The 106,107-nt window shown below is 53.8% G+C and carries 101 protein-coding genes and 2 tRNA genes (1 of these 103 cut by a window edge); 32 read left to right on the forward strand and 71 right to left on the reverse strand.

Annotation, left to right across the window (positions count from 1 at the left end):
* The 8 genes from OGV77_RS11420 to tssB form a co-directional block, all read right to left on the reverse strand.
* Positions 1-518, reverse strand: the beginning of a protein-coding gene (locus OGV77_RS11420; protein ID WP_087051773.1) for a type VI secretion system Vgr family protein. Its footprint begins 1,447 nt before the window's first position; only the first 518 of its 1,965 coding nucleotides appear in the window; its start codon is at positions 516-518; its stop codon lies off the left edge, out of view.
* Between the two features lie 444 nt (positions 519-962).
* The gene (tssH, locus tag OGV77_RS11425) at positions 963-3,464 is read right to left on the reverse strand and encodes a type VI secretion system ATPase TssH (protein ID WP_087051772.1); all 2,502 of its coding nucleotides are present in this window, start codon (positions 3,462-3,464) and stop codon (positions 963-965) included.
* Positions 3,455-4,402 carry a type VI secretion system baseplate subunit TssG gene (gene tssG / locus OGV77_RS11430; RefSeq protein ID WP_087051794.1) on the reverse strand — a complete coding sequence of 316 codons (948 nt, stop codon included), beginning with the start codon at positions 4,400-4,402 and terminating at the stop codon, positions 3,455-3,457. The genes tssH and tssG overlap by 10 nt, the downstream gene beginning before the upstream one ends.
* Entirely contained in the window at positions 4,366-6,087 is a 1,722-nt protein-coding gene (tssF, locus tag OGV77_RS11435) for a type VI secretion system baseplate subunit TssF (RefSeq protein WP_087051771.1), read from the reverse strand. The genes tssG and tssF overlap by 37 nt, the downstream gene beginning before the upstream one ends.
* 20 nt (positions 6,088-6,107) lie before the next feature.
* A complete protein-coding gene (gene tssE, locus OGV77_RS11440) occupies positions 6,108-6,488 on the reverse strand; it encodes a type VI secretion system baseplate subunit TssE (RefSeq protein WP_045447450.1) in 381 nt (126 codons plus the stop codon).
* Positions 6,488-6,973, reverse strand: a complete 486-nt coding sequence (locus OGV77_RS11445; RefSeq protein ID WP_043018228.1) for an Hcp family type VI secretion system effector — start codon at positions 6,971-6,973, stop codon at positions 6,488-6,490. The genes tssE and OGV77_RS11445 overlap by 1 nt, the downstream gene beginning before the upstream one ends.
* Positions 6,974-6,992: 19 nt before the next feature.
* Complete coding sequence (tssC, locus tag OGV77_RS11450) at positions 6,993-8,474, reverse strand: type VI secretion system contractile sheath large subunit (protein WP_051642785.1); 1,482 nt, start codon at positions 8,472-8,474, stop codon at positions 6,993-6,995.
* Between the two features lie 18 nt (positions 8,475-8,492).
* Complete coding sequence (gene tssB / locus OGV77_RS11455) at positions 8,493-9,005, reverse strand: type VI secretion system contractile sheath small subunit (protein WP_043018227.1); 513 nt, start codon at positions 9,003-9,005, stop codon at positions 8,493-8,495.
* A gap of 374 nt (positions 9,006-9,379) precedes the next feature.
* On the opposite strand from tssB, the gene OGV77_RS11460 reads away from it, so the two are divergent.
* From OGV77_RS11460 to OGV77_RS11485, 6 genes are read left to right on the forward strand one after another with little or no spacing between them, the layout of a single operon-like run.
* Positions 9,380-9,838, forward strand: a complete 459-nt coding sequence (locus tag OGV77_RS11460; protein ID WP_286502657.1) for a T6SS protein Cts2N — start codon at positions 9,380-9,382, stop codon at positions 9,836-9,838.
* 14 nt (positions 9,839-9,852) lie between these two features.
* Positions 9,853-11,190: a type VI secretion system baseplate subunit TssK gene (gene tssK / locus OGV77_RS11465; protein WP_087051769.1), complete on the forward strand. Its 1,338-nt coding sequence runs from the start codon at positions 9,853-9,855 to the stop codon at positions 11,188-11,190.
* Positions 11,171-11,920 (forward strand): DotU family type IV/VI secretion system protein, encoded by a 750-nt coding sequence (locus tag OGV77_RS11470; protein WP_286502658.1) that lies wholly within the window; start codon positions 11,171-11,173, stop codon positions 11,918-11,920. Before tssK ends, OGV77_RS11470 begins: the two co-directional genes overlap by 20 nt.
* Positions 11,917-15,456 carry a type VI secretion system protein gene (locus OGV77_RS11475; protein WP_087051767.1) on the forward strand — a complete coding sequence of 1,180 codons (3,540 nt, stop codon included), beginning with the start codon at positions 11,917-11,919 and terminating at the stop codon, positions 15,454-15,456. The genes OGV77_RS11470 and OGV77_RS11475 overlap by 4 nt, the downstream gene beginning before the upstream one ends.
* A complete protein-coding gene (locus OGV77_RS11480) occupies positions 15,453-16,379 on the forward strand; it encodes a type VI secretion system protein TssA (protein ID WP_231130629.1) in 927 nt (308 codons plus the stop codon). The genes OGV77_RS11475 and OGV77_RS11480 overlap by 4 nt, the downstream gene beginning before the upstream one ends.
* Positions 16,376-16,768, forward strand: a complete 393-nt coding sequence (locus tag OGV77_RS11485; protein ID WP_087051765.1) for a DUF4280 domain-containing protein — start codon at positions 16,376-16,378, stop codon at positions 16,766-16,768. The genes OGV77_RS11480 and OGV77_RS11485 overlap by 4 nt, the downstream gene beginning before the upstream one ends.
* 66 nt (positions 16,769-16,834) lie before the next feature.
* Here OGV77_RS11485 and OGV77_RS11490 read toward each other — a convergent pair whose 3' ends face one another.
* The 11 genes from OGV77_RS11490 to pmbA all read right to left on the reverse strand — a co-directional run bounded on the left by OGV77_RS11490 (position 16,835) and on the right by pmbA (position 26,392).
* A complete protein-coding gene (locus OGV77_RS11490) occupies positions 16,835-18,748 on the reverse strand; it encodes a BglG family transcription antiterminator (protein WP_047406644.1) in 1,914 nt (637 codons plus the stop codon).
* Between the two features lie 21 nt (positions 18,749-18,769).
* Positions 18,770-19,510, reverse strand: a complete 741-nt coding sequence (gene dagF, locus OGV77_RS11495) for a 2-dehydro-3-deoxy-phosphogluconate aldolase (protein ID WP_087051764.1) — start codon at positions 19,508-19,510, stop codon at positions 18,770-18,772.
* Positions 19,507-20,625: a DgaE family pyridoxal phosphate-dependent ammonia lyase gene (locus tag OGV77_RS11500; RefSeq protein ID WP_087051763.1), complete on the reverse strand. Its 1,119-nt coding sequence runs from the start codon at positions 20,623-20,625 to the stop codon at positions 19,507-19,509. Before OGV77_RS11500 ends, dagF begins: the two co-directional genes overlap by 4 nt.
* The gene (locus OGV77_RS11505) at positions 20,609-21,742 is read right to left on the reverse strand and encodes an amidohydrolase/deacetylase family metallohydrolase (protein WP_087051762.1); all 1,134 of its coding nucleotides are present in this window, start codon (positions 21,740-21,742) and stop codon (positions 20,609-20,611) included. The genes OGV77_RS11500 and OGV77_RS11505 overlap by 17 nt, the downstream gene beginning before the upstream one ends.
* 58 nt (positions 21,743-21,800) lie before the next feature.
* The gene (locus OGV77_RS11510; RefSeq protein WP_043018216.1) at positions 21,801-22,445 is read right to left on the reverse strand and encodes a DUF4310 family protein; all 645 of its coding nucleotides are present in this window, start codon (positions 22,443-22,445) and stop codon (positions 21,801-21,803) included.
* Between the two features lie 11 nt (positions 22,446-22,456).
* Entirely contained in the window at positions 22,457-23,233 is a 777-nt protein-coding gene (locus OGV77_RS11515; RefSeq protein WP_043018215.1) for a DUF4311 domain-containing protein, read from the reverse strand.
* Positions 23,234-23,255: 22 nt separating this feature from the next.
* Positions 23,256-23,555, reverse strand: a complete 300-nt coding sequence (locus tag OGV77_RS11520; RefSeq protein WP_016151468.1) for a DUF4312 family protein — start codon at positions 23,553-23,555, stop codon at positions 23,256-23,258.
* A 2-nt stretch (positions 23,556-23,557) separates the two neighbouring features.
* Complete coding sequence (locus tag OGV77_RS11525) at positions 23,558-23,920, reverse strand: SFCGS family glycine-rich protein (protein WP_003830384.1); 363 nt, start codon at positions 23,918-23,920, stop codon at positions 23,558-23,560.
* 10 nt (positions 23,921-23,930) lie between these two features.
* A complete protein-coding gene (locus tag OGV77_RS11530; protein WP_087051761.1) occupies positions 23,931-24,239 on the reverse strand; it encodes a glycine dehydrogenase in 309 nt (102 codons plus the stop codon).
* Positions 24,240-24,569: 330 nt separating this feature from the next.
* Entirely contained in the window at positions 24,570-24,956 is a 387-nt protein-coding gene (gene cybC, locus OGV77_RS11535; RefSeq protein WP_043018214.1) for a cytochrome b562, read from the reverse strand.
* 83 nt (positions 24,957-25,039) lie between these two features.
* On the reverse strand, positions 25,040-26,392 hold the full coding sequence (gene pmbA / locus OGV77_RS11540; protein ID WP_043018213.1) for a metalloprotease PmbA: 1,353 nt from the start codon (positions 26,390-26,392) through the stop codon (positions 25,040-25,042).
* Between the two features lie 95 nt (positions 26,393-26,487).
* On the opposite strand from pmbA, the gene yjgA reads away from it, so the two are divergent.
* A complete protein-coding gene (gene yjgA / locus OGV77_RS11545; RefSeq protein WP_087051760.1) occupies positions 26,488-27,039 on the forward strand; it encodes a ribosome biogenesis factor YjgA in 552 nt (183 codons plus the stop codon).
* A gap of 99 nt (positions 27,040-27,138) precedes the next feature.
* Here the strand turns inward: yjgA and mpl are convergent, their stop codons facing one another.
* A complete protein-coding gene (gene mpl, locus OGV77_RS11550; protein ID WP_003830388.1) occupies positions 27,139-28,515 on the reverse strand; it encodes a UDP-N-acetylmuramate:L-alanyl-gamma-D-glutamyl-meso-diaminopimelate ligase in 1,377 nt (458 codons plus the stop codon).
* Positions 28,516-28,690: 175 nt separating this feature from the next.
* Between mpl and fbp the strand changes: the two genes are divergently transcribed.
* Positions 28,691-29,689 (forward strand): class 1 fructose-bisphosphatase, encoded by a 999-nt coding sequence (gene fbp / locus OGV77_RS11555; protein WP_016155536.1) that lies wholly within the window; start codon positions 28,691-28,693, stop codon positions 29,687-29,689.
* Positions 29,690-29,814: 125 nt separating this feature from the next.
* Here the strand turns inward: fbp and OGV77_RS11560 are convergent, their stop codons facing one another.
* The 5 genes from OGV77_RS11560 to ytfQ all read right to left on the reverse strand — a co-directional run bounded on the left by OGV77_RS11560 (position 29,815) and on the right by ytfQ (position 35,617).
* Positions 29,815-30,927 carry a methyl-accepting chemotaxis protein gene (locus tag OGV77_RS11560; protein ID WP_080754149.1) on the reverse strand — a complete coding sequence of 371 codons (1,113 nt, stop codon included), beginning with the start codon at positions 30,925-30,927 and terminating at the stop codon, positions 29,815-29,817.
* A gap of 103 nt (positions 30,928-31,030) precedes the next feature.
* Positions 31,031-32,032, reverse strand: a complete 1,002-nt coding sequence (gene yjfF, locus OGV77_RS11565; RefSeq protein ID WP_087051759.1) for a galactofuranose ABC transporter, permease protein YjfF — start codon at positions 32,030-32,032, stop codon at positions 31,031-31,033.
* On the reverse strand, positions 32,019-33,041 hold the full coding sequence (gene ytfT, locus OGV77_RS11570; RefSeq protein ID WP_286502662.1) for a galactofuranose ABC transporter, ATP-binding protein YtfT: 1,023 nt from the start codon (positions 33,039-33,041) through the stop codon (positions 32,019-32,021). The genes yjfF and ytfT overlap by 14 nt, the downstream gene beginning before the upstream one ends.
* A 13-nt stretch (positions 33,042-33,054) precedes the next feature.
* Positions 33,055-34,557: a galactofuranose ABC transporter, ATP-binding protein YtfR gene (ytfR, locus tag OGV77_RS11575; protein ID WP_043018210.1), complete on the reverse strand. Its 1,503-nt coding sequence runs from the start codon at positions 34,555-34,557 to the stop codon at positions 33,055-33,057.
* Positions 34,558-34,660: 103 nt separating this feature from the next.
* Positions 34,661-35,617, reverse strand: a complete 957-nt coding sequence (gene ytfQ / locus OGV77_RS11580; protein WP_008786033.1) for a galactofuranose ABC transporter substrate-binding protein YtfQ — start codon at positions 35,615-35,617, stop codon at positions 34,661-34,663.
* Between the two features lie 309 nt (positions 35,618-35,926).
* Between ytfQ and ppa the strand changes: the two genes are divergently transcribed.
* The 3 genes from ppa (at position 35,927) to OGV77_RS11595 (ending at position 39,819) form a co-directional block, all read left to right on the forward strand.
* The gene (gene ppa, locus OGV77_RS11585; RefSeq protein WP_005134479.1) at positions 35,927-36,454 is read left to right on the forward strand and encodes an inorganic diphosphatase; all 528 of its coding nucleotides are present in this window, start codon (positions 35,927-35,929) and stop codon (positions 36,452-36,454) included.
* Between the two features lie 198 nt (positions 36,455-36,652).
* Positions 36,653-37,723 (forward strand): 7-bladed beta-propeller protein YncE, encoded by a 1,071-nt coding sequence (gene yncE / locus OGV77_RS11590; protein WP_087051758.1) that lies wholly within the window; start codon positions 36,653-36,655, stop codon positions 37,721-37,723.
* 86 nt (positions 37,724-37,809) lie between these two features.
* Positions 37,810-39,819 (forward strand): TonB-dependent receptor domain-containing protein, encoded by a 2,010-nt coding sequence (locus tag OGV77_RS11595; RefSeq protein ID WP_087051757.1) that lies wholly within the window; start codon positions 37,810-37,812, stop codon positions 39,817-39,819.
* A 57-nt stretch (positions 39,820-39,876) separates the two neighbouring features.
* On the opposite strand, the gene OGV77_RS11600 is transcribed toward OGV77_RS11595, so the two are convergent.
* Genes OGV77_RS11600 through tamA form a run of 3 tightly spaced genes read right to left on the reverse strand, consistent with a single transcriptional unit; the run spans position 39,877 to position 45,730 of the window.
* The gene (locus OGV77_RS11600; protein ID WP_003025723.1) at positions 39,877-40,221 is read right to left on the reverse strand and encodes a gamma-glutamylcyclotransferase family protein; all 345 of its coding nucleotides are present in this window, start codon (positions 40,219-40,221) and stop codon (positions 39,877-39,879) included.
* Between the two features lie 2 nt (positions 40,222-40,223).
* The gene (tamB, locus tag OGV77_RS11605; RefSeq protein ID WP_075145304.1) at positions 40,224-44,000 is read right to left on the reverse strand and encodes an autotransporter assembly complex protein TamB; all 3,777 of its coding nucleotides are present in this window, start codon (positions 43,998-44,000) and stop codon (positions 40,224-40,226) included.
* On the reverse strand, positions 43,997-45,730 hold the full coding sequence (tamA, locus tag OGV77_RS11610; protein ID WP_043018206.1) for an autotransporter assembly complex protein TamA: 1,734 nt from the start codon (positions 45,728-45,730) through the stop codon (positions 43,997-43,999). The genes tamB and tamA overlap by 4 nt, the downstream gene beginning before the upstream one ends.
* Before the next feature lie 212 nt (positions 45,731-45,942).
* Here tamA and msrA point away from each other — a divergent pair, with 212 nt between their 5' ends.
* Entirely contained in the window at positions 45,943-46,581 is a 639-nt protein-coding gene (gene msrA, locus OGV77_RS11615; protein WP_043018205.1) for a peptide-methionine (S)-S-oxide reductase MsrA, read from the forward strand.
* A gap of 7 nt (positions 46,582-46,588) precedes the next feature.
* Here msrA and OGV77_RS11620 read toward each other — a convergent pair whose 3' ends face one another.
* On the reverse strand, positions 46,589-47,644 hold the full coding sequence (locus OGV77_RS11620) for a LacI family DNA-binding transcriptional regulator (protein ID WP_087051756.1): 1,056 nt from the start codon (positions 47,642-47,644) through the stop codon (positions 46,589-46,591).
* 190 nt (positions 47,645-47,834) lie between these two features.
* On the opposite strand from OGV77_RS11620, the gene OGV77_RS11625 reads away from it, so the two are divergent.
* The 7 genes from OGV77_RS11625 to paeA all read left to right on the forward strand — a co-directional run bounded on the left by OGV77_RS11625 (position 47,835) and on the right by paeA (position 56,479).
* Complete coding sequence (locus OGV77_RS11625; protein WP_075145305.1) at positions 47,835-48,989, forward strand: Gfo/Idh/MocA family protein; 1,155 nt, start codon at positions 47,835-47,837, stop codon at positions 48,987-48,989.
* 16 nt (positions 48,990-49,005) lie between these two features.
* The gene (locus tag OGV77_RS11630; RefSeq protein ID WP_087051755.1) at positions 49,006-50,190 is read left to right on the forward strand and encodes a Gfo/Idh/MocA family protein; all 1,185 of its coding nucleotides are present in this window, start codon (positions 49,006-49,008) and stop codon (positions 50,188-50,190) included.
* A complete protein-coding gene (locus OGV77_RS11635) occupies positions 50,187-51,254 on the forward strand; it encodes a Gfo/Idh/MocA family protein (RefSeq protein ID WP_047406681.1) in 1,068 nt (355 codons plus the stop codon). The genes OGV77_RS11630 and OGV77_RS11635 overlap by 4 nt, the downstream gene beginning before the upstream one ends.
* Positions 51,255-51,265: 11 nt before the next feature.
* A complete protein-coding gene (locus OGV77_RS11640; protein ID WP_043018200.1) occupies positions 51,266-52,288 on the forward strand; it encodes a Gfo/Idh/MocA family protein in 1,023 nt (340 codons plus the stop codon).
* 81 nt (positions 52,289-52,369) lie between these two features.
* Positions 52,370-53,914 (forward strand): MFS transporter, encoded by a 1,545-nt coding sequence (locus OGV77_RS11645; RefSeq protein WP_087051754.1) that lies wholly within the window; start codon positions 52,370-52,372, stop codon positions 53,912-53,914.
* Between the two features lie 10 nt (positions 53,915-53,924).
* Entirely contained in the window at positions 53,925-54,995 is a 1,071-nt protein-coding gene (locus OGV77_RS11650; RefSeq protein WP_087051753.1) for a glycoside hydrolase 5 family protein, read from the forward strand.
* A gap of 143 nt (positions 54,996-55,138) precedes the next feature.
* A complete protein-coding gene (gene paeA / locus OGV77_RS11655; protein ID WP_003025713.1) occupies positions 55,139-56,479 on the forward strand; it encodes a polyamine export protein PaeA in 1,341 nt (446 codons plus the stop codon).
* A 66-nt stretch (positions 56,480-56,545) separates the two neighbouring features.
* Here paeA and OGV77_RS11660 read toward each other — a convergent pair whose 3' ends face one another.
* Positions 56,546-56,752 carry a DUF1107 domain-containing protein gene (locus OGV77_RS11660; protein WP_003025710.1) on the reverse strand — a complete coding sequence of 69 codons (207 nt, stop codon included), beginning with the start codon at positions 56,750-56,752 and terminating at the stop codon, positions 56,546-56,548.
* Between the two features lie 327 nt (positions 56,753-57,079).
* Between OGV77_RS11660 and OGV77_RS11665 the strand changes: the two genes are divergently transcribed.
* Complete coding sequence (locus tag OGV77_RS11665) at positions 57,080-57,637, forward strand: YtfJ family protein (RefSeq protein WP_075145309.1); 558 nt, start codon at positions 57,080-57,082, stop codon at positions 57,635-57,637.
* On the opposite strand, the gene cysQ is transcribed toward OGV77_RS11665, so the two are convergent.
* On the reverse strand, positions 57,627-58,367 hold the full coding sequence (gene cysQ, locus OGV77_RS11670; protein ID WP_043018196.1) for a 3'(2'),5'-bisphosphate nucleotidase CysQ: 741 nt from the start codon (positions 58,365-58,367) through the stop codon (positions 57,627-57,629). The two genes, OGV77_RS11665 and cysQ, sit on opposite strands and share 11 nt — an antisense overlap.
* Before the next feature lie 188 nt (positions 58,368-58,555).
* On the opposite strand from cysQ, the gene cpdB reads away from it, so the two are divergent.
* Positions 58,556-60,499, forward strand: coding sequence for a 2',3'-cyclic-nucleotide 2'-phosphodiesterase (gene cpdB, locus OGV77_RS11675; protein WP_087051752.1), 1,944 nt, complete (start codon positions 58,556-58,558; stop codon positions 60,497-60,499).
* Between the two features lie 62 nt (positions 60,500-60,561).
* On the opposite strand, the gene OGV77_RS11680 is transcribed toward cpdB, so the two are convergent.
* Positions 60,562-60,942, reverse strand: coding sequence for a winged helix-turn-helix transcriptional regulator (locus OGV77_RS11680; protein ID WP_087051793.1), 381 nt, complete (start codon positions 60,940-60,942; stop codon positions 60,562-60,564).
* Between the two features lie 89 nt (positions 60,943-61,031).
* Between OGV77_RS11680 and OGV77_RS11685 the strand changes: the two genes are divergently transcribed.
* From OGV77_RS11685 to OGV77_RS11695, 3 genes are all read left to right on the forward strand, one after another.
* The gene (locus OGV77_RS11685) at positions 61,032-61,880 is read left to right on the forward strand and encodes an SDR family oxidoreductase (RefSeq protein ID WP_047406691.1); all 849 of its coding nucleotides are present in this window, start codon (positions 61,032-61,034) and stop codon (positions 61,878-61,880) included.
* Positions 61,881-61,961: 81 nt separating this feature from the next.
* On the forward strand, positions 61,962-62,786 hold the full coding sequence (locus OGV77_RS11690) for an AraC family transcriptional regulator (protein WP_087051792.1): 825 nt from the start codon (positions 61,962-61,964) through the stop codon (positions 62,784-62,786).
* 76 nt (positions 62,787-62,862) lie between these two features.
* Positions 62,863-63,831, forward strand: coding sequence for a DMT family transporter (locus tag OGV77_RS11695; protein WP_087051751.1), 969 nt, complete (start codon positions 62,863-62,865; stop codon positions 63,829-63,831).
* A 61-nt stretch (positions 63,832-63,892) separates the two neighbouring features.
* Here the strand turns inward: OGV77_RS11695 and OGV77_RS11700 are convergent, their stop codons facing one another.
* A complete protein-coding gene (locus OGV77_RS11700; RefSeq protein ID WP_047406696.1) occupies positions 63,893-65,464 on the reverse strand; it encodes a methyl-accepting chemotaxis protein in 1,572 nt (523 codons plus the stop codon).
* Positions 65,465-65,708: 244 nt separating this feature from the next.
* Here OGV77_RS11700 and ytfE point away from each other — a divergent pair, with 244 nt between their 5' ends.
* Entirely contained in the window at positions 65,709-66,371 is a 663-nt protein-coding gene (gene ytfE / locus OGV77_RS11705) for an iron-sulfur cluster repair protein YtfE (protein ID WP_003025690.1), read from the forward strand.
* A 147-nt stretch (positions 66,372-66,518) separates the two neighbouring features.
* Here the strand turns inward: ytfE and cycA are convergent, their stop codons facing one another.
* Together cycA and bamJ are read right to left on the reverse strand one after the other, a co-directional pair.
* Positions 66,519-67,928 carry a D-serine/D-alanine/glycine transporter gene (gene cycA / locus OGV77_RS11710; protein ID WP_043018191.1) on the reverse strand — a complete coding sequence of 470 codons (1,410 nt, stop codon included), beginning with the start codon at positions 67,926-67,928 and terminating at the stop codon, positions 66,519-66,521.
* A gap of 309 nt (positions 67,929-68,237) precedes the next feature.
* Positions 68,238-68,858 carry a BamJ family beta-barrel-assembly machinery protein gene (bamJ, locus tag OGV77_RS11715; protein WP_003025685.1) on the reverse strand — a complete coding sequence of 207 codons (621 nt, stop codon included), beginning with the start codon at positions 68,856-68,858 and terminating at the stop codon, positions 68,238-68,240.
* A 219-nt stretch (positions 68,859-69,077) separates the two neighbouring features.
* Between bamJ and OGV77_RS11720 the strand changes: the two genes are divergently transcribed.
* Positions 69,078-69,728, forward strand: a complete 651-nt coding sequence (locus tag OGV77_RS11720) for a LysM-like peptidoglycan-binding domain-containing protein (protein ID WP_047406699.1) — start codon at positions 69,078-69,080, stop codon at positions 69,726-69,728.
* 64 nt (positions 69,729-69,792) lie between these two features.
* On the opposite strand, the gene OGV77_RS11725 is transcribed toward OGV77_RS11720, so the two are convergent.
* The 6 genes from OGV77_RS11725 to OGV77_RS11755 form a co-directional block, all read right to left on the reverse strand.
* On the reverse strand, positions 69,793-70,716 hold the full coding sequence (locus tag OGV77_RS11725; protein WP_043018189.1) for a DMT family transporter: 924 nt from the start codon (positions 70,714-70,716) through the stop codon (positions 69,793-69,795).
* Between the two features lie 142 nt (positions 70,717-70,858).
* The gene (gene rplI, locus OGV77_RS11730; protein ID WP_003025676.1) at positions 70,859-71,308 is read right to left on the reverse strand and encodes a 50S ribosomal protein L9; all 450 of its coding nucleotides are present in this window, start codon (positions 71,306-71,308) and stop codon (positions 70,859-70,861) included.
* 41 nt (positions 71,309-71,349) lie between these two features.
* Positions 71,350-71,577, reverse strand: coding sequence for a 30S ribosomal protein S18 (rpsR, locus tag OGV77_RS11735; RefSeq protein WP_000135199.1), 228 nt, complete (start codon positions 71,575-71,577; stop codon positions 71,350-71,352).
* 4 nt (positions 71,578-71,581) lie between these two features.
* The gene (priB, locus tag OGV77_RS11740) at positions 71,582-71,896 is read right to left on the reverse strand and encodes a primosomal replication protein N (RefSeq protein ID WP_003025674.1); all 315 of its coding nucleotides are present in this window, start codon (positions 71,894-71,896) and stop codon (positions 71,582-71,584) included.
* 6 nt (positions 71,897-71,902) lie between these two features.
* Positions 71,903-72,298: a 30S ribosomal protein S6 gene (gene rpsF, locus OGV77_RS11745; RefSeq protein ID WP_003025672.1), complete on the reverse strand. Its 396-nt coding sequence runs from the start codon at positions 72,296-72,298 to the stop codon at positions 71,903-71,905.
* 158 nt (positions 72,299-72,456) lie between these two features.
* The gene (locus OGV77_RS11755) at positions 72,457-73,221 is read right to left on the reverse strand and encodes a TSUP family transporter (RefSeq protein WP_087051750.1); all 765 of its coding nucleotides are present in this window, start codon (positions 73,219-73,221) and stop codon (positions 72,457-72,459) included.
* Positions 73,222-73,519: 298 nt separating this feature from the next.
* Between OGV77_RS11755 and yjfY the strand changes: the two genes are divergently transcribed.
* A complete protein-coding gene (gene yjfY / locus OGV77_RS11760) occupies positions 73,520-73,795 on the forward strand; it encodes a DUF1471 family protein YjfY (RefSeq protein ID WP_003025668.1) in 276 nt (91 codons plus the stop codon).
* Positions 73,796-73,927: 132 nt separating this feature from the next.
* Here the strand turns inward: yjfY and OGV77_RS11765 are convergent, their stop codons facing one another.
* Genes OGV77_RS11765 through ulaA form a run of 6 tightly spaced genes read right to left on the reverse strand, consistent with a single transcriptional unit; the run spans position 73,928 to position 78,338 of the window.
* Positions 73,928-74,614: an L-ribulose-5-phosphate 4-epimerase gene (locus tag OGV77_RS11765; protein ID WP_286502666.1), complete on the reverse strand. Its 687-nt coding sequence runs from the start codon at positions 74,612-74,614 to the stop codon at positions 73,928-73,930.
* Positions 74,614-75,468: an L-ribulose-5-phosphate 3-epimerase gene (locus OGV77_RS11770; protein ID WP_043018185.1), complete on the reverse strand. Its 855-nt coding sequence runs from the start codon at positions 75,466-75,468 to the stop codon at positions 74,614-74,616. Before OGV77_RS11770 ends, OGV77_RS11765 begins: the two co-directional genes overlap by 1 nt.
* A 9-nt stretch (positions 75,469-75,477) precedes the next feature.
* Positions 75,478-76,128, reverse strand: a complete 651-nt coding sequence (gene ulaD, locus OGV77_RS11775) for a 3-keto-L-gulonate-6-phosphate decarboxylase UlaD (protein ID WP_087051748.1) — start codon at positions 76,126-76,128, stop codon at positions 75,478-75,480.
* Positions 76,129-76,140: 12 nt separating this feature from the next.
* Positions 76,141-76,608, reverse strand: coding sequence for a PTS ascorbate transporter subunit IIA (ulaC, locus tag OGV77_RS11780; protein WP_087051747.1), 468 nt, complete (start codon positions 76,606-76,608; stop codon positions 76,141-76,143).
* A gap of 11 nt (positions 76,609-76,619) precedes the next feature.
* Positions 76,620-76,925 (reverse strand): PTS ascorbate transporter subunit IIB, encoded by a 306-nt coding sequence (gene ulaB / locus OGV77_RS11785; protein WP_003025655.1) that lies wholly within the window; start codon positions 76,923-76,925, stop codon positions 76,620-76,622.
* Between the two features lie 15 nt (positions 76,926-76,940).
* The gene (ulaA, locus tag OGV77_RS11790) at positions 76,941-78,338 is read right to left on the reverse strand and encodes a PTS ascorbate transporter subunit IIC (protein ID WP_043018184.1); all 1,398 of its coding nucleotides are present in this window, start codon (positions 78,336-78,338) and stop codon (positions 76,941-76,943) included.
* Positions 78,339-78,705: 367 nt separating this feature from the next.
* Here ulaA and ulaG point away from each other — a divergent pair, with 367 nt between their 5' ends.
* Both ulaG and ulaR read left to right on the forward strand, forming a co-directional pair.
* Positions 78,706-79,770: an L-ascorbate 6-phosphate lactonase gene (gene ulaG / locus OGV77_RS11795; RefSeq protein ID WP_003025649.1), complete on the forward strand. Its 1,065-nt coding sequence runs from the start codon at positions 78,706-78,708 to the stop codon at positions 79,768-79,770.
* Between the two features lie 107 nt (positions 79,771-79,877).
* Positions 79,878-80,633 carry an HTH-type transcriptional regulator UlaR gene (gene ulaR / locus OGV77_RS11800; RefSeq protein ID WP_003025646.1) on the forward strand — a complete coding sequence of 252 codons (756 nt, stop codon included), beginning with the start codon at positions 79,878-79,880 and terminating at the stop codon, positions 80,631-80,633.
* On the opposite strand, the gene yjfP is transcribed toward ulaR, so the two are convergent.
* On the reverse strand, positions 80,630-81,379 hold the full coding sequence (gene yjfP, locus OGV77_RS11805; protein WP_075145315.1) for an esterase: 750 nt from the start codon (positions 81,377-81,379) through the stop codon (positions 80,630-80,632). The two genes, ulaR and yjfP, sit on opposite strands and share 4 nt — an antisense overlap.
* A 181-nt stretch (positions 81,380-81,560) precedes the next feature.
* On the opposite strand from yjfP, the gene bsmA reads away from it, so the two are divergent.
* On the forward strand, positions 81,561-81,890 hold the full coding sequence (bsmA, locus tag OGV77_RS11810; RefSeq protein ID WP_003025640.1) for a biofilm peroxide resistance protein BsmA: 330 nt from the start codon (positions 81,561-81,563) through the stop codon (positions 81,888-81,890).
* 147 nt (positions 81,891-82,037) lie between these two features.
* Entirely contained in the window at positions 82,038-82,313 is a 276-nt protein-coding gene (gene yjfN, locus OGV77_RS11815) for a DUF1471 family protease activator YjfN (protein ID WP_016151420.1), read from the forward strand.
* Between the two features lie 85 nt (positions 82,314-82,398).
* Here yjfN and OGV77_RS11820 read toward each other — a convergent pair whose 3' ends face one another.
* The 21 genes from OGV77_RS11820 to nnr form a co-directional block, all read right to left on the reverse strand.
* Positions 82,399-84,021, reverse strand: coding sequence for an isovaleryl-CoA dehydrogenase (locus tag OGV77_RS11820; RefSeq protein ID WP_075145316.1), 1,623 nt, complete (start codon positions 84,019-84,021; stop codon positions 82,399-82,401).
* Between the two features lie 84 nt (positions 84,022-84,105).
* On the reverse strand, positions 84,106-85,272 hold the full coding sequence (locus OGV77_RS11825) for a glutathionylspermidine synthase family protein (RefSeq protein WP_286502668.1): 1,167 nt from the start codon (positions 85,270-85,272) through the stop codon (positions 84,106-84,108).
* A 2-nt stretch (positions 85,273-85,274) separates the two neighbouring features.
* Positions 85,275-85,916 carry a DUF1190 domain-containing protein gene (locus OGV77_RS11830; RefSeq protein ID WP_043018179.1) on the reverse strand — a complete coding sequence of 214 codons (642 nt, stop codon included), beginning with the start codon at positions 85,914-85,916 and terminating at the stop codon, positions 85,275-85,277.
* A 9-nt stretch (positions 85,917-85,925) separates the two neighbouring features.
* Positions 85,926-86,324: a DUF350 domain-containing protein gene (locus OGV77_RS11835; protein ID WP_003830474.1), complete on the reverse strand. Its 399-nt coding sequence runs from the start codon at positions 86,322-86,324 to the stop codon at positions 85,926-85,928.
* Between the two features lie 19 nt (positions 86,325-86,343).
* Positions 86,344-87,003, reverse strand: coding sequence for a YjfK family protein (locus OGV77_RS11840; RefSeq protein WP_407183046.1), 660 nt, complete (start codon positions 87,001-87,003; stop codon positions 86,344-86,346).
* 57 nt (positions 87,004-87,060) lie between these two features.
* Entirely contained in the window at positions 87,061-87,759 is a 699-nt protein-coding gene (locus OGV77_RS11845) for a PspA/IM30 family protein (RefSeq protein ID WP_043018177.1), read from the reverse strand.
* 15 nt (positions 87,760-87,774) lie between these two features.
* Positions 87,775-88,179 carry a YjfI family protein gene (locus tag OGV77_RS11850; protein WP_043018176.1) on the reverse strand — a complete coding sequence of 135 codons (405 nt, stop codon included), beginning with the start codon at positions 88,177-88,179 and terminating at the stop codon, positions 87,775-87,777.
* A 124-nt stretch (positions 88,180-88,303) separates the two neighbouring features.
* A complete protein-coding gene (gene rlmB, locus OGV77_RS11855) occupies positions 88,304-89,035 on the reverse strand; it encodes a 23S rRNA (guanosine(2251)-2'-O)-methyltransferase RlmB (protein WP_003830482.1) in 732 nt (243 codons plus the stop codon).
* 70 nt (positions 89,036-89,105) lie between these two features.
* Complete coding sequence (gene rnr / locus OGV77_RS11860; protein ID WP_047406723.1) at positions 89,106-91,568, reverse strand: ribonuclease R; 2,463 nt, start codon at positions 91,566-91,568, stop codon at positions 89,106-89,108.
* Positions 91,569-91,722: 154 nt separating this feature from the next.
* The gene (gene nsrR, locus OGV77_RS11865) at positions 91,723-92,148 is read right to left on the reverse strand and encodes a nitric oxide-sensing transcriptional repressor NsrR (protein WP_003025609.1); all 426 of its coding nucleotides are present in this window, start codon (positions 92,146-92,148) and stop codon (positions 91,723-91,725) included.
* 216 nt (positions 92,149-92,364) lie between these two features.
* Positions 92,365-93,663 carry an adenylosuccinate synthase gene (gene purA / locus OGV77_RS11870; protein ID WP_043018174.1) on the reverse strand — a complete coding sequence of 433 codons (1,299 nt, stop codon included), beginning with the start codon at positions 93,661-93,663 and terminating at the stop codon, positions 92,365-92,367.
* Positions 93,664-93,765: 102 nt separating this feature from the next.
* Positions 93,766-93,963, reverse strand: coding sequence for a DUF2065 domain-containing protein (locus tag OGV77_RS11875; RefSeq protein WP_043018173.1), 198 nt, complete (start codon positions 93,961-93,963; stop codon positions 93,766-93,768).
* An 82-nt stretch (positions 93,964-94,045) separates the two neighbouring features.
* Positions 94,046-95,050 carry a protease modulator HflC gene (gene hflC, locus OGV77_RS11880; RefSeq protein ID WP_003830491.1) on the reverse strand — a complete coding sequence of 335 codons (1,005 nt, stop codon included), beginning with the start codon at positions 95,048-95,050 and terminating at the stop codon, positions 94,046-94,048.
* Between the two features lie 2 nt (positions 95,051-95,052).
* Positions 95,053-96,306 carry an FtsH protease activity modulator HflK gene (hflK, locus tag OGV77_RS11885; RefSeq protein WP_043018172.1) on the reverse strand — a complete coding sequence of 418 codons (1,254 nt, stop codon included), beginning with the start codon at positions 96,304-96,306 and terminating at the stop codon, positions 95,053-95,055.
* 187 nt (positions 96,307-96,493) lie between these two features.
* The gene (gene hflX / locus OGV77_RS11890) at positions 96,494-97,774 is read right to left on the reverse strand and encodes a ribosome rescue GTPase HflX (RefSeq protein WP_003025589.1); all 1,281 of its coding nucleotides are present in this window, start codon (positions 97,772-97,774) and stop codon (positions 96,494-96,496) included.
* 74 nt (positions 97,775-97,848) lie between these two features.
* Positions 97,849-98,157 carry an RNA chaperone Hfq gene (hfq, locus tag OGV77_RS11895; protein WP_003025584.1) on the reverse strand — a complete coding sequence of 103 codons (309 nt, stop codon included), beginning with the start codon at positions 98,155-98,157 and terminating at the stop codon, positions 97,849-97,851.
* A gap of 84 nt (positions 98,158-98,241) precedes the next feature.
* Positions 98,242-99,192: a tRNA (adenosine(37)-N6)-dimethylallyltransferase MiaA gene (miaA, locus tag OGV77_RS11900; RefSeq protein WP_043018171.1), complete on the reverse strand. Its 951-nt coding sequence runs from the start codon at positions 99,190-99,192 to the stop codon at positions 98,242-98,244.
* A complete protein-coding gene (mutL, locus tag OGV77_RS11905) occupies positions 99,185-101,053 on the reverse strand; it encodes a DNA mismatch repair endonuclease MutL (protein ID WP_043018170.1) in 1,869 nt (622 codons plus the stop codon). The genes miaA and mutL overlap by 8 nt, the downstream gene beginning before the upstream one ends.
* 9 nt (positions 101,054-101,062) lie before the next feature.
* Entirely contained in the window at positions 101,063-102,394 is a 1,332-nt protein-coding gene (amiB, locus tag OGV77_RS11910) for an N-acetylmuramoyl-L-alanine amidase AmiB (protein WP_047406733.1), read from the reverse strand.
* 16 nt (positions 102,395-102,410) lie between these two features.
* Complete coding sequence (tsaE, locus tag OGV77_RS11915; RefSeq protein ID WP_008786002.1) at positions 102,411-102,872, reverse strand: tRNA (adenosine(37)-N6)-threonylcarbamoyltransferase complex ATPase subunit type 1 TsaE; 462 nt, start codon at positions 102,870-102,872, stop codon at positions 102,411-102,413.
* Positions 102,844-104,391, reverse strand: a complete 1,548-nt coding sequence (gene nnr, locus OGV77_RS11920) for a bifunctional ADP-dependent NAD(P)H-hydrate dehydratase/NAD(P)H-hydrate epimerase (protein WP_087051741.1) — start codon at positions 104,389-104,391, stop codon at positions 102,844-102,846. The genes tsaE and nnr overlap by 29 nt, the downstream gene beginning before the upstream one ends.
* On the opposite strand from nnr, the gene queG reads away from it, so the two are divergent.
* Complete coding sequence (gene queG, locus OGV77_RS11925) at positions 104,390-105,529, forward strand: tRNA epoxyqueuosine(34) reductase QueG (protein ID WP_087051740.1); 1,140 nt, start codon at positions 104,390-104,392, stop codon at positions 105,527-105,529. The two genes, nnr and queG, sit on opposite strands and share 2 nt — an antisense overlap.
* A gap of 270 nt (positions 105,530-105,799) precedes the next feature.
* Here queG and OGV77_RS11930 read toward each other — a convergent pair.
* Positions 105,800-105,875 (reverse strand) — tRNA-Gly (locus OGV77_RS11930).
* 155 nt (positions 105,876-106,030) lie between these two features.
* Positions 106,031-106,106, reverse strand: a tRNA-Gly gene (locus OGV77_RS11935).
* Position 106,107: the final 1 nt, after the last annotated feature.

Genomic DNA, 106,107 nt, shown 5'->3' on the forward strand with positions numbered 1-106,107 from the left:
GCCAGCACCAGCGTGTGCTTGCCTGCTGCGTGGGTGAAGAACCAGAAGATGCCCTCCTGCTCCAGCAGCCGTGAGACAAAATTAAAATCGCTTTCGTTATATTGCAGGCAGTATTCACGCTTCGCCGGTTTGCTTTTCAACTGGAATGTGTAGTCGGTAAACCCGGCGTCTTTAAACACCTTTTGGACGATCTCCTGCACACTGAGGTTCTGAAACACGCGGTTGTTGCTGGCGAGCGTCAGCCACCACAGCCAGGGGCGCAGCACAAACTGGTAGCGATCGGCATTGCTGGTCGCCGGAAGCTGGTGCGCCTCGGCAATCAGACCGTCGTAATCGGCGTCGTTGATGGTGGCGGTCAGATGGGTCGCCAGCGCGGCATCCAGCGTTAACGGCGCAGAGGTGGTTCCCGCGACGGTGGCGGTGATCAGGCTGTTAAGTTGTGAGTCGGTTTGCGCGGTGACGGCGACCAGATCGGTTAATGTTGGGGAGGTAAGCTTGATGATGGTGGAATCTGACATATGAAATTCCTTTTATATTTGTCGAGTACGTTATGCCCGGTGGCGCTACGCTTACCGGGCCTACAGTATGTGCAGTCTTTGTAGGCCGGATAAGGCAAAGCCGCCATCCGGCAGTTCTGCATTCAATTTGAAAATAACAACACATCAATTGATTAGGGAACAATTTCATGTTGTTCTGATAGTTCTGTATCTGCATGAATATGGAATCGCATTCTCTGATTTGTATTAATTGCGCCAATCCACATATGCCTAATCATATTTTCAGATGCATATTTTCTTTTTGCATGCCGTAAAATTCTTATGAATGTAAACTGATCATCTTGTTCATACGAATATATGTATCGAGATGTATTATATGTTCTTGTTACTTGTCTTGAAGGGTGAACAAAGCTACAAGATATTTCTATGCATCTTCCATTATGTGGCATATTAATTCCTCAATAATTATCCCATCACTTCCCCAACCACCAGATTCTCAACATCCCTGGCCCCCACTCCCTTACATTTCTCCATTACTCTTTCGACCAATCCATCCTCCATATTTAATTTTTCTCCCGTCGCCACTAAATATCGCTGCGCTAATTTCTCCAGTTTCGCCAGCACAATCCCCTTCAATATCTCCTCATCCAGTGCGCGATAGGCCACCGTGGTCATCCTTGCTAAAAACGCCGGGCGGAAATGGGTTAAAAGTTCCTCGCGCAGCGCCTCGTTAAACCGCTCGCGGTTTAATTCAGCCGCAGGCGTGTCGAGAATTAATTCCGCCCCGACGTTGCTGGTCGCCAGCATTACCGTATTTTTGAAATCGACGATTAGTCCGGTGCCGTCTTCCATTACGCCTTTGTCGAAGACGTTATAGAACGCCTCCAGCACGTCCGGGTGCGCCTTTTCTATTTCGTCGAGCAGCACCACCGAATAGGGGCGACGGCGCACCGCTTCGGTTAACGCCCCACCGCTGCCGTAGCCCACGTAGCCCGGCGGCGCGCCTTTCAACTGGCTGACGGTGTGCGCTTCCTGGTATTCAGACAGGTTGATGGTTATCAGATTGCGTTCACCGCCGTACAGGGCGTCGGCCAGCGCATAGGCGGTTTCGGTTTTGCCGACGCCGGTTGGCCCTACCAGCAGGAACACGCCGACCGGCTTTTGCGGATCGGTCAGGCCGCTGCGATAGGCGCGCAGACGTTGGGCGATGGTCTCCAGCGCTGCCTGTTGACCCATTACCCGAGCACTCATCCGTTCAACCAGCGTACGCAGAGCGTGGGCTTCGTCGGTGAGCATCTGCCCAAGCGGAATGCCCGTCCAGCCGCCGATCACCGCCGCCACCGTGGCGGGATCGACACAATCCGGCACTAGCGGCACCTCGTCGCGCAGTTGGGCAGCGGCGGTTTCCAGTTTTCCAATCAGCGCCGCACACTCCACCAGCTCTTGCTCCAGTTCCTCGTCATCGTCCAGCCGCGCACTGAGATCCAGCATCCGCTGGCGCGTCGCCAGTAGTTCGCCGACCCGCTGACGCTCATCCTGCCAGCGCCCTTCCACTTCCCGCGCCTGAAGACGCAATTTCTCCGCCAGCGCCTCCAGTTCACACAGTCGGTCGTGATGATCGACGCCCACCAGCAACTCGCGGTTGAGGCGTTCACTCTCTTCTTCGATGGCCGCCTGCTGCTGACGGATCTCCTCAAGCTGGGGCGGCACATCATGCTGCGCCAGCGCCACTCTTGCGCAGGCGGTGTCGAGCACGCTGATGGCTTTGTCCGGCAGTTGGCGCCCGGAGATGTAGCGCTGCGACAGACGCACCGCCTCGCGGATGGCGGTATCGAGGATCTGCACGCCGTGGTGTGCCTCGAGCTTGTCGGCCACCGCCCGCAGCATCACCACCGCGCTGTTCTCGTCCGGTTCCTCGATCTGGATACGCTGAAAACGCCGGTCCAGCGCCGGATCCTTTTCGAAATATTTTTTGTACTCCTGCCAGGTGGTCGCGGCGATGGTGCGCAGTTCCCCACGCGCCAGCGCCGGTTTCAGCAGGTTGGCGGCGTCGCTGCCGCCCTCGGCGCCGCCCGCGCCAATCAGCGTGTGGGCTTCGTCGATAAATAAAATGATCGGTTGCGGGGATTTTTTTACCGCGTCGATCACCCCTTTCAGCCGCTGTTCAAATTCACCTTTCACGCCCGCGCCCGCCTGCAACAGGCCGAGATCCAGCGACAGCAGAGCGACATCGCGCAGCGGCGGCGGCACACTTCCTTCGGCAATGCGTCGCGCCAGCCCTTCAGCGACGGCGGTTTTGCCCACCCCCGGCGCGCCAACCAGAATCGGGTTGTTTTGCCTGCGGCGCAGCAGGATGTCGATACACTGGCGGATCTCCGCGTCGCGCCCGATGATCGGATCGATCAGCCCTTCCCGCGCGTCACGGGTCAGATCGTGGGTGTATTGATCCAGCACGCCGCCTTCACGCTCCGGGTGTTCTCCCGTATGCGTGTCGCTTAATTCTTCAACAGAGCCACGACACCAGCTCTGCCACTGGCTTTCCATCACCCCCGCCGGAAGCTGCAAAAGCAGCGGCATTCCCTGCGCCAACTGGGCGCGCAGACGTTCTCGGGTGAGTAAGGCTTGCAGCAACAACGCTGAACGGACCTTCAACAGACGCTGGAAAGCCGCCAACAAAACCGCCCCTTCCAGCAACTCCACCAGTTGCACGGAAAATACCGGCATCCGCGTGCAGCCCGATTTAAACTGCGCCTGGGCGCTATGGATCTCTTCGCGCAGCGTGTCGACGGAAATCGCCGCGCCGCTCAGGCAATACGCGAGATCACAGTGTTCATCATCGAGCAATGCCAGCAGCAGATGCTCCGGCTCAACAAACCAGTGTCCCTGCGCCCGGCTGCGTTCGGCGGCCTGCTCCAGCGCACGAAAGCAAACCGGATTCAGTCGTTGTACCAGCGCTTTTAAGTCCATGCGTTGTTCTCCTCAAGTTGCTGTTGGCAGTGAAACACGGCGGGTTTACGCCCTGCCAGTTGAGCGGTATAGCCCAAACGCGGCGGCGTATCGCGGCTCAGGCAGTGGTCAAGATTTAGCGTCCCGCGCATCATCAGTTGCAGTGTTATCCCTGGGCCAAACCAGATTTGCCCCAGTTTGCTGAGCTGAAGAAAGGCTTGCCCATCGGATAAAAACGCCCGCCACCGGGTGGGGCTTTCAGCATGCAGGTGCACCCGCAGCGCCGCATGCTGATTCCAGATCCGTCGCCCGGCGACGCTGTTGCGCCCCAGCCGACATCCCGTCCGGCTTATGGATGCCTGCGGCAAAGGCTGCCAGCGGCCGACAAACTCTTCGACATGCACGGTGACGTTCAGTACGGCCTCGACCAGCGCCACAAATCCAGCCGCAGAACGCCTGCGATTCGTCAGGCTGCCGCATTGCATCAGCAGGCTCTGCACCTGCGCAGACTCATGCTTTTCCATAGCATCAAGCCTGAAACCACACAGTGCCCGCATCACCGACAGCCCCGGCGCGTTCTCGCGGCGCGCGTAGGGCGTAGCCAGCCGATACAGGCTCAGGCTTCGGTAGTGATGCTGAATAAAACGCTGTTGAAACATAAAGATAAAATCCTGCGGTGCGCTGTTTTTATCCTGCGTCGCCTGCTGCAGCCATTCCAGCCAGCCGTAGGGCAGTACGCCATCCGCACCTCCCGGCCCGAGGCTACGCACATGGAGAACGTCGTTGTTCAGCGCGCCGAGTTCCGCAGGCGCAAACGCCAGCCCCAGCTCGCCCCGCAGTTCGGGCGTGTCGCCGCTCGCGTGTAAAATCCTGAGGCACTGCTCCAGCGAAAAGCGCCACGGCTCGCCCTTAAGTTGCGCCATTACGCTATCAGCGCGGTCTGTTCGACGTCTGTCCATAGCGACAGCTCCTCCCCTTCATCCAGCAATACCGTACGTACAAAGCAGTTAGCGGTCGCGTTACGCGCCAGAAAACGGGCGACAATCCCCGCAAACAACAGCCGACTGTTGCCCGTAAATGCCTGTGGGTCGAGGGTCAGCGTCAGCCGAATACCGTTATGCCAGCCGCGCCAGGCATCGCCTCCGCGGTGCTCGCTAACCCGCTGGCAACACATCTCGCGGATGCCATTTATCTGTTGCCAGACGGCGGGTGACGCAGAGGAAGGGGCATACAGCGCCAACAGCTCTTTGAGCGAGTCCAGAGCCCTCTCTCCCTCGGTCAATGAAAGGTGATTGAGCGCCAGCGAAGAAAGCAGTTTCCAACGCGCATCTCGCTGCAAGGCGGGCGCAGAAGGCGTGGTCGGCGTTCCCAATAAATGCACCTGCGCGACCGGACCAGGGACTTCAAAGGTCAGAGGCGTTCCCGCACAAAGCTGTGCAGCCTTGTTACCGTTACTGCACCAGAGCGTCGCCGTCAGGCTTGTCTCTTCGTCCGGAGCAAACGGGTCGAAGCGGCTGTCCACCAGGGTTAACCACAGCGCATTGCCCTGCTGGGGGTTGCGCCGCGCATGCCAGAACCAGCGGGACTCGCTATGCCCGCGGGCCGAGTAATATGCAGGCACGCACCAGGCCTCCTCACGGCGGCTCATCCACAGCGTCTGTACACGGTAGATCTGTACATGGTGATCGTGATGATCGGCCACCAGCCGATGCTCGCTGCGAGTATGCCCGGCGATCAGTGGCTCAGAGGTCCGGGTGAAAAGGTTAACGATTGGCACACAGCCCAGACGAATATCACCCGAGTGAATATGCTGTGCCCCCGGCGGAGCGCGATCGAAAGGAATGCACAAGGTCATGCCATCGCCATCCTTCGTCGGCGGCAGCGGCAAATCAAAATACATCAGCGCCTGCGGACAGTTCATCCAGGCACTGAGCGCCAGCACGCTGGACTCTACGCCCGGTTCGCAGGGCAAAATCTTTTCGGCATTCAGCAGGCCAATGGGATGTGGGCGCAGCGGCCCGATGACATGGGCGTACAACAAATCAAACAGCGTGGCGTTGATTTGCGGCGAGCCGCTGAGATGAATGCGCAACTGTGTTACCGCCAACGTTGAAAACTGATGTGGCGGCAGGCAACGTAGCTGAATCCGCAACGCGCCGCGCGCCCGCATCAGCCCGGTTAACTGCCGGGCCTGGGCCGCATCACACCAGCTAACATCTTCAATCTCAATAGGCCACAGCGTTTGCGCCAGCGCGGTACGCCACCAGACCGTCTTACCGCTTTCCGTTAGCGCGTAAAGCGGCGTTCCGGCTGGAAGGGCGTAACCCCGACTCAAATCGCCTGCCAACGGATCCGCAGTAAAACTGGCGGTAGCAGAGGAAGGAAACGGTCGTATGGCATGGGGAGAAAGCTGCTCCAGTAGCGATTCGCACAGTTCACCGAAGCCGTCGTCAAGGCGCTGATGCAGCCTGGCGCTTTGCAGAGCGAAGCCTTCTAATAGCCGTTCAACATGCGGATCCGGGCAATCAAATTCGCTCAGCCGCAGACGAGAGGCTACGTGCGGGTGCCGATGGGCGAACTCCCCGCTGGCTTTTCGCAACCATCGCAATTCCTGCAGATAATTTTCCAGCAATCGATCGTCCATTGATCTCCCCCTTTCGCGGGTTATTGCCAACTGCCGTTTTGATACGCCAGACTCAGCGTCAACGGGTCGTCATCGTTCCACAGCATCGCTTCAATGCGTAGCGCCAGCGTCTGATGATGCGCATCCTTCACGCTGATAGTTAGCGCCTGGATCCGCGGCTCGTTGCGTAAAATGGCTGCGCGTAGCCGGCGACAATACCAGCTAAGCACTCGTTCATCGCCCGCGTTCAGTCCATGCCATTCCGGGACGCCCCAGGCAAGCAGCAGCGGCAACGCGTCATCATCCGCAGGAGCGCGGGAGTTGAACAATCGCCTCAGCTCCCGGCACACCGACTCGCGCGGCGTAACACCTTCATCCATCAGTCTGTCGAACAATGCAACCGGGATGGATGATTTCATCATCAACCACCATTTTTATTCATCGCCATATCCCAGGTCGACGCCGCCGCACCTTTCTCCGCCCCTTCTAATTTTTGGGCCTTCAATTCCCATTTAATTTTGCTGAAGTTTAGGGATAGCGTTTCAACAGGTTTACCGCCCGAGCCGCCGCTGACGCTGATATGTGAAATCAATACGTTGTCGAGGGTATAGACAATAAACGGCAGCACCGAATCGCCATCATTGCGACATAGCGTTAAAACAGCCTGCGTAATCATTTTCCCGGAACAACAGTAAAGATTAAGTTCAGGAGTGGAAATATCGACAAATTTGGTCAGTGACATCTCCCCCACATGCGCCCGACCAGACGTACGGTTGGTGTTACTCACATCATTAGTAACCTGCATCGCAACATTATGGCTGAAGGACATAATTTCAATTTGGTCTACATATCCATCAACGTTGCTGTCACCTTTGATCGGATCAATCTTTAAAAAAATAGCATCCATAGAATCTTCCCTTATGTAATTAAGCCGATACAGGCGGTGGCAATTCCGCCACCAGGCGGATAGATGTGGTCAATTCTTCCAGTTGGAAATGAGGGCGCAGGAATACCACCGCGCGATAGACACCAGGTTTGCCGGGAACATCCAGTACGTCTATCCGTGCTTCGCGCAACGGATATTGCGCCTTGATCTCCTGCGGTGCTGTGTCGCTGAGTAGCACGTAACTGGCAATCCAGTTATTGAGGAATCGCTCAACATCTTCGCGACTCAAAAAACTGCCGACTTTGTCGCGCATAATGACTTTCAGGTAGTGCGCAAAGCGGGAGGCGGCAAGGACGTACGGCAGCATCGCCGAGATCCGCGCATTCGCGTTGGCTTCAGGCGTGTTGTAGATTTTTGCCTGGTTGGTGGTTTGCCCGCCAAAAAACGCGGCGGTATTCGTATTCTTTTTATGACACAGGGCGATGAACCCAAGATCGTTCAACTCTTTTTCACGGCGATCGGTAATGGCTACCTCCGTCGGACAGCGCAGACTGATATCACCGGATGGCGTAGAGAAAGTATGCGCCGGGAGGCCTTCCACCAGTCCGCCACCTTCTGCGCCACGAATCGCCGCGCACCAGCCATATAAAGCAAACGCCTCGGTAATGCGATTGGCCAGTACCCAGGCGGCATTCCCCCACAGGTATTTGCTGGCATCGAGGCCGTTAACGTCCTCGATAAAGTTTACCCCGTCTACCGGCACCGTATCCGGCCCGTAGGGCAGACGCTGTAAAACGTGCGGCAGCACCAGCGAGACATAGCGCGAGTCGTCGCTTTCACGGAAAGCTCGCCATTTGATCATCTCGGTGCTTTCGAAGATCTTCGCCAGATCGCGTGGCACGCTCAGCTCAGCGAACGATCCCATATCAAACAAGCGCGGGCTGGCAGCGGCAATAAACGGCGCATGAGCGGCCGCCGCAACCTGAGATATTTTCTCCAGTAGCGCCACGTCCTGCGGATGACGGCCAAACTCAAAATCCCCCACCAGCACGCTGTAAGGGTTACCGCCAAAGGTGCCGTACTCATCTTCGTACAGCTTTTTGAACAGCGTGCTCTGATCGAACTCAACCGCTTTTTCCAGATCGTCCTGCAACTCTTTGCGCGAGACATTCAGCAGTCGTAACTTCAATCGCGTACTGGTTTCAGTGTTCATTACAAACTGATGCAACCCGCGCCAGGAAGACTCCAGCTTCTGGGTATCCGGATGATGCAACACCTCATTCAACTGGGCGCTGATAAGCTCATCGATCTGCGCAATACGGTGGTTGATCATCGCCACAGTGTCGCTTCCGATCGCCATTCCTTCATCGAGGATTTGCGTCGCCAGCTCTTCCAGCATGTCCCGCGCATAGGTTTGTTGCAGCTCATCACGAGCCATCCGTCCTTCCTGAATAATGCGGTCCAGTACGCTCAGCGTAACGGTCTGTCCACCCGTTTCAGTTTGTTCTTGCACATTCTCCATTGCTCTTCTCCTTTTCCGTCACGCGTTTTCAGCTGGTTTTTCTTCAGCAGCAGGTCTTAACGCCTGAAGTTCTGCGTTATCGTTTACCACCTGCTGTAACAACGCATCCAAATCGTCGTTACCATCCAGTTTGGTGAGGAGGTCGCGCAAGCGTTGGCGGGCGAGGAAAAGACGCTGGAGGGGTTTAACCTGATTGATAATATTGAGCGGCGAAAAGTCGTCGAACTCGTTAAAGCGCAGCTCAACGTTCAATTTGCTGCCATCATTAGCCAGACGATTTTCTACCTGAACCGCCAGACGAGGTGAGATGGAGGAAAGCACATCATCGAAATTATCACGATCGATTTCGACGAATCGCCGCTCACGTAATTTAGCGGGTGGGGATGCTGGATGCCCGGATAAATCAGCCAGAATACCAACAACTAAGGGAAGTTCTTTTTTCTCAATCGCCCCACCCGTTTCCACATCATACGTTATTTGTACGCGCGGCGGCCTAATACGGTTGAGTTTATGCTGTATGCTCTCGGCCATATTTAATCCTTTTTTATTGCAATAGTATCCCTGGTACGATATTTGCCGCACCATTATTCGAAAAGTGATATTCATGAATAACTACCTGCAATATAAAAAACATAACAAAAAATAAATATCAACTTAATTTTTTGTTTTTTACACAAAAATAAAACATTTGATAAAAATCAATTAACTTAAAATCAACCAATAAAAATCAACAAGTTACATGAAAAGTTAATTAAAAATAATACTTTGCGCGGGAAATATAAATCACATGAATATTTAAATGTTAACGAATTTTATTACTTCAGATTCGTCCAATAATGATTTAAGTCAAAAACAGAACCGTTGCTATTAATTACCTTCTTAAGGAAGATATAAAAGGATTTTATATGACAAACGGCCTACGCCATCCAGCCAGCATAATATTATTCAGTATTTTAATTTTACTGAGTAGCGGCTATTCATTGTGGCAAAACCGTGTGGCATTTAATGATGTGGTCATTGAAACCGTAGCAGATGCAAACGATAACACGCCAGTCGCAGTGGATATTGTCGCGGTTGCCGATAACGCGTTGCTGCCAACCGTACAAACGCTTAGTGCAACACAATGGTTTAACGCCAAATCACAACTGCTGCGCGATAGCCCTGACGGGCTGCACGTTTGGTCGCTGGAGCTGGTGCCGAATTCGCGTTTTGTGACCAAAAGCTCCCCTCTGCAGGGCGTTAAGGCAGAAGCAATTCTGCTGTTTGCCCGCTACAGCAGCGCAGGAGAACACCGCTTAAGACTGGATAAAGCAGATTCATTGCATCTGCTGCTAATGACGGATGAAGCAGTCCCGGCCCCCTGAACAAGGAAAGTACTATGAGCACAATTCCGGCAATGGTTTGCTGGTATGAAGGGATGGCAATGCTACCTCAACATTTCCAGTTGCAGGCATTGCGCAATGAAACGCTTTGCGCAGCGCTCACCGGGTGCGCTAATCCGTGGTTTTGGGGCGTCAACCGGCTACAGATTGACGAAGCGGCGCTGTGTGCAGGAACGCTACGTATTTTGCGCCTGGAAGCAATTATGCCCGACGGCACGCCGGTCAATTATGACATTAGCGACGATTTATCACTGGAGTTTGACTGCGCCCGTTTGCTGCCTGCCGCGCCGGACAGTGAGCATATCCTCTGGCTGGCGCTGCCGCCGCTAAACCGTGCCGGACAGTGGCAGTTGATGAATAGCCGCTGTCGATCAGTCAACAGCCCCCCGCTGCCTGACCTGAGTAGCGGTGAATTTCCCGAGAGCATTTCGCAATGGCAGCCCGAACCGCGTCTGGTTTGCCAGCACGATCGCGCCGATTTCGTCTGTCTGCCGCTGCTGCAGGTTGTGTATAGCGAAGGCGGATTTCGTCAGAGCGAGTGGTTTCCCCCCTCTCCTACCGTCAACGAAGAGAGTTACCTGGCGCGCCACACCCGACAACTCTGTCTACAGGCAAGAGAAAAAATTCTGTTTCTGAGCCGGGAAATGCAGTTGGCGCAACACGGGCAGCGTACCAACGACTGGCTATGGCTTACGCTGTCGCTGCAGAGTATCCAGGGCGCATTGCCGCTGGTGGAAAGCTTGATTAGCAGCGGGCGGCCGCACCCACAGGATCTTTACCGCGCGCTGAGTCTCTTTATCGGGCAAACGGCAATACTGACTCAGGATAAAACGCTGCCCCTGCTGCCAGCTTTTGATTATCAGAACATGATGCCCGCATTTGCATCTCTTTTCACCGTACTGAAAAACCAGTTGGCACATATTCATCGCCGCTATCAGCGGCTAAATTTCAGCAAACTGGATAACGCTTTTTCACTGCAACTTCCGCCGGATCTCCACGCCGGAGAGCAGGTGGTGATAGGTCTGCTGATGCCCGGAGGCAACGCCGCCAAAGCAGAAAAATGGTTACAAATGAGCCTTATCACCAGCCATCCCTTTGTACCCGTCCTGCGTCGTCAGCGGATGCATGGAATGACGTTCTCTCCGCTGGCTGCAGAGCAGCGCAGTGACTGGGAAATCGACGGCAATGTGGCCCTGTTTACCCTAACCCTTACCCTCCAGTGGTTCGAAAAAGGGACGCCGCTGGTTATTGCCCCATTGCATGAAACAGAGGATATGCCGCAGCAGATCATGCTCTACCGTCAGGAGGTAAGCCATGACGCCCGCGCATCCTGATATGCCTGCCAGCCATCTGTTTGATGAGATTTACACCCGCTGGCTGGCGCAGTTCGAACGCTGGAAAAGCACTCCGCTACCGCCAGATGAGCTGCATAATCAGGCCGTTGTATATGCCAGTCAGGTGGTAGAAGAGTACAACCGACGTCTGACCCGCGAACTGGGTTCGCCCTTTCAGCAGCAGATTGACGCTGCCGTTTATGCCCTGGTCGCGCTGATTGATGAGTCCGTACTCTACGGCGACTGGCCCGCGCTCTCCCTGTGGCAGTCCTGCCCGCTGGAGTATCATCTGTGGCAAACCCATAGCGCAGGGGATCAGATCCCCCGCAAGATCGCTGCCCTGCTCAATGAACGTAGCCCAGGTAAACGAGATTTAGCCGTGCTGTATTTGCGCTGCCTGACGCTGGGGTTTGGTTCCCGACGTAGCGATTTTAATCTGCAGAATCATCAGGAAACCTGCCGCCTGCTGTGGCATTTTGCCTTTCAGCGTGACGCTCAGCTCAGCGATATAGCCGAACGTATGGAATCGACCGCGCTGGGCACCCCTTTACAGCTTCCGGCGCATCGCCGCCTGCCAGACAATTCGCGCCTGCATCTTATCGCCCTCGTCATACTGTTGGCGCTATTGCTGCTGAGTCAGCGATTGTGGCTGAGTATTGAAGATGCCATTGGCGTAAATACGCTGCCAGATTTTCCGGTAACCCAGTCTTGCCAGGGAGATGATAAGTGACGCAACCCTGGCTTACGCTACTGATTATTATGCTGGTGCTATTGGCGATTACTCTCTGGTGCGTCTGGTGGCAGTGGGAATACCGAAACGATACGTTCAACCGTGCGCAAAAGGAGATCCAGCGAGCCTGCACAGGTCAGGATCCTTACGACAGTATGCGAATCCTGATGCTTGGCGATGAAGAGAATAATCGTCTGCTTTGCCGCAGTTGGTCACTCACCGACGGCCAGGAATACTGGTTCGGGCAATGGTGGTTTAATCCTCAGTGCAGCCTTCTGTGCCTGCCGCAAACGCTACAAACCGTTGGCAAAAAGCGGCTAATTCGCCAGAACGACTGGCAGAAGACGCTGTCTGCACTGGTGAAAAGCCGCCCACAGCGACCGCTGGACGCACTGATTATCACCCTTTCATTAGAGACGCTATACGACGATGATACCGTCCGCGCCAGCTTGTTGCATAACTGTCAGCAGTTGCAGCAGGTGTGCGGACTGAGTCTGCCAATTTACCTGATCATCAGCGGCATGGAATCACTGGAAGGCACCACCTCTTTACTGGAGCTATTGCCAGTGGATGCTCGCCGCAGTCCTATTGGCAGCACGATTCCGGTCGCCAGAGAAGCCATCTGGAAACCGCAGTGGATCGACAATGCCCTGGACAATACCCGTACTTCGCTGCGGATGTTCATAACCGAGCTTGGCGCGCTGCGAGGCAACACGCCGGAGCAATTATTCCGCCTGCCAGAAAACTTCCCGCCGCTTGCCACACCGTTGCATGACGCTTTTGACGGCCTGTTTAACAGTCATGCCCGCGATGAGCCGCCGCAGCTTCGCGGGATCTGGTTTGTTGCACGAACGATGGCGGAGGGCAAACCGCAGATGCAGTTTTGCCAGTCGCTGCTGAGCGGAAAAATTACCGCCGAGCGCGGTCTCGCGCTTCCGGTTCGCCGCCTGCTGCGCCTGAACCTGCGCCGCCATTTCATAACCCTCGCCTGCTATAGCTGCCTTTGCGTTCTCTGGCTTGCCGCCATGACCTGGAGCTGGCGATACCAGCACACCAACGCCGTACTATTGCACGATCGTCTGCAGGTCCTCGCCACAGCCGCCCGAGCCGATATCACGGGTGAGCGTTCCACCACGCTGTACTGGCGGGTTCTCAACGGCATTCCACAGTGGCAGTTTCGTTCCATCGTCTGGCCCGGCTCGCTGTTCAGCCGTACCGATACAAAATTGCGCGAGACGTTTAGCAACGTTACCCTGGTTAGCCTGCTGGTGCCCGCCACCAACAGTATCTGCCTGCAAAATCAACATGAAAGGGGCTTTGAGCAAGACGATCTGCTACCCGAAGAGCGTTACCGGCAAATTCAGCACTTGCTCACTCAGGCAAAACAAATGGAGTCGCGCTATTTGCCGTTGCTGCAATTGATGCAGATGAAGCAACCTACTGTGCAGACGTTGGCAAACGTCAGCGCCAGCGTTTGGGGCGTGACCGTTGACACCGACTCTTTGCCCTCGCAGGAAAAGCTCAACGAAATGTTTGCCACGCTCAATCTCTCGCGACTGAAATTACCCGACGCCAGCGAGTTGACTCAGCGCAACAGCGTACTTTTTTCTCACGAAACCATGCGCTGGCTGGAGCAAAACTATGGCAATACCAGCCTGGATAACAACGAAGAGCAACTCGAACAACTGCTGGCGCTATTTGGCAACGGCTCCGGGGTTACCCCGTTGTTCGTCCGCTCGCTTATCCGCCAGGTCAGCCGCTTACAGGCAACGCTGACAACCATCAATAACCTGAGTCGTGACGCAACAAATTCGCCAATCAGACTGCCACTGGATGAGCTGCTCACGCAGGCACGGACCCTTAGGCTTATCGACAACGGCGTGGTTCAGGAACTGCTTCGCCACGAAACCCTACTTCGCCAACGCTTTCTGGCGCAGGTTGATGGCTCCAGGCTGCACTTCTCCTCACTAACCGAGCAATCCGCGGAAGGGCAATTCAGCGTATCGCCGGACCTTCTGGCATTACAAAAAAGCTTGCGTGATTTACTTAACCAACCCTTCTGGCAGCAGGGAGCAAGTCAGCCCACCGGGGACCCTGTCGGTTATCCCGGCAATCTGCAACTCCAGCAGGCGCAGGCGCTGTATGGTGGATTTGAGCGCTTTACACAGCAGCTTCCAGACAGCATCTGGCGACCCAAAATCACCATGCTGGCGCGACAGGCGGTGGAAAACGCCATCCGTCAGGCGCTATACGCAGGGACAGCCGGAACCCCAGACAACAGCAATGTCAGCACCGCCAGCGCGGATCAGATCATTGAGGCTTTCAACCAGCTCAATCGTCCTCAGCTTGCTATAGCATTGCGCCAACAAACCGCAGCCCAGGTGATTAGCCGGGTACGTCAGGACGGCGGCGCGTTACTTCCGTCGATTAACCCTCCGGCGGTCAATTACGCTACCACAGAACAGGCTCAGGCTAGCGGGCAGAAAATTGCCGGTTGGGCTAGCGCACAAGCAGAGCAAATCTCTGGCGTCCTGGTCCGCTATCAGCAGGATATTGACTGGCTCGACAAGCAGCGCCCATGGCTAACGGCAATGGATAACCAGCTTATCGTTCGCTGGAGCAGCTCACTGGCGGCCATGCAACGACTACAACAACAGGATCCTGGCAGTCCGCCGATGCAGATGGCGACCCTTGCCGCCGCGCTGCCGACGCTCTCCGCACAGAACTGCCAGAGTGAATTGGCGCAGTTTCGCAGCGCGGGCAGTAACGATTTTTACGGTCAATCGCTCAACGCGCTGGTAAACGCATCATTGCAAAAATGTCAGCAATTACGCCAACAGGCCAGCATCGGCGCGGTACAGAAGATCTTCAATCTGTACAACACCTGGCTTGCAGGGCGCTTCCCCTTTACCGCCGTGCCAAACGCGCCGGATGCTGATGTCGATCGGGTGCGCGAACTGACCGTTTTGCTCACGCAACTCCCCGCCGAAACGTTATCCGAACAGCCGCCACTGATTCAGCAACTGGCAGCAGCACAACCGCTACTTTCGGCGTTGGTCAGCCCTGAAGGCGTGACGTTACGGGTTATCTGGCGCACCTCACGCAACCATGAGGCTGGCGCGGATCAGATTGCCGACTGGCGACTCGTCGGCAATCAACAATCGATCAGCTACCCCGACGGCTCAACTGACCTGCACTGGCGCAGCGGCGATAACCTGAACTTTAGCCTGCGCTGGGCAGCCAATTCCGCCTGGCGTCCAATGCCAGGCCTGTCACAGACAGGCGTAACGGTAAGCGGTGATACTGGGCGTTGGCGCTGGCAGGGAGCGTGGTCGCTGCTCAGGATGATTGAACAACAACGCGTCGGTGGCGCGTTGACGCAACCGCTGCCGCTGCGCTTTTCGCTCCCCGTAGGCGATGGTCAGAAGCCATTGCAGTCGACGGTATTTTGGCAGGTCACATTGTTAGATGTCCAAAACAAAGCGCCGCTACCATGGATACCGCTCACCGAGCAGGGATTATCAGGAGGAAAATGATGGAACATATTCAGGCATTACTGGCCCCCATTCAGGCGGATAATCCGTGCGGGGACTCTATCCGTTATTCACCAGAATTCGACCAGTTGGTTGCCGCCCGCCAGCAGGATGACGAAACGCTGCCCACCGGCGTCTGGCAAAGTACGCCGCGCCGTGCCGACTGGGATGAAGTCGCCAAAATCGCCACCGTGCTGACGAAAACGCTCAGCAAAGACCTGGTCATTATGAGCTGGTTGGGCGAAGCATGGATGAGAGCTCGCGGCTTAGCGGCCCTGCCCGATGCGCTGGCATTAGTGACTCTGGCGCTGGAGCATTATCCCGAGGAATTGCATCCCCAAATTAAAGAAGGTGACTATGACTATCGCGCCGCACCGCTCAGTTGGATGGCGCAACACTACGCCACTCTGGTCGCTGAAGCCCCGCTGTTTATCGCTCATGGGGAAACCGTCTCACTGACCCAGTGGCAGCAGGGAAAATTTTCTGATGTTCCGCTGCCAGGCGCAGACGAGTCCACCATAAAATCCCTGACATCCAGCATGGCGTGGCTCACACGTCTCAATGCCGTCTGTCAGAACTGGCCTGCAGCATCTGCACCTTCATTTAATGCACTGGAACAAAAGATCAAAACCGGCCTGCAGGCGTTAGGAGGCAGCGTATTGCCGGTGCAGCCGCAATCTGTCAGCGAGGAAAGCTCCCCAACACTCAGCTATAACGCCACATTTGCCCATCGGGAAGAGGCATATCTGATGATTAAACAGGTCGCAGATTACCTGGCGCGCACCGAACCGCATAGCCCGGTACCCTATTTACTGTATCGCGCCTATGCCTGGGGGCACACGCCACTGCCGGAACTACTCAATGAACTGATCACCAGCGACGAATCCGCTCGCCGACTGTGGCGGCAATTGGGGGTACTACCATGAGCTGTCCCGGAGTTTGTACCGGCGCATTGCTTCAGTGTTCCTTTGGCATCGCGCCAGGTACGTTGAACGTGCTGCCCACCAGCCGAACAATCGTCGGAAACATGCCGATGGCGAATATTATGGATAACAAACCGTTGGTGAACATTATGCCGTTCGGCATGTGCAACAGCCTCGCCAACCCGACCGTTGCAGCCGCAACCGCCGCAGCGCTCGGCATGCTGACGCCAATGCCGTGCATCCCCGCCACACCAGCCCCCTGGATGCCGGGATCACCCACAGTATTGGTGGGAAATATGCCCGCTCTCACCGCTCAGTCGCAGTTGATCTGCATGTGGGGCGGCGTGATCCAGATTAGCTTTCCTGGGCAGCTAACGACTGTTGTGGCGTGATGTTATGCCCTTGAAATTAAGGGTAACGACTGCAGGAGACTACGCTGCAAGGTAATTGCAGCGTCTTTAAAAACGGCTCACGCACTCCATGGCGACCGTTTTGAACTCGGTGAAATTCCGGCATGCGCAGAGCCGCGTCATCGCGCGTTCGCGCAGGAAGGTGACGAAAATATCGTAAATGGCCATCGCCTCTTCGTATTCGCTTTTGCTGATGGCGAGCAAGAAGATCACGTGCGCGGTTTCATCGCCCCAGGCGATACCCTGCGGGGCGAGGATGGTGTAGACCACCGTTTTCTTTGCCAGCAGACCGAGGGCGTGCGGCAGGGCAATGCTGTCACCCAGCATGGTGCTGACGATAGCCTCACGCTCAACCACCGAATCAAGAAACTCCGCATCGACAAAGCCTTCATCCTGCAACTGGCGACATAAGACGTTGAACAATGTTTGTTGATCCATTGGCTCATCGATCACACGAAAATGGGCGGCATCGAAGAATTTGTTCAGCATCCATGGACGGGTTCTGTCGACCAGCACCAGTTTGCCAATTTGTTCCAGTTGATAATCGGTAGGGAACGGCGCAATCATGACCACAGGCTTATCTTTTTCACCCACCCGCGCGGTAGAGATGACAAAATCTTCGCTAATGCTTTCCCGCTGTTCGTAGTCGCGCAGCGTTACGGTATCGACGATCTCTATCTGCGGATACTTACGCGCCAGCACCGCTTCAATCATCCGCGCCATCGCATTTCCGGCATCGCATACCAGCAGAACCTTCGGCTGCCTCTGGTAACCAATGTTGTAACTACGTTCCAGCCCAACGCCAATATGCAGCACGAGGAAGCCAATCTCATTTTCACTGATGGTGTACGGCGTATATTTTCCCCATCCCGAGACGGCGGCCAGCGTCATGTCCCACGCCATGGGGTAGTGCTGTTTAATATTTTCCAGCAGCGGATTGGGGATCATTATCTGGTAACGCACCCGGGTGATCATCGTCTTAATATGCGTCAGCAGGTCAGCATGCAACTGTTTGTCATTCAACAGGTTGTAGTTGTACTGGCTGTTGATAAACCGCAGGATGTAATTGACCAGCGCTTCGTCATCATCCGCATTGATGGCGCTGGGGGCGATCTCTTGTACCTGGCGGGCGGCGATATGCACCTGCAGCCAGTTTTCTTCAGAAACGGAAAGCGGTTTGTCCGCCAGCCGGTGCAGTACCGTTGTGATTTCTCGCGTGGCCAGGCACACCGATTGCTCGGCTTCTTCTGCGGCAAACTCCGGGAGGGGATAACCTTCGCTAATCCGCCGGACTGCCACCGCGCAGTACAAGCGTAAAAACAGCTCGCCCTCATCGGTCAGGCGAATATGAAAACGGGCGAAAATATCCTGCAGAACGGGTTGAAGCTGTTCAGGGATCCCGGCATTCAGCGCCTCTTGCGTCACTAACGGATGCTGCGGATCCTGCTGCGCCAGCGTCCACAGCAGATCGGTCAAACAGGCGCGAATCGCCATCTCGCTGCCGAACAGCTTCATGCCGTGACGGGGACGCGTTTCCAGCGTCAGATGATAACGTTGCAGATGCTCGCGCACCTCAGCCATATCGTTTTGCAACGTCGCACGGCTGATAAACCATTCATCAGCCAAATCTTCAAGCTTCAGCGAAAAGGCCGACGTCAGAAAACGAACCACCAGCCAGTGTACCCGTTCCTGGCTGGTGCGTGGGATGCGCAGCAACGCGTCGGGCCGCTGCGTTTGCAGGGTGTGATAGCTTGCCGGGTCGTCAATCTTGAGTTGATAACCGTTCCCACGGCTGAGGACAAACTGCGCGCCGTACTGGGTGAGCAGCGCGTTTAGCGCGGTGATATCCGCCCGTACGGTGCGTGTGGAAACCGACAACCGCTGCGCCAGCTCGTCCTGTGGAAGCGCTTCGTTTTGCAGCATGCCAAACAGCTGCGCTAAACGTTGGTTGGGGAATCGCACGTCAGTTTCCTCATCTTTCAGTTAGCCTACGCAGGCCCGGGTCATCGCCATCAGTTGGCGTACGTCGTCCGGGCGGGTGTTACCACTCACCTTATCAATAATCGAACTATAGATGTGAGGAATGATTTTGCTCACTCCGGCATCGAGGGCGATCTGCAGGATTTCAGAGAAATTATCCAAATCGATCCCGCCGGTTGGCTCCAGCCAGAAGTCATGACGGGAACAGGCCTGCGCAACCGCGATGTACTCGTCACGGCATTTCAGGCCGCCCATCGGGAAGTATTTAATTGAGCTACCGCCCATGTCTTTGAGCAACGCAATCGCGGTTTCTATCGGTACAATACCGTCTGGCGTCTGGCTGCTTAGCGGACCGGTGGAGATTTTCACCCTGCCCGGGGTGCCGGTTGGCGAGACCAGACCGTTGACCACTGTCTCCTGCTGGCCCAGCAGCGCGCGACTGGTCGCCACGCCGGTAAAGACCTGATTGACATGCTGGGGCTGCACCTGACGGGAAATTTCACTGACCATCGCCGACTGGTTTGGATCGCCCGCCCCCAGCCCCACGGAGAGCGCATTGTCGATAAGGGCCGCGTATTCACGCATATCCGCTACCGCGCTTACGACATCAGGGTAATTTTTTGACAACACGCCAACCAGCACGTGTCCTTCCGCCGCCGCGTAAATATCCCGGGCATTTTCTTTGGAGCCGGCCAGCACGTTCAGGCAGACGCGGTCGCGATAAAAGTTAGGGGTCAGTTTCATGCGTTTTTCTCCTGCAAAATCACTTCGCCAATTCGACGGGCCACAATCTCCAGCTGCGCGCGATCGACGCTGCGCACGTCGGCTTCGATAATGCCTTCATTGGCTTTGTAACCACGGAAGTAAATCGCGTATTCCCCCTGCTTCAGCGCATCAACCAGTTCGCCGGTGGCGATCCCGGTTACCGCTTCGTCAAATTTAATTTCCGTGCGCGCTATGTCACGCCCTGCGCTGTCCCACACCACGCGGGCGCTCACGCCGTGAAGCTGGTTTAACGCGTTAATGAACGGCGTCATTTTCTCGACCATCTCCGCACCACTTTCTTTCTGCGCGTTCAGATACAGTTCAATGGCGCAGGTCAGGCCAAGAATCCCCTCTTTGCCCACCTTCATCGCCCGGCCAATTCCCGCCGTCTGGCGTTTCACCCACTCAACGTACTGGGTTTTACCTATCACCAGACCGCTGGTGGGTCCTTCAATCGCCTTCGCGCCGCTATAAATCACCAGATCCGCACCAACCCGGTAGTAGCACTGCAAATCCTCTTCCGCCGCCGCATCCACGATCAGCGGCAGATTATGCGTACGCGCAACCACCGCAGCCTGCTCCACGCTAAGCATACTTTTCTGAACGCAGTGATGAGATTTGATATATAGAATGGCCGCCGTACGGGGCGTAATAGCTGCTGCCAGCTGCGCCGCGGAACATTCGTTGGCATAACCTGCCTCCACTAACTTGCCGCCGCCAAGCGCCACCATGGTGCCCACCGGCGCGCCAAAGTTGACGTTGTGACCTCTGGGCAACACAATTTCGTTGTTCTCGATGGGCGCAACGTGCAGATTCTCCAGCAGCCAGTCGCTGTCTTTAACCAGCACGCCAGCCACCGACAGGGCGATTCCGGCCGAGGCGCAGGAGACGACGGTTGCCCCTTCCACTTCCAGCAATTTCGCGATGTAGTCACCGGTTTTATTCACCAGGTCTTTCATCTCAAAGTATTGATTCATCCCGGCCATTGCAGCCTCAACCACCTCTGGTCGCGGCGTGGAAACGCCGAGCGCCGTCATGCGGCCTGATGTGTTAATCACCTGTTTTAGGTTGTATTTCTCAAAAATCGAAGGCATGTTCCGCGCTCCCTTGTTCGGTCATATAGCCCTTGCCCGCACGTATTGCGGCAAGCGGCACCAGCAGTTGCTCAGCCTGCAGGCTGTCGTTTTCTGCATCTACCAGCACGGTTGGCTGGCGCTTAAGCGTAAAGAGGGTTAAATCGGCATCCAGACCGACCTGCAGTCGCCCCTTGTGTTTCAGGCGCAGACCATCGGCGGCATTGGCGGTAACGCACTCAATGACCTGCGGAAGCGACATCCCAATAGCGAGAAATTTCGACATCACATTCGCCAGGGAATGTACCGGGCCGCTGATACGGTTGCGGCAATAAATATCGGAGCTGATGGTGTGCGGCAAAATGCCCAGGCCGATCGCGCGTTTTGCCACCGCAAAGCTCAGGCTGGCAGTGCCATGCCCAACGTCCAGACGCACGCCACGTGAAATCGCCCGGGTCACTGACGCCCGCAGCTCGCCTTGCGGCGTCAGAATGCGATTCGGCTTACCGTTGTAGCAGTGGGTAATGATATCGCCTGCGCTCAGGCGTTCAGCGATATCATCGAGATTCGGCGGGTTGTTGCCGATATGCACCATCAGCGGCAGGTTGCCGTTCTGCGCTTGCATCGCTTTGGCACGCTCCAGCGGCGTGATGCCGTTTTCACCGACTACGCTGCTGCTCATGCGCGCCTTCAGGCCGACGATAAAATCAGGGTAGCGCTTCACCGCCTGGCGCGCCGCATCGGCGTCAATATTGGCCATGTTAGCCAGCTCGTTCTGGGCGATAAGCCCAACGCGGGAGATGTTCAGCAGCGCATACACTTCGGTGGCCGCTTCCCGGGTCAGGGTGTAAAAATCGTCGATGTCATCCGCCCCGGTACTGCCCGCATCCACCACCGTGGTCACGCCGGTAGCAATACCGACGCTGTCCGGCTGGTCGTGGTAAATCGGGGATTTCGGGTAGCAGTGAACGTGAGAATCAATCCAGCCTGCGCTGACGTAGCACTCACCGCCCAGCTCGATAGTTTTCAGCGCCGGGCCATCAACGTCGCCCAACGCCGCGATTTTGCCGTCTTTGAGCGCAATATCGCTCAGCGTATCGTCAACGAGGCGCGCACGGCGCAGGAGTAAATCAAACATCGCTCTCTCCTTTGCCGGATGGCGGCGCAACCGCCTTATCCGGCCTACAAATCAACAGTTAGCTTATGGCAATCGGGAAGAGGGAACCGAGGATCATTGCCCCGAGGATCGCCCCGCCGGTAATCGGTTTTTGCCACAGGTAAAACAGCAGCGCGCCCACCAGAGAACCGATTCCGATAGGAATAGAAGCCGTCATCGCGCTGAGGATAATCAACGGTCCGAGGAAGCGGCCGGAGGCGTTACCAGCCCCCATCATGACGTCCGCACCGTAGGTTGAGTCGCTCTGGTTGATGGTGAACTTACGCGCCAGAATGATGATGTAGCCAATCGCCAGGCCAATCACCAGACCGGTAACCAGCGAAGCTGCGAAATTGGCGACCGGGAAGATAATGCCCGCGCCCAATAACAGCGCCGGAACACCTAACCCGACCCCGGTCTGAATCGCCCCGCCGATATCCAAAATCCCTACCAGCGAACCTTCAATGATGCGGGCAAACAGGAAACTTGCGCCAAATGCCGCCACTGCCCCGTAGGAGCCGGTGTCCATTCCCGCCTTCAGCATCGCCACAAAAGCCACTTCGTTAAATGCGCCAATACCGTACAGGTAGTACATGTGCGTTCCGGCAAACACGCCGGATGAGAGCAGGCCAACGAAGATCGGGAACGACCAGTCAGCGAACCAAAAACCTTTATTCTGTTCCATGATGGCCTCCGTTATTTGCCGCTGAGCGAGTTGTGGATAAGTTCGAGCCAGTTAGGCACGGTCAGATGGAAGGATTCGATCATCTTCATGTCGAAACCGCGGAAGAAGCCGCTCAGGACAAACAGCGCGACGATAGCCACCATCATCACTTTCGTGACGTGGTTCCAGCCGCTCTCTTCAACGCCTTTACCGATCAGAATGCCAAGGACCAGCCCCGGGACGGCGTTGCCCATAATCAGCTGCGCCGCGCCGCCAAAGACGGTGGCCCAGAAGCCGGATTTCTTACCCGCATCAATCGCCGCCAGCCAGAAGATCACCGGCATCACGGTGTTAACCAGCAGGTTAGCCGCGGGCACCAGCACCTTGACGGCAGTAACTTGCAACGCTTCCGGTACCGATGACGCCGTGAGGTTCAGGAAGGTCACGACAATCATCCCGATAACGCCGCAGGCAATCGCCATACGCTTAGGATCGTGCAGCGTTTCACCGACGTTACGATTTTTAATCATCAGCGCGGCGGCGCCCCAGTTGGGGATGATGCGATGGTCGACGTCCTGCGTGAACGCCCCTGCCGCAACGGAGGAAGCCCAGGCGTTAAAGAAGAAGCCCAGCCCGAACGAGAAGTGAGAAGCCGGATCCCCTTCGCAGGAATTCAGTTCTCCCAGAGTACGAAACGCGCCCATCCCTTGAGTGGTAGGCGCATGAAACATGCGTGCAGCCCCAGCGCCGACACCAACGCCAACCAGGCCGCCGATGATGAGCGATTTTATTAATATTATCAGGAACATAATTATGCCTTTTAATAAAGAATCAGCGTTGCGTAACGAAATCCACCTTGTCGAGATTGATGGCAGTCACGTTGACGGTCACGTCCAGCTCCACGCTGAAGGTGCGTCTTTCCCGGCGTAAAAAGAGGAACAGAAACGCCTCTTTGCGCACCGATTCACGCGCTTGAACAACCTGCACATCCTGTGGCTCAATACGCAGTAAGATATGCGGCGACGCTTTCATCACCGCCGCCTGAACGTGGTTCAGGGCATCGGCAAAGGCGCGCGCTTTGGCCTCGCCCTTGCCAGTGACTCTCACCGTGGTGGTGAATTGTTCTTTCATACTTAAGCGCCGTGTTTCTTTTGCCACGCCTGCACCAGGCGCTCACCGAGCTCTTCTTTGTCCATAAAGCCAAACCCCAGCACATTGCAGCCTTCGTTAATGGCGGTTACCCCTTCATCGACCGAACGCATGCCGTATTTCGCCTTGTAGCCATATTTGGTCTGTGCGGTAATCGCACCCGCGCCGCCGCTGCCGCAAAACGAGATACCAAAGGTGGCGTTTTCCGCTTTCATCACGTCACCCAGCTTCATATCCGCCGCCACGCCCGGCACCACAACCGCACGGCCGCCCGCTTTCTCAACGCCTGCCGCCACTTTCTGGCCTTTACCCAGACGATCGCCAATCACTACGGTAATCTGTTCCATCTTTTGCTCCTTAAAGGTTGTCTTTCGCGACTTCGAAATGCACCGACAGCAGCCAGGCCTCTTCCTCGGGAAGATTGCCAAACTCGGCGACCACGTCGCGGGCAAGCGCCATTGATTCGGCAGATATTTCATCAAACAAGCTGGCATCGACTTCTGGTAAGGGTTCACCCGTTACCGAGCGGTGCGCCATAGCGCGAACATGCGACGTCAGCATCTGTTCCTGTACGGCGTTGGGAATAATGTGGCGTTCACGCAGCAAGGCATACACCTGCGCCAGCATGCGGTCGGTCAGTTCCACCGATTCCCCCATGTCATTCATTACAGCTCCGTTATTCACTCGTCTTACCCCGTTAATGGCTCTGAGGGTAAATTAGCGGTGGGGGTTAAAAGTTTGTAGCGAGTTGTTTTCCACTTCGAAGTGGAAAGGCGCGCAGCGATAGTGATCCGTGCCGCAAAAAGGGCCGTGACCACGATTTATCACTGGAAGAATGTGATTGAGATCGCAAGAGTGAGCAGAAAAATGGAAGGAAATGCGAACAATGAATGGACGATAAAAATGAAAAAATGTGATGGGGATAGCGTTTACTTATGGGAGGCAGTAGCGTGATGGCTTGTCCGGCCTACGGTTATGCAGGCCGGAAAGCGCAGATTAGCGGAACTTCTTGTGGTTTTCGTTGCGCGTGGTTTTCAGCTCTTCCGCAACGGCTTTCGCCTCTTTGACTTTACCTTCGTTAGCCAGCTTCAGCGCGCCGTCAATCTGGCCGATCAGCGTGTCAAAACCGTGACGGAAATCCTTCATCTCCGGGCTGTCCGGGGATTTGTTTTCCAGCTTCGGCGGCGTTCCTTTTTGCGCGTCCAGCGCGGCTGCGCGCATTTTGGTTAACGCGTCTTTCAGTTCAGTCGCATTATCCGTTTTTTCGACGATCTTCAGGTTATCGTTGAGGATCCCCATGTCATCTTCGAGATCGGCTGCAAACGCTGAAGAGCCAAAAACCAGCGTTGAAGCCGCGACGATCGCTAACAGGTGTTTACGCATTGCTCACTTCCTTTTTTATTATTAAAAAATAAACAAACGCCAGATACCCTCAATAATTCACACAGCTTGAAGTATGACGAGTATCACTGCCCGGCGATTTTCATCTCCGGTAACAAGACCGAACCACACTGGATATTACTGCGCGTTTCAATATCGTTCCCCACGGTCACAATATTACGCCACATCTCTTTTAAGTTACCGGCGATGGTAATTTCACTCACCGGGTACTGAATTTCGCCGTTTTCGACCCAGAAGCCCGCCGCGCCGCGCGAGTAATCGCCGGTAATGCCGCTTACGCCCTGTCCCATCAGCTCGGTAACCACCAGGCCTGTGCCCATCTCTTTGAGCAACTGCTCGAAGCTTAGACCCTGTCCCGGAATTCGCCAGTTGTGGATCCCACCTGCATGACCGGTGCTCTTCAGCCCCAGCTTACGTGCGGAATAGTTGGTCAGCAGCCATTGGGTCAACACGCCGTCTTTAATAATGTCGCGGCGTTCGGTCCGTACGCCTTCGCTGTCGAATGGTGAAGACGCCAGCCCTTTGCGCAGGTGCGGATGTTCTTCAATGGTCAGCCATTCCGGCAGAATTTGTTTGCCCAGCGAGTCCAGCAAGAAGGTGGATTTACGGTACACCGAACCACCGGCGATCGCGCCAACCAGGTGTCCGAACAGTCCAGTCGCCACTTCATTGGCGAAAATCACCGGCGCTTTCATGGTGGACAGCTTACGCGGAGACAGGCGAGATAAGGTACGGCGAGCACAATCTGCCCCCACCCATTCCGGCGTTTGCAGATCGCCCATCGCCCGGCCAATGGTGTAGGCGTAATCACGCTCCATATCGCCATTTTCTTCCGCGATCACACAGCTGGAGAGAGAATGGCGCGTGGAGCAGTAGCCCTGCAACATGCCGTGGCTGTTGCCAAACACTTTGATGCCATAGTGGCTGTTAAAGCTGCCGCCTTCGGTGTTAGTGATACGCTTATCGGCCTGCAGCGCCGCCTGTTCAGCGCGGGCAGCCAGTTCGATAGCTTCGTCAGGGGACACTTCCGCCGGGTGGAACAGGTCTAGATCAGGCGCATCAAAGGCCAGCAGGTCTTTATCTGCCACGCCCGCGCACGGGTCCGGCGAAGTGTAACGTGCAATGTCCAGCGCGGCCTGCACGGTACGGGCAATCGCCTGCGGACTTAAATCGGTGGACGATGCGCTGCCCTTACGGTTCTGGTGATAAACCGTAATCCCCAACGCGCCATCGCTATTGAATTCTACGTTCTCCACTTCACCATAACGGGTGCTGACGCTAATACCCGTGGTCTTGCTTACAGCGACTTCCGCGCCATCCGACTTACCTGACGCTAATTCCAGTGCCGTCGAGACCGCTTCTTCCAGAATCTTACGCTGCGCTTCAACTTGTGAGATTACTTTCATCGCAAATGCCATAATGTAGAGAGAGTTTCTCTGAAGTCTAACAGAGAACCGTTTTTCAGTGCGCATCTTAACTGGTAACATTAGCCTCTTTTTTTAAGGAGCCTGACATGACTAAGCAGCCCGAAGACTGGCTCGACGACGTTCCCGGTGATGACATCGAAGACGAAGACGATGAAATTATCTGGGTCAGTAAAAGTGAAATAAAACGTGACGCCGAGGAGTTAAAACACCTGGGTGTGGAACTGGTAAAACTGGGGAAAAACGCGCTGGATAAAATCCCGCTTGATGCGGATTTACGTGCCGCGATTGAGCTGGCCCAGCGTATTAAGATGGAAGGTCGCCGCCGTCAGCTGCAGCTGATTGGCAAAATGTTGCGCCAGCGCGATGTTGATCCTATCCGTCAGGCGCTGGATAAGCTGAAAAACCGCCACAACCAACAGGTCGTTGTCTTCCATAAGCTGGAGCAACTGCGTGACCGTATGGTTGACGGTAACGATGAAGCTATCGAAGAAGTGATGAACCTGTGGCCTGACGCCGACCGTCAGCAACTGCGTTCGCTGGTGCGTAACGCCAGGAAAGAAAAAGCGGGCAACAAGCCGCCAAAATCTTCCCGCCAGATCTTCCAGTATCTGCGCGAACTGGCGGAAAACGAAGCCTAACCTCTTCGTCTGCCGAAAGTGCCGGATGGCGGTGCAAATACCTTATCCGGCCTACGATCCTTTGTAGGCCCGGTAAGCGTAGCGCCACCGGGCATTTTTTTACTCTTCTTCTGCCTGAGCTTTCTTCGCCAGACCATCCAGCAGTTTTTGATGGATGCCGCCAAATCCGCCGTTGCTCATCACCAGAATGTGGTCGCCAGGCTGTGCGGTTTTCACCACCATATCTGCCAGTGCATCCACATCGCCACTCCAGTGTGCCGGCTGAACGCAGGCTTCAGCGACTTCTGCTACCTGCCAGGGAATGTGCGGCGGTTGCAGCAGGAACACTTCGTCCGCACGCCCTAACGACGGCGCGAGATCATCTTTGCACAGCCCCATTTTCATGGTGTTCGAGCGAGGTTCCAGCACCGCGATGATGCGCGCCGTGCCACCCACTTTACCGCGCAGCGCCGCAAGCGTTGCCAGAATGGCCGTCGGGTGATGGGCAAAATCGTCATACACCGTCACGCCATTGGCTTCGCCGCGAAGCTCAAGACGACGACGGGCGTTGATGAACGAGCCCAGCGCATTGGCCGCATCCGCAGGCACAACGCCAACATGACGCGCGGCTGCAATCGCCATCAAACCGTTGTGCATGTTGTGCTCGCCCACCAGGCCCCACTTCACTTCGCCGACTTTTTCACCGTCCAGCCACACTTCCCACTCGGAGGCATCGGTAGTGAGCTTTTTCGCCTGCCAGTGACCTTGTTCGCCCACCAGCTCTTGTTCGCTCCAGCAGCCCATCGCCATCGTCTGTTTCAGATTGATGTCGTTTTCCGGGTAGATGATGCGTCCCTGGCCCGGCACGATGCGCACCAGGTGATGGAACTGTTTCTGAATAGCTTTCAGATCGTCAAAGATGTCCGCGTGATCGAACTCAAGATTGTTGAGGATCAGCGTGCGCGGGCAGTAATGCACGAATTTAGAACGCTTATCGAAGAACGCGCAGTCGTACTCATCCGCTTCAATCACGAAGAAGTCGCTTTCGCCCAGGCGCGCGGAAACCTCAAAGTTGCCCGGAACGCCGCCGATCACAAAGCCAGGCTTATAGCCGCACGCTTCGAGGATCCAGGTCGCCATTCCTGCGGTGGTGGTTTTGCCGTGCGTCCCCGCAACCGCCAGAACCCAGCGATCGCGCAATACAAAGTCATGCAGCCACTGCGGGCCAGACATGTACGGAATGTTCTTTTCCAGCACCGCTTCCACGCACGGATTACCACGGGTCATGGCATTACCGATGATCACCAGGTCCGGCTGCGGGTCGAGCTGACTGGCGTCATAACCCTGAATTAAATCAATGCCTTGCTTCTCAAGTAAGGTACTCATCGGCGGATACACATTGGCGTCCGAACCGGTTACTTCATGACCGAGCGAGCGCGCCAGCATCGCCAGACCGCCCATGAAAGTGCCACAAATTCCCAAAATATGAATGCGCATACGTCACTATCCTTTTTTAATCTGGGGGCCATTTTACGCACATGTCCGGCAAGTGAGAAACGCATTTCAGGATATTCCGTAGTTTGCTGGCGCGATTCACCTAAGCGCAACAATGGAAATATTTGTTAATATTGTTGCGGTCGCTTTACTCCACATAAATTGCAGGGAAAGTGTTATGAAAACGTTAGGTGAATTTATTGTCGAAAAGCAGCACGAGTTTTCTCATGCTACCGGTGAACTCACTGCTTTGTTGTCGGCAATAAAGCTGGGCGCCAAGATCATCCACCGCGATATCAACAAGGCCGGTCTGGTCGATATCCTGGGTGCCAGCGGTGCTGAGAACGTGCAGGGAGAGGTTCAGCAAAAACTCGATCTGTTCGCGAACGAAAAACTGAAAGCTGCACTGAAGGCGCGCGACATTGTGGCGGGCATTGCCTCGGAAGAAGAAGATGAAATCGTCGTCTTCGAAGGCTGTGAACACGCAAAATATGTTGTGCTGATGGATCCGCTGGATGGCTCATCCAACATCGATGTTAACGTCTCTGTGGGTACGATTTTCTCTATTTATCGCCGCGTAACCCCAGTCGGCACGCCGGTCACGGAAGAGGATTTCCTGCAGCCGGGCAACAAGCAGGTTGCTGCGGGCTACGTTGTTTATGGTTCTTCCACCATGCTGGTGTATACCACCGGCTGTGGTGTACACGCCTTCACCTACGATCCTTCTCTGGGCGTATTCTGCCTCAGCCAGGAACGTATGCGCTTCCCGGCGAAAGGCAGCACGTACTCCATTAACGAAGGCAACTACATCAAATTCCCGAACGGTGTGAAGAAGTACATTAAATTCTGTCAGGAAGAAGATAAGTCAACCCAGCGCCCGTACACCTCGCGCTACATTGGCTCTCTGGTTGCGGATTTCCATCGCAATCTGCTCAAAGGCGGGATCTACCTGTACCCAAGCACCGCCAGCCACCCGCAAGGCAAGCTGCGTCTGCTGTACGAATGCAACCCGATGGCCTTCCTGGCCGAGCAGGCGGGCGGCAAAGCCAGCGATGGTAAAGAACGCATTCTGGATATCACCCCGGAAAGCCTGCACCAGCGCCGCTCCTTCTTCGTGGGTAACGACCACATGGTTGAAGATGTAGAACGCTTTATCCGCGAGTTCCCGGACGCGTAAACGCCATATCCCGGTCTACTGCACGTTGTAGGCCGGATAAGCGAAGCGCCATCCGGCACGATGCGGTGATATTGCCGGATGGCGGCGTAAACGCCTTTATCCGGCCTACAAAATCCATCGTTCGGTTAGGCTGTTTGTAGTTTAAATACGGCCATGGCTTCGATTAGCGCTGAAGACTGTTCTTCCAGCGAACGGGTAGCCGCAGAAGACTGCTGTACCAGCGCCGCATTTTGCTGCGCCGTTTCATCCATCTGAATTACCGCAATATTTACCTGCTCAATACCGCGACTCTGTTCCTGGGAGGCGCTGGCAATTTCACGCATCAGTTTGGTCATGCGCATCACTTCATTGGCGATCTCATCCATGGTTTCCCCCGCCTGCTGCGCCAGCTCGCTGCCTTCCCCCACGTGGGTGTGCGAATCGCTGATTAACGTGCGGATCTCTTTGGCCGCCTCGGCGCTGCGGCTGGCCAGATTACGCACTTCACCAGCGACGACCGCAAAGCCCCGCCCCTGCTCACCGGCGCGCGCCGCTTCAACGGAAGCATTGAGCGCCAGGATATTGGTCTGGAAAGCAATACCGTCGATTACGCTGAGGATGTCGGCGATTCGGCTGGAACTACCGGAAATATCGCGCATTTTCTCGATCACATAACACACCATTTCGCTACCGCGATCGGCGGTATCCGACACCGATTTTGCCAGCTGATGCGCCTGTTCCGCGTTCTGCGCATTCTGTTTCACGGTCGCCGTGAGTTCTTCCATACTGGCGGCGGTTTGCTCCAGCGAAGTGGCTGTCGATTCAGTGCGTTGTGCCAGATGCTGGTTCCCGGCCGTCAGTTCACGACTGCCAATATCAATTTGCGAGCTGGCATCACGTACGCGTTGTACCGAGTCGCCCAGCGCATGGCGCATTTCATCCATCGCTGCGTTCAGGCGGTTGAATTCGGCGCTGGCCGACAGCGCAGCAACCGACGATAAATCTCCCGTCGCCAGACGTTCCAGTTGCTCAACTATGTTATCCAGCGGTTTGAGGAACTTATTTCGCAGCATAAACCAAATAACCGCCAGCAATGCGATAGCCGCCAGCATCGCTGCGCTCATAATACCGTGGTAAATCAATGAAGTAATGATACGAGTAGAGGCATATAGCCCCATTCCGCCGGTCAGTAACAGAAGGAACGTCAGCAGAGACAATAACACCAACAAACTTGATCGAATTGAAAGGGATTTTGGCATTGTTATATTTCCGGTTGTAGGGTTAAAACAGACCTGTACAGAACCTATCGACTACAACCGGAAAAAGTTTAGATATTTAAATGTTTTGTGAAAAATCAGGATGTTACTTTGGTGTTGCCGCCGTACCTATTCGGGTAACTGGCGAGCTTTGACGGTTTTCCCAAAGCACCGTCAGGCCGCGCTGTAAGGCAATAAAAATAAACAACAAAATACCAATCGCGATCTTCGTCCACCAGGAACTTAATGTGCCGTCAAAATTAATGTAGGTCTGAATCAGTCCTTGAATGGCGACGCCAAACAACGTGCCTAATACCGTCCCGACCCCGCCACTCAGCAGCGTTCCGCCAATCACCACCGAGGCAATCGCATCCAGCTCGACGCCAACGCCCGCCAGCGCATAGCCCGCCTGGGTATAAATGGAAAAAACAATGCCGGCAAGTGTGGCAAGCCCGGTAGACAGCATATAGATACGAATGGTGGTGCTGCGGGTTGAGATGCCCATCAGGTTGGCAGAGGTGGCGTTGCCGCCAATCGCGTAAACCTGATTACCAAAGCGCGTACGGTGCGCCAGGAATATGCCAATGACGACAACCGCCAGCATCAGCAATCCCATCGCGCTCAGGCGACCACCGCCGGGAATTTTCCATGCCAGGCTTGAGAGCGTGTCATAAACCGGATGGTTAATCGGGATGGATTCTTCTGAGACCAGATAACTGACGCCGCGCAGGAAGAACATTCCCGCCAGAGTAATGATGAATGCTGGGATCTTCAGCGCATCAATCAGTAACCCCATAAACGCGCCAAACGCGCAGCCCATCAGCAAAACCAAAGGGAACGCCAGCAGCGGGGAAATGCCCCAGTAGCCGATGGCTTTCGCCAGAAATACGCCGGTAAACGCGATCACCGAGCCAACGGAAAGGTCGATCCCGCCAGAGAGAATCACGAAGGTCATGCCGACGGCGATAATGCCTAAAAAAGCGTTATCGGTCAGAATATTGCAGATTACCCGGGTGGAAGCAAAAGCGGGAAACTGCGTCAGGCAGTAAAGGTAGCCCAACACAAACACGCCGAGGGTGATCATCAGCGGTAAATTACGTTTTATCATGACCACGCACTCCTTTTATCAGGCTGATAAAGCGTTGTGATTGCACGACCAGCACACACAACACCACCACGGCTTTGACCACCTGATTCAGTTCCGGCTGGAAGCCCGACAGTAAAATCCCGGTGTTCATGCCCTGAATAATCAACGCGCCGATCACCGACAGCAGCAGGTTAAAGCGCCCGCCCATCAGCGAGCCGCCGCCGATAACCACCGCGAGAATGGCATCCAGCTCCAGCCACAATCCGGCGTTATTGGCGTCTGCCCCGCGGATATCCGCCGTGACGATAATGCCAGCGATAGCCGCGCACAGGCCGCTCAGCACATAGGTGAGCATCACGATAATGCGAGTGTTCACCCCGGCATTTTTTGCCGCACGAATGTTGATGCCCACCGCTTCTATAAACATACCCAGCGCCGTTTTCCGCGTCAGCAGCCAGAACACCACCAGCGTGAGCAGTGCAATAATTACCGGCGTGGGGAACAGTAACAGCGAGCCGCTGCCAAACCATGAAAGTTCTGGCGAGTTGAAGGTGACGATCTGCCCGGAAGTGATGAGCTGCGCCACTCCACGCCCGGCCACCATCAGAATAAGCGTAGCGACGAAGGGTTGGATCTTGAGGATGGCCACCAGAATTCCGTTCCACAATCCCGCCAGAATGCCGGAGCCTAAGGCGGCAAGCAGCACCACAGGTAGACTGTGCCCGGCCACCGTCATCGCCGCAGTCGTCGCGCCGGCAATAGCCATGACGGCGCCCACGGAAAGGTCGATACCGCCGGTGGCAATCACCAGCGTCATACCAATCGCCAACAGCGCCACGGGCGCGGCGCGGTTGAGAATATCAATCGGGCTGCCGAACAGCCGACCATCCTGCAAAATCACCTGGTAGAAGTGCGCCGCGACCAGGCTATCCACCAGCAGCACCAGCAGCAACGCCACCAGTTGCGGCATCCCCTTTGGCCAACGGAACCGCCGTTTAGGTGGATTGGATTGAGGGAGAGATTGAGGCATCACCATAGTCTCCTTAGGCCGCAATGGCATTCATGATCGCCGGTACGGACAGTTCAGCCAGTGGGATCTCAGCCACCTGTTTGCGGTCGCGCATAATAATGACCCGATCGGCATAGCCCACTAACTCTTCCAGTTCGGATGAAATCACCAGCAGCGCCAGACCATCCGCGCACAGCGTTTCGATCAGGCGGATGATCTCCGCATGCGCGCCAACGTCGATCCCGCGCGTGGGTTCATCGAGGATCAGGAACTGCGGTTTGGTCAATAACCAGCGCGAGAGCAATACTTTTTGCTGATTGCCGCCGGAGAGAAATTCGATCGGCTGTTCAGCGTTGGGGGTGCGAATACCAAGCTGGCGAATAAAACGCTCTGCAATCTCGTTTTGTTCTTTCCGTGATACAGGTCGCAGCCAGCCGCGCTGCGCCTGCAACGCCAGAATAATGTTTTCCCGCACCGAAGCGGCGGCGATAATGCCATCCGTTTTACGATCCTCCGGACAGAAACCGATCCCCAGACACGAAGCCTGATGCGGCGATCGTAAGGTCTGAGGTTTGCCTTTGATCAGCGCAGTGCCGCTGTCGGCGGGTTTAATACCGAAGATCACCTCCGCCGTTTCCGTTCGCCCGGATCCCAGTAGTCCGGCGAGACCGACGATCTCACCGGGACGCACCTGCAAATCAAACGGCGCGATGGTGCCTTTCTTGCCAAAGCCGCTAAATGCCGCCACCGGTTTATCACTCAGCAAGGTGCGTCCCGCACGCTGTAGCGCATGGGTGTCCAGTTCGCGGCCCAGCATCATTTTGACCAGTTCGATTTGCGGTAATTCCCGGGTTTCACGGCAGCCAACGAAGCCGCCGTTACGCAGAACGGTAATGCGATCGCTGACCTGATAAACCTGATCGAGGAAGTGGGTGACGAAGATCAGACTGACGCCCCGATCGCGCAGATGTCGCATCAGGCCGAACAGCATTTCAACTTCCTGGGTATCGAGGCTGGCGGTAGGTTCATCGAGGATCAGCACTTTCGCGGAGAGATCGATCGCCCGGCAGATGGCGACGATCTGTTGCATCGCCACGGAAAAACGGTTCAGCGGTTCGCGTACGTCGAGGGAAAAACCGTATGACGCCATCAGCTCCGTCGCGCGTTTTTCCATCTGCTTGCGCTGAAGCAGGCCAAAACGCCGCGGCTCACGGCCAATAAATAAGTTATCCGCTACCGACATATTGGGCAGCAGGTTCACTTCCTGGTACACGGTGCCAATCCCCAGTTGCTGGGCATGGGCGGTGTTTTTGGGGGAGATCGGTTGGCCTTCGAGCCAGATAGTACCGCGATCGGCATGGTAAACACCGGTCAGCGCTTTGATGAGCGTCGATTTGCCGGCTCCGTTTTCTCCCAGCAGCGCCATAATCTCGCCACGACGCAAGCTGAAATCCACGTTATCCAACGCTTTGACGCCGGGAAAGAATTTGCTTAATCCTTCGGTGCGGAGGATTTCCTGATATTGGTCGGTGGTCATGGTTCCCCCTGCATCACGCCGGATGGCGCTACGCTTATCCGGCCTACAAAAGAGCGTAATGTAGGCCGGGCAAGCGCAGCGCACCCGGCATTTTCATGAAGGCTTAGTAGCCCATGTTTTTCTTCTTCTCTAACTCTTCTTTCGCCGTATCCGGCAAATAGAGGATCGACTTGGTAATGGTCAGCTTCTCAGGCATCGTGCCGTCTTTTTTGAATTTCTCCAGCGCGTCGAATGCCGGACCAGCCATATTCGGCGTCAGCTCGACGCTGGCGTTGGCTTCGCCGTCAATCATCGCTTTGTAGATATCCGGTACGCCATCGATGGAACCGGTGAGAATATCTTTGCCAGGTTTCAGGCCCGCTTCTTTGATCGCCTGAATCGCACCGATCACCATGTCATCATTGTGGGCGTAAACCATGCAGATGTTCTTGCCGTTGTTTTCCGCTTTGATAAAGCTCTCCATCACTTCTTTCCCTTTACTGCGGGTAAAGTCGCCGGACTGAGAGCGGATAATTTTGATGTTTGGCGCATTAGCGATAGCTTCAGCAAACCCTTTTTTACGATCGATAGCCACGCTGGCCCCGACGGTCCCTTGCAGCTCAACGACGTTACACGGCTTGCCGTCCACTTGTTTAATCAGCCAGTCACCGATCAATTTACCTTCCAGCACGTTGTCGGCGGTGACGGTGGTCATATAGAGAGATTTGTCTTTTACATCGATGGAACGATCGAGCAAAAAGACCGGAATGTCGGCATCTTTAGCTTCTTTTAAAACCGGCTCCCAACCCGTTGCCACGACCGGCGCAATAAAGATGGCGTCGACGCCCTGCGCAACAAATGAGCGGACTGCTTTAATCTGGTTTTCCTGCTTTTGCTGGCCGTCAGCGATTTTCAGCGTAATACCACGCTTTTCGGCCTCGCTTTTCGCGACGTTGGTTTCTGCGGCGCGCCAGCCGGATTCAGAGCCAACCTGCGAAAATCCTACGGTTAAAGGGGCTGCCATTGCCATAGACGACATGGCTGCCGAAACTGCTGTGACTAAAAGTAAGCGCTTCCACATAAGTGCATCCTCGTAGGGTGATTATTGTTGGTTAATTAACCGTTGCGAAAAAACTATAGACAATTGAGCATGTAACGGATTGCGTTACATCACACTTCAAAAAAGTAAATAAAACGTTAATCACAACTTTGTAATCGCTTTCATCTAGCTATGAAAAATGCGGCTGAAGATATGGATTTTTCTGTCACTACAGAGAAGTAAAAAGAAGAAAATGCGCGCAGAGAAAGCGAAAACAAGCGGAGACATTCAGCGCGAGTTGGCTATAATACCCGCCACTTGTTTGCCATAGCTTATTTAAAGGAAACAGACATGAGCTTACTCAACGTCCCTGCCGGTAAAGACCTGCCGGAAGATATCTACGTTGTTATCGAGATCCCTGCCAACGCAGATCCGATCAAATACGAAGTTGACAAAGAGAGCGGCGCCCTGTTCGTTGACCGCTTCATGTCCACCGCGATGTTCTATCCGTGCAACTACGGTTACATCAACCACACCCTGTCTCTGGACGGTGACCCGGTTGACGTTCTGGTCCCGACTCCGTACCCGCTGGAGCCAGGTTCAGTGATCCGCTGCCGTCCGGTTGGCGTACTGAAAATGACTGACGAATCCGGTGAAGATGCGAAACTGGTTGCGGTACCGCACACCAAGCTGAGCAAAGAATACGATCACATCAAAGATGTGAACGACCTGCCGGACCTGCTGAAAGCGCAGATCACCCACTTCTTTGAGCACTACAAAGATCTCGAAGCGGGCAAATGGGTAAAAGTTGACGGTTGGGACAACGCTGAAGCTGCTAAAGCTGAAATCGTTGCTTCCTTCGAGCGCGCGAAGAAGTAAGTTCGCGTTAGCGTATAGCCCTGAACGCCAGCCTCTGGTTAGTAAGGGTTTTTTAATTCCTACTTTCTTTTCACCTCCCCTTCGCTGTTTTCTTTTTGACCTACCAGATTGGGTAGTCACATTTCATTTATCTTAATTGCGAATGAGATTAGATCTCATTATCATCTTCAGCATGTAAATAAATGTGAATAAAAGTCAATGAACCTCCACAATGTGAAGTCCCTGAAACGCTATTCCTGTGTGGCGCTCGCCACAGCACTGTTATTTACCAGCCTGTCCAGTGTGGCGGAGACGCTACCTGAGAAAGATTTTCTGACCCGCGACGTCGGTAACGGCGTGTATGAACTGGCGGTTGATAGTCAGCAGAATGCGCTTTTTGCCGCCTCCTCGCCGTCGTTCGATAAAGATAAAACCCGCGGGCTTATCTACAAACTTGACCTGGAGAAGCTCACGACGACTGAAGTCATCGAAACCAGCCGTCGTGCCTTTGCCACTGCCCTGGATGAAGAAAGCCAGGTGCTGTACGTGGGCAACACGCTGGAAGGTTCAGTCACGCTAATCGACACCCGCAGCGGTAAAGAGCTGGCGATACTGCAACTGAGCGAAGCCAAAAATCCGAAAGATATTATCCATACCCGTGAAATGGTGCTCGACAAACAGCATCACCGCCTGTACGTTTCCGGCGTGGCTGAAAAGGGGATTGTCTGGGTAGTGGATACGCAAAAGCGTGAGAAAATCGCCACCCTTGAAAACATGGGCCAGTACCCGACAGGCATGGCCGTCGATGCAAATAAGAACCGTCTGTATGTCGTAAATGGCCGTAACGAACTTATTACACTGGATACCACCAACCATCAAATTATTAGCCGTTTCAGCATTGAGCCAGGCAAAAAACATTTTTTCCTGAATATTGCTTTGGATGCAAAAAATAATCGCGCATTCCTGACCGATCCTGATTTAGCGGATGTACTGGTTGTTGATATTAATAACGGTAAGGTTATTGCACCCATTAAAGTTATCAATTCGCTGGCGGTGATATATAACGAAAAACGCCAGGAAGTTTATATCACCCACCGTAATGCAAAGCGCATCAGCATTGTGGACAGCAAGACTTATCAGGTAAAACAAAGCATTGAAACCAATGCCCTACCTAACAGCCTGGCGCTCTCGGCTGATGCCAACACCCTGTATATCAGCGTCAAACAGCCGGAAAAAATGACCGGTGTGAAGCCCGACTACGTACTGAAAATCGATCTCTCTAAATATTAATAATTAAAAACGCTTCTTACACCTTGCAGCTTTTCCGGGTTGCAAGGTGATGCTTTTATTTTTTTACTTTTCAGGTGTCTTATATTATGAAAACGCGTCAACTTATTACGCTGACAGGGATCGTTGCATTCTCAGGTGGTGTTATTTTCCCCACTCAGGCAGAAGAACTCACCGAAACCTCACGCAATAACGAAGATGAAATGGTGATCACCGCATCCGGGTTCTCGCAGCAAAAGCGCGAAGCGCCGGCCACCATTTCCGTTATCGATCGTAAAACGCTGGATATTCAGCCGGACCGTAGCATTGGTGAAGCGATTAAAAATCTTCCCGGCGTCTCGGTTACCAACAGCAGCGGCATGAACGCTGGCAGCATTATGATCCGCGGCATGGACCCTTCTTATACCGCTTTTATGGTCAACAGCGTCAAACAAAATACCGGTGAATCTCGTCCTTACGGACATGATATCGGTACTGAAGCCAACTTCTTACCGCCAATGGAGGCCATTGAGCGTATCGAAGTTATCCGCGGGCCAATGTCCTCGCTGTACGGCTCAGATGCCATCGGCGGTGTGGTCAACGTTATTACCAAAAAACCGTACGGCGCAAAAGAGTGGACAACGGCAATCGCCGCCAATACCTGGCTTCAGGAACACCAGTATTTGGGTAATACCAGCCAGATGAATCTGTTCACCATGGGGCCGATTGTGCCCGATGTTCTGGGCCTTAGCGTGGCGGCCGACTGGCTCGACCGTCGCGATGACGATCGCAATAACTATTTCGGCAAACACAACCGTAAATCCGTTGATATGACGCTGGGCCTGGCCGCCAGCGAAAATAACCTGTTTGATCTCAACGTGGTCACCGGTGAGCAGGAGAAAAACCGTACTCAGAAACGCGGCGCACCGTGGTCATGGCTGTTCGATCGTAATGCCGCCACTCTGACGCATACCGGCTGGTATGCAGACGACACCATCGCGACGACCAACTACATAAATTATGAAAAAGGCCGTTCGAAGTACGTTTATGACGGACAGTCGCCGCAGTATGTGCAGATGGAGAACTACGTCGCCAATTCGCAAACTACCTTCACGCTCGACAACCATAAACTGACCGTTGGGGCGAATTTTACCCGTGAAGAGCTGAATGACAGATTTGATGTGGCCAACAAAACGCTGCCCGGATCTGAGCCCGTGACCAAAATCAGCCGTAACGGTTGGGCATTGTTTGCTGAAGACGGCTGGAGCATTGACGATTTCATCCTGACCACTTCAGCCCGTATGGATCAGGATGATAACTTTGGCACGCATATCACGCCAAAAATGTACGGTAACTGGGCCTTCAGCAATGACTGGGCGCTGAAGGGCGGCGTTTCCGCAGGCTATAAAAAACCAGAGCTGCGTGCGACATCCAGTAACTTCGTCACCCCATATGGCTCGACCGTACCTTATCCCTTCCTGACAGTCGGTAACGACGACCTGAAACCTGAACAAAGCGTTAACTCTGAGCTGGGCCTCTACTGGACGGGGGATACGCTGTCGCTGGATAGCACCGTCTTCTACACCCAGTTCAAAGACAAAATTGCCGAACAAACTATTTGCGAAACCACGTCGACGAATCAGTGCTCCGTGAATGGCTACAAAGCCGATTCCGTCAGTAAATACTTCAACGTTAGCAAGGCGGACGTTTACGGTATAGAACTTAATGCCGACTGGCAGATTAGCGCCGATGTGAAAGCCAACGCTAACTACACCTGGAACCACAGCGAACAGAAAAGCGGCGTGAACAAAGGCTACGCGCTCAATGATTATCCGCGCCATATGGCGAACCTGTCGCTGAACTGGGCGGCAACGCAGAGCCTGGACGTATGGAGTACGGTGAATTATCGCAGCAGTAACCGCAACAGCGGCAATAACTATAAGTACGATGACTACACGATGGTCGACGTAGGCGTACGTTATAAGCTCAATGAGCACACGCAACTGATGGCAGGGGTCTACAACGTGCTGGATGAGGATCCGAAACTGACAACCGCGTGGAATGAATCCGCGCAGGTAGAAGGACGCCGCTATAACCTCGGCGCGCGCGTGGAGTTTTAAGCCTTTAATAAACAACGCCACCCGAAGGCGGCGTTGTTTATTCTCGTAGGCGATATATCAGTACTGGTCTCTGTCTAACCAGTTACCGCTTTCAATCAGCGTTAAGCCATCAACCGGACGTTGGTACACGTACATCCATGCACTTCCGTACGGCGTTTGAATTAACTGGCGTGCGTATTCACCGCCGCGGGTACGCAGAGCGTCAAGCTCTGCCAGCGTGGCGTTATCAATACGATAAACTTCCCCGTGTACTGTCCCATTTCCCGGAACGGCGCCTGGATAGTGGCCCAGGCTGTACAGCTGGTAGTTGTCGATACTGAAATTTCCCAGCAACAGGGCATTGGTCATCCAGTGGCTGTTGCCTTGTTTGGTTCGTAAACTGCCGTAGACAAATATTCGCATTGCTAAAACTCGAACTGATAGAGCAAATCAAGTGCCTGATCTACGCCAGACACTGCTTCCAGATATAGCTTAGGCATCAGGCGATAACGTAGCGTGAGTGTCGCTAAGGAGTCAAATATACCCACACCATATTTCACCTGCAGACCTGGCAGTACGTATCCGCTGACAACCACCTGAGATGAGTCGCCCACCCCTTGCGTGTCCAGTGCCAGATTGCTTACGCCAAATGTCTCCCCGATTTTACCCACAACCTGACCACTTTGTGCAACCCCCAGACCAATAAGCATTGAGGTCATCGCCGCGCTGTCGCTCTGTTCGCTATCAAGTCCTTGTCCGCGTAACAGGTAGGAAAGCGCCATTTGCTGCGACATTGCCGGGTCAGAGAAGATCTCCGCCTTCGGTTCATCGGCTGTACCGGTGACGCGAACGCCAGCGATCACGTCGTCTTCGGTGGCATCCGGGTTACGAATTGCCTCGATATTGAGTAACGGCTGATCCGGCGGACCGGAGAACAATAGCTCGCCCTTACGCACAATCAGATCCTGACCATAGGCATGGAAGCGCCCGCTCGGAATATTTATCTGTCCGTTCAGCCCCAGCCCTTGCTTATCCTGCACCACTTTCAGATCGCCCGTCAGACGCGCTTTCAGACCAAAGGCGTCAATACGCACGTTGTTGCCAACGTGGATGTTCAGGTTACTGTTGATCGGAATGCCGGCTGTCTGCGGTTTCTCCGGCTGCAGATTGTTGTTAAGCATGACCATATCGCTGGAAACCCCAACCGCGCTCTCCGGCAGGTCGTGTACGACGATACGCGCCCACGGCACATCCACGTTGCCATCGAGGGTAAACAGGCTTGGCGTGGCTTCAAAGACCACGTCCGGCGATACATCCAGGCGGACCATCGGCGGTACGGTAATACGTACCCTGCTGCCTTTAGCCGCGACGCGCGCCCGCCAGTTGTCTATTTGACTCCAGTCGGCGTCACCGCTCAGATTGATTTCTCCCTGCTGCGTGCGCACCACGCCCGCCAGCGTGGAGCGTGTTCCGGTGAAGTTAACGGCTAACTGGCTTGGCTGCATGTCAAACGGCATAAAGTTACCGTCGATATCCAGACCGCTCAGTTGCAGCTGTCCGAGCAGCTGCGGGCTTTGCACATCGCCGCCCAGACGCAGGTTGGCGTTGATCGTCCCAGCCGCTTTTTCGCCGCGCGAGAAAATGGGGTTCACCATCGCCAGATTGAAGTTGCGGATATTGACGTTACCGCCCAGGCTACGACGTCCTTGCGGATCCGTTACCTGCACCTGACCGTCAAACTGCCCGTTGTTGGTCAGGCGAATCAGCCAGCCCAGCTCGGCACGGTTATTGTGCAGGTCGGCGGTCAGATTCAGCGTTTCAAACGCCACAGGGAGCGGCGCATCGTTTACGCTTTGCGTGACCTTCACGTTACGTCCGCTCAGCGTGACCTGCCCCTGTGGCAGCCCTTCTTTAGTGGTGTCCCAGCTCACATCAGCTTTGCCGGTGAACACGCCGCTGGCCTGGGTTGTATCCGGCATGAACGGTTTTAACATCGCCAGGTCGAAGCGGTTAAGGTTCACCACCGCGCGTCCCGATGCGCCGGCATCAATGGTTTGCGGTACGCACAGTTCCGCATTCGGGTTGTTCCAGCAGTGCGGCCCAATGCTGATTTTCTGTTCCTGGTTGCGATAATCCAGCGCGACAGAACGGTTGAGCGACCACGGACCGACCGGCGTCTGGAAGCGAGTATTGCTTAACGCCCCTTTCCAGCGCTGTTCTTTGCGATCAAAGCTCCCGGCAAGGTCCAGTTGACCGGAAACCGGCTCACCCTGAATGCGCAACTGCAGCTCATGCTGCTTTTCACTGCCTTTGGCGTTGAGCGTCACCAGACCAATATTCACGTCAGGTTGTACAATCCGCTCTACGCGAACGTTGAGATTACCCGCGATTTGCTCGGCCGATTTCACGTCGCCTTCGACACGTACCTGAGCGATGGAAAGCGCCTGCCAGCGCAGACCGCGGGCGGTGATATCCGCCAGCAGCTGTGGCGCTTCAACCGTACCGCGAACTTTTACCAGCCCTTTCGCCGTCCCGCCTAATCCCGGTAGCGCGTTATCCAGGCTCGGTGCATCAATCGTCGCGTCGAGATTGAGGTCTTTGACCCCCAGTTCCCCTTTCACGTCCGCACTGTTGCGTCCCAGTTCCAGATGCAGGCCAGGGATCGTCCACTGCAGGTAGCTGTTCCCCTTCAGCGAACCGTTCACATTGACCTTATTCTGCTTCACGTTGCCGGTCAGCTTCAGCTCCGGAACCTCCATCTGCCAGCTTCCGCCGTACAGACTGCCGCGCGTTTTCACCAGGCCATTCAGTTTTGACGGCCAGTCCGGGATCGCTTTCGCGGTATTGATACCATCCAGCGTTAACTCGCCGCGCCAGCTGATCGCCTGCTGCCAGTCCACCAGCGCTTTCAGCTCGGTTTTTCCTTCCAGCGCCGCAATGCTGAGTTTGTCGAGATTGATCTGCTGTTCGTTGCCTTTGGCGTCCAGCGTGATGGTAGCCGGAGGAATATCCTGCCCTTTCACGGCGGTACGCATCGACAGCGTATAGTCTGTCATCTTGCCGGTTAGTTTGAGCTTGATGTCATCGGCCTGGAACTGTTTGTCGCCGGTAAACGGCCAGTAAACCTGCTTACTCACCACCTCAATGTTGAGCGGCAATCCGGCTTCTGCCAGACGCGTCTGCGCCCGCAGGTCCATATCCACCGGACCAGACAAATTGACGCCGACTTCCAGCTGTTCACGCAGCGCGCCGCCGACCTTCAGCTTCACCTTTTCACCTTTTAACGGGTCGATGTTGAGTGTGCTGTTTAACGTAATATCAACCGGCCATGTGTCGGTGAGTTGCGCCGTGCCGCTGGCTTTTACCGTTCCCTGATTCGAGTCGATATCCAGCGCATCAAGCTTCATGTTGCCGTCAATGCTGCTCACTTTCAGCAGCATGTTATGTACCGTTAAATCTGTATCCCCGGTCACGCGCAACTGCTCGCCACGAAACTCTTCAATGTTGAGATTGAGCGGCAGATGGACATCGGTCATTTCCGGCAGCACCGGTTTTGAGAACAGATCTTTTAGCGTTTCGCCGAGCGGTTTTTCATCCGGCTGCGGGTTTTGAATCTTCGGTTCGACGACCTCTTCCTGCGCCACTTCGGCCACTTTAGGCAGTGCAATCAGCAGCCCCTGTAATGACGTTGGCTTCAGCGTCAGCGTTTTTTCCTGCCAGTTCAGGCCGGAGGTAAAATCCAGCACCGAAACTGTGGTGTCATCGATTTTGATGTTGATGTTGTTCAGCGCCACGCGCGAAAGCGTAATTGGGTAAGGCGTGGAAAGGTTGAGCGGACCGCTCTCTTCTTCTTCAACCGGCGCTGAGGGCGGCATCTTTTTGCTGTCGATCGCCACGTTGATGTTTTTCAGCGCCAGATCGTTGACGCACAGGCTGCTGTCCCACAGGCAGTTAAGCCCCACGGCCAGATGCACTTCACCAGCATTCACCGCCACGCCAGGCTGGTCGTAACGAATATTTTTGAGCGATAGATCCCGCCAGCCGCCGGTGACCTGACCAATTTCCAGACCCGGAACCCAACGATTAGCCGCTTTGAAGATCAGATGCAGGCCCGAGGTGGTGCCAACGAGGAACGCCACCGTGCCTAACAGCAGCAGGATAAAAATCAGCACGCCGAGGCTTATCTTCTTCCATAAACTCATAATTCAGGCCCCAGACCGATGTAAAACTGTAAACCATGTTCATCTTTGTCGCCGACAGGAACGGCAAAGTCGAGCTTGATGGGACCGACCGGCGATTGCCAGCGTACGCCGACCCCGGCGCCGGTTTTGAAATCGCTTTTGCGGATATCGCTGACCGCTTCACCGCTATCGACAAACATTGCGCCCCACCATTTTCCGGTCACGTTGTACTGATATTCCAGCGAGCCGGTCGCCAGCTTCGAGGCCCCTTTCAGCTTGCCGTCGCTGCCTTCAGGCGAAATAGATTTGTATTTGTAACCACGAATGCTGCGATCGCCCCCGGCGAAGAAACGCAGATCCGGCGGCACTTTGTCGAAGTCGCCGGTTTCGATCCAGCCGAGGTTGCCGCGCATCACAAAGCGGTGCCTGTCGTACAGCGTGCGGATCCAGACGTTTTGCGCCTGGAAGACGGAGAAATCAACGTCTGAACCCCAGGCCGTGTTGGAGTAATCAATAGAATAACGCTGAGAATCGCCCCACACAGGCATCAGGCCACCGCGCGAACGCGTTCGGCTAATCATCACGCCTGGATAGAGCAGCATGGTGGTATTGGTGACGTTACCCTGGGTAAAGTGGTCAAGGCTCCAGCGCAGGTTAATCGCTCGCTGCCAGCCGCTGGAGAGATCCCAGTAGCGGGAAACCGCAAGCGTCGTGGAGTCCTGCTCGGTATCGTTTAAATCGGTACGCTTAAAGCCCCCTTGCACCAGGTAATACTGCTCCAGCGGGTTCTTTAACAGCGGCATTTTATAGCTGAAATCAAGAACCTGCTCTGGCGCCGAGATACTGGCGCTGGTGGTCAGGCTGTGGCCATAGGAGTTCATCCAGGGCTTTTTCCACGAGGTTTTTACCCGTGGCCCGACGTCAGTTGAATAACCGACCCCGGTTTCGATGGTGTTTTCGGTTCGCGGCGAGACCACGCCTTTTAGCGGCAGTACTTTGGTTTTGCGGGCTTTATCAAATTCCGGCGCGACGACCACAGAATTAAACCAGCCGGTCGCCGACAGACGACGGTTCAGTTCGCCCAGATCTTTTGACTCGTACTCTTCACCTTCTTTAAAAGGCACCAGATTTTGCAGGTACTCGTCGCGAATTTGCGAACCTTCAAAGGTGACATGTCCAAAGCGATAGCGTTCGCCGCTGTTGTAATCGATATCCCAGAACGCCTGGCGGCGCTCAAGCGCTATGCCAAGCTGGCTTTTATTAAATTCACTGTCGAAATAGCCTTTGCGCAGCGCCACGCTGGTGAGTGACTTTTTGAAGTTGTCATAGTCCCCCTGATTCAGCACAGTGCCGATTGCCGGCCGCGTTTTCAGCAGATCGAGATAATCTTTGTCCGTACGCGCGCCACCGCGCAGAATCACCTCGGTGCCGCCAATCAGCACCGGCTCGCCAGCATTCACTTTGGCAATCAGCACCTGACGTCCTTTCGCCGGCGGCGGACGCAGTTCGAAATCAATGGTTGGCTCAAAGTAGCCCAGCGCCTTTAGCCCTTCGCGGATGGCATCATCAACGCGCGCACGAAAGCGTCGGTCCGGAGTGACTTCATCACTTTGAATCGTGGACAGCTGCGCACGGACGTTTTTCTCCAGCGGTCCTGATAATCCTTCGACCTGTAAGCGAACATTCGCGGCGGCGGCGGAGCCACTTAAGCACAGTAATCCCACCCAACATAACTGACGGATATGTGGCACATTTTCTCCTGAATATCCTTTTTTCCCACCCCTGGAAAAAAATACTATGCCGTTCCTCGGCTTAACAAAAAATCAACAATAAGAGTTGAAAAACAGACGACAACCCAAATATTTCTTATGTTTAACTCTAGACGTATTCACGCCGTTTATTGTGGGCAAAGACGCGTCTCGTTACAACCTTAACCCAAATGACTGATTTCGGGAGAACGGCCATGAGTTTATTTGATAGAAAGCATCTTGTTACTCAAGCAGATGCCCTACCTGGACGCAACACCCCGATGCCAGTGGCAACGCTGCATGCGGTTAACCAACATTCGATGACCAACGTGCCCGACGGTATGGAAATAGCGTATTTCGCCATGGGATGCTTCTGGGGCGTTGAACGTTTATTCTGGTCATTACCCGGGGTATACAGCACGGCAGCCGGATACACCGGCGGCTACACCCCTAATCCAACCTACCGCGAAGTCTGTTCCGGCGATACCGGGCACGCCGAAGCGGTACGCGTTGTCTATGACCCGCATGTTATCAGCTACGAACAACTGCTGCAGGTGTTCTGGGAAAATCACGACCCGGCGCAGGGCATGCGTCAGGGGAACGACCAGGGTACGCAGTATCGCTCCGCCATTTACCCGTTAACGCCAGAGCAAACCGCCGCGGCACAGGCGAGCCTTGCGCGTTTTCAGGCAGCAATGACCGCCGCAGGCGACGAGCGCGCCATTACAACGGAAATCACTACGGCAACCCCGTTCTACTATGCCGAGGACGATCACCAGCAGTACCTGCACAAAAATCCATATGGCTACTGTGGAATTGGTGGCATCGGCGTTTGCCTGCCGCCAGAACGTTAATCCGCAATTAACGAGCGACCGTCACCCGCGCGGCATGGCGCGTTGCGTGGGTGACGGTTCCCCGATCCGTCACCTTTCCCTTCAGCAACAGGTTAAATACCGGCGCAGAGGGGCGATTAAGACGGTTCTGCAGCAAATGCACCGCTTCCACACCCAGCGCCCGACAGGGGATAGTGATACTGGTTACCGCGGCAACGATATGCGCGTCCAGTTCCTGAACATCCGTCGTCATCAGCGACAGCTCACCGGGTATCTCCACGCCAACGTTTTCCAGGATCCGCCGAATGCCCGTCGACATTGACGCCCCGGCGCAGAAAATCACCTCTGGCCATGCTTCACGCGGCGTTTCACGTAGCCAGTTGCCTATAGCCCGCTCTGATTCATCCTCAGAAAACCCTTCCGTCACCAGCAGATCGCGCCCGGTATCAAACGGTATCTGATACTGTCTGTAGACCTCCTTAATGCCCTCCAGACGCCAGTACATCGTTTCCCGGCGCAGGCTGGTGACATGGAGAATACGCCGATGCCCCTGATCAAAAAGGTATTGCACAGCACGGTTGCCAATCGTCCGATGATCGGGAGATACCGCATCCAGTAACCCTTCTTTGTCCTGCGAGTTAATCAACACGCAGGGTTTATCCAGCAGTTGCGCCAGTTTATGCACGGTCGGGTCATCAATGCCGATAAGAATAATGGCATTGATATTCTTATTGTTGGCCTTTTCCTGAAAGACCTTGATGTCCGCGCGTTGCTCATCCAGCCCGCAGTAACTCAGATAGACATCATGCGGCGCTATCGCCTCCGCAATTCCGCGCGTGACTTCAAGATAAAACGCATCGCCACGGGCGGTGAAAGTGCGCAACGGAGCGAAAACGGCAATGCCGTTGATCAACAGTCGTCCACTGGACAGCGAGTCCAGAACACCCAGCCTGCGCGCGCAGCTGACGATCGCCTCACGCGCTTTATCGCTGGTATATGACTTCCCGCTAAGCACCCTCGACACTGTACTCACCGAGTACCCCGTCAGGGCAGCAATTTCATCCATTTTTAGCTTGCCAGACATTCTGTGACCTCACTCGCAATCAATCTTTGCAATTTTTTGCAAACGTAGTTCATTGACTCTAAAACACTTTTTCAATGACCGGATGAACTTCTTTTTCATCCTGCAACCGTTCTCACAAAATCACATTGTCGATATTCCAGGCGTTTCTTATGTTCCGCATATCCCTTATTTCTCATGAAAAAGGCACGACATGAAAAAAATACGCTTTGGCATTATTGGGGTTGGCAACATTGGTACCGTCCATGCGCGCTACCTGCTGGCCGGAACGGTACACGAAGCAGTGCTTACCGCAGTGTGTGATAACAATCCTGATAAACATGCGGCTATCCAACGGCTGGTCGGTGAAGAGGTGACGTTATTCAGCGACGCGCGTGAGATGCTGGAAAGTGGGCTTATTGACGCCGTTATCGTCGCCACTCCGCACTATGACCATCCGGGTTTATCGATGATGGCCATGCGACTTGGCATCCATACGCTGTGCGAGAAGCCTGCCGGGGTCTATACCGCGCAGGTACAAGAGATGAATGCCTGCGCGCGCGAATGCGATGTGGTGTTCAGCATGATGTACAACCAGCGCCCCAATCCGCTGTATCAGAAAGTTAAAGATCTGATCGACAGCGGCGAACTCGGCGAACTGCGTCGCTCTAACTGGATCATTACCAACTGGTATCGTTCGCAGAGCTATTACAACTCCGGCGGCTGGCGCGCGACCTGGAAAGGTGAAGGCGGCGGCGTGCTGCTTAATCAGGATCCGCACCAGCTCGATTTATGGCAATGGCTGGTCGGCATGCCGGTACGCTTGCGCGCTTTTTGCCAGTTTGGCAAGCACCGCCAGATTGAAGTTGAAGATGACGTCACGGCCTACGCGGAATACGCCAACGGTGCGACCGGCGTGTTTATCACCACCGTCGCCGAAACGCCCGGCACAAACCGCCTGGAAATTGTCGGCAGTCGGGGAAAAGTCGTGGTGGAAGAAGGCCGATTGCGCTTCTGGAGACTACGGGAATCCGAAACCGACTTTAATGCGCGCTGGCAAAACGGTTTTGGTGAGCCTGAATGCTGGGAGGTGATAATCCCTACCGAACCAGAATGCAGCGAGCACTATGTCATTACCCGCAATTTCACCGCCGCAATTCTGCACGGCGAACCGCTGATCGCCCCCGGTCTGGAAGGCATTCGCGGCCTGACGCTTTCCAATGCGATGCACCTTTCTACCTGGACCGATGACTGGGTTGAGCTACCAATCGATGAGCAGCGCTACTTCCAGTTGCTCCAGCAACGTATCGCCTCCTCAGTTGAAAAAACCGCGACCAGCCGCACGCTGGACGCTTCCGGTAGCTGGTAACGCGCAGGAGAAAATCATGCTCAACATTGCCATTGTCGGAACCGGGAATATCTCCCACAACCACATTCAGGGGTATTTACAGTTTGCCGATCGTTGCCGGATTGTCGCGTTGGTTGATATCTACCCGGAGAAAGCGGAAGAAAAGAAATCACGCTACGGCCTGAGCGAAGCGCGAGTCTACCGCAGTCATCAGGCGATGCTGGACGCGGACATTGAGATCGATGTGGTAGATGTCTGCACCCCGCCGTACGTGCACGCAGCCATCAGCATTGATGCGCTGCAGGCCGGAAAACATGTGTTGTGCGAAAAACCAATGGCCTCTTCGCTCGAAGAGTGCGATGCGATGATCGCCGCGCAAAAGGCCAGCGGGAAAACCTTATCGATCATCGCGCAAAACCGCTTTACCGATGCCTTCTGGCGGCTGAAAACCGTTGTTGATTCCGGGCTGGCGGGCAAGATTTGCCATGCACAGGTGGATTCATTCTGGTGGCGCGGACACTGCTATTACGATCTATGGTGGCGCGGCACGTGGCAGAAAGAAGGCGGCGGCTGCACGCTGAATCACGCGGTACACCACATTGACGCCATTCAATGGATGCTGGGTTTCCCAACTGAAGTGGTGGCGATGATGACCAACGTCGCCCATGACAACGCCGAAGTCGAGGATCTTAGCGCGGCTATCTTCAAATACCCGAACGGGGCACTGACGCAGTTGACCGCCTCCGTGGTGCATCACGGTGAAGATCAAAAGATTGTCATTCAGGGTGAAAAAGCGCGTATTTCCGCGCCGTGGCAGGTTCATGCCAGCCAGTCGGCGGATAACGGCTTCCCGCAAACTGACAATAACGGCGAGCTGGAACAGCATCTGGAGACACTTTTTCGCACTACGCCACCGCTGCAATGGACGCTACATACTGGGCAAATCGATAACCTGCTTAATGCCATCGAACAACAGCTCCGTCCCCTGGTCGATGGCGAACAGGGCAAGCGCTCGCTGGAGTTGATTACCGCTATCTATAAATCCGCCATCACCCGCACGGTGGTGACGCTGCCCATTCACCACACCGATGCGTTTTATCGCACCGGCGGCCTGATTGACATCGCCCCGCATTTCTATGAGAAATCCGCCTCCGTAAGCAATTTCACGGAAGTGGGCGCCATCCCTCTGGGTAAAGACTTAGATTCAGGAGTTAAAGAATGAACAAGCAAGATGGAATGCACTACGCCCCTACCGGGAAGCCTCAGCCGGTCGTGAAACCTGGCGAGTTTGTCATTGCCGCGGCCTCACTCGATCATGGTCATATCTACGGCATGTGTAACGGGTTGATTGAAGCAGGCGCCACGCTGAAATGGGTTTACGATCCCGACCCGCACAAAATCGATCAATTTCTGCAGCAGTATCCGCAGGCGCAGGTGGCCGATTCGCTCGAGACAATCCTCAACGATCGCGAGGTCCAACTGGTTGCCGGAGCGGCAATTCCTTCCGAGCGCTGTCCGCTGGGACTAAAGGTCATGGCGGCCGGAAAAGACTACTTCACCGACAAGGCTCCGTTAACCACCCTCGCACAGCTTGAAGACGCCAAAGCGATGGTGGCGAAAACCGGGCGCAAATACGCAGTCTATTACAGCGAGCGTCTGCACGTTGAAAGCGCTGTTTTTGCCGGTCAGCTTGTCCACCAGGGGGCAATTGGGCGCGTGATGCAAACCCTCGGCACCGGTCCGCACCGCGAAGGTCACGGGCGCCCGGACTGGTTTTATGACAAACGCTATTTTGGCGGCATTCTGTGCGACATCGGCAGCCATCAAATCGAACAATTTCTGTTTTATACCGGCAACAGCGAGGCGCATATCGTCGCCAGCCAGGTGCGTAACGTCAATCATCCACAGTACCCGCAGTTCGAAGACTTTGGCGATGCCATGCTGGCGGGCGATAACGGGGCGACCGGCTATTTCCGCTGCGACTGGTTCACGCCGCAGGGGCTCAGTAGCTGGGGGGATGGACGCCTGACGTTGCTGGGTACCGAAGGTTACATTGAGATCCGCAAGTATGTGGATATCACCCGGGGTGAACAGGACGTGGTGTATCTGGTGAATAAAGACGGGGAATTCCGCTACCCGGTTGCGGGCAAAGTCGGCTTTCCTTTCTTCGGCGAATTCATTCTCGATTGTCTGAATCGCACGGAAAACGCCATGACTCAGGCCCACGCCTTTAAAGCCGCAGAACTGTGCGTGAAGGCGCAAATGCTGGCGAATGCCCGCGCATAACCGGAGGTGACATGACAACGCTAAATGCCGCCATCATCGGCGCGGGCGCTATTCACCGCAGTCACGTTAACGCCCTCCGGCTTTTGCCGGGGGTCACGCTGCGTGCGCTGGTCGATATTGATAGTGCCACCGGTTTGCAACAGGCCATGGCTTATAACTGCCGCTATTACCAGAATTACCGTGAGATGCTGCTGGATAATGACATCGACGTCGTCCATATCTGCACGCCTCATTTCGAACACAAAAACATGATTACCGCCGCGCTTGCCGCAGGGAAACATGTGTTTTGCGAAAAACCGGTGGGCTTGAATTGTACAGAGGTGGCAGACATCGCTAACGCAGCGGCATCCGCCCAGGGCCTTCTGGGCGTGTGCTATCAAAACCGGCTTAATCCAACCAGTTTACGTATCCGCGATGAACTGGCGAAAAATACGCTTGGCAAAATGCTAAGCGTTAAAGCTGTTTTGACCTGGTCACGCTCCAGGGCTTATTACAGCGAAAGCCCGTGGCGCGGGCGTTTCGCCAGCGAAGGCGGCAGTTTACTGATCAACCAGGCTATTCATACTCTCGATCTGATGCAGTGGTTCGCCGGCGGCGTGACGCGTTTGAAAGGCGTGGTGGACAGCGGTGAACTGGCAGATGTCACCGAAGCCGAAGACAGCGCGATGGCGACCCTGCACTTTGCCAACGGCGCTCGCGGTCTGTTTTACGCCAGCAACTGCAACACCCTCGATTCACCGCTGCTGCTGGAGATCCATTGTGAGCAAGGCATGCTCCAGCTCACGGACAATACCCTGTGGCGCGTTACAGCGGACCGACGCCTGAAACTGGACTGCGATGGTTCACCGGACGGTCACGCCAAAAGTTACTGGGGTCTGGGCCACCAGCAGGCTATTCGTCAGTTTTATCATGCAATTACTCATGGAGGTCAGACAGAATATATCAACATTAATGAAGCCCGCAAATCACTGGCGATGGTTGAGGCTATTTATCACTCATCTAAAACCCGACAATGGATAACCATTAATAATTAAAATTAATTTAACGCTGCAGAATTAAATAACACCAGCCGGATAATACCGGAATACGCATACCCTACATACTGGAAAAATATTATGGTCAAACCAACTGAACGCAGAGTCAGTTATGGTGTAGCGATCGGCTATGGCATTACTGATTTATTTGGCGGCGGTGCTTTCGCCATTATCGGAACATGGCTTTTATTTTTTTACACCACCTACTGCGGTTTAAGCGTGCTGGAAGCAGGCTCAATATTTGCCATTGCCCGCGTGATTGATGCTGTACTTAGCCCAATTATGGGTTATATCACCGATAACTTTGGCGACACGTGGCTGGGCCGCAGATTTGGCCGTCGCCGCTTCTTTTTATTACTCAGTTCTCCTTTAATGTTTCTCTATGCCCTGCTGTGGCTGACCGACATGGGTTACTGGTATTACCTGGGAACCTATTTGTCGATTGAGCTGCTTTCAGCGATGGTGCTGGTGCCGTGGGAAACCCTGGCCGCAGAAATGACTAACCGCTACGAAGAGCGCAGCCGCCTCTCCGGCGTGCGCATGATCTGCTCGCAGCTGGGCGGATTTCTGGCCGTATCGGTACCCGGCATCCTGATGCAGTTTACCGGCAAAGATAATCCGTTTACCTATACGCTAACCGGGCTTATCTTTTCCGTCGTGTTTTGCATCGCGGTGTTCATAACCTGGCGCTGCACGTGGGAGGCTAAAGACGTTCAGGAAGAGACATTCCAGGCTGACCTGCAACGCAATAGCGGGATACTGAATCACCTTAAATATTTGATACTCGATCTGTTCTCGTCTTTCAGGATCCGGGCATTTCGCCTGCATATTATTATTTATATTTTCTCTTTTACCGCTATGGATGTATTCGGTTCAGTATTTACCTATTACGTGGTTTATTGTTTGAGCCAGGATGCCGCCTCCGTTTCTGGCTGGTTAAGCATTGCCGCTTTTGCTTCAGTTTTTGGCACCTATGGATTTATGCTATTACTGAATAAACTCAATATAACCCCATCAGCAGCACTACGCCTCTCTTACACTTGTATATTTAGCGTATTGGTATTTTTATTTGTTATTTATTATACCGAAACTCAGGTATCCAATATTCTGTTCTCTGCGATCTTTATTCTGCTCGGCATGGCGCGTTCTGGCCTTTACTATATCCCATGGAATATCTACAGCTTTATTCCTGATATCGATGAAATGGTGACCCAGCAGCGCCGCGAAGGGATTTTTGCCGGCGTTATGGTACTCACGCGTAAAAGTACGGTGGCAATCGCTATTTTGCTTATCGGCATGGTGCTGGAAGAATCAGGCTTTGTAAAAGGCAGCGGCGCGCAGCCGGAAAGCGCGCTCCACGCTATTATCGGATTGATGATCTTTGCTACCGCGGCGCTGCTGGCGGTGAGTTTCTACGCCACCTACAAATTCAAACTGACTCGCGAAACCCACAAAATCCTGCTCAAAGAGATCGCCCGCCGCAAACTGGGTGGCAACTATCGCGACTGCGATGAAGAAACCCGGGGGGTGATCAAACAGCTCACCGGCTACGAGTACGATGAGGTTTGGGGTGGCAGCGCCACGCAGCGTGCAACGGGACGCGTCAGTCTCTCAGATGCAGAATAAGGAGCGCATCATGTATAACCCATGGAGCAAAGCACGGGCGCAAAGCTGGTATCAACAGCAAGCCTGGGGCTGCGGTTTTAACTACTTGCCGCGCACCGCGGTTAACTGGCTCGAAATGTGGCAAGCAGAGAGTTTCGATAGCGGCACTATCGATCAGGAACTCGGCTGGGCCAGCCAGTATGGCTATAACCAGTTGCGAACAAATTTACCGTTTACCGTCTGGCAGCATGATCGCGATGGGCTGCTCGAGCGCATCGACCTCTTCCTGAGCATTGCCCATAGCCACGGCATAAAAGTGATGCTGACGCTGCTCGACGACTGCGCGTTTTCCGGTGATGAACCCGTTATCGGTCAGCAAAAATCCCCGGTTCCAGGGGTTCACAACAGCCAGGCTGCGGGTAGCCCAGGCCGTGCCTGCGTGCTGGACCGATGCTGTTGGCCGCAAATTGAAGCCTACGTCAGAGATATCATCCGTTACTTTCGCCATGACTCGCGTATCAGCGTCTGGGATTTATATAATGAGCCAGGCAACGGCGGGATTTTTTGTCATACCGGCGAATTTGCCCGCTATGACGACAGACTGGAAATTTACGCCTTAACCCTGATGACCCACCTGTTTAGCTGGGCGCGGCAGGAGTCACCATCTCAACCGTTGACCGTAGCGGCCTGGCATATTGACGATCGCGCGGCATGCGAGAATGCGTTTACGCATCCTGTTGATATAGCCGCGCTGCGGCTTTCCGACGTGATTAGCTACCATGCGTATGTCGATACCCCTGGCCAGTTGTCTCTTCTGTCGCAGTTGGCTGAATTTGGCAGGCCGCTCTTTTGTACCGAGTGGCTGGCACGCCATGTCGATAGCCGAATAGAAGAACAACTGCCGCTGTTTAGCGCCCAGCGCGTTTCCAGCTTTCACTGGGGATTGGTGCAGGGGAAAACGCAAACCTGGCTGCCGTGGCCGGATATCCCGCTTGACGAAACGACGGCGCAACTATGGTTTCATGATGTGCTAAAGCCAGATGGTTCGCCCTATAGCGAAAAAGAGATGCAGATGGTGCGCAGGCTGAATCCCACAGAATAAGGCCAAAAAAGCTCCTCTGGCGACTTTACAGTACCTTACGCTATACTAGCTTCTGAATTTACCGGCTCAACTCCACGAGCCGGTTTTCGCATGGATTTATCAATTTCTCCCTTCCGAGGATCTGGCACAGCGCCGGATAAGATATGTTAAACAGTATTTTAGTCATTCTCTGCCTGATCGCCGTGAGTGCGTTTTTCTCGATATCCGAGATCTCGCTTGCTGCATCACGCAAAATAAAACTTAAACTGCTTGCCGATGAAGGCAACGTAAACGCACAACGAGTTTTGAAGATGCAGGAAAACCCCGGCATGTTTTTTACCGTCGTGCAAATCGGCCTTAACGCGGTCGCCATTCTCGGCGGTATCGTCGGTGATGCAGCATTCTCCCCGGCGTTTTACAGCCTTTTCTCGAAGTACTTCGCTCCAGAGCTCTCTGAACAGTTAAGCTTTATTTTGTCGTTCTCACTGGTTACTGGCCTGTTCATCCTGTTCGCGGATTTAACCCCGAAACGCATCGGTATGATTGCGCCAGAAGCTGTGGCTTTGCGTATCATCAACCCGATGCGCTTCTGCCTGCTGGTCTTCCGCCCGCTGGTGTGGTTCTTTAACGGTCTGGCAAACAACATTTTCCGTCTGTTTAAGATCCCAATGGTACGTAAAGACGACATCACCTCGGACGACATTTACGCCGTGGTCGAAGCCGGTGCGCTGGCGGGGGTTCTGCGTAAGCAGGAGCATGAGCTGATTGAAAATGTGTTCGAACTGGAATCGCGGACCGTACCGTCTTCAATGACCTCGCGCGAGAATATTATCTGGTTCGATCTCCACGAAGATGAGCAAAGCCTGAAGAATAAGGTGGCGGAACATCCCCACTCCAAGTTCCTGGTATGTAACGAAGATATCGACCACATCATTGGCTATGTCGATTCAAAGGATCTCCTCAACCGCGTACTGGCCAACCAAAGTATGGCGTTGAACAGCGGCGTACAGATCCGCAATACGCTGATCGTCCCGGACACGCTGACGCTCTCTGAAGCGCTGGAAAGCTTCAAAACCGCAGGCGAAGACTTTGCCGTCATCATGAACGAGTACGCGCTGGTGGTGGGGATTATCACGCTCAACGACGTTATGACGACGCTGATGGGCGATCTGGTAGGCCAGGGTCTGGAAGAGCAGATTGTGGCGCGCGATGAAAACTCATGGTTGGTCGACGGCGGTACACCGATTGATGACGTAATGCGCGTCCTGGATATCGACGAGTTCCCGCAGTCCGGCAACTATGAAACCATCGGCGGCTTTATGATGTTCATGCTGCGTAAAATCCCGAAACGCACCGACTCGGTGAAGTATTCAGGCTATAAATTTGAAGTAGTGGATATCGATAACTACAAGATCGATCAGCTGCTGGTGACGCGTCTGGACAGTAAACCTACCGTTCTGGTACCAAAGCTGCCAGATGCAAAAGAAGAGGCAAAGGCGTCGTAACGCCTTACAGAAACATCAACGGCTCCTGTCCAGGAGCCGTTTTTTTAACTACCGCATAGCACTTGATCAAGCCATCTCAGTTTGCAGACGCAAGACCTGACGGTTAACTTCGGACATCACAGAAAAATGCAGCTTGTCCTTCACTTTTGGGATAAGAATCTTACCCTTATCAAATTCAAAAGCGCCTACATCCTTGATATATAACCGTCCACGAAACAGGATCTTCACGTACTTCGCCACCTGCAGCGGGTTGTATCGTTGGAAAATTTTCATTGTTGTCTCCTGCTGAGTATTACGCCTTTGCGGTACCACAATCGGTCCGACAATCCTCAGGCGCAAATTTTAATGCCCTATGACTATAGACTATCTCGTTGATGTTTCCAGCGTGTATAAGTTTATTTACCTTCAGGTTACAATTATTCAGAATTATCTTTTCAACGCTTCGCTGTCTTCAGTATAAGCCTTCAATTTTCGCAGGATTTGTGCGCCCGTCCGCAAACTGGCATCGCGCTTGCGGGAAAAAGCAGCAATCGCACATATGATTAAACTCCAGACCCAAGTGGTCGGATCACCTGCAAAATAAAGAAAGAAGGAAAACCTATGACCTTACAAAAACTGCTGGCGCTGTCGTGTCTGCTGCTGCCGATGATTGCTTCCGCTCATAAGTTTGAGACTAACCAGCGCGTACCGCCGGTGGGAATCGCCGATCGCGGCGAACTGATTCTCGATAACGATAAGTTTAGCTATAAAAGCTGGAATAGCGCGCAGTTGCCGGGGAAAGTGCGAATTGTGCAACACATTGCCGGGCGCACCTCCGCCAAAGAGAAAAATGCAACGCTGATCGAGGCAATCAAGACGGCCAAGCTGCCGCATGACAAATACCAGACCACCACTATCGTCAACACGGATGACGCCATTCCCGGTTCCGGTATGTTTGTGCGTAGCAGTCTGGAGAGCAATAAGAAGCTCTACCCGTGGTCACAATTTATTGTCGACAGCAATGGCGTTGCGCGTAAGGCCTGGCAACTGGATGAAGAGAGCTCCGCTATTGCCGTACTCGACAAGGACGGACGCGTTCAGTGGGCAAAAGATGGGGCGTTAACGCAGGAAGAAGTGCAGCAGGTGATTGCCCTGCTGCACAAATTGCTCAATAAATAGAGACGCGGAAGCCGGGGTTGAGGAACGATTCACGTGGGGTGTAATCCAGCGTTTTCCCCTGCCAGTCGTGAACGTGCGCTCCGGCTGCGGCGGCAACGGCGTGGCCCGCGGCGGTATCCCAGACGTTAGTTGGCCCAAAACGCGGATACAGTTGCGCATGCCCTTCCGCCACCAGGCAGAACTTCAGCGATGAGCCAATCGAGGTGGTCTGGTGATCGCCCAACTGCTGCAGATACTCTTTTAACTCATTGTCGGCATGCGAGCGGCTAATCACCACCAGCGGCGGACGCGCGTCACGTACCTGGATTTGTTTGCGCACGCCGCACTCTTCTTTCCACGCTTTACCTTCAGCCGCGCTGTACATCACTTTCATTACCGGCGCGTAAACCACGCCCAGTACCGGTTTTCCCTTCTCGATCAGCGCAATATTGACGGTGAATTCACCGTTACGCTTAATGAACTCTTTGGTACCGTCCAGCGGGTCTACCAGCCAGTAGCGCTGCCAGTGCTGGCGAACATCCCAGCCAGGAGGCGCTTCTTCAGACAGGACTGGAATATCCGGCGTCAGCGCCAGTAATCCTTCGAGGATCACCGTATGCGCGGCGATATCCGCCGCCGTGACCGGAGAATCGTCCTGCTTGCTGGTAATCTCCATCGGTTTGATTCCATCGTAGACCTGCATAATGGCATCGCCCGCGTTCCGTGCAAGCTGGCATACATGTTCTAGCATTCTCCACCTCGTTTATATCAGTGGTGTTAACTCGTTGTTTTACTTATACCCGATCGTCAGGGGATCCGCCAACTGTGATAGCGTCTGCGGTTTTAAACGCTATATTCATGTCATGATTCACAGTTCTGTAAGCAAGAAGATTTATATACATTTTCTTTTGTGGCTTAGATCTTAAAAGGATGCCCCTGATGATTAAGTTTAGTGCAACGCTTCTGGCAACGCTGATTGCAGCCAGCGTCAATGCCGCGACCGTCGATCTGCGTATAATGGAAACCACTGATTTGCATAGCAATATGATGGATTTCGATTATTACAAAGATACACCGACTGAAAAATTCGGCCTGGTACGTACGGCAAGTCTGATCAACGCTGCGCGTGGTGAAGTCAAAAACAGCGTGCTGGTTGATAATGGCGATCTGATTCAGGGCAGCCCGCTCGGGGATTACATGGCGGCCAAAGGGCTGAAAGCAGGCGAAATTCACCCGGTATATAAAGCGCTGAATACCCTCGATTACGCGGTGGGTAACCTCGGCAACCATGAATTCAACTACGGTCTGGAGTATCTGCACAACGCGCTGGCCGGGGCGAAATTCCCTTACGTTAACGCCAATATCATCGACGTTAAAACCAGGAAGCCGCTGTTTACGCCTTACCTGATCAAAAACACTGAGGTGGTCGACAAGGATGGGAACAAGCAGACGCTAAAGATTGGCTATATCGGCTTTGTGCCACCGCAGATTATGACCTGGGATAAAGCCAACCTCAGCGGCAAAGTAACGGTGAACGACATCACCGAAACCGCGCGTAAGTATGTCCCGGAAATGCGGGAAAAAGGCGCCGATGTCGTGGTGGTGGTTGCTCACTCCGGGCTTTCTGCCGACCCGTATCAGACGATGGCGGAAAACTCCGTTTACTACCTCAGCGAAGTACCGGGCGTGGATGCCATTATGTTTGGTCACGCTCACGCCGTCTTCCCGGGTAAAGACTTTGCCAATATTAAAGGCGCAGATATCGCAAAAGGTACGCTAAATGGGGTTCCTGCGGTGATGCCGGGTATGTGGGGCGATCACCTGGGCGTGGTGGATCTTGTGTTGAATAATGACAGCGGTAAATGGCAGGTCACCCAGGCAAAAGCCGAGGCGCGCCCAATTTATGACGCCGCGGGCAAAAAATCACTGGCAGCAGAAGACAAAAAAATCGTTGAGATCCTGAAAGCCGATCACGACGCCACGCGTGAGTTTGTCAGCAAACCGATCGGTAAATCCGCCGACAACATGTACAGCTACCTGGCACTGGTTCAGGATGACCCGACCGTACAGGTGGTGAACAACGCCCAGAAAGCCTATGTGGAACATTTTATCCAGGGCGATCCGGACCTGGCAAAACTGCCGGTACTTTCCGCCGCCGCGCCGTTTAAGGTTGGTGGACGCAAAAACGATCCAGCAAGCTTCGTAGAAGTCGAAAAAGGTCAGTTAACCTTCCGGAACGCCGCTGATTTGTATCTCTACCCCAACACTCTGGTGGTGGTGAAAGCCAGCGGTAAAGAGGTGAAGGAGTGGCTGGAATGTTCCGCCGGACAGTTCAATCAGATTGACATCCACAGCAGCAAACCACAGTCGTTGATTAACTGGGATGGTTTCCGTACCTATAACTTCGACGTGATTGACGGCGTGAATTATCAGATTGATGTTTCACAACCCGCCCGCTACGACGGGGAATGTCAGACCATTAACCCGAAAGCGGAGCGTATTAAAAATCTGACCTTTAACGGCAAGCCTGTCGATCCGAATGCTACCTTCCTCGTCGCGACCAACAACTACCGCGCCTACGGCGGTAAATTTGCCGGAACCGGCGACAGCCACATTGCGTTTGCATCTCCCGATGAAAACCGCTCGGTGCTGGCGGCCTGGATTGGTGCACAGACGAAGCGTGCCGGTGAAATTCACCCGGCGGCAGATAACAACTGGCGTCTGGCGCCGATTCACAGCGAGACACCACTGGATATTCGCTTTGAAACCTCACCGTCTGAAAAAGCCGCTGTATTTATCAAAGAGAAAGGCCTGTATCCGCTGAAGAAAGTCGCTACCGATGACATTGGTTTTGCCATTTATCAGTTGGATTTGAGTAAGTAACTTTAGTGCCGGATGTGACGCGCTCGCGTCTTATCCGGCCTACAAAATACGTCGCCAACCCATCACGCCACCCGTTCGTCCCGCTGCGCCAAAACCTGCGGCAAATTCAGTTCTATCCAGTCCGCCAGCGCGGCGACTTTATCGCTCACCTGCTCACCCAACGGCGTCAGGCTATACTCCACGTGCGGTGGTACTACCGGATACGACACCCGATTGATAAACCCGTCCTGCTCTAACGCCTGCAGGGATTGCGCCAACATTTTTTCACTGACGCCGCCCATCTTACGGCGCAAATCGCTGAAACGGTGCGTACCGTCGCGCAGCGCCACCAGGATCAACACGCCCCAGCGGCTGGTGACGTGTTTTAACACCTCGCGGGAGGGACACTGTTCGGCAAACAGGTTGCCATCGCGTAATTGCTGGGAAAGCGTCGTAGCTGTCATTTTCATACTAACCTTTTTGTACGTACTTACTAAAAGTTAGTTTAGGTGTTAGCGTGATTAAACACAAGACCAATACCAAGGAGTCACCCATGATCGCGATTACCGGCGCCACCGGCCAACTGGGCCAACACGTTATAGAATCTCTGCTGAAAACCGTTCCTGCCAGCCAGATTGTAGCTATTGTGCGTAATCCCGCGAAAGCGACGACGCTTAGCCAGCAGGGCATTACCGTTCGTCAGGCGGATTACAGCGATGAAGCCGCCTTGACGACTGCCTTACAGGGTATCGACAAGCTACTGCTGATCTCCTCCAGCGAAGTGGGACAACGCGCCCCGCAGCATCGCAACGTGATTAACGCGGCACAGGCGGCCCACGTGAAATTTATCGCTTACACCAGCCTGCTGCACGCCGACACCTCCCCGCTGGGGCTGGCTGATGAGCATGTCGCAACCGAGAAGATGCTGGCTGAATCCGGTATCGCGTACGCGCTGCTGCGTAACGGCTGGTACACAGAGAACTATCTCGCCAGCGCACCGGCTGCACTGGAACATGGCGTGTTTATCGGGGCTGCTGGTGAAGGCAAAATCGCCTCAGCGACCCGCGCCGACTATGCCGCTGCCGCCGCGCGCGTCATCAGTGAAGACGGTCATGCCGGTAAAACCTATGAGCTTGCGGGCGACGCAGGCTGGACCCTGAGCCAGTTGGCTGCCGAACTGGCAAAACAGAGCGGTAAAAAAGTGGTGTATCAGAACCTGAGCGAAGCTGATTTTGCCGCCGCGCTAAAAGGTGTGGGCCTGCCTGCCGGACTGGCGGACATGCTGGCTGACTCAGACACTGGCGCCTCCAAAGGCGGCCTGTTCGACGACAGCCATACGCTGAGCAAACTGATTGGTCGCCCGACCACCTCGTTGGCTGACAGCGTCAAAGGCATCGTGTAAGTGTTAAAAATTAGTTAATTTTGGTGGCATCCCCGCGCATCCTCTCTGATAATGACAGGATGATGCGTGGGGAGAGAAAACGTGCAAGGTGTACCTGAGCAATTTATTGATGAGAAAGACAGCGCCCGCTTTCGCCATCTGGCGCAGGTGCCGGGCGTTGAGCTGTATCATGCGCACATCTCGCGTTACGCCTTTGAGCCGCACACTCATGAAGCGTTTGGCATTGGCGCGATAGAAGCCGGCGCCGAACGTTTTCGCTATCGCGGCTCGCAGTACGTGGCTCCCGCCCATTCTGTCGTCACCATGAATCCCGATGAGCTGCATACTGGCGAAGCCGAAACCGCCGACGGCTGGCGCTATCGAATGATTTATCTCGACCCCTCTCTTCTGGAAGAGGTCACCGGGATCCGCCACTGGTGGTTTCATGACGTAACGCGTCACGATCCGCTGCGCTCACGCCAGCTCTGCTCGCTGATCCATGGCCTGTGGAACACGGAGGATCCGCTGGCGCAAAAAGGACTCCTGCTCGATCTGATCGACACGTTCCAGCCGCTGGCCCGTCATGCGCCGGTATTGCCGGAGGGCGCGCATCGCTTTGAACGGGTGCGCGAGTATCTGCATGATAATTATATGCATCCTGTCACGCTCGATGAACTGGCCCGGGTTGCATCGCTCAGTCCCTGGCATTTTCAGCGTCAGTTTAAGTCTCATTTCCACGTCACGCCGCACCAGATGCTGATGGCGATCCGCCTGTGGCGAGCCAAAGGTTTTCTCACTCACGGAATGCCCGCCGCAGAGGTCGCCGCCGCAACCGGCCTCACCGACCAGTCGCATCTCACCCGCGCGTTTACCCATCGCTACGGCATTACGCCGGTGCGTTATCAGAAACAAGTCGTCCGGCGTTGATCAGCAATCTCATACAATACGGCGGCATTTTTCCTGCCTACACTCGACTGATTGTTAAGCGATGTGGATGTCAAAAATGATTAGCGGCGTGTTGTATGCCCTGCTGGCCGGGCTGATGTGGGGATTAATTTTTGTTGGACCGCTGATCGTACCGGAATACCCGGCGGTATTGCAGTCGATGGGGCGCTATCTGGCGCTGGGGCTGATAGCGTTGCCGATTGCCTGGCTGGGACGTGTGCGTCTGCGCCAGTTGGCGCGTAAAGACTGGATAACGGCGCTGGCGCTAACGATGATGGGTAATCTGATTTATTACGTCTGCCTGGCAAGCGCTATTCAGCGCACCGGCGCGCCGGTTTCAACGATGATTATCGGTACATTGCCGGTGGTGATCCCGGTTTTCGCCAACCTGCTCTACAGCCAGCGTGACGGCAAATTATCATGGTGGCGTCTGGCGCCTGCGCTGGTGTTGATTGGCATAGGTCTGCTGTGCGTGAATATCTCGGAGCTGAATCAGGGGTTACCTAACTTTAGCGGCTGGCGTTATGGCTCAGGTATCGTGCTGGCGCTTGTCTCAGTGGTGTGCTGGGCGTGGTATGCGCTGCGTAACGCCCGCTGGTTGCGCGAGAATCCGGATAAGCACCCGATGATGTGGGCGACGGCCCAGGCGCTGGTGACGCTGCCTGTTTCTCTGCTCGGTTATATTGCCGCCTGCCTCTGGCTGAACGGGCAAACGCCGGACTTCGCTCTGCCCTTCGGCCCGCGCCCTGGTGTGTTTATCGGCCTGATGATAGCCATTGCGGTATTGTGCTCATGGGTTGGCGCACTGTGCTGGAACGTCGCCAGCCAGAAGCTGCCGACGGTGATCCTCGGCCCGCTGATTGTCTTTGAAACACTGGCGGGCCTGCTATATACCTTTATCCTGCGTCAGGAATTTCCGCCGTTGCTGACGGTAAGCGGCATTGCGCTGCTGGTAATAGGCGTGGTAATTGCTGTGCGGTCAAAACCGCAGAAACCGGCGGTAGTGCCGGTTTCAGGGGATGCCTGATGGCGCTGCGCTTATCAGGCCTACAAGGACTGTACGATCTCATGTAGGCCGGATAAGGCGTTTACGCCGCCATCCGGCGCGACACTTTAAATACCGCCACGGTCTGATTCAGTCGTGCAGCCTGCTCTTCGAGCGCGGCGGCGGCGGAAGCGGACTCCTCCACCAGTGAGGCGTTTTGCTGCGTGACACGATCCATCTCGGCAACCGCCTGGCCTACCTGATCGATACCCCGACTCTGTTCATCAGAGGCCGAGGCAATCTCGCCCATGATATCGGTCACGCGAGTCACGGCGCTAACAATTTCCGCCATCGTTTCGCCCGCTTCATGCACCAGCGCCGTACCCGCATTGACCCGATTTCCCGAGTCATCAATCAGCGCCTTAATCTCTTTCGCCGCCTGAGCGCTACGCTGCGCCAGCGTACGAACCTCACCGGCGACCACGGCAAACCCGCGCCCCTGCTCGCCCGCCCGCGCCGCTTCCACCGCAGCGTTCAACGCCAGGATGTTGGTCTGGAAGGCAATGCCGTCAATAACATTGGTTATTTGCGCGATTTTGCTGGAACTGGTGGCGATTTCATCCATCGTACGTACCACGCCATCGACCACGTTTCCGCCTTTTTGCGCTGTTTGTGAAGCGTTTTTTGCCAGACTGGTCGCCTGACGCGCGTTATCCGCGTTCTGCTTCACGGTCGCGGTGAGTTGTTCCATGCTGGCTGCGGTCTCTTCCAGGGAGGCGGCCTGCTGTTCGGTACGTGAAGAGAGATCGTTACTGCCAGCGGCAATTTCACCCGCGCCGGTATAAATGGTGTCAGCCCCGTCACGCACCACGCTGACCGTGTTCGCCAACGCCCGCTGCATGTCGCGGACGTTGCCTGCCAGCAGCGCCATTTCATTACTGCCATCGGCGTTGATGCGGTGCGTCAGATCACCTGCGGCAATATGGCGAATATGTCCCATCACCTCATGCAGCGGCTTGAGCAGCACTCGTTGCATTGCCAGCCAGCTGGCGATAATCACGGTGACGACAATCAACATCACCGCAGACAGCAGCCAGATTATCTTCTGGTAATCACTCTCATTGTCCTGCACTCCAGCAGTGGCCAGCGCCGTTTGCGCGCTACGCCATTGCCGATAAACTTCCTGCATGGCCGTTTGCTTTTGCTCGGCATTCTGCTTGAACATCTCTTCCAGCTTTCCTTCAGCCAGCAGCGCGTTCATTTTTGCCAGCGTCGCAGAATAGATGCCATATTGCTCTTCCAGTCGATCGGCCAGATGCTCATCCAGCCCCGGCGTTTCCGGCAGAGCGTAGTATTTATCGTAATGCGCTTTCGACTCGGCCAACAGGCGATTTGCCGTGTTCACCAACTCCTTCAACTGACCGCCGTTAATATCGCTGGCCATCGTTCCCTGTAAACGCAGCATCCCACGGTTGAGCGTGACGCGAGCCTGGTTCAGGCTAATCCACGCATCGGTAAACTCGGCCACGTTCTGGCTGGAAAGCTGAGAAACGTTGAAGTTTTGCTTATCGTTATTGAGCGCGCCAATAAAGACGCCCGCGGAGATGAGCTGCATTGCGCCCAGGGCGAGTAACACGGTGATAAGTAAGGTTATCACTTTGATTCGTTTAAACATCTGTAGCCTTTTATTATGCAGGTATTGTCTGAGGTCTAACTATCGGCAGCAGCGTGCGCTTATTTAATCCTGTGACGCGGCTTTTTTCGCCGTCTCCCTCCTTTCCAATAGGATTCAGCACCTTAACGAAATAAGAAATTTTCGTGATGTTCATCACAAAACACCCCACCCCGAAAGGGTTATATCCTTCGCCATAAGTTGCATTTAAAATACATCTTATATTATTGAGAATGAGGTAACGGCAATGTCTTATCGCGATCAACCTTTAGGTGAACTGGCGCTCTCTATTCCTCGCGCTTCGGCCCTGTTTCGTAAATACGATATGGATTACTGCTGCGGCGGTAAGCAAACGCTGGCACGCGCTGCCGCGCGTAAAGAGCTGGATTTAGACGTTATTGAGGCGCAGCTCGCGCAGCTGGCTGAACAACCGCTGGAGAAAGACTGGCGTACCGTGGCTCTGGCTGAAATCATCGACCATATCATCGTGCGTTATCACGACAGACACCGCGAACAGTTGCCGGAGTTGATCCTGCAGGCCACTAAAGTTGAACGCGTTCATGCAGACAAACCGAACGTACCGCGCGGTCTGGCGAAAAACCTGACCATGCTGCATGAAGAGCTGTCCAGCCACATGATGAAAGAAGAGCAGATCCTGTTCCCGATGATCAAACAGGGCATGGGTAGCCAGGCGATGGGGCCAATCAGCGTGATGGAAAGCGAACATGACGATGCGGGTGAACTGGTCGAAGTGATCAAACACATCACCCATAACGTGACGCCGCCGCCAGAAGCCTGCACCACCTGGAAAGCCATGTATAACGGCATCAACGAGATGATCGACGACCTGATGGAACACATCAGTCTGGAAAATAATGTGTTGTTCCCGCGTGCCCTCGCAGGTGAATAAAAAAGCCCGGTGGCGCTAGCGCTTACCGGGCCTACAACGACCTCGAACGTAGGCCTGATAAGGCGAAGCCGCATCAGGCAATCCCGCCAGCATAGTGCCGGATGCGGCGTAAACGCCTTATCCGGCCTACATCTCACGTCCTAGCGATTAACGCACGCCTGCCATACGTTTCTTACCGATGAACAACCAGCCCAGACCCAGTGCGATGAACCACAACGGCGTGACGATCAGCGCCTGACGGGTATCATCTTCCAGCGTCAGCAGTACCAGTACGAAGACGAAGAATGCCATACATACCCAGCACATCAGCTTGCCCCACGGCATCTTGTAGATTGATTTTTCATGCAGGTGCGGACGTTGCTTGCGGTACACCAGGTACGAGCAAAGAATGATGGTCCAGACGAACATGAACAGAATCGCCGACACGGTGGTGATCATAGTGAACGCGCCAATCACGCTCGGATTCACGTACAGCATCACCACGCCGCCCAGCAGACAGATACAGGAGAAGGTTAAACCCTTCGCCGGAACTGCGCGTTTTGAGAGTTTGGCAAACGCTTTAGGCGCAACGCCTTCCTGCGCTAGGCCGAACAGCATACGGCTGGTAGAGAACACGCCGCTGTTTGCAGAAGAGGCCGCTGAAGTCAGTACCACAAAGTTGATCAGGCTCGCCGCAGCAGGCAGACCAACCAGCACAAACAGTTCAACGAATGGGCTCTTGGTTGGTACTACCGAGCTCCATGGCGTTACGGACATAATCACGATCAGCGCAAAAACGTAGAACATGATGATACGGATCGGAATCGAGTTAATGGCGCGCGGCAGAGATTTCTCCGGGTCCTTGGTTTCCGCAGCGGTCGTTCCCACCAGCTCAATACCCACAAACGCGAACACGGCTATCTGGAAGCCGGCAAAGAAGCCGCTCAGACCTTTCGGGAACCAGCCACCGTCATTCCATAGATGCGTGAACGATGCCTGAACGCCGGTTGGCGACTGGAAGTGCGTCAGCACCATCACCAGACCGACGACAATCAGGCCGATGATGGCGACGATTTTGATCATCGCAAACCAGAACTCCATCTCACCAAACATTTTTACAGTGGCAAGGTTGAGGCTCAGCAGCAGCACGATCACCGCCAGCGAGGCGACCCAGTCTGACAGTTCGGGGAACCAGAATTGCGCATACGCGGTAATCGCGACAACGTCTGCCATTCCGGTAACGACCCAGCAGAACCAGTAGGTCCAGCCGGTAAAATACCCGGCCCATGGCCCGAGCAGGTCGGAGGCGAAATCACTAAACGATTTGTACTCCAGATTCGAGAGCAGCAATTCCCCCATTGCTCGCATGACGAAAAACAGCATAAAACCGATGATCATATAAACAAAGATGATCGACGGTCCGGCGAGACTGATGGTTTTACCGGAGCCCATAAACAGGCCGGTGCCGATAGCGCCACCAATGGCAATAAGTTGAATATGACGGTTTGTGAGATTGCGCCGTAGCGACTGTTCAGACGATGCCTCTTCAGCGGCGTCGACTTTTACCTGATCTACCATGTTTTTTTCTTCCTGTACCTGTCTGTGTTGTTCAGGCTCTACGGCCTTTAGTGTGTCTATGATACGACGATCCTGTTATCAGGACTCATCGATATTAGGTAAGAATTGGCGGGATGAATACTAAGATTTAGATATAATGTTAATTTAATGTTTAAAGTGAGTGTCATATCACTCTGATAGCGCGAATTAGCTCACAAAAATACACGCTAGCGCGGCATTTGCAAGATAATATATCGACAACGGCGTAACTATAGCTTTTCTCGCTATTTTTTTGTTCCCCCCGGCCTCGGGGGGAACAGAAGTCACTGCTTACAGGATTTCAAGCAGCTCAACGTCGAACACCAGCGTGCTGAACGGAGGAATGGACGCGCCAGCGCCACGCTCGCCGTAAGCCAGTTCCTGAGGAATAGTCAGTTCCCATTTGGAACCTACTGGCATCAGGGTCAGCGCTTCAATCCAGCCAGGGATGACGCCGTTAACCGGGAATTCAGCCGGTTCGCCGCGTGCGACAGAGCTGTCAAACACGGTACCGTCGATCAGTTTACCGGTGTAATGCACGCGAACGCGGTCAGTACGCGCCGGAATAGCACCTTCGCCCTGAGTCAGAACACGGAACTGCAAACCGGATTCAGTGCTGTTCACACCCTCTTTCTCACGGTTTTCTTCCAGATATTTGACGCCATCAGCCGCCATAGCCTGGAAACGTTCGCGACGTACTGCATCAGCGCGTTCGTGGATTTCACGCAGCGCGCGATGCACAACATCAACCGGCACTGCCGGGTGCTTACCTTCCAGCGCGTCAGCGATACCCGCTACCAGCGCTTCAGGCAACAGTCCTTCCAATCCGGATTCGCTCAGCTGTTGTCCTACCTGCAAACCAATGCCATAGCTTGCTTGCGCTTCGATAGTGTCAAAAGTCGGGTTAGCCATCATATTTCCTTTCATCGGATGTAAAGTAGCGGGCAGCATATCAGCCATGCCGCATCCGGTAAAACTTTGTCTCGGGAACAGATGACAAATCGCGAGGAAACATAAACAATAGGAATATCCCGCGTTGACGTCACGAAAGCGGGTAATATGACGAACATCATAGCGTTAGCCATCTATACTCTATGATCGAGGAACGAGACGCGGAGCAGGAGGAAAGCCATGCCCGGGCGCTTTGAATTAAAACCAACCCTGGCGAAAATCTGGCATGCACCGGACAATTTTCGCATTATGGATCCGCTACCGCCGATGCACCGCCGCGGCATTATTATTGCTGCTATCGTGCTGGTGATAGGTTTCCTGCTCCCTTCCAGTGACACCAGCGATGCCCCTGTGGTTACGCGTACTGCTCAGCTGGATTTACAGTCGCAGTCGCAGCCGCCGACCGAGGCTCAGCTGCAGGCACAGCTCGTCGCGCCGCAAAACGATCCAGGCCAGGTCGCTCCGGTTGCCCCGGAACCAATCCAGGAAGGAGAACCTGACGCGCAGCCTCAGGCTCAGCAATCTCAGCCGCAAACGCAGCCTTTCCAACAGGATAGCGGAATTGACCAGCAGTGGCGTTCCTATCGCGTTGATTCAGGCAAAACGCTGGCGCAGGTATTCCGTGACCATAACCTCCCGCCAACCGATGTATACGCGATGGCGCAGGTTGAAGGCGCCGGAAAACCGCTGAGTAACCTGAAAGACGGTCAGATGGTGCAGATCAGGCAGAATGCCAGCGGCGTGGTGACAGGATTAACCATTGATACCGGCAATGGCCAGCAGGTACTGTTTACCCGCCAGCCTAACGGCAGTTTTATTCGCGCCCGTTAACCGCCGTGGCCCCGCGATTCCAGGCCTGATAAGCGATAGCACCATCAGGCATCAAGGTGAAGCGTCAACGCTTCACCTTGTTCACCCACCAGATCCCCGAGCAGACCAGCACCAGCGCCAGCGCATATTTCCATTCAAGAATGTTCTCGCCGAGGAAAATCGCCGACAGCACCGCCCCCGACACCGGGATCAGGAAGTTAAACGGCGCTACCATCCCCACGCGATTATGCTTGAGCAGAATACTCCACAAGGCAAAGGCGACCGAAGAGAGTAACGTCAGGTAACCCAGAATCGCCACCGAAGACGCGCCGTGAACGGTCAGCGTGCCGCCAAAAGCGTAACCACCGATAACCAGTGCCAGACCACCACCGCCCAGTTGATACCCTGTCATTACCGTCGGGTCCACCGTCTGAGAAATACGTTTACCGTATAACGTGGCGGCAGAGAGAATAAAGGCCGCCATCACCACTGAGCCATCCCCTAACAGGCTGAAGCTAAAATCCATTCCGCTGCTAAAGTTCACCACCATTACGCCGGTAAAGCCGAGGATACAACCCAGCGCTTTGTTGTAGCTCAGTTTGTCATTATGGTAGATGAAATGCGCCAGCAGTACGCTGAAGAAGGTCCCTGTCGCGTTCATGATGGACCCTTTCACCCCCGTCGTGAACGCCAGGCCAACATAGAAGAAGATGTATTGCAGCGAGGTTTGCGTCAGCCCCAACAGCGTGAGCTGACCATATTGACGCGGGCTTAACCGGCCAATCGGTTTACGCTGCGCCACCGCCAGCAGTAGCAGCAATAATCCTGCAAACAGGAAGCGATAGCCGGCAAAGACAATTTTTGAGGGAATGTCATCCGTGGCAATCTGGAAGATCTCATATCCGCTTTTGATCGCCGGATAGGCGCTCCCCCACAGCAGGCAGCAGAACGCCGCGCTCAGGTAGACAACATTTTTACGCGCAAACAGAGGTTGGTGCGTTGGTTCCATTCCATCACCACTTTGAAATAATGTTTTATTTTTGTGATTATCCCGAAAAGGATAAAGAATAGCCAGAGAGAAAAGCGGGGGAACAGAAAAGCAAAACGCCGGCACAGGGCCGGCGCTTTTACGCGGTCATCAGAATAAAAACTTATTCTGCAACTACGTTTACAGTCAGCTTAGCAAACACTTCGCTGTGAACCTGGAAGCTCACTTCGTGCTCGCCAGTGGTACGCAGAACGCCGTTCGGCAGACGAACTTCGCTCTTAGCTACTTCAACGCCAGCTGCAGTTACAGCGTCAGCGATGTCGCGAGTACCGATGGAACCGAACAGTTTACCTTCGTCGCCAGCTTTAGACGCGATGGTTACGGTTTCCAGTGCGTTGATTTTCTCAGCACGAGCTTCAGCAGCGGACAGAACGTCAGCCAGTTTAGCTTCCAGTTCAGCGCGACGCGCTTCGAAAAATTCAACGTTTTTCTTGGTAGCAGGAACAGCTTTACCCTGTGGTACCAGGAAGTTACGAGCGTAGCCCGCTTTAACGTTAACCTGATCACCCAGGCTACCCAGGTTTGCTACTTTATCAAGCAGAATAACTTGCATTACCTTATCCTCTCAAAGTCGTATTAATGGACCGTGACCGATTACTGATGACGATCAGTGTACGGCAGCAGGGACAGGTAGCGAGCGCGTTTGATAGCGCGAGCCAGCTGACGCTGGTATTTTGCACGGGTACCGGTGATACGGCTTGGGACAATCTTACCGCTTTCGGTGATGTAGTTTTTCAGCGTAGCGATATCTTTATAGTCGATCTCTTGAACGCCTTCCGCGGTGAAACGGCAGAACTTGCGACGACGGAAATAACGTGCCATATGGCTAGTCTCCAGAATCTATCAATTCAATCTGCTCGGCATGCAGAACCATTTTGCTCAGGCCGTTCTTTGCCTTGTGGCAAGAGATGAACCCCTGAACGGTCACTGCGCTACCGACCGTTATACTGTGAGTAATGGCCTGGTTTTCGTGTCCGCTAATAATAACGGGCATTTGGCACCACGCCTGCCGGTGAAATCCGGCTTCCTCCTGCACAGAACGATGCTCAAGCACGAACTGGCAATGAGGAATTCCTGATGGACTGACCTTTCGAAGGGGAGCCCTGCACACGGTGCCGGACAACGCCAGACGGTTGGTCATCAGAAATTACTCTTCAGAATCCCCAGCTTCAGCATCATCTGCGGTTTCGTTTGCGAAATCATCGCGACGCTCACGGCGCTCGTCTTTCGCTTTGACCATCGGAGATGCTTCGGTAACAGCGTGTTTAGTACGCATAACCATGCTGCGGATAACGGCATCGTTGAAGCGGAAGGTAGTTTCCAGCTCATCGATCACTTCCTGCGGCGCTTCAACGTTCATCAGAACGTAGTGAGCTTTGTGCAGTTTGTTGATCGGGTAAGCCAGCTGACGGCGGCCCCAGTCTTCCAGACGGTGGATCGTGCCTTCTGCACCAGTGATGGCAGCAGTGTAGCGTTCGATCATACCCGGAACCTGTTCGCTCTGGTCAGGATGGACCATAAAAACGATTTCGTAATGACGCATCGAATTGCTCCTTACGGATTATTCAGCCTCCTGTCTGGGTCAGCCGAGGCCCATGGAGGCAAGGAACGTGTTAAAGGTCGGCTGAAAAATGACGCGTCATAATACTGGGGTCAGCAGGTAAACTCAAGGTGATTGTACGATTATTTGCCATGCCGCCATTAATACATATCCAGCAGCATTTTGATGCTGATGCAAATGGAGACAATGACAATCATCGGCCGGATAACTTTCTTGCCGCGCGTCAGTACGACCGTCGCGCCAAGACGTGCGCCGAGGGACTGCCCGGCAAACATCACCAGCCCCAGTGACCAGATCATTTTACCGCCGAAAATGAAAAACAAAATCGAAGCGATGTTCGACGCCAGGTTAATAAAATTCGAGTGGATTTGCGCCTTATCGATACTGTATCCCCATAGCAGGATATAGCTGAGCGTATAAAAGGAGCCAGCCCCGGCACCGAGAAAGCCGTCATAAAAACCAATACATCCCCCGCCGATCAATGAGAAGAGAAACAGGGATACCTGCCGCTTTCTTTTCGGTTCGCTAAGATTTGGCGCAAAAATAAAGTAGATGGCGACCGCGATAATCAGGATTGGCAGCAGTTTCTTCAGCAGTTCCGGTTCAATAAACTGGATAAGCGTCGTTCCCAGCGCCGAACCGATAAAGGCAGATAAAAACACATACTTGTGCTCCTGCACGTTGATATGTCCCCGGCGTAAAAAGTAAATTCCGGAGGTCAGCGAACTGCCCAACGCCTGAATTTTATTGGTTGCCAGCGCATTAGCCGGGGGTAAACCAGAAATTAATAGTGCGCCAATTGAGAGAAAACCGCCGCCGCCTGACACCACGTTAATAAAGCCTGCCACCAGCGCGACCATGAACATAATCACAAAGTAGCTGAAATCCATGAATGAAGCATCCATAACTTTTTGCCTTATTATCATAAAGTTATATTAATTATCTGGCTCACTATAAACGGCGTACTCAGCCGATTAAATTGACTATTTGGTAAGAGCTTATGCGCGAAAGACAGGTATTTTTCACCGCAGCGGTAAACACCAGCAGACTGTTAATTAAAGAAAAGATGGCTATGCGATAATTTTTTGAACAACTGCATCAGAAATGGTCGCTATCGACTACGCCAGTAGCGGTTAAAATTACATCAGAAGCTAATCACTCACAGGAGAGAGGCAACCAGAGACCGCAGTCGAGGAGGTACATATGCGAGCCCGTGTTTTGACCCTTCTGGCTGTGCTTTTGCTCAGTGCAAATGCAACGGCAGCCATCAAAATTGACAATCATCAGGCCAGGAATATGGATGATGTGCAGAGCTTAGGCGTCATTTACATAAATCATAACTTCGCCACTGAAAGTGAAGCCACTCAGGCCCTGAATGAAGAGACAGATGCGCAAGGCGCAACCTACTACCATGTGATCCTCACCAGGGAACCCGGTAGTAACGGAAATATGCACGCCAGTGCAGATATTTATCGCTAGCTACCCGCAAATAACCAACGAGAACATTGCCACAGTTTGATTTGCCCCCTTCACCGGGGGCTTTTTTTGCAAAAAAGTCCCGAAGCCAGATCGATAACATCCCCTGAATAGTTTGGCTCCAGGACTTAGCCGTTACTTCTGTCCGTAATAGGCGTTTGGACCGTGCTTACGCATGAAGTGCTTATTCATCAGATAACCGTCAATGGGGCTGAGAGCCGGATTAATGCCACGCGCGATCCATGCCATTTTTGCCACCTCCTCCATCACCACGGCGTTATGTACCGCGTCGTGAGCATCTTTGCCCCAGGCAAACGGACCATGCTGGTGCACGACTACGCCAGGCGTATGTAAAGGTTCCACCTCCCCCAGCGTTTCAACAATCACCCTGCCGGTATTCAGCTCATAATCATCCTGAACTTCAGCTTCAGTTAAAGCCCGGGTACAGGGAATATCGCCAAAGAAGTAATCCGCATGCGTCGTACCAAGCGCAGGTATTGCCAGACCCGCCTGCGCCCATGCCGTCGCGTGGGTTGAGTGAGTGTGCACCACGCCGCCGAGCGATGAATAGCGGCGATACAGCGCCAGATGGGTGGCGGTATCGGAAGAAGGACGATAGCGTCCTTCCACCACGTTGCCGTGCAGATCCACAACCACCATGTCATCCACTGTCATTGTTTGGTAGTCGACGCCGCTGGGCTTAATCACCACCAACCCGCGTTCGCGGTCGATGGCGCTAACGTTACCCCAGGTAAACGTCACCAGCCCATAGCGCGGTAGATCCATGTTGGCCTCGAACACCTGCTGTTTACGTTTTTGCATTACACCGCCTCCACCAGACCCGCGCTGGCCATCCGCGCTTTCACCCAGTCGCGCGCCTTCGCCACTTCACGTGCCGGGTCGTCCGACGTTTCACTCCACATCTCAATCAGATACGGTCCGCAATAACCACTCTGTTTGAGCGTTTCGAAACAACGTTCAAAATCGACAACCCCTTCACCAAACGGCACATTTTTGAATACGCCGGGTTTAGTATCCTTCACGTGTACGGCAACGATATGACCCATCCCCGCCTGCAGCTCCATCTGCACGTCGTTATCCCACGCCGACAAATTGCCAATATCGGGATACAGTTGGAACCACGGATTGTTGAGATAATGGGCGTACCCCAACGCCTTGCTGATCGAGTTCATCAGTGGATAATCCATGATTTCCATCGCCAGCGTCACCTGCGCACGACTCGCCATCTCCACACTTTCTTTCAGCCCATCGCGAAACCGACGACGCGTTTCGTTATTTGCCTGCTGGTAATAGACGTCGTAACCCGCCAGTTGAATAACGCGAATACCGATATCCTGCGCAAACTGAATGGCTTTACGCATGATCTCCAGCCCCTGTTCGCGCACCGCATCATCTTCACTACCCAGCGGGAAACGACGATGAGCGCTCAGGCACATGGACGGTACTCGTATCCCTGTCTCGGCGATAGCGGCCACCAGCGCCAGACGCTGCTCGCGGTTCCAGTCAAGACGCGCCAGGCGAGCGTCGGTTTCATCAACCGACATTTCGACAAAGTCAAAGCCCAGTTCCTTCGCCAGCTGCAAGCGTTCCAGCCAGCACTCCCCGCCGGGGAGCGCTTTTTCATAAATACCGAGCGGGACCTGTTTCGACAACATAGTCGCTCCTTATCCCCACAGCTGGGCGATAGAACGTTTGAACTGACGGGCCGCTTCCACCGGAGAGGCGGCATCGCGAATACTGCGGCCGGCAATAAAGACGTGAATCGGAACTCCCTGGAACAGCGGCAGATCTTCCAGCGCCAGACCGCCGGTGACGGTGACTTTAAAGCCCATCTCGGACAGGCGTTTGATTGCGCAGATATCCGCTTCTCCCCACGCCACGCCCGCCGCCTGCGCATCACGACTGCGATGATATACAACTTGCCCAATCCCTGCGTCACGCCACTCCTGCGCCTGCTCCCAGGTCCAGTAACCGGTCAGTTCAATCTGCACATCGCCGTTAAATTCTTTCGCTACCTCCAGCGCCCCCTTGGTAGTGTTGATATCCGCACAGCAGATGACGGTGACCCAGTCAGCGTTGGCTTCAAAACACATGCGGGAGAGGATTTTGCCCGCATCGGCAATTTTCGCATCCGCCAGCACAATTTTATGCGGGTAAAGCGCCTTCAGATCGCGTACGGCGCGTACGCCTTCTGCCACGCAAAGAATAGTGCCCACCTCAATGATATCGACCTCTTCGGCAATCAGACGCGTTGTTTCATATGCGGAAGACATTGATTGGTTATCCAGCGCAACCTGCAACATAGGTAATGACATTTTGGTATCCTTTTAAATAGCCGCCGCAGTGGCGTTATCAATTAAATCCAGCACTTCCTGCGCGGTGCGGCAGGCGCGTAAACGGTCGAAATTGGCTTCGTCGTCAAAGAGATTCACGATCTGCATGATGCCCACTTCCTGGTGCGTGTTAGCATCTACTGCCGCCATCGTTATCAGAATGTCGACCGGGTCGTTATCTTCGTGGTTAAACACCAGCGGTGTTTTCAGCGTCACCAGCGCAAAACCGGTTTTCTTGACCCCTTCCTCCGGACGGCCGTGCGGCATCGCCAGGCCGGGCGCAATGACAAAGTACGGGCCAAACTGTTCGACACCATCGAGGATGGCCTGGTAGTAGCGTGGCTCAACCACATCAGCCTTAACCAGCAGATCCACGCCCAGCTTTACCGCTTCCTGCCAGGTACTGGCTTCGGCTTGCAAAAGGATGGAATTATTGTCTGCCAGCGAATCACGTAATTTCATATGCCGCCTCCTTACTTCACATCCTGTGGGAAATGCGCCTTGATCACTTCCAGCAGTTTTGGTCCAAAATCGGCAGGGGACAGCATGTTGCGTACGCCAACAACATATTTATTGCCAGATACCGTAATCTCACCGGCGATATGGGTAGAAGCGATGATGATATCCGCGCCGCTCAGCTCACTTTTGTATTCACCTACTGCGCAGCTGTTCACCGTATGGTCAATATTTGACTGGGTTAAAAACTGATCCACCTTCATCTTCATGATCATGGAACTGCCCTGCCCATTGCCACACACAGCCAGAATACGTACGGTCATAATCGGAACTCCTTATTAAGCAGAGTGTTCTGCCAGTTGTTTTTCTGCGTCTTCCTCAGCGCGCAACGTGCGTCCTGCGAAAAACATATAAGCCAGTGCAATCAGAATAATGACGGCCATAAACACGATGCCGATGGAGGCAAAGCCCTGCATCATCGGTGGCGCCAGAATTGACCAATCCGCCATGCCCATCCAGGCGCTCATACCGGTAAGTTTCACCGCCCAGACGCAGCCGAAGATTTCAATCATCCCCATCACCAGACAAATCTTGAGCGCCGCGCGCCAGCCGCCAAAGTGGTTAGCAAACACGCCGATAGTGGCGTTCGAGAAGAACATCGGAATAAAGCCTGGGATAATCAGGATGGAAGAGCCGCAGCCCACCAGGATGCCCACCGCAATCAGCTGACCGATGGTGCCCCACATAAAGCCCCAGACCACCGCATTGGGAGCAAAGCTATAAATCGCCGCGCAGTCGATAGCCAGTACAGCACCGGGAATCAGACGTTGAGAGATACCGTTGAACGCTTCTGAAAGTTCAGCGACGAACATACGTACGCCTTGGGTGATGATGAAGATAGCGACGGCGAAGGAGAAACCGGTCTGCAGGATATAGACCGTCCAGTGGGTTTTACCCGCCATTGCCTGAACCACATCAATGCCGAAAGAGAGCAGGATCGCGCCGAAAAAGATAGTCATAACAATCGCGGTTGAAACGATGTTGTCATGGAAGATATTCAGCCAGCCAGGCAGCTTGAGATCTTCCACGCTCTCCTCTTTCTTACCCAGATACGGCGCGACTTTGTAAGCAATCCAGGAGGCGAACTGCTGCTGGTGACCGATGGAAAAACCGCAGCCGTCAGTCACTTCCTGTGTCGGCTTGTACATCATATTGGACGTAATGCCCCAGTAGAGCGACACCAGCACCGCAGTGCAGATGATCGTGGTCCACATTGGATAACCAAAGATGTAGAGAGAGACGGCAATCAGGCCAGCCTGCTGGAACATAATGTGCCCGGTCAGCATGATGGTGCGAATGCCGGTAATACGCCGTAGCAGTACGTAACAAATGTTCAGCGCCAGCGCCAACAGTACGGCGTACCCTACCCAACTGTAGGCATCACCCATGCGTTCGATGGTTGCCATCATGGAGGCATAGGTATCAGAGATCGCGCCATTGATACCGTAAACCTCAGACATCTTCGCCACCACCGGTTTAAACGTGCTGGTCAGAATGCCCGATCCCGCCTGCAGCAACATAAAACCGATAATCGTTTTGATCGTGCCTTTAATAATAACGCTGACGCTTTTACGCAGCAGGATATAACCAAGACAGGTCACAATACCCAACAGCAACGGTGCATTGGTCATAACCTGATTAAAAAAGACGGTAAAGATGTTGTAGAGGATCTCCATAACGATCTCCAGTAGACGAAGTTGCTGAACATTCATTACAGATGCCCAGGATGTTGTGCTCTCACTCTAGTTTTCAAAAGTAATCACAACAAGATTGAATTTGATTAAATGTGATGCAGTACGCAAATAATTCTCTTACTTGCAGCGTGGATTTCCTTCGAATTCTTCAAATCCAAAATAACCCCCTTTAAAACAATAAAATACAAAAATACATTTCATGTAAACCATCTTGTCACGCTGTAATTTGTTCACACTTTTCTATTCAACACCAAAAATCAGCGCATTGCCTTCTTGATAAAATGATGTCAGTATCAATCAAAACAAATCACAATTTGATTCAACTTGAACAAACATGAAGGTAATTGCGATGAGTAAAGTAAAAAGCATCACGCGTGAATCATGGATCCTGAGCACATTCCCGGAGTGGGGAAGCTGGCTGAATGAAGAGATCGAACAAGAACAAGTCGCACCTGGCACTTTCGCTATGTGGTGGCTTGGCTGTACCGGAATCTGGCTGAAGTCGGAAGGTGGGACTAACGTCTGCGTCGATTTCTGGTGCGGAACGGGTAAACAAAGTCACGGTAACCCGCTGATGAAAACCGGTCACCAGATGCAACGTATGGCGGGGGTGAAGAAACTGCAGCCTAACCTGCGCACCACGCCGTTTGTTCTTGATCCGTTTGCAATTCGACAGATCGATGCGGTGTTAGCGACACACGATCATAACGATCACATCGACGTCAATGTCGCAGCCGCCGTCATGCAGAACTGCGCCGATGACGTGCCATTTATCGGGCCGCAAACCTGTGTGGATCTATGGATCGGTTGGGGTGTGCCGAAAGAACGCTGTATCGTGGTAAAACCAGGCGATGTAGTGAAAGTGAAAGATATTGAAATTCATGCGCTTGACGCGTTTGATCGTACGGCATTGATTACGCTCCCAGCCGATCAAAAAGCGGCTGGCGTGCTGCCGGATGGTATGGATGCTCGCGCGGTAAACTACCTGTTCAAAACGCCGGGCGGTACGCTGTACCACAGCGGAGACTCGCACTATTCCAACTACTATGCAAAACATGGCAACGAGCACCAGATCGACGTCGCGCTCGGCTCGTACGGTGAGAACCCGCGTGGGATTACGGACAAAATGACCAGCTCCGACATGCTGCGAATGGCGGAAGCACTGAATACAAAAGTGGTGATCCCTTTCCATCATGACATCTGGTCAAACTTTCAGGCCGACCCTCAGGAGATCCGTGTACTGTGGGAGATGAAAAAAGATCGGCTGAAGTATGGCTTTAAGCCGTTTATCTGGCAGGTAGGCGGCAAGTTCACCTGGCCGCTGGACAAAGATAACTTTGAATATCACTATCCGCGCGGCTTTGATGACTGCTTCACGATTGAACCGGATTTACCGTTTAAATCCTTCTTGTGATCCTCACAAAATGCCGGGCCATCCCGGCATTTTTTTCCCATTTACTTTAGTATTTCCAGGCTATTTCAAATATCATCTTTTCAAATCAATTTGTATCGGAATAGCTCATGACTGAAGCACAAAGACATCAAATATTGCTGGATATGCTGGCGCAGTTGGGCTTTGTTACCGTTGAGAACGTAATTGAGCGCCTGGGGATTTCACCCGCCACAGCGCGCCGGGACATCAACAAACTCGACGAAAGCGGCAAACTCAAGAAAGTCCGCAACGGCGCAGAAGCCATTACCCAACAGCGTCCGCGCTGGACGCCAATGAATCTGCACCAGGCACAGAACCACGATGAAAAAGTTCGTATTGCCAAGGCGGCCTCCCAGCTTGTGAATGCAGGTGAAAGCGTGGTGATCAACTGCGGATCGACCGCCTTTCTGCTGGGTCGCGAAATGTGCGGCAAGCCGGTGCAGATCATCACCAATTATCTGCCGCTGGCAAACTATCTGATCGACCAGGAGCATGACAGCGTGATCATCATGGGAGGGCAATATAACAAAAGTCAGTCCATCACACTCAGCCCGCAGGGCAGTGAAAATAGCCTGTACGCCGGACACTGGATGTTTACCAGCGGCAAAGGATTAACCGCGGACGGACTGTATAAAACCGATATGCTGACCGCGATGGCCGAGCAAAAGATGCTTAACGTGGTGGGTAAACTGGTGGTGCTGGTCGATAGCAGCAAAGTCGGAGAACGCGCGGGGATGCTGTTCAGTCGCGCCGATCAAATCGATATGCTCATTACCGGTAAAAACGCAAACCCTGAGATTCTGCAACAGCTTGAAGCTCAGGGCGTAAGCATTATGCGCGTTTAAAGGTGCTGGCGGAAAAACGTTACCGTCGCAGCCAGCGCTTCTGGCGTGATGCGGTGGCGCACGCCTGCTTCCCACAGGCAGGTTAGATTGCTGTCCAGCCCTGCCTGAATCAGCGCCTGCTGTAAACGGAAGGTTTCAACGGCCGGCACCACATCATCATCCTGTCCATGCCACAGTAGTAACGGCCTGTCGGCCAGGCGCTGCAGTTGATGCGTAACGTCCCATTCGGCGAGCGGTGCGATGATGGCATCGAACTCCGCTTGCAGCTCTGGTGTCTGAACCCGTAAAGGCGGAAAAAGCGTCTGCGCAAGATGGGTAAAATAGCCCGAACCCATCAGGCTGGCTACACATTTAATCTCGGGATGGCGGGCCATAACGCCCAGTGCCGTCATTCCTCCCATCGACGCGCCTCCGACGGCAAGTCGTTCATCTGATAGCCAATTTTCTGCCACCAGCGCCGCACGTAACGTCGCAAACTCCTGCATACTTTGCTGCAAAATATGCCAGAAGCGGTACATTCTCCCCTGGGCGTCACTCGTGAAGCGCGCACCATGGTCGGGCGCATCAGGCATAACGACGCGGAATCCAGCCTGAGCCAGAGCAACGGCAAAATAGCTGTAGACCAGGCTTGAAGAGGTAAACCCGTGATAGAAAATAATACAAGGGAGTGAACATTCGCGTTTGCCAGCCGGAACGGCGTGCAGGACAGGGATACCCGCCAACTGTCGTGTTTCAATTTCGATCATTTGTCGCCTCTTTCTTTCTGGTATGCCATGCAGCAATACTTAACGCAAGCGAATGTGTTCGGCAATGATTCATAATGTTGAGAACTGGGTTACGCTTTCGCAACATTTTCATTCGAAAATCGCGTGAGAGATAACAATTCGGGAACATTCCCCTAAAGGGAAATTGATAAGGCACTACACTATGGCTATCAGGAAACGAGATAGAGTTATGCGTCGGTTTGCCTCTTTATTGCTGGTGATGTTTTTAAGCGCCTGTAGCGTGCTACAGGGAACGCCGCAACCTGCACCGCCCGTTGCCGACCACCCGCAGGAGATCCGCCGTGACCAGAGTAATGGGTTACAGCGATTAGGGACGGTTAGCGCACTGGTAAGAGGCTCTCCGGATGATGCGCTGGCAGAAATCCGTGCCAAAGCTGTCGCGGCTAAAGCTGATTACTACGTGGTTTTATTAGTGGATGAAACCATCGTGACAGGCCAATGGTATTCACAAGCTATTTTGTATCGTAAATAACATTGGGTTGAAATTTAGTCAGTTTTACATTGCTTTGCGCCCCTATGCGTTTACCTGTGCACAATAAACCAACAGCAGGAAGCTTGAGGTTTATTATCGCGATGGAATGCCCTGCCGTGTGTAGGGGTACGAATAATGGAGCTGACGATGAAACAATCACTTGCCTTATCCTCACTGCTGCTTTCTGCCGGACTGGTAGGTACTACGGCGCAGTCTGCCGAGTTCGCCAGTGCTGACTGCGTTACGGGCCTGAACGAAATTGGCCTGATATCTGTCAGTAACATTGCAGGAAATCCGCAGGATGTAGAACGAGTAGTCGCGTTAAAAGCGGATGAACAGGGTGCCTCATGGTATCGGATCATTCAGATGTACGAAGACCAGCAGCCCGACAACTGGCGCGTACAGGCCATACTCTATGCTTAACAGATTGCCGGATGGCGTAAACTTATCCGGCCTACATTGAACGTAGGCATGATAAGGCGCGCCAGCGTCGCCATCAGGCATATTATTACCGTAATCCCCCCGTTGCCCGCAGGAGCAAGTCGCTTAGCACCTGTTCAGACAATCGTAGTCCGCCACGCGTATCAAGCATTATTTGACACCAGGCCTGCGCCACTGGCGGAGAGGCATAGCGCAACATTTGCGCTCCGCAACCGAGCAGGAAAAGCTGTTGCGTAATCTCCCGTCCCATCTCCTCGCTGGGTTTGCGTAAACGCTGCTGTAGCTGACGTACCATTCGATCGTAATGTCGGTCTTGCCCTTTTACCTCCGCAAAGGCTTCGTTGAGCATATCGTATATGCCGGGTTGTTTTGTCAGTACCCGCAATACATCGAGACACATAATGTTGCCAGAGCCTTCCCAGATGCTGTTTACCGGCATCTCCCGATACAGGCGCGGCAGCTCACTCTCCTCGCAATAGCCAATCCCTCCCAGCACTTCCATCGCCTCTGCAACAAACGGCATCCCGCTTTTGCACACGGAGAATTTCGCCGCTGGCGTGAACAATCTGGCCCACAACGCTTCTTTGGTATCAGCGCGACGGTCCCAGGCCCTCGCCAGTCGAAACAGTAGCGCCGTCTGACCTTCCAGTTGGAGCGCCATCCGGCCTAATACCTGACGCATCATCGGCTGTTCAATCAATGGTTTGCCAAAAACTTGTCGCTGGTGCGCATGATAAATCGCGACGGAAAAAGCACGTCGCATCATGGCGTGACTGCCGAGCGCACAGTCAAAACGCGTCATCCCGCCCATTTTCAGGATATGGCGTATACCTTCCCCTTCGTCACCCAATAGCCAGCCAATCGCATCGTGGAATTCAACCTCGCAGCTGGCGTTGGAGCGGTTGCCTAACTTATCTTTCAGTCGCTCAAGACGAATAGCATTACGTTGCCCATCAGGTAAAAATCGCGGTACAAAAAAGCAGGATAATCCCCCCTTTGCCTGAGCCAGCACCAAATGGGCGTCGCTTTGCGGCACGGAGAAAAACCACTTATGCCCCACCAGCCGATACGAGCCGTCTGCAAGACGTTCTGCCTGGGTGGTATTGCTCAGCACATCTGACCCACCCTGCTTCTCGGTCATTCCCATGCCGATCAGCAGCCCACGCTTTTGCCCACCGGGCAGTAAATGCGAGTCATAGCGGTCGCTAAGCAGCGGCGTCAGCCAGTCGTTAAAGGTTGCAGGCAACATCTGAAGTAACAGCGGCGTGGCGGCAAAGGTCATTGTAACCGGACATAACGTGCCCGCTTCTACCTGGGCATGCAGCATGAAACGCGCCGCCCGTGCAACAAATGTTCCCTGCCTCGCGTCTTCTTCCCAGGCCAGATTATGTACGCGGTTGGCGCATAATCCCTGCATCAGCAAATGCCAGGCAGGATGAAAACGCACATCATCCAGCCGCTGCCCCTGCGGGTCGTAGCGCAACAGTTCAGGTGGAAAAGCATTGGCCAGACGGCCCAGTTCGAGCGACTCGGCAGTCCCTAGCTGCTGACCAATACTGGCGAGAAGATCGCTATCCCATCCAGCGCCTTCACGGATAACCGCTTCGCACAGCGCGCCGTCGGACAGATATAAGTTGCTGTTATTGAGTGGTACAGGTTGGTTAAAAACGGTATGCGTTTGCCAGTGCATTGTGTCTCCCTCCGTCAATGGCCGTCGCCTTAAGTATGGCCAGAACCACATTATTCGCGACGGAGGAAGATCACAAAAGTACGGTTAGCCCGCAATATAGTGAGGAATAAAACGAGAAGTATCTTTAGTGATCAAGGTATTATCCTCGCGGATCCCCATACCACAGGCTTCATCATCCACGATCCAACTGCCGATCAGCGTGTAGCTGTCGCCAAAGCGCGGTAACGGCTGAAATGTCTGATAGATCATCGGTTCTTCGGCGTAGTCACCCTCAGCATGCTCCACAATCTGCTGCTGACCATCAAAAATGGTGACGTTTCCCCCCTCGCGGGAAAATATCGGTTTGCGTACATAGCTTTCCCCAGCCGCAACTTGTGGCGTTTCACCGTCAAACCAGGCGGGCAGCAGATTGGGATGGTTAGGAAAAAATCGCCACAGTAAAGGCATCAACCCTTTATTGCTGAGTACGCTCTTCCACAACGGCTCAACCCACTGTTCGCGGCGATGGCGCAGCAAGGGGCCATTCTCATCTCGCATCATCCACTCCAGGGGATAGAGCTTAAAGGCGCGACGAATGACGTTATCGTCAATGTCAGTGAGAACGCCGCCAATGCCAAGCCCCAGATCCTCCACGTAAATAAACCGTGATTCTTGCCCGGCCTGCTGCGCACAGTCCTGCAAATACAACACCGTGGTACGATCTTCATCGGTATCTTCGCAGCAGCAGAAATAGAAGGGATCCGGACTATAAAGCTCAGCAAAACGGGAGATCAGCCGCTCCTGAATGGCGTTGTACTGGTCGGCGTCGCGTGGTATCACCCCACTGCGACGCGCATCTTCCAGCCATAACCACTGGAAATAGGCTGACTCATAGAGCGACGTTGGCGTATCCGCGTTGTACTCCAGCAGCTTGACCGGGGCGTTATTTCCGCACCAGACAAAATCCATGCGGCCGTACAGGGAGGGATCGCGATGGCGCCAGCTTTCGGCAATAACGTCCCAGTACAGCGGTGGGATCGCCAGTTGCTGCATAATCAGTTCGTCGTTAACTGCCCGTTCGACGACATCCAGACACATCTGGTGCAGTTCCGCAGTAGGTTTTTCGATCTGCTCTTCCACTTGCCGGAGCGTGAAGCGGTATGCCCGACTCTCATCCCAGTAAATTTCGTTATCGATAATATGAAAATCGAAGCCGTGATCGTAGGCGATCCTGTCCAGATCGGGGCGAACAGGGACATCATGTCGCAGCATCGTTAACCTCCCCAGTGCCCACGTGCGCTGGACGAACGTCCGTAGCCGCCGCGTGAAACCGTCGAGACTTTCTTCGTCGTATAGCTATGGCTGGTTGCGGTATCATTTTTTCCACTACCGGAACGCCAGCTGTAATCCCCGGAAGTCGTACGCCAGACCGGGCGCGAAACATAGGAAGAACCACCGCTGCTGTAAACATACTGTTCGTCGCGATCTTTACGAATGACGCGGCTGAGTAAAAAACCGGTGAATACCGGCACCCAGCTTTGATCGGTGCTATCGAGATAGCAGTCGCCAAACTGCGTCTGACAGCTCTGCTTGTTCATTTGCTTTGGCAGGCTGGAGTAGAACTCTGTTTTCGCATTGTTCCAGCCATCGGCACAAACGGTGGCGCTATTGCCATCGTCAATGCATTCACTCACCGCCGAGTAAAAAGTACCGTCACCATCGTTATCGGTATTGCCGTCATCAGCACATCCTTTGAGGACAAAAAATGCCGCTCCGCCCATAATGGCCAGCGTCAGGTATTTTCCGCTGTATCGGCTGCGTTTTTTTGCAAAGGGGTTCGCCGGGCGTCCAATTCGCGTGATGGCAGAATGCCCTGGCACCCTGTTTTTGTTTCCAGATTTACGTTTTCTTGCCATGATCGTCCATTACCATGTCATGCAGGCGGCGTTAAAAATGCCCCCCGCCAGGGCAGCAGTCCCCATAAATAATCCCGCTGCAGTATTATGATTAATAATTTTTTCACTCAGTGCCGGCATGTATAAACGCACACCGCCGTAAATGACGAGTTGTATCACCAGCGCGATGCCGCCCCAGGCGAAATAATCCGGGATGCTGACGGCGTTAATTGCCGCGCTGGATAATGGAATAACGTAGCCCAGCAACGTGCCGCTAAAGGCCAGTGACGCTGCCGTATTATTATTTTTAATCAGTTGCCATTCGTTGTGCGGGGTGATTTTTGAGTAGATAAACAGAAAAACGATCACCATGGCCGCGCCAATAAAAAAATAGGCACAAAAAGCCAGTAATGAATCCAGTATGTGCATTGTGTAACCTTCCCTGAAATTAACCAATTACATTAAGTGATGTTAATGGAATATCTACACCCAGCGCCCGTGAGAATACCCACTCTGGCTCTCCCTGCTCATTAAACGACTCTTCGCCGTTCAACAGCAGGTATTCCCATGTATCCTCTGTAACCTGTCGCTGAAAGCCCATGGTAAAATTATGTACATCCCATGTGGCATGCTGATGATTTTCTACTTTTTCCAGCATATAAACCGGCTCAATGTTCCCGGGTTCTTCCTCGTTAAAAAAGCGCTGCCAACGCTCTTCCTGCCAGCTCAGCGCCGGGGTCCCTATTGCAGAAGGGCTAATGGCAGACTGCCAGTGTTTTTTCTGCGAAATCCCGTAACTTTCCGCATAAACAAAGAATTTGATATCATCGATATCATCAATGTCTGAGCCGCCCGTGGTATTGATTTGCAGAAACTCTTCTCCGGACGTGTAGTAGCGAAAAATCTGGCCTCCGCCGCCTAAATCAATGTGGCTGGCGGCTGCAACGGTGTACTCCTCACCGGGTAATTCGATTAATAGAGACTCTTCAAGCAGACGAAATGCCAGCGTGTTAAGCGTAAATCCGGCATTCAGATGTAACCCCAACGGCCCGCGAGCCGGCGCAACAGCAGCGGCTTTACCAAATAAACGCTGGAAAAAACTCATCATCATTTTCCCTTTATGACCAGCCAACCTTCTTTCGAGGCTGACGCATTTTGCCGACGTTTACTCGCCTTGTTGACGCTGCAGTCGTGCCAGAACATCCTGAGCCGAACTTTTATTGCTCGCCCCAATGCCGGCTTCAGCCAGCTTCTCATCCAGGTCACGCCCATCCGCAACCTTTTCCAGCTGTGCAGCAGCATCCAGACGGGCCTGACGCTCTGCCTGTCGCGTTTGCAAACGCTTGAGCGACTCTGCGGCTGTAGACACGCTGGAAGACGCGCCGACGGTCGAGGTGGTCACTGCCTGCTGGGCGCGCTGCATCGCTTCCGTCGCCTTTACCACCTCAAGCTGCTGTTCAAACTGTGCAATCCGTTGTGCGGTTGCACTCACCGCTTTTTCAACGCCATCCCGCGACACTTCAAGGTTAGCGAGTACTTGCTCTTCTGCAGCAATGACATTCTCCAGGCGGGCAATTTCCTCTGCAACTTCGTTGATCAGTGACGGGTTAGCGTTTTTACTCAGCGCTTCCAGCACTCGTGTTTCCAGACTGGATTTACGCTCGCGCAGATCGCTCAACTTGTCATGGCTCAGCTTCACGCGCGCCAGCAGGTCTACTCGTGATTTTCCAGCTTTATCCAGCTCACCTTTCGCATCACGGATATGCTGTTCCAGCATGCGGACCCCCTGCGCTTCTTCAATTGACTCTTCCGCCTGAGAAAGTACGGACTTGCCGAGGGTAAACAGGCTTTTTAAAATTCCCATAAATAGCGTTCCTTGTTATTCGTGAGTGTATTCTTCTGTGATTTCAGCCAGATCCAACGCGTTATCCGCAAGCGTCGTCATCTCGAGCAGCACATCATTCAACGATGAATTAAGCGAAAGAGCCCCAAATGCGACGTAATATTCATCCTGCTGAACGCGGGAAATCCCTACGGAAGAGAGTGGAAGGAGTTTCTGATTACGTAATAAGAAAATATTAAATTCATCCTGCTGATGAATACTACTAACAGGACAAATAACTGTTTCAATAATAATCTGGCGAGAAGTAAACACAATATTGAGCGGTAAATCGCCATAATCATTCATTTTAACGATTAATGATTGCTCATCATATTCAATATCTATATTTAATTCAGGGCGAGTTTGTAGTGCTTCAGCAAGTAACTGCGGTGTCCATGCCATATATTATCCATATATAATTTAATTAGTAATAAATAAAATGAATATCATTTTCTAGCCTTTATCATACTCGTTTAAAATAAAAAAAAGCCACCCGAATCCGAGTGGCTTTGTCTGAAAAGTAAGTTTAGCCGCGCTGGCGGACTGCTTCAAACAGGCAGATGCCCGTTGCAACCGAAACGTTCAGCGACGAAACGCTACCTGCCATCGGGATGCTGATCAGTTCGTCACAGTGTTCACGGGTCAGACGGCGCATACCTTCACCCTCCGCGCCCATCACCAGCGCCAGACGCCCGGTCATTTTGCTCTGGTAGAGAGTATGGTCGGCTTCACCTGCGGTTCCGACGATCCAAATATTCTCTTCCTGCAGCATACGCATAGTGCGCGCCAGGTTGGTCACACGGATCAGCGGTACGCTTTCTGCCGCGCCGCAGGCCACTTTTTTCGCCGTCGCATTCAACTGTGCAGAACGATCCTTCGGTACGATAACAGCATGTACGCCGGCAGCATCTGCGCTACGCAGGCACGCCCCCAGGTTATGTGGATCGGTGACGCCATCAAGGATCAAAAAGAAGGGTTGATCGAGCGTAGCAATCAGATCCGGCAGATCGTTTTCCTGATACTGACGACCCGGCTTCACGCGAGCAATAATTCCCTGATGTACCGCACCCTCGCTTTTCTCATCCAGGAACTGGCGATTAGCCAACTGAATGACAACACCCTGTGCTTCCAGTGCGTGGATCAGCGGCAGCAGGCGTTTATCTTCACGACCTTTGAGAATAAAGACGTCCTGGAAGCGCTCAGGCGCACGTTCCAGCAGAGCCTGCACCGCATGGATGCCGTAAATCATTTCACTCATGAATGTACTCGTTAATAGTTTATGCGTAACGCGGGCAACGCGAAGTTGCCCGGTTTACTGTTTATGGCTGTTACTGTGCGATTTTCTTTTTCGCCGCACGTTTAGCTTTGGTGGCGGCAGCGATTTTAAGCGTTTTAGCCGATGGCTTTTTCGCTTTTTTGTCGCCTTTCTTCTCAGTCGCATTCTTCTCCGACTGAGGTTTGGCTCTGCCTTTCTTCTCGCCGCGGAAAGCGCTGTCCGGCTCGAAATTCACCTTTTTGCCCATCTGACGACGTTTACCGGTATTTTTACCTGCATCGCCTTTTTTCGCTTTTTCGCGCGCGGTTTTACCTTCATTGCGCGGCGCACGTTCGCTGGAGATCAAACTGAAGTCGATTTTACGCTCGTCCATGTTAACCGCTTCCACGCGAACTTCCACGCGATCGCCCAGGCGATACATTTGACCGCTGGATTCCCCCGTCAGTCGCTGCCCAACCTGGTCAAAACGATAGTAGTCGTTATCCAGCGAGGAGACATGCACCAGACCGTCGATAAACAGCTCATCAAGACGGACAAAGAAGCCAAACCCGGTCACGCTGGCGATCACGCCTTTGAAGACATTCCCTACCTGATCCAGCATGAAGTCGCACTTCAGCCAATCAGAAACGTCGCGCGTCGCTTCGTCCGCACGGCGCTCGGCCATCGAACAGTGCTGACCCAGTTGCAGCATCTCTTCCATCGAATAATGGTAGCCACCGGTTTCCGTGGTGTTACCTTTATGGCCCTGCTCCTGCGCCAGCAGATACTTAATCGCCCGGTGCAAGGAGAGGTCCGGATAACGACGGATTGGTGAGGTAAAGTGCGCATAAGATTGCAGCGCCAGACCAAAGTGCCCGCGGTTTTCCGGATCGTAAATAGCCTGCTTCATCGAACGCAGCAGCATAGTCTGCAGCATTTCAGCGTCAGGGCGGTCAGCAATCGACTCAAGCAGTTCAGCATAATCACGCGGTTCAGGTTTATTGCCGCCAGGCAGCTCCAGTCCCAGTTCCGCCAGCACCGAACGGAACGAGTTAATCGCTTCGGTCGTCGGCTTATCATGAATACGGAACAGCGCCGGCTCCTTGGCTTTCTCAACGAATCGCGCCGCGGAGATGTTCGCCATGATCATGCACTCTTCAATCAGCTTGTGCGCGTCGTTACGCTGCGTCTGCTCGATACGCTCAATACGGCGTTCAGCATTGAAGATAAACTTCGCTTCCTCACTCTCAAACGAGATACCGCCGCGCTCTTCACGGGCTTTATCCAGTACTTTGTAGAGGTTATGCAGCTCTTCAATGTGTTTAACCAACGGCGCGTACTGTTCACGCAGCTCCTGATCGCCTTGCAGCATATGCCAGACTTTGGTGTAAGTCAGACGCGCATGGGAGCTCATTACCGCTTCGTAGAATTTAAAGCCGGTTAAGCGGCCTTTCGACGAAATGGTCATTTCACAGACCATACACAACCTGTCCACCTGCGGGTTGAGCGAACACAATCCGTTAGACAGCACTTCCGGCAGCATTGGAACAACCTGCGACGGGAAATAAACAGATGTGCCACGGCTACGCGCTTCCTGATCCAGCGGAGTCGGCGGACGAACGTAATAGCTTACGTCAGCAATCGCTACCCATAAACGCCAGCCGCCGCCGCGTTTCTTCTCGCAGTAGACCGCATCGTCAAAGTCACGCGCATCTTCGCCATCGATAGTAACCAGCGGCAGGGAGCGCAGATCGACACGCCCGACTTTCGCCTCTTCCGGCACTTCTTCTTTCAGCCCGGCGACCTGCTTTTCAACCGCCTGAGGCCAGATATACGGGATTTCATGGGTACGCAGTGCCATATCCACGGCCATGCTGGTTCCCATGTTGTCGCCCAGCACTTCAACAATTTTACCCACCGCTTTGGTGCGACGAGTCGGACGCTGGGTCAGCTCAACCACGACCACAAAGCCCATGCGAGCGCCCATCACTTCTTCAGGTGGGATCAGGATATCGAAACTCAGGCGGCTGTCGTCAGGAACGACAAACCCGACGCCAGCGTCGGTGAAGTAGCGACCCACAATCTGGCTGGTTTTCGGCACCAGTACGCGCACAATACGCGCTTCGCGACGACCTTTACGGTCCGCGCCCAACGGCTGCGCCAGCACCTGATCGCCATGTATGCAGGTTTTCATCTGCTCACTGGACAGGTACAGGTCATCTTTGCGCCCTTCAACGCGCAGAAAGCCGTAGCCATCACGGTGGCCAATAACGGTACCTTTCAGCAGGTCGAGACGTTCCGGCAGCGCGTAGCACTGACGACGGGTGAAGACCAGTTGTCCGTCACGCTCCATCGCGCGCAGACGGCGACGCAGCGCTTCTTGCTGTTCTTCACCTTCAATGTTGAGTTCAGCGGCCAGCTCATCGCGGTTGGCCGGTTTTTCACGTTTAGTTAAATGTTCGAGGATAAATTCCCGGCTCGGGATAGGGTTCGCGTATTTTTCAGCTTCGCGTTCCTGGAAAGGATCTTGTGACATCGAGGTTCCTCCATTGTCATCTCTGATGGAATTCCTTCGTCTTTCACGACGCCTCTTTGTTGGCTGCCTTTGCTCCCCTCAGTCACTTACTTTTGTAAGCTCCTGGGGTCGCTCAGTTGCCGCCGCGATGCGACGCGAAATACTTTGGACTTCATTACTCCACCAGCAATAATTTATAAAGCGGTTGATTCTCTTCAACCAAATCAGCAAGTGTGTAGTTGTCCAGTTCCGTGAGAAAACTTTGCACTGCTTTAGAAAGCGCCTGTTTGAGTCGACAGGCCGGGGTAATGTGGCAAAACTCGCTGCTACAGTTGACCAACGATAAGGGTTCCAGCTCGCGAACCACATCACCAATACCAATATCCTTAGCGGGTTTACCCAGGCGGATACCGCCATTTTTTCCTCGAATAGCAGTAACAAAGCCCGCCCGGCTAAGTTGATTGATTATTTTGACCATATGATTACGGGACACGCCGTAGACTTCTGTCACCTCAGAAATACTGGTCATACGTCCTTCGGGAAGTGACGCCATGTAGATTAGCGCACGTAATCCGTAATCGGTGAAACTTGTTAACTGCACATCAACCTCAGGAAAAGGGATAAAACGGATAAACCTGGTGGTATTAATTACATTGATGATAAACCAGCCACCAGCCAGGTCGCTAATTTATTTCAGTTCGGGAAGGAAAAAAGCGAGGAACTTACGTGATTTTAAGCCGGATTCTGATGCAAAACGCCTCATCCGGCCTAAATTAGTGCAAGCGCAGCGCCGTTTGACGCTACGCTATAACCAGAATTATGCGTCGAACGGGTCGCGCAGGATCATGGTTTCAGTACGGTCTGGGCCAGTTGAGATAATATCAATCGGCACACCGGTCAGTTCTTCAATACGCTTGATGTAGTTCAGTGCTGCCTGCGGCAGACCGCTACGCTCCTTCACGCCGAAGGTAGATTCAGACCAGCCCGGCATGGTTTCGTAAATCGGCTCGATACCTTTCCAGTCGTCAGCTGCCAGCGGAGTAGTCGTTACTTCACGGCCATCCGGCATACGGTAAGCGACACAGATTTTCACCTCTTTCAAACCGTCCAGTACGTCCAGTTTGGTCAGGCAGAAGCCAGACAGGGAGTTAATCTGTACTGCACGGCGTACGGCCACGGAGTCCAGCCAACCGGTACGACGACGACGACCGGTGGTCGCGCCATACTCGTTACCTTGTTTGCACAGGAACTCGCCAACGTCATCAAACAGCTCAGTCGGGAATGGACCCGCACCGACACGAGTAGAGTAAGCTTTGATGATACCCAGAACGTAGTCCACATAACGCGGGCCCAGGCCGGAGCCGGTCGCCACGCCACCCGCGGTGGTGTTGGAAGACGTTACGTACGGATAGGTACCATGGTCGATATCCAGCAGGGTACCCTGCGCGCCTTCGAACATGACGAAATCGCCACGCTTACGCGCCTGGTCCAGCAGATCGGAAACATCAACAACCATAGCGGTCAGGATGTCGGCAATCGCCATTACATCATCCAGCACTTTCTGGTAGTCAACTGCTTCAACTTTATAGAAATTCACCAGCTGGAAGTTGTGATATTCCATCACTTCTTTCAGTTTTTCAGCGAAGGTTGCTTTATCAAACAGATCGCCAACGCGCAGACCGCGACGAGCTACTTTGTCTTCATAAGCCGGACCGATACCACGACCGGTAGTACCGATCGCTTTCTCGCCACGCGCTTTCTCACGAGCGTTATCTAACGCAACGTGATAATCAAGGATCAGCGGACAAGCTTCAGACAACAGCAGGCGCTCGCGAACCGGGATACCACGATCTTCCAGTCCTTTCATTTCTTTCATCAGCGCGGACGGAGACAGTACAACACCGTTACCGATGATGCTGATGACATTCTCGCGAAGAATACCTGATGGAATAAGATGGAGGACGGTTTTTTCACCGTTGATTACGAGAGTATGGCCTGCGTTGTGTCCACCCTGGTAGCGCACAACATATTTAGCCCGTTCAGTCAGAAGATCAACAATCTTCCCTTTACCTTCGTCACCCCATTGGGTGCCCAGTACGACGACGTTGTTACCCATTTTTCAAAATCACCGTTTGCTTAAAAATGGATTCTACCACCGCTTTTTCAGATATACAGCACTTTTTGCATGCGAAAATCCGCAAAATAGGCTACTTATTGATCAGCCAATCGTTTTCCTCAACATGTAGTAGACCACAACGCCCGCAACCACAAGACCTCCACCAAAACGACGCAAAGTATTTTCTGGAAGCTGGGCCATCGCGGAGATCATTTTCTTCCACGCATTGGGATAAAGCATCGGCCCCAGGCCTTCAAGGACCAAAACCAGCGCAAGCGCCAGCAAAATTGTTGAATTCATCCATCGCCCTTAAATAAAAAGAAAACCACCGCATCCCTGGAGATGCCGGTGGTTTTGCTGCTTTAAAACCGCTGGACTGCTCTTAGCGTGTTGCGGTATTCGGTGTCTTCATGTAGCGGAAGAAATCGCTGTCCGGGCTCATGACCATCACGTCCTGGTTGCCTTCGAAGCTCTTCTCGTAAGCACGCAGGCTACGGATGAAGGCGTAGAAGTCAGGATCCTGACTGAACGCATCGGCAAACAGTTTAGCCGCTTCCGCATCGCCTTCACCGCGCATGATGCGGCCTTGACGCTCAGATTCTGCCAGCGTTTTAGTCACTTCATAGTCCGCCGTTGCACGCAGTTTTTCCGCTTCTTCCTGACCTTGTGAACGATGGCGACGCGCTACCGCTTCACGCTCAGCGCGCATACGGTTGTAGATAGCCTCAGATACTTCAGCAGGCAGGTTGATTTGCTTAATACGCACGTCAACCACTTCGATGCCCAATGCCGCCATACTGTTCGGGTTGATGACCGGTACTTTACCGTTCGTTTCAGCCTGAACACGCTCAGCCGCTTCGGCAATCGCGCTATCTGCCGCCGGCGTCGCGACTTCATCTTCCGTGCCAGCAGAACCGGAGTTCAGCGCGTCACGCACTTCCAGGGTCAGACGACCGCGGGAGTCGGTAACGATGTCTTTGACGTCCAAACGACCAATTTCAGAACGCAGACGGTCAGAGAACTTACGTTTCAGCAGGACTTCAGCCTGAGAAACATCGCCACCGCCCGTTGCCAGGTAGTAACGGCTAAAGTCACTGATGCGCCACTTAATGTAGGAGTCAACGATCAGGTCTTTCTTCTCTTTGGTAACAAAGCGATCGGCCTGGTTGTCCATGGTCTGAATACGCGCATCCAGCATCTTCACAGATTCAATAAACGGAATCTTGAAGTGCAGGCCTGGTGCAACGACCAGCGGCTTGTTTTCATCGTCACGCAGAACTTTACCAAAGCGCAGAGTAATCCCGCGCTCGCCTTCTTTGACCACAAAGACGGACATGAACAGAACTACCAGAACGATGATGATAATCGCAATAACTGACTTACGCATCGTTATTCCCCCTGACGCTGGTAGTCGTTACGCTGCGCGTTCGCGCGGCGTTGGTCCATAATATCGCCCTGACTGGTGGACGAAGTGTTGCTTGCTCCAGAGCCGGAAGTCGTTGCTGGCGGCAGACGCAGCAGGTTTGAACTGCTGTCGCTCTTGGCTGCTGGCGCACTACCGCCTTTCAGCATTTGATCCAGCGGCAGAACCATCAGATTGCTACCCTTATCGTTAACCAGGACTTTGCGGGTATTGCTCAGCACTTTTTCCATGGTTTCGATATACAGACGCTCGCGAGTAATTTGCGGTGCGGCTTTATATTCCGGCAGAATTTTTGCGAAGCGAGCCACTTCACCCTGAGCTTCCAGGATGGTTTGCGTTTTGTAAGCGCGCGCTTCTTCCAGAATACGCTGCGCCTGACCGTTAGCACGCGGCTGAACTTCGTTGGTGTACGCTTCTGCTTCACGGATGTACTGCTGCTCGTTTTCACGTGCGGCAATGGCATCGTCAAACGCGGCTTTTACTTCTTCCGGCGGACGTGCTGCCTGGAAGTTGACGTCCAGCAGAGTGATCCCCATGTTGTACGGGCGGATCGTTTCTTCCAGTTCACGCTGGGTATCGCTACGAATAACGGTACGCCCTTCGGTCAGGATACGGTCCATGGTGTATTTACCGATAACCCCGCGCAGGGCGCTGTCGGTAGCCTGACGCAGACTGTCATCCGCGCTGGTTACGCTAAACAGGTAACGCTGCGGATCGGTCACGCGGTACTGCACGTTCATTTCAACGCGCACGACGTTTTCGTCAGAGGTCAGCATGACGCCGGATGCGGCAAGTTCACGCACGGCTTCCACGTTGACCGGAGTCACTTCGTCGATAAAGGTCGGTTTCCAGTTCAGACCCGGTTCAACCAAATGGCTGAATTTACCGAAGCGTGTCACCACGCCGCGTTCCGCTTCTTTAATGGTGTAGAAACCGCTGGCCGCCCAGATAATGACAATAGCTGCCGCTGCGATAGTAAAGACTCGACCACCCAGTTGCGGACGCGGACCTTGCGATGAACTACCGCCGCCGGAACCCGTACCTTTACCGCCACCCAGACCACCGAGTTTTTTACTCAGTTTACGGAAAATATCATCCAGATCGGGAGGTCCCTGATCGCGACCGCCTTTGTTTCCATTTCCCTCAGGGTTGCCGCCAGGTTTGCTGCTTCCCCACGGGTCGCGGTCTTGTCCGTTATTACCGGGCTGATTCCACGCCATGTTTGTGCTCCATATTTGTTATGCGATGCTATACCTGCGTCTTTTGCGCTGCAGATGCGTTGGCTACGTTCCTCACCCCCGTCACATAGTTGACTATGCTTCGGGATATTTCAGAACTTGCCGCCTTCCTGCCGCACAAAACCACAAGGAATAGAGGCGAAAAAATCTTCAGGCCATATCCGTCAGGTCAGACAACATAGTCTTCCAGTGCCGGTTCTTGTTTACAGAGGCGACGCCAGTCTACGATCGGCATACGTACTTGCAGACCTACGCTACCGTCTTCCTCCATCCACTCTTTTTCTATTGCCTGAAGTTGGTAAAACCGGCTTCTCAGACGCCCTTCCTGCGGCGGCAAACGCAACGTATGCTGCGCAACCTCACCGGAAAGACGCTCTGTCAAAGCCTGAAAAAGCTGTGGTATGCCAATACCCGTTTGCGCTGAAACCCAAACGCGAATGGGTTTATTCTCTTCATCTCTGTCAATACGCGGTTCAAAATCATCCAGCATATCGATTTTATTCATCACCAGCAGGGTCGGGATCTCGTGTGCATCGATCTCTTCGAGCACCGTGTCGACGGCCTCGATGTTTTCCTGCACACGAAAATCTGCAGCATCAATAACGTGCAGCAGCAATGTCGCCTGACGTGTTTCCTGCAGGGTGGCTTTAAATGCCGCCACCAGGTCGTGCGGCAAATGGCGGATAAACCCTACGGTATCCGCCAGCACGGTTTCACCAACGTCCGCTACGTCTATGCGGCGCAGCGTTGGATCCAGGGTCGCAAACAGCTGGTCCGCTGCGTAAACCCGGGCTTCGGTGATCTGGTTGAACAGGGTGGATTTTCCGGCGTTGGTATATCCCACCAGTGATACGGTTGGGACATCCGCTTTCTTGCGCGACTGCCGCCCCTGCTCACGTTGCTTTTCAACTTTTTCCAGGCGCGACTGTATTTGCAAAATGCGATTACGCAGCAAACGACGGTCGGTTTCGAGCTGGGTTTCACCCGGACCGCGCAAACCAATCCCGCCCTTTTGCCTTTCAAGGTGGGTCCAGCCACGGACCAGACGCGTAGCCATATGGCGCAACTGCGCCAGCTCAACCTGCAATTTACCCTCATGGGTGCGCGCACGCTGGGCAAAAATATCTAAAATAAGACCGGTCCTGTCGATAACAAGACACTGGCATAATTGTTCCAGGTTACGTTCCTGGGCGGGGCTTAGAGCATGATCAAAAATCACCACCGCAGCGCCAGTCGCTTTTACGGCTTCGGCAATTTCGATTGCCTTACCTTCACCAACAAAATACTTCGGGTGCGGTGCTTTACGGCTCCCGGTAATCACCTGCATTGCTTCGACACCGGCGGAAGAAACCAGAGATTCAAACTCCTGGAGGTCTTCCATATCTTTGTCTTGCGAAAAATAGATGTGTACCAGTACCGCCTGCTCACCGGCATCATAACGGTCAAACAAGCGTCAACCCCTTAATATATATCAACGGGGAACGCAGGATCGCTGGCTCCCCGTGGGTAAAACAGCTAACAACCTTATTCGGTTTCTTCGCTGTCCTGTTGCGCAGATGAACCTTGCGCGTTGCTACCGTGATGGTAGTTGCTGCCAGTGCCGCCGGTGGCATTATTGCTGTGATGAGAAACCGGGCGAGACGGGACAACAGTAGAAATCGCGTGCTTATAAACCATCTGGCTGACCGTGTTTTTCAACAGGATCACGAACTGATCAAAAGACTCGATTTGACCTTGCAGCTTAATACCATTCACCAAATAAATAGAAACTGGAACACGTTCCCGACGCAGTGCGTTCAGGAACGGATCTTGTAAAGATTGCCCCTTAGCCATTCTCTCTTTTCCTTATATGCTTATTTGTACTTTGAACCTTTCGATTCTGAAAAATTGCGCACGATACGTTTCAATTGTACACATTCAGTTCGCGATAGCACCAACAACCTGTAATACTTCGTTTCGCGCCTGGTCAGGCTTTTCACTGTCAAGCCAGTGCACCCCTTCCCAACCACGCAACCAGGTTACCTGTCGCTTCGCCAACTGCCTCGTGGCGCAAACACCTCTATAAACCATTTCATCGTATGAAATTTCGCCTTCAATGTATGACCACATCTGGCGATACCCTACACAACGAATGGAAGGCAAATCCGTATGCAAATCTCCACGGGCAAAAAGCGCCCGGACTTCTGCTTCAAAACCTGAAGCCAACATCTGATGAAAACGCTGCTCAATTCGCTGATGGAGCAGTTCACGGCTCGCCGGGGCGATTGCAAACTGATGCACCTGATACGGCAAAGCATCTCCTGACGTTTGCGTCAGCTCCGTTAAAGTTTTACCCGAAATGAAAAAAACTTCCAGTGCCCGGGAAAGTCTTTGCGGATCATTTGGATGAATACGCGCCGCAGCCACCGGATCGATTTCCTGAAGCTGTCGGTGTAACGCGTCCCACCCGAGCTCTGCCGCCTGCTGCTCAATTCTGGCCCTGACTTGCGGGTCCGCCGACGGTAACGGCGACAGCCCTTCAAGCAAGGCTTTGAAATATAACATTGTGCCGCCCACCAGCAGCGGGATACGCCCCGCAGCGGTGATATCGGCCATCTCGGCTAACGCATCGCGGCGAAAATCAGCGGCGGAGTACGCTTGCGACGGATCGCGGATATCCAGCAATCGGTGCGGCGCGGCCTGTAATTCATCTGCATCAGGCTTGGCAGTACCGATATCCATCCCCTTGTAAATAAGGGCGGAATCAACGCTTATCAACTCTATGGGCAAAACTTTACGCAATTCAATTGCGAGAGCCGTTTTACCGGAGGCCGTTGGCCCCATCAAAAAAATCGCCTTTGGCAGGCTCGCCTTACGGGTATCACTCATGTTTCAGGGCATTCATTACCGAATGTAAATCAACAGATTGTAACAGACCACCCGGCGGTGCCTTCACGAGTTGTGGGCAGAGCCGCTCAACATCCGCTAACAGCGTAATCGCCTGAGCCATGCTCCACTGCGGATGCTCGCTAATCAGGTTACGTGCAATCCACTGTGCAATATTGCCCGGTTCGAATACGGACTGCTGCGCCAGGTAGCCTATCAGTTCAGGAATCAAGATTTGTAAATTTTGTTGGCGTAAGGGTAAAGGCACCGCCCGGATGGTCACATGCTGCGCATCCAGTTGAAATTCAATGCCCAATTCAGCCAGTTGGCTCTGCCCTTTTTGCAGGGCCGCTTTTTCATCAGCGGTCACTTTTAGACGTAAAGGAATCAGCAACGGCTGGGCGCAAACGCCTCCCTCGCCCGGCGTTAACTGCGCCTGACGTAGCCAACGTTCCGCCACTGGTAATGCCAGCAACCGAATCTGGCCATCGCACTCAAGCAACGCGCAGTCCGTACCGACAATCGTTAACACTCGCCCAAAGCCCTGGCCGTTGCCACTCAGAGGTGCCGATGGCGTTTCAGTGGCCGGCGTTTTACGCGGCGGAACCGGCGTCTGCAGCAGTTGCTGATAAATCTCACCCTGCTGCTTTTGATATCCAGGTTGGGCATGAGGCCAACCGGCCCCCGCCTGACGCCCACCACTGCTGCCGCTTCCAGCGCCAGCGGATGCTGAGTACCGCGGTGTCGCAGGTTCACGCGCGGGAGCCGGATCGGCAAAATGGTTACGTCCGGCAGCAACGCGGTTTTCCGGGATGTGCCTTGGGGCGGGCTCGTCGTCGTCAGCCAACGACAGCGGCGTTTCAAGCTGCTGCTGTAGGACGCTCAACACGCCCTGGTAAATAAAATCGTGCACCAGGCGAGATTGATGAAAACGGACCTCATGTTTGGCGGGATGTACGTTAACATCCACCTGATGTGGGTCGATTTCCAGATACAGCACAAAAGCGGGCTGCTGATCGGCCCCCAGCTTATCTTCACAGGCCTGACGGATAGCATGGTTGATCAGGCGGTCGCGCATCATTCGACCATTCACATAGCAATACTGGATTTCCGCCAGCGCCGCCGTCGTATGATTAGGATCGGCCACCCAGCCGCGCAGCGTTAAATCGCCATGCTGCCATTCAATCGCCAGCGCATGTTCCAGAAACGGCGTACCGCAAATCGCGCCCAGTCGGCGCTCTTTCTGCCCATCCGCAGCCACTGCGCGATACTGGCGCACCGCTTTGCCGTTGTGGGACAAATTAATCGTCACATCAAAACGCGCCAGCGCGATGCGGCGGATAATCTCATCGATATGATTAAATTCGGTTTTCTCGGTGCGCATAAACTTGCGCCGTGCCGGGGTGTTGTAGAACAGATCTAACACCTCCAGCGTGGTTCCCACCGGATGCGCGGCAGGTTTGACCGTCACATCCATGTCGCGCCCTTCGGCATAGGCTTGCCAGGCTTCGGGTTGTTCTTGCGTCCGTGACGTCAGGGTTAAACGAGAAACGGAGCTGATACTGGCCAGCGCTTCGCCGCGAAACCCGAGGCTTACGATAGCCTCAAGATCGTCAAGCGAAGAAATTTTACTGGTGGCATGACGCGCCAGAGCCAGCGCCAGCTCGTCTTTTTTAATCCCGCAACCGTTGTCACGAATACGGATAAGCTTCGCGCCGCCGCGCTCAATATCAATATCAATGCGCGTCGCACCGGCATCGATACTGTTTTCCACCAGCTCTTTCACCACTGACGCAGGCCGTTCTACCACCTCGCCTGCGGCAATCTGGTTCGCCAACTGTGGCGGTAGAACCTGAATCGGCATGGCTAATCCTTAATTTGTTAACGTGTTTCCAGGTGATACCGCACTGGCGGTTTGCGCCGGTGCGCCCTGCGGCCCGCTTTGCATCGGGTGCGCCTGGAAATAGTTACGCAATCCTTTGTAAATTGCCTCGGCCAGTTGCTGCTGGTAGTCATCACTCGCCAACAGACGCTCTTCGCTGTTGTTACTGATAAAACCGGTTTCGACCAGTACTGACGGAATATCAGGCGAACGTAATACCCCAAGGCTGGCGTGTTCGGGGCGACGCTTATGCATCGAGCCAATACGTTCTAACTGGCCGATCATGCTGGTCGCCACATCATACCCGACGCGTTGCGAATGACCGAACTGCAGATCCAGCACAGCCTGGCTGAGATAAGGATCGGACTGACTGTTTGCCAGCACATCGCCCGCCCCGCCCAACAGCTCCGATTGCTTCTCGTGCTGTTCCAGCCAGCCGGCCATCTCACTGTTTGCCCGACGGTTTGACAATACCCAGACGGAAGCGCCTGTGGCATCCCGGTTTGGCGCGGCATCCGCATGAATAGAGACCAGGAAATTAGCGTTTTGTTTACGCGCGACGTCTGAACGCCCCATCACCGAGATAAAGTAATCACCATCACGGGTGAGTACGCCTTTAAACATCGGATCATCATTGAGCAAACTGCGCAGTTTGCGCGCCACGGCAATCGTGACGTTTTTCTCACGCGTGCCGCCAGGACCAATAGCGCCAGGATCCTGTCCACCGTGACCGGCATCAATAGCGATTACCACTTTTTCGCCGCTACCTGTGCTGGCGCGCGCCGCAGGTCGTGTGGAGGTATTACTGTTGGTCACCACGGTAGTGCGATCGTTTTCCGCTTTAAACGGGTTACGCGCAGGCTCGGCAGGACGCGTGGCGATAACCGGCGCCTCAACACGTTTCGCAACCACTGGCGGTGGAGGCGGCGGCGGTGGCGCATCGGCCTTGATGGTAAACACGACGGTATAATTGCCGCCGTTCTGGCGTTTTACGGCATCGGCTTTGCCATTCTCGGTTAAATCCACCACCAGGCGCAGAGACTGCGCATCCTTTGGCGTGCCGGAACGGATAGATTTCACCAGATTATTGCCGCTAAACAGCAGCGGTAATCCCTGAATCACACCGGTTTGTTTAATATCCAGCGCGACGGTTCGTTTCCCGTCCTGCGAAACGGCGTATTCAGGATCGCCAATAAAGCTCAGCGTAATCCGCGCCTGTTGATCGCCATTAGATACCTGAAGATCGGAGAGGCTGGCAGCCCCTGCCTGCGCGCACAGCAGGACCAGGGTTGCCATCAGCCAGTTTCTGATGCGATAAATCATCCCGCCACCCTTAAGGTTAATCGGCTAAACGCGCCAGCAATAAATCACCCGATGAGGAGACTGCGCTTACGCGCGCCTCTCGACCTTGCGCCTGGTATTCAATGTGTATTTCGACGTCCGGGTCTGGCAGTACACCTTTACCTTGTTGCGGCCATTCCACCAGGCAGATGGCATCATTGGCAAAATAATCGCGGATCCCCATAAACTCCAGCTCCTCCGGGTCCGCAAGTCGGTACAGATCGAAGTGATATACCATCAAGTTATCGAGCGAATAGGGTTCAACCAGCGTGTAGGTGGGGCTTTTTACATTACCTTTATGACCTAACGCTTGCAGGAATCCCCGGCTGAAAGTGGTTTTACCCGCCCCCAGGTCGCCGTACAAATAAATTACCGTCGCGCCATCACAGGCTTTGGCTACCCGCAGTCCCAGGTCTAAAGTCGCCTGCTCATCAGGTAGTGGAATTACTCGATTCATCATGATAAACGTCAATCACATCAGGGTTAACAATACGCTGTAGCGTGGTAAAGAGATCTGTCGCCAGCATGCCGCGCGTACCAAAACGCGCCGCCAGTACATCCGCCGCCGCACCGTGCGCAACACATCCCGCACATGCTGCATCATACGGGGTAAGCTTCTGTCCGAGCAATGCGCCAATAATACCGGAAAGCACATCACCCATTCCGCCGCTGGCCATTCCTGCATTGCCGGTATCAATAATACCCAACTCAGCCTGTTCAGCGGCAACAACCGTACCCGCGCCTTTCAGCACTACGACGCCTCCGTACCGTTTTACCAGACGTTGTGCACAAAGTAAGCGATCGTCTTCAATTTCTGCAATGGAACAGCCCAGCAGTCGCGCGGCTTCACCCGGATGCGGCGTGATCACGCGATTGTGACGTTTATCGGGATTGATTGCCAGCAGGTTCAACGCATCCGCATCCCAGAGCATCGGTTTGCGAAAATTCTCGACCTTTTGCAGCGCTTTTTTACCCCACTCCTGCTGACCAAGCCCAGGCCCTATCACCACAACATCCGCCCATGCCAGGCTCTCTTCCAGCGTCTGCGGCGTCAGCGCATCAACCATCAGTTCCGGCCTGGCAGTCAGAATAGGCGCAATGTTTTCACTGCGGGTCAGCACTTTGACCAGCCCGGCTCCTGCACGCAGCGCCGCTTCACCGGCCATGCGTATTGCGCCTGCCGTACCGTGGTCACCGCCGATAATCACCAGCCGACCGTGGGAGCCTTTGTGCGAGGTGGGTCGACGCGGCGTTAGCCAGTGCGCAAGCTGTTGAGCATCAAAACGCTGCAGCGGCGCGTTCTGCCCCGCCAGCCAGTCATCCAGCCCGAGTGCGTTAACATGCAGGCATCCGGTGACATCGCGCGCTTTACCCGTTAGCAGACCTGGCTTGAGCGCAATAAAGGTGACGGTGTGCGCAGCGTTGATGACCGCTCCCAGCGTCGCCCCTGTTTGCGCCAGCAGACCGGATGGAATGTCTATCGCCACAACAGGAGCAGGATGGCTGTTGGCACGCTCGATCACTGCCGAAAGGGACTCTCGCGGCGCATGTTTTAAGCCAGTGCCTGACAGCGCATCAATAATGACGTCCACGCTATCTGGCCAGTTGATATCTACAGCATGAATGACACCACCGGCGTTAAGCCAGGCGTCGTGGGCCTGCTGCGCTTCCCCGGGGAGCGGTTTATCGCTCTCCTGCGCCAGCAACGTAACATCAAGACCCTGCGCTTTGGCAAGCCTTGCCACTACGTATCCATCTCCGCCGTTGTTGCCATGACCACACAACACCAGCCAGTGTCGGGCGTTCGGATATGCCTCGCGGGTGACCTGAAACGCCGCCTCTCCCGCCCGTTGCATCAGTTCGTACAACGTCAGCCCTAAACTGTCTGCCGCCTCTCGCTCCATCCGCCTGATGTCATCGGCGTGCCAGATGGAGTGTGGTATACTTGCGGGGTTTTTCTTCATTGTATGGTCCGTCATGTCAGAGCCCCTCGATCTCAATCAGTTAGCGCAAAATATTAAGCAGTGGGGGCTGGAGCTTGGCTTTCAGCAGGTCGGTATTGCCGATACCGACCTCAGCGAAGCGGAACCCAAACTGCAGGCCTGGCTGGATAAACACTATCACGGCGAGATGGACTGGATGGCCCGTCACGGCATGATGCGCGCCCGACCTCACGAATTATTGCCTGGTACGCTACGAGTCATCAGCGTACGTATGAACTATCTTCCTGCCAAAGCGGCCTTTGCCAGCACATTGAAAAACCCTTCGCTGGGTTACGTCAGCCGTTATGCGCTTGGCCGCGACTATCACAAGCTGCTGCGTAACCGCTTAAAAAAGCTGGGGGAGATGATTCAACAGCACTGCGTTTCGCTGAATTTTAGACCTTTTGTCGATTCTGCGCCCATTCTTGAGCGCCCGTTAGCGGAAAAAGCCGGGCTTGGCTGGACAGGTAAGCACTCACTTATCCTCAATCGTGAAGCCGGATCATTTTTCTTCCTCGGGGAATTACTGATCGATTTACCCTTGCCGGTCGACCAATCAGTAGAAGAAGGATGCGGGAAATGCGTCGCCTGCATGACCATCTGTCCCACCGGGGCCATCGTTGAACCCTACACGGTGGATGCGCGCCGCTGTATCTCTTATCTCACGATCGAACTGGAAGGCGCGATCCCGGAAGAATTTCGTCCCTTGATGGGGAATCGAATTTACGGCTGCGATGATTGCCAGCTTATTTGCCCGTGGAATCGCTATTCGCAGTTGACGGCAGAGGATGACTTCAGCCCGCGCAAGCAGCTTCATGCTCCAGAGTTAATAGAGCTGTTTAGCTGGAGCGAAGCGTGGTTTTTAAAAGTCACAGAGGGGTCTGCCATTCGTCGTATTGGCCACCTGCGTTGGCTGCGAAATATCGCCGTTGCGTTGGGTAATGCCCCCTGGGATGACGCTGTTATTCACGCGCTGGAAAGTCGCAGAGGTGAGTACACACTTCTCGACGAACACATAGACTGGGCGGTTGCTCAGCAAATCGAGAAGCGAAATGCCTGCGTAGTTGAGGTGCAGTTACCGAAGAAACAACGTTTGGTCAGGGTCATTGAAAAGGGTCTGCCGCGCGACGCTTAAGTCATCCACAGCTTGTGTATAAAAATAAAAACACATTGATATTCAAGAGGGAAAAAATCGTCAAGTGATCGCATTAACAATTTGAAATGATAATTAAACCAATAATTTCAAGCAGTTAAAATGATACTATTCACCCATCGAAGTTTTTTGCATTCCAGGAATAATACCCGAACCTGTGGATAAGTCTGTTTACAAGAGTATGTCAATGACAAAACAAAACGTCCCCAACGCGATTATTCGTTGTGGATATTTTTTATCGAGGTAAGAATTTGGAGCGGGAAACGAGACTCGAACTCGCGACCCCGACCTTGGCAAGGTCGTGCTCTACCAACTGAGCTATTCCCGCATAATCTTCGTCTTTCGAACCGCTACTGCGTTGGCTGCCTTCATTCGCCTGAGTCACTTACTTCAGTAAGCTCCTGAGTCTCATTCAGTTGCCGCCTTGTCGCAATTCGAAATCCTGCGATTGGTGGTCTGTGCTTAACAAGCACTTTCAAATTTTGGAGCGGGAAACGAGACTCGAACTCGCGACCCCGACCTTGGCAAGGTCGTGCTCTACCAACTGAGCTATTCCCGCA

Source organism: Citrobacter sp. Ce129 (genome assembly GCF_030334545.1).
Taxonomy (GTDB): Bacteria; Pseudomonadota; Gammaproteobacteria; order Enterobacterales; family Enterobacteriaceae; genus Citrobacter; species Citrobacter europaeus.

Excerpts from the sequence above, each read along its gene's own strand:
- OGV77_RS11720 (WP_047406699.1), top strand. The coding sequence starts at position 69,078 with ATGCCCGGGCGCTTTGAATTAAAACCAACCCTGGCGAAAATCTGGCAT.
- ulaA (WP_043018184.1), bottom strand. The coding sequence starts at position 78,338 with ATGGAGATCCTCTACAACATCTTTACCGTCTTTTTTAATCAGGTTATG.
- OGV77_RS11525 (WP_003830384.1), bottom strand. The coding sequence starts at position 23,920 with ATGGAACAGATTACCGTAGTGATTGGCGATCGTCTGGGTAAAGGCCAG.
- OGV77_RS11645 (WP_087051754.1), top strand. The coding sequence starts at position 52,370 with ATGGTCAAACCAACTGAACGCAGAGTCAGTTATGGTGTAGCGATCGGC.
- cysQ (WP_043018196.1), bottom strand. The coding sequence starts at position 58,367 with ATGCTAGAACATGTATGCCAGCTTGCACGGAACGCGGGCGATGCCATT.
- OGV77_RS11665 (WP_075145309.1), top strand. The coding sequence starts at position 57,080 with ATGACCTTACAAAAACTGCTGGCGCTGTCGTGTCTGCTGCTGCCGATG.
- OGV77_RS11520 (WP_016151468.1), bottom strand. The coding sequence starts at position 23,555 with ATGAAAGAACAATTCACCACCACGGTGAGAGTCACTGGCAAGGGCGAG.
- tssE (WP_045447450.1), bottom strand. The coding sequence starts at position 6,488 with ATGATGAAATCATCCATCCCGGTTGCATTGTTCGACAGACTGATGGAT.
- OGV77_RS11695 (WP_087051751.1), top strand. The coding sequence starts at position 62,863 with ATGATTAGCGGCGTGTTGTATGCCCTGCTGGCCGGGCTGATGTGGGGA.
- tssC (WP_051642785.1), bottom strand. The coding sequence starts at position 8,474 with ATGGAGAATGTGCAAGAACAAACTGAAACGGGTGGACAGACCGTTACG.
- tamB (WP_075145304.1), bottom strand. The coding sequence starts at position 44,000 with ATGAGTTTATGGAAGAAGATAAGCCTCGGCGTGCTGATTTTTATCCTG.
- rpsR (WP_000135199.1), bottom strand. The coding sequence starts at position 71,577 with ATGGCACGTTATTTCCGTCGTCGCAAGTTCTGCCGTTTCACCGCGGAA.
- purA (WP_043018174.1), bottom strand. The coding sequence starts at position 93,663 with ATGGGTAACAACGTCGTCGTACTGGGCACCCAATGGGGTGACGAAGGT.
- rpsF (WP_003025672.1), bottom strand. The coding sequence starts at position 72,298 with ATGCGTCATTACGAAATCGTTTTTATGGTCCATCCTGACCAGAGCGAA.
- OGV77_RS11755 (WP_087051750.1), bottom strand. The coding sequence starts at position 73,221 with ATGGATGCTTCATTCATGGATTTCAGCTACTTTGTGATTATGTTCATG.
- hflC (WP_003830491.1), bottom strand. The coding sequence starts at position 95,050 with ATGCGTAAGTCAGTTATTGCGATTATCATCATCGTTCTGGTAGTTCTG.
- ulaG (WP_003025649.1), top strand. The coding sequence starts at position 78,706 with ATGAGTAAAGTAAAAAGCATCACGCGTGAATCATGGATCCTGAGCACA.
- yjgA (WP_087051760.1), top strand. The coding sequence starts at position 26,488 with ATGACTAAGCAGCCCGAAGACTGGCTCGACGACGTTCCCGGTGATGAC.
- yjfY (WP_003025668.1), top strand. The coding sequence starts at position 73,520 with ATGCGAGCCCGTGTTTTGACCCTTCTGGCTGTGCTTTTGCTCAGTGCA.
- OGV77_RS11480 (WP_231130629.1), top strand. The coding sequence starts at position 15,453 with ATGATGGAACATATTCAGGCATTACTGGCCCCCATTCAGGCGGATAAT.
- OGV77_RS11770 (WP_043018185.1), bottom strand. The coding sequence starts at position 75,468 with ATGTTGTCGAAACAGGTCCCGCTCGGTATTTATGAAAAAGCGCTCCCC.
- rlmB (WP_003830482.1), bottom strand. The coding sequence starts at position 89,035 with ATGAGTGAAATGATTTACGGCATCCATGCGGTGCAGGCTCTGCTGGAA.
- paeA (WP_003025713.1), top strand. The coding sequence starts at position 55,139 with ATGTTAAACAGTATTTTAGTCATTCTCTGCCTGATCGCCGTGAGTGCG.
- OGV77_RS11445 (WP_043018228.1), bottom strand. The coding sequence starts at position 6,973 with ATGGATGCTATTTTTTTAAAGATTGATCCGATCAAAGGTGACAGCAAC.
- bamJ (WP_003025685.1), bottom strand. The coding sequence starts at position 68,858 with ATGGCTAACCCGACTTTTGACACTATCGAAGCGCAAGCAAGCTATGGC.
- OGV77_RS11640 (WP_043018200.1), top strand. The coding sequence starts at position 51,266 with ATGACAACGCTAAATGCCGCCATCATCGGCGCGGGCGCTATTCACCGC.
- msrA (WP_043018205.1), top strand. The coding sequence starts at position 45,943 with ATGAGTTTATTTGATAGAAAGCATCTTGTTACTCAAGCAGATGCCCTA.
- cycA (WP_043018191.1), bottom strand. The coding sequence starts at position 67,928 with ATGGTAGATCAGGTAAAAGTCGACGCCGCTGAAGAGGCATCGTCTGAA.
- ytfQ (WP_008786033.1), bottom strand. The coding sequence starts at position 35,617 with ATGTGGAAGCGCTTACTTTTAGTCACAGCAGTTTCGGCAGCCATGTCG.
- cybC (WP_043018214.1), bottom strand. The coding sequence starts at position 24,956 with ATGCGTAAACACCTGTTAGCGATCGTCGCGGCTTCAACGCTGGTTTTT.
- OGV77_RS11505 (WP_087051762.1), bottom strand. The coding sequence starts at position 21,742 with ATGTTTGATTTACTCCTGCGCCGTGCGCGCCTCGTTGACGATACGCTG.
- tsaE (WP_008786002.1), bottom strand. The coding sequence starts at position 102,872 with ATGATGAATCGAGTAATTCCACTACCTGATGAGCAGGCGACTTTAGAC.
- OGV77_RS11835 (WP_003830474.1), bottom strand. The coding sequence starts at position 86,324 with ATGCACATACTGGATTCATTACTGGCTTTTTGTGCCTATTTTTTTATT.
- ppa (WP_005134479.1), top strand. The coding sequence starts at position 35,927 with ATGAGCTTACTCAACGTCCCTGCCGGTAAAGACCTGCCGGAAGATATC.
- hflK (WP_043018172.1), bottom strand. The coding sequence starts at position 96,306 with ATGGCGTGGAATCAGCCCGGTAATAACGGACAAGACCGCGACCCGTGG.
- tssB (WP_043018227.1), bottom strand. The coding sequence starts at position 9,005 with ATGGCCGAGAGCATACAGCATAAACTCAACCGTATTAGGCCGCCGCGC.
- OGV77_RS11830 (WP_043018179.1), bottom strand. The coding sequence starts at position 85,916 with ATGGCAAGAAAACGTAAATCTGGAAACAAAAACAGGGTGCCAGGGCAT.
- OGV77_RS11620 (WP_087051756.1), bottom strand. The coding sequence starts at position 47,644 with ATGTCTGGCAAGCTAAAAATGGATGAAATTGCTGCCCTGACGGGGTAC.
- OGV77_RS11765 (WP_286502666.1), bottom strand. The coding sequence starts at position 74,614 with ATGCAAAAACGTAAACAGCAGGTGTTCGAGGCCAACATGGATCTACCG.
- ytfR (WP_043018210.1), bottom strand. The coding sequence starts at position 34,557 with ATGACCACCGACCAATATCAGGAAATCCTCCGCACCGAAGGATTAAGC.
- mutL (WP_043018170.1), bottom strand. The coding sequence starts at position 101,053 with ATGCCGATTCAGGTTCTACCGCCACAGTTGGCGAACCAGATTGCCGCA.
- OGV77_RS11600 (WP_003025723.1), bottom strand. The coding sequence starts at position 40,221 with ATGCGAATATTTGTCTACGGCAGTTTACGAACCAAACAAGGCAACAGC.
- OGV77_RS11625 (WP_075145305.1), top strand. The coding sequence starts at position 47,835 with ATGAAAAAAATACGCTTTGGCATTATTGGGGTTGGCAACATTGGTACC.
- ytfT (WP_286502662.1), bottom strand. The coding sequence starts at position 33,041 with ATGCCTCAATCTCTCCCTCAATCCAATCCACCTAAACGGCGGTTCCGT.
- ulaR (WP_003025646.1), top strand. The coding sequence starts at position 79,878 with ATGACTGAAGCACAAAGACATCAAATATTGCTGGATATGCTGGCGCAG.
- dagF (WP_087051764.1), bottom strand. The coding sequence starts at position 19,510 with ATGAAACTGACCCCTAACTTTTATCGCGACCGCGTCTGCCTGAACGTG.
- OGV77_RS11685 (WP_047406691.1), top strand. The coding sequence starts at position 61,032 with ATGATCGCGATTACCGGCGCCACCGGCCAACTGGGCCAACACGTTATA.
- ulaB (WP_003025655.1), bottom strand. The coding sequence starts at position 76,925 with ATGACCGTACGTATTCTGGCTGTGTGTGGCAATGGGCAGGGCAGTTCC.
- OGV77_RS11460 (WP_286502657.1), top strand. The coding sequence starts at position 9,380 with ATGACAAACGGCCTACGCCATCCAGCCAGCATAATATTATTCAGTATT.
- OGV77_RS11560 (WP_080754149.1), bottom strand. The coding sequence starts at position 30,927 with ATGCCAAAATCCCTTTCAATTCGATCAAGTTTGTTGGTGTTATTGTCT.
- bsmA (WP_003025640.1), top strand. The coding sequence starts at position 81,561 with ATGGCTATCAGGAAACGAGATAGAGTTATGCGTCGGTTTGCCTCTTTA.
- pmbA (WP_043018213.1), bottom strand. The coding sequence starts at position 26,392 with ATGGCATTTGCGATGAAAGTAATCTCACAAGTTGAAGCGCAGCGTAAG.
- yncE (WP_087051758.1), top strand. The coding sequence starts at position 36,653 with ATGAACCTCCACAATGTGAAGTCCCTGAAACGCTATTCCTGTGTGGCG.
- OGV77_RS11485 (WP_087051765.1), top strand. The coding sequence starts at position 16,376 with ATGAGCTGTCCCGGAGTTTGTACCGGCGCATTGCTTCAGTGTTCCTTT.
- tssG (WP_087051794.1), bottom strand. The coding sequence starts at position 4,402 with ATGGACAGACGTCGAACAGACCGCGCTGATAGCGTAATGGCGCAACTT.
- OGV77_RS11660 (WP_003025710.1), bottom strand. The coding sequence starts at position 56,752 with ATGAAAATTTTCCAACGATACAACCCGCTGCAGGTGGCGAAGTACGTG.
- tssF (WP_087051771.1), bottom strand. The coding sequence starts at position 6,087 with ATGGACGATCGATTGCTGGAAAATTATCTGCAGGAATTGCGATGGTTG.
- miaA (WP_043018171.1), bottom strand. The coding sequence starts at position 99,192 with ATGAGTGATACCCGTAAGGCGAGCCTGCCAAAGGCGATTTTTTTGATG.
- tssH (WP_087051772.1), bottom strand. The coding sequence starts at position 3,464 with ATGGACTTAAAAGCGCTGGTACAACGACTGAATCCGGTTTGCTTTCGT.
- OGV77_RS11510 (WP_043018216.1), bottom strand. The coding sequence starts at position 22,445 with ATGGAACAGAATAAAGGTTTTTGGTTCGCTGACTGGTCGTTCCCGATC.
- yjfP (WP_075145315.1), bottom strand. The coding sequence starts at position 81,379 with ATGATCGAAATTGAAACACGACAGTTGGCGGGTATCCCTGTCCTGCAC.
- ytfE (WP_003025690.1), top strand. The coding sequence starts at position 65,709 with ATGTCTTATCGCGATCAACCTTTAGGTGAACTGGCGCTCTCTATTCCT.
- OGV77_RS11850 (WP_043018176.1), bottom strand. The coding sequence starts at position 88,179 with ATGGCATGGACACCGCAGTTACTTGCTGAAGCACTACAAACTCGCCCT.
- OGV77_RS11595 (WP_087051757.1), top strand. The coding sequence starts at position 37,810 with ATGAAAACGCGTCAACTTATTACGCTGACAGGGATCGTTGCATTCTCA.
- nnr (WP_087051741.1), bottom strand. The coding sequence starts at position 104,391 with ATGACGGACCATACAATGAAGAAAAACCCCGCAAGTATACCACACTCC.
- rplI (WP_003025676.1), bottom strand. The coding sequence starts at position 71,308 with ATGCAAGTTATTCTGCTTGATAAAGTAGCAAACCTGGGTAGCCTGGGT.
- ulaC (WP_087051747.1), bottom strand. The coding sequence starts at position 76,608 with ATGAAATTACGTGATTCGCTGGCAGACAATAATTCCATCCTTTTGCAA.
- OGV77_RS11470 (WP_286502658.1), top strand. The coding sequence starts at position 11,171 with ATGACGCCCGCGCATCCTGATATGCCTGCCAGCCATCTGTTTGATGAG.
- OGV77_RS11515 (WP_043018215.1), bottom strand. The coding sequence starts at position 23,233 with ATGTTCCTGATAATATTAATAAAATCGCTCATCATCGGCGGCCTGGTT.
- hfq (WP_003025584.1), bottom strand. The coding sequence starts at position 98,157 with ATGGCTAAGGGGCAATCTTTACAAGATCCGTTCCTGAACGCACTGCGT.
- OGV77_RS11635 (WP_047406681.1), top strand. The coding sequence starts at position 50,187 with ATGAACAAGCAAGATGGAATGCACTACGCCCCTACCGGGAAGCCTCAG.
- ulaD (WP_087051748.1), bottom strand. The coding sequence starts at position 76,128 with ATGTCATTACCTATGTTGCAGGTTGCGCTGGATAACCAATCAATGTCT.
- OGV77_RS11820 (WP_075145316.1), bottom strand. The coding sequence starts at position 84,021 with ATGCACTGGCAAACGCATACCGTTTTTAACCAACCTGTACCACTCAAT.
- OGV77_RS11725 (WP_043018189.1), bottom strand. The coding sequence starts at position 70,716 with ATGGAACCAACGCACCAACCTCTGTTTGCGCGTAAAAATGTTGTCTAC.
- OGV77_RS11845 (WP_043018177.1), bottom strand. The coding sequence starts at position 87,759 with ATGGGAATTTTAAAAAGCCTGTTTACCCTCGGCAAGTCCGTACTTTCT.
- OGV77_RS11680 (WP_087051793.1), bottom strand. The coding sequence starts at position 60,942 with ATGACAGCTACGACGCTTTCCCAGCAATTACGCGATGGCAACCTGTTT.
- OGV77_RS11650 (WP_087051753.1), top strand. The coding sequence starts at position 53,925 with ATGTATAACCCATGGAGCAAAGCACGGGCGCAAAGCTGGTATCAACAG.
- queG (WP_087051740.1), top strand. The coding sequence starts at position 104,390 with ATGTCAGAGCCCCTCGATCTCAATCAGTTAGCGCAAAATATTAAGCAG.
- OGV77_RS11840 (WP_407183046.1), bottom strand. The coding sequence starts at position 87,003 with ATGATGAGTTTTTTCCAGCGTTTATTTGGTAAAGCCGCTGCTGTTGCG.
- yjfF (WP_087051759.1), bottom strand. The coding sequence starts at position 32,032 with ATGATAAAACGTAATTTACCGCTGATGATCACCCTCGGCGTGTTTGTG.
- fbp (WP_016155536.1), top strand. The coding sequence starts at position 28,691 with ATGAAAACGTTAGGTGAATTTATTGTCGAAAAGCAGCACGAGTTTTCT.
- OGV77_RS11875 (WP_043018173.1), bottom strand. The coding sequence starts at position 93,963 with ATGAATTCAACAATTTTGCTGGCGCTTGCGCTGGTTTTGGTCCTTGAA.
- OGV77_RS11700 (WP_047406696.1), bottom strand. The coding sequence starts at position 65,464 with ATGTTTAAACGAATCAAAGTGATAACCTTACTTATCACCGTGTTACTC.
- tssK (WP_087051769.1), top strand. The coding sequence starts at position 9,853 with ATGAGCACAATTCCGGCAATGGTTTGCTGGTATGAAGGGATGGCAATG.
- OGV77_RS11500 (WP_087051763.1), bottom strand. The coding sequence starts at position 20,625 with ATGCCTTCGATTTTTGAGAAATACAACCTAAAACAGGTGATTAACACA.
- cpdB (WP_087051752.1), top strand. The coding sequence starts at position 58,556 with ATGATTAAGTTTAGTGCAACGCTTCTGGCAACGCTGATTGCAGCCAGC.
- OGV77_RS11630 (WP_087051755.1), top strand. The coding sequence starts at position 49,006 with ATGCTCAACATTGCCATTGTCGGAACCGGGAATATCTCCCACAACCAC.
- rnr (WP_047406723.1), bottom strand. The coding sequence starts at position 91,568 with ATGTCACAAGATCCTTTCCAGGAACGCGAAGCTGAAAAATACGCGAAC.
- OGV77_RS11825 (WP_286502668.1), bottom strand. The coding sequence starts at position 85,272 with ATGCTGCGACATGATGTCCCTGTTCGCCCCGATCTGGACAGGATCGCC.
- priB (WP_003025674.1), bottom strand. The coding sequence starts at position 71,896 with ATGACCAACCGTCTGGCGTTGTCCGGCACCGTGTGCAGGGCTCCCCTT.
- amiB (WP_047406733.1), bottom strand. The coding sequence starts at position 102,394 with ATGATTTATCGCATCAGAAACTGGCTGATGGCAACCCTGGTCCTGCTG.
- OGV77_RS11530 (WP_087051761.1), bottom strand. The coding sequence starts at position 24,239 with ATGAATGACATGGGGGAATCGGTGGAACTGACCGACCGCATGCTGGCG.
- mpl (WP_003830388.1), bottom strand. The coding sequence starts at position 28,515 with ATGCGCATTCATATTTTGGGAATTTGTGGCACTTTCATGGGCGGTCTG.
- yjfN (WP_016151420.1), top strand. The coding sequence starts at position 82,038 with ATGAAACAATCACTTGCCTTATCCTCACTGCTGCTTTCTGCCGGACTG.